Here is a 115,343-nt window from a genome sequence, read left to right as displayed (position 1 = left end):
CATGGATTTGTAACCAATTTTTCTCGCTCTCTTTATTGCCTCGGAAATTAGCGCAATTCCTATCTTTTTTCCTCTAAATTCTTGTTTAACATACAATCTTTTTAGCTCACATATCTGATTATCAATCTTTCTTATTGCAACACAACCACTGACTTCATTATTGTATAACGCTAGTAGCATAGTCCCATCTGGTTCTCCGTATTTTTTGGATAACACTTCTAGTTCTTCTTTAAAATTTTGAAATTTTAAATTAATATCTAATGATTTTTCGTACTCTATGAAGAGTTCTTTGATTTGCTGTAATTCAGTTATATTTGTGACTCTAATTATTCTCATTTTATGCACCTCTAATATTCATTGTTATTATATAATATCAGAAGGTTTTGTGAATCTCAAGCTATTACTTTACACTTTAATTGTATTTCTATGCTTTTGATCTTTAGCTTTCAATGCTTTATCAATAAGCTTTGCACTGTGTCCCATTGGACAAATAACACACCAACTTCTAGGTTTATAGATAATTCCTAGCATCACACTTATCAAAGATGATACAGCTATAAATCTAAACATATTAAATGCAATCTTTAACAATTCACCTTTAGTCGTAATCATTGAAATAGAGAACATTGTTATCATCAATATTAGTATAATATGTTTAGTTGTTTTACTCTTCATCCATTTAGGCATGTCGTTATTTAAACTTATATTTTTCAGGAATCTACCTAAGAAAGAGCCTCTGGGGCAATAATGTGAACAATGAATCCTTCCTCTTTTTCTTGTAGCATGATATAACGGAACTATCATACAAATGAAACCAAGCATTCCAAATCTAATATCTAATAATGATAATATAAAAAAACTAACTAGAAATATCCATGATATATTCATATATGATTTTCTCTTTTTCATGTTTTTCCCTCCATAATATATTTATTATTCCTAATATTATTATATTTGAATATATAGATATATGCAACAAAAAAACAAAAATAATTTTTGATAATTAATTATTTTTGTTCGTTTTTATTATTTCATGAATTTATCTATTAGCTCATTCTTTTTCTCTACTAATTCATGCATTTGATTTATCAATAAGTTATCCATCTTTCTAAGTTTCTCCATGAAAAACATTGATAAACCTCCTAGACCAACATGTGTACCTACTGCCGCCCCCATTTGCATTATAAATACATCACCATTATAGGGTGTCTGATCTAACTTACTTTTTAGTGTCTGAGCTATGCTAATATTTGATGTGTATCCTATGATAATGAAGTCTGTCATATCCCAATCATTTCTATTTAAAAATTCATTTATATAGTGTTTTAACACTCTTTTTTGCCCACGCTCTTTTGCAACTATTGATCCTTTACCATTTTTCATTGTCATAATTGGTTTTAACTTTAGAAATTTACCAATGAAGGCACTTGCATTTGAAAGTCTCCCACTCCTTATTAGATGTGATAAATCATCTAAAGATAAAAAATGTTTAACATTCTTTTTATACTTTTCGTTAAAATCCACTAATTCCTTAAAACTGGCTCCTTCTTCTCTCATCCTTGCACTTTTTAATATCAACCATCCACTTCCGTGACTCATACATTTGGAATCTACTACATGTATTTTGACATCTGTATCTTCATATTCTTCATAGTAGTAATCTCTTGCTATAACGGCTGATTGATATGCTCCGCTTGTACCACTAGACATACATATACATAGTATTTCTTTATATCCATCATCTGTAGCTTTGTTATATTCTTTTAAATACTCTGTTGGACTTGGCATAGATGTTGTTGGATTATCTTGTATATCTTCAAATATTTCATAAAACTCATCTGCTGTTATATCTATTTTATCTCTGTATGTCTTACCATCTATGTTAATAGTAAGTGGTACTACTGATATATCATACTTTTTTATTATATCAGCCGATAAATCACAAGTTGAATCAGCCATTATTTTTATCATATAATTCCTCCAATTATTCGATGTATATTGTCATTATTCGATATTATTTTACTAATACTTATCTTATCATAAGTTACTTTATTAATAAAGGTTATTTACATAATTCAACTTATTTTTTAATATATTTATGTCTATTCCATATTGCTATTTTAACGTAGATAAAAATGCACAAAAAAAAAGCTGTCAACAAGACGCTTTTATTTTTATGATTAATTTAACGCATATTTATTTTTATAACAAAACATTAGGTCTCTTCTAGCACTTCTCCATTTTAATACACCTGTTTTAGAAACTTCTTCTAAAAATATAACCATTGCTAACGGAAATGTGCAAATATAAAACCATATTGCTCTACATAGGTTTAATACCCTAGCCTTAAAACAGTAATTCTTTTCTGTAAATATATCTATAAGTACAGCTAATATAATGAATACGACTATTATTGGTGCTATTAACGAAACCCATGCAACATCTTTCATGTCTTCTTTTGAAAGACATCTGATAACCATTCCTATAACTATAGCAAAGTAAATAATTCCTATAGCATATAGAATCATCCATGAACTCATATACAGACTCCTTCCTCCTTGTATATCTATTAGCTTTTGTTCTTAATTTTCTTGTACATAGGTTTCTCATATGCAACGTAGTCTATTAGCGTGAAAAAAACACTCACACCAATTAAGCACCAAATATGCTTTGCAGCTACTAAGTATCCTTTTAACACAATAAAATTGTTGCTCACCTGAAAAAACACTTCATCATCTATGCCACACATACGTATGATGTCAAAAAGTCCTAGTAATCCTATACTAAGCCATGTACCTGATAGTATTATTCCCAGTTTGCGTATAGCCATACGCCAACCCTTTCTAACAGGTATAAATTTGAGATAATCCATGAATAAAGGCATAGAAAAAATAAATAATGAAACTAAAAAACTTCTATCTGCTGAAATAGTATTTCCTAATATTAGCCAACATATTGTAGTGTATATGCATCGCCAGCCTAGAGATGCAAACTTAGTGGGTTTATCATCAACAATCATTTTTTCAATCTTAGTTTCTCTATTCAATTATCATCACCTACTACATGAAAATAGCACACCTAAGATTATAATACCATTGTTGTATATTTTTGTAAAGCTTTAAAGATTATTTTTACCCTTTTGTTTTATTTCACATACATATTTATATTATATTCATAATCACAAACTTTGTTATTTTACTCGCTAATTTATTTATATTTTTATTATATCACTAATATTACTAATTTGTTGGTCCTATCTTTTGTATTATAAAAGTGATGCCCTGTATCGATACTAGCACCACCTCTTTGTCATTTTTAAATTCACTATTTTTATGTACCAATTAATATACAGCCTCTACTAATTTCTTTTTCATTACTTATTCTCTTTACTCTTTACCTAAAATTTTTCGTAAAATAAAAAAACGTCTAACGACGTTTTTTATGGCGGGAGTATGTGGGAATCGAACCCACCCGGGACGCTCCTAACGCCCCATACTGGTTTTGAAGACCAGAGGCAACACCAGCCACCATCTACCCCCATAATTGCAACTATTATAGTATAAAAAATTTATATGCTTTTGTCAAGGGCTGTGATGTAATTTTTGATCTTTTTTAGTCTAAAGCATATTTTGAATCTAACTAGTGATTACTTAATAGTAGAAGCATATCAGTTCCGTAAAAATCATTAATTGTTCTAATAGATGTTGAAATAAACTCATTAAAGCCACTACATATGAAAACCAGATATACTTCTAAACAACTTTCAGGTTTAATTAGCAAAACTCTTTATTAGTTCAAGCTACTTACATAAATTCATCTTTTATACTTCTCTTTTTAACGATTTTATATATCAAAGTAAATTAAAACCCTAACTCTTCATCTATTATAACTACAATCATTCTATTAGGGTCATATTGCCCTTCTATTATCACATGGTTATAGCATACTCTTTCTATGCTCCTGCAATCAACACATGTTCCCACATTCAAACATGGCGGATTATATCCTGCCCTTTTTGCGTTCAGTGCTGCTGCATGATTCCTTGCCCTTTCCTTTGCTTCTTCTAATGTACCTACTATTTTATTTTTCCCTATTACTACTATTACTTTATCTGGCCCATATATCATCGCAGCTACTCTGTTTCCACTATGGTCTATATTGACCAGATGTCCCTCTACTGATACTGCATTAGTACCTGTTATATACCAATCAGTTAATAATGATTTTTTCTTTAATTCTTTAACTTGTTCATCTGTTTTAGCCAATGTCTTATCATATACTATATTTCCTCTACCCATTAGAATATTTGATATGTCCATCTTTTTTAATGTTTTTGAGTTTCCTATACCTACTGTAAGACTACTTGCAATCATATCTAGTATTTTGTAATTTGCTTCTTTAATATCATTACAACAAATAGCCTTTATATTTCTACTGTTGAGATTTTCAATCAACTTTTGGTATTTCATTAATCCCTACTTCCCTTCAGTATTGTGGTTTTGATTACTTTGATACCATCTTCTTTATCATTTGTTAATGATGCTTCAAGGTTACTACAACCTTCTTTTATATCTATTATTAATAAATCTTCTTTATTTAGCAATATATCATCATCTTTTAATCTAATACGAGTATCATCTTTTAAACAATATATCACTTCTGTTTTGCACTCTCCGTTTTTGGTACTTAAGTCAATATAGGTAGAATTCATTATTTCTACTTGTCCTGTATATCCATGGGTTAACATTAAGTTGAAATCTCTAACTTTTCCAAAACTTTTTGTTACCCAATCTCCGTCAAATGTATCCTGTTCACCTTCTTCTAACTCTACACTATAATGTCCTATATGTTCTAGCTTTAATCTTCCCTCTAGTACCATGAGTACTCTTTTTATCTCAGGTAAATGAGTAAATGTTGATTTTTCTACATTTACTGTTGCTGAACTAAGTCTCCATAAAAAATTCCTTTGTTTATAGTTACTATTTGGTGGGTATATAAACAATTCTGTTGTTTTTCCTCCTGACCAGTTACTGGTTATTTGCTGTTTCTTTTTGATTATTTTAATATCATACTTTTTCATATATCACCTCTATGATTCACATTTACATAGCATAGCTGCTCCTATTATTCCTGCTTGATTTCCTGATTGTGACAACTTTATTTCTGCTATAGGCATATCACTATAGTTTTTGTCTTTCCCTATTTCTTTTTTTACCATATCTAAAAGATAATCTCCTGCTCCAGATATACCTCCTCCGATTGCTATAACCTGTGGATCTAATATACATATTATATTTTGAATACCCATCGCTAAATATTTGACAAGTCTGTTGACACTTTTTTGTGCTAATTTATCTCCTTTTTTTGCACAATCAAAAATTGCTTTTGCATCTATTGTGTTGCCTCTTAACATACTCTCTTCATCTGTTTCTTTTAGTAATTTTTCTGTATATTTTATAATAGCTGTTGATGAAGCAAATGTTTCAAAACATCCATTTTTCCCACAATTACAATCATAGAAATTCTCTCCTATTATCATATGCCCTAATTCTGCTCCGATTCTGTGATGCCCTCTATATACCTTGTTATCTATTATTATCCCGGAACCTATTCCTGTCCCAAGCGTTATAAAGACTCCACTTTCAGCTTCTTTCATTGCTCCTATATATTTCTCTGCTAATGCTGCTACTGTAGCATCATTATCTATATAAATATCTTTGCCCAACGCCATTTTTAGTTTTTCTGTTACCTTCACTCCATACCAATTTAGATTTACACAAGAAATTACATTTCCTACATCATCTACTAATCCCGGTACTCCTATTCCTACTCCTTCGATATCTGATAATTTTAAATTGGACATCTCTATTACTTTTAATATTGTATTTTTTATGTCGTCTATTATTTCATCTGAACTTCTTGTAGCTAAAGTCTTTACTGATATTTTATTAAGTATATTGTGCTTACTGTCTACTATCCCAACAGCAATATTTGTTCCTCCTAAATCCACTCCGATAAACAATATAATCTCCTCCTTATTTTTTAACACTATAATATAAACAACTTATTTTTAAACTCTATAGATATCATTCATTATAAACTTGCCATTTTTCATTTCTATAGTACATTTATAGTTATACATGTAGCCCATTTGATCTTCATCTAATAATTCTAACACAAGTAAAATTTCAATTTTTTTATCATATTTGTCAATCGTATATTCTTTTATATTGATTGTTGATATGTTATTAAATTGACTTTTTATTTCGTATATAATTTCTTTGATATCGCCACTTTCCTGATATGAGTTTCTCATTCGTGCTGCACTACTATAATCCTTATTTACGATATAATCACAGTACGTTCTAATTAAACTAATAGGACTTTGATATTTTTTTAATATTAATTCACTGGTTGTAATTGTATCTTTTATACTATAGTATTTTATGAATTTATCACATCTTTTACCTTCTACGAGAATCTGAATTCCTATATTGCTTCTATAATCACAAATTGTGTTAACTAACGAATACAATATAAGTGCTTCTTTTTGCTCGTTTATGTCTAGTTCTTTAATTGTTTTGGATAAATTCAAATATATTATTCCATCTTTTTCTAATATCGATATTATTTTTACATCGTTTGGTATAATATCAACTCTATCTTTACTTACTGGCCCTGTTAATAGCTCATTTATAATTACATTTTTCAAAGTGTTTTTATCGCTTTTTACTACTCTTTTTTCTACAGATAATCTATCTTCTGTCTTATTGGCAAAATATAAGCTTATATTTGAGTTTAAATTATAAGCATATGGTTCTATAATTGGCCATTGTTTTTCATCCTCATTTTTGTAAAACTCTTTACCACATCCAGCAAGAATAAACGTCAACATACAAGCTATTATTAGTATCTTTTTATACATATTTTAACTACCTCCTGCCTTGATAGATATCTTGACTATCAATTGGTATCCTAATAAAAAACGATGTCCCTTTTCCTAAGACACTTTTTATGTCTATAAAACCTTGATGAAGTGCTACTATTTGGTGTGCTATTGAAAGCCCTAAGCCTGTACCTCCAGTGTTTCTTGTCCTAGCTTTATCAACTCTATAAAATCTCTCAAATATATGCTCTATATCTTTCTCTGGGATCCCTATACCTGTATCTTTAACTTCTATGACCATATTGTTTTCTTCTTTTGATAAGCTAACAACAATCTTTCCTCCATTTGGAGTATATTTTATTGCATTGTGTATTATATTTATTATTGACTGATGCATTTTATCAACATCTACATCCATTTGCACTTGGTCTATTTGGTCATACTTAATGGCTATATCTTTTTCTTTAGCTATCGGCTTCATTCTCTGTATAATTTTTTCTAGAAGATAATTAATATAAACTGTTTGATAGTTTAATGTGATTTTTTTGCTATCTAAATTTACTAGCTCTAGTAAATTGTCTATTATTTTTGTTAGTCTATCTACTTCTGAATCAATATCCGTTAAAAAATCTTTATAGATATCTACATTTACTTCATTTTCAAGTAGCAATGAACCAGATAGTAACTTTATAGCGCAAAGTGGTGTTTTAAGCTCATGTGACACATTTGCTACAAAATCTTTTCTTTGCATGTCCACTTGACTAAGTTGAGTGCTAAATAAATTGAATGTATTAGCTAATCTTTTAAATTCATCATTTGTATCAACTGTTACTATTTGACCTAATTTACCCATAGACATATTACTTATAGTTTTAGTAAATTTCTTTATTGGACTAAGTAAATAATCTGACATAACTATACCTATTACAGTAGTTATTACTGCACAAATTATATAAATAAGATATAATGTCTTTTTTAAATTGTCCATTTTTATAAATATATCATCTATTGATGTAGATAACAAAACCGCACCTATTAACACTTCGTTTTTATATATTGGAACAGCAGTGTATATTGTATTTCCTATGTTTTCTAAATAATAAGTTCCCGTACTGTTCTTTCCCTTTAGTGCCTCGTTTATTTCTCTATGATTTAACTTTACATTAACTAGTTTATCATAAGAATCAGCTACTACTACGCCTTTATTATTTGTCATTAATATTCTTGATCCAAAATCTTTACTCAAGTTATACATTATGTTTTGTACTACAGCTATATGGTAATCATATTCACTACCACTGTAATGTTTTAATCTATTTGCTGTCATATTTGCTTTCGTAAATTCTTCTACATGCCTATTTTCTAGATCTGTACTTATTACTTTTTCTACTATCAATATATTTAAAACTATCATAAATATAAATATCAATAATAAATAGGTGGAAATAAATTTCCACCTCATGCTAATGAATTTATTATTCTTCCTAAGATTTATTCCTAAAATAGTAACCAACTCCCCATTTGGTTAGTATATATTCTGCTTGGCTAGAGTTTTCTTCTATCTTTTCTCTTAATCTTCTAATATGAACATCTACTGTTCTTAAATCGCCAAAATACTCATATCCCCATATTATTTCTAGTAATTCTTCTCTAGTGAATATCTTTCCAGGATTAGTCGTAAGCAATAATAGTAAGTCAAATTCTTTCGCTGTTAAATTTATTTCTTTATTTCTTATACTAACTTTTCTTCCTAAAGTATTTATTGTGAAACCATCAAGTTGTATAATCTGCTCACCGAGTTTCATATCTTTATGATTAACTCTTCTGAGTATAGCTTTTATGCGTGCTTTTAGTTCTAAGATATTAAACGGCTTTGTCATATAATCATCTGCTCCATATTCCAGCCCAAGTATCTTGTTAATATCTTCTCCTTTTGCTGTAAGCATTATGATAGGAACTTGCGAGATTTCTCTTACTTTTTGACAAACTTCTAATCCATCCATTACTGGTAACATTAAATCTAATATTATTAAATCATATTGTTCTGCTTTAGCTTTGTCAAAGGCTTCCTTCCCATCATATGCAATATCAACTTCATAATTATCTTGCTCTAAACTATATTTTAAACCTTTAACCAATAATGGCTCATCATCAACAATTAATATTCTACTACCCATTTTAAATCACCTCAAAATTTTATCTGATAAGAACATTTGTTGTTACTCAATTACTTAATTTTATTTATAGTGCTTTATTTCTACATATTTCTATCATAGTCCTTCAAATCACAACTTTATTTTATACTAAGTTCTCCTATCATCCAATTTATTATTGTTTTTTGATTAGGATTCTAACATCTTCTTTTCTCTTTGTGATTTTCTTCTCATCAAAATACTCTAATAAATACATTGCATATTTTCTAGACGTATTGAGACTATCTCTAAAACCTGAGAGCGTTATTTCTCCCAAGTTCTCACTAATACCAACTAATATATCTATTGCATCTTGGTATGCTTCTTTGTGAATGTAAATTCCATCTTTAATTCTTAAAATCTCACCATTATCTATCATAGCATCAAAAACTTCATTTACATGCTCTATATTATCACCTAATAAGTTGATAATAGACTCTCTTTTTTCTGGTGCAAACTTGTTACTTAAGTAATATGTTTTAATCTTTTCTTTGATTTTATTTTGCTCATCAGTAAATTTAACTACAAATTCAAATATGGATATTTTGTCATTTGTTTGCTTTATAATATTGTCTTCTTCTAATATGCTTATAATATTGTCAAATATATTTGTTTTTATATTACTAAGGAATTTACTTCTTAGTTCTTCTTTTAATACTCCTGCCTGTAATGAATTTTTTTTATGATATTCCTTTAAAAACTCTGATATACTTTCTTTTAAATTGTCATAATAATCTCTATGGATTATATAATTGTCATTTGATATTCTCATGTTTATTATTTTATTGTTTGATTCCAAATCACTGATAACGTTTTCTAGCTTATTCAGACTTATTGCAGTAATAGTTGATAGTAGCTTTATATTTGGTATTTGAGCACTTTTATCTTTTATTATCTTTTCTATTACTTCATCATTATCACCTTTATCTTTAACTTCTAATTCTTTAATTACTTCCTCATCAAACCTTTTATGCCTTTGAGGATTTGTTTCTAATACTTCTCCACCTCCTATTGTAGTCATCGGAGAATAAAATCTAATAATAAATTTGTCCTTTCGTTTAGTAGCTATAGCTTCTTCTAATCTGAGTTGTGCATAACACGATTCTCCAGGAGTTAAGTTATCTTTATCAAGTAATATAACTCTACATAAAACCTCGTTTGATCCAATATACAATCTTACCCTACTTCTGTTTTCTACAACTCTTGGTGAATGTTCAAGCAAATTGATTTTTACATCTAACACATCTGTTGAAATCATAGCACCTGCTAGTGAGAGCACATTTCCTCTGTCTATCTGTTCTTTTTTTAACCCAGCCACGTTTATAGCTACACGCTGACCTGCATAAGCATGTTCTTGGCTGTCAGAATGAACTTGTAATGACCTTATCTTTGATTTTAAGCCTTTAGGATATATTTCTATTTCATCTCCTACTGATAAAGTACCTTCTATAAGTGTTCCTGTTACTATTGTACCAAAACCAGTCATAGTAAATACTCTGTCAACAGGTAATCTAGGCGTTTCCTCGACATCTCTATCTTGTACTGATTTTGTCATATCATCAATAAGCCCTACTAGTTTGTCTACACCAGTTTTATCAGTTGATGACACGCTTAGTATTTCACTCTCTTCTAAAAAAGTATCCTTTAAACTATCTCTTACATCTTCTTTTACAAGCTCTAGCCATTCTTCATCTACTAAATCTGATTTTGTAAGTGCTACTAACCCTTTTTTTATACCTAACATATTGAGTATATCCAAATGTTCCTTTGTCTGAGGCATCACGCCCTCATCTGCGGCTATCACGAGTACAACTATATCCATACCTACTACTCCTGCTAGCATGTTCTTTATGAACCTCTCATGCCCTGGTACGTCTATTATACCTGCTCTTCTCCCACTTGGTAAATCAAAATAAGTAAATCCAAGCTCAATTGTTATCCCACGTTCTTTTTCTTCTGCTAGCCTATCTGTCTCTCTTCCAGTTATAGCTTTTATCAGAGTTGTTTTTCCATGATCTATATGACCTGCTGTACCGATTATTATATTTTTCATGAAAGTTCTCCTTCTATCTGCTTTAATACTTGTATAAAACCTTGTTTTATCTTGTCTATATCATTTGACTTAACCGTTCTCAAATCTAAGTACATCTTGTCATTATAAATCCTAGAAATTATAGGCACCTCTACTTTCCTCAACATATTCTCTAAGTTATTTATGCTTATATTCTTTGATGTAATTTCTACTGCATAGCTTGGTATCCTCTCTAGAGGCATAGCTCCTCCACCTACTTGAGAATATACATTGGCTGTACTGTATTGTAATAACTTATTTTCATCAATAGCTTCTAGCTCACATTTTAATGACTCTACATCTACTTTTATTTGGTCTACAGCTTTAGTCAACATTCTCAAAGTTGGTATGTTTTTTATTGCTTCTTCTTCATCTAGATAATACTTTAGTGTAGTTTCAAGTGCTGTTATTGTAAATTTATCTACTCTAAAAGCTCTAGTTAGTGGGTTCTTTTTCATCTTATCTATATATTCTTTTTTACCTACAATTATGCCTGCTTGTGGTCCGCCTAAGAGTTTGTCTCCACTAAAGGTTACTATATCTACTCCCTTCTTTAGTGATTCTTGTACTGTTGGCTCATAACTAAGTCCATATTTAGTTAAATCTATAAGTACACCACTTCCAATATCCTCTATTACAGGGATTTCGTTTTTCTTTCCTATAGATACCATATCATCTAATGACACGCTCTCAGTAAATCCGACTATTCTATAGTTACTTGTGTGTACTTTTAGTAGCGCTGCCGTATCTTCACCTATTGCATTTTCATAGTCTCTAGCATGTGTTTTATTTGTTGTACCAACATCCACTAATTTTGCACCACTTTGCTCCATCACATCTGGTATTCTAAAAGAACCTCCGATTTCGACTAATTCACCTCTTGAAACAACAACTTCTTTTTCCTTTGCCATAGTACTTAGTACTAACATAACTGCTGCAGCATTATTATTAACTACTATAGTAGCCTCTGCACCAGTGATTTTTCTTATTATATATTCTATATGACTATATCTTGAACCTCTTTTACCATAAAATAGATCGTATTCTAAATTAGAATATGATCTTGATAACTCACTCAACTTTTCTGCTGCCTCATTACTAAGGAGTGATCTGCCAAGATTAGTATGAACTACTGTTCCTGTGCAATTTATAACACTTTTTAACTTGTTATCGTTTTTATCTCTAACTTTATATATAATTCTACCATATAAACCAGATAATAAATCTTTAAACTCCTGCTCGCTTGTTATAACACCTTCAGCTATAGCTTTCCTCATAGCTTCAATTTCTTCTCTAACAGCTTCTAGTACAATAACTCTAGATACTGTATCTAAAATGCTACTAACTTCCTGTGTTCCCAATATGTCATCAACTTTGGGAAGCATACTAAATAACTTTCTATTCATTTGCACCATCCTAATCACAACTTGTCTATTCTACTATTATGCTATACTGTTGTTTATCGAGTACTTCTCCAATTATTTTACATTCAATAGGATTTTCTTTCAATTTGTTCATCATAATATCTGCTTTTTCTTTTGGAACTGATATTAACAATCCTCCTGAAGTCTGAGGATCATAAAGTATATCTGATATCTCTTCTTTGATATCTTCTGATATATTAACCTTATCTCCTATATATTTCATATTAGCATAAGCTCCTGCTGGAACTAATCCCATAGAAGCTAATTCTTTTGCTTCTTCTATTATAGGTATATTTTTTATGTCTAGTTTTAAGCTAACTGAACTACCTTCTGCCATCTCTAATGCGTGTCCTAGTAGTCCAAAACCTGTTACATCTGTCATGCTATTAACTCCAACTTCTATAGCAATATCTTTTGCAAATTTATTTAGCGTTGTCATATTTTTAACAGCTATTTTATAGGTTTCATCTGATACCATTTGAGCCTTTATAGCTGTATTAATTATTCCTACTCCTAAAGGTTTGGTTAATATTAAAACATCTCCAACTTTAGCATTGGCATTTGTTAATACTTCATCTGGGTGTACAAAGCCTGTAACTGTCAACCCATACTTAGGGACATCATCTTCTATTGTATGTCCTCCAACTATAAGAGCTCCTGCTTCTGATACCTTATCATATCCTCCCCTTAATATCTCACTCATTATATCTGGTGATAAGCAATCAGGAAAACATATGATATTCATAGCAAGCTTTGGCTCTCCTCCCATTGCATAAACATCACTTAGTGAATTTGTAGCTGCTATTTGCCCAAATACATATGGATCATCTACTACAGGTGTAAAAAAATCTACTGTTTGTATAATTGCATTGTCTTCTGCTACTTTATATACTGCAGCATCGTCTGAAGTCCCTATACCTACTAATAAATTATCATCATTTGGGTTTTTAGGTAAATGGCACAATACTTGTGCCAAGGTCTCTGGACCTATTTTAGCACCTCAACCAGCATTTTTAGTCATTTCTGTTAGTCTTTTATCCTTTAACGACATATTTATCACCTCACTGTACATATATATATTTAGCTATATTCTCTAATGTCTTTTCTTTAATTCCTTCTATATTCAATAATTCATTTATGTCCTTGAATTTCTTTTTTTGCCTATATTTTATTATACTGCTTGCTTTAACTTCCCCTATTCCAGGTATCTTACCTATAATATCTTGTTTTGTTGCTGTATTTATATTTATTTTTTCATCACTTTCTAAGTTATTAATTTCACCTATTTTGTATATGTGTACTTGTTGCTCGTCGTATAGTAATTTACTACAATTTATTTTATCTCTATCTGCCTTCTCAGTAAAACCTCCTGCTTTATTTACAGCATCTATTATTCTACTACCTTTTGAAAGTTCGTAAACTCCTGGCTTGGCTACAGCACCTGTTACATCTACACAGACAATTTCTTTTTCTTGTTTATTTTCATCTTTTTTTGTATCTATTTCATTGTTTGCGCTTATCTGCGTCTCACACTTTATCTGATTAGATTTAAGTATTTTTACATCACTTTTTATCTTTACATTATACCCAACTAAACTGATATTTAATATTACTAATATTAGTATAACTATTTGTTCTTTTTTTGTAAAGTTAAACAAAACTGCTCACTCCCTTTATTTTGTAGTATATATTTTAAATTATACAATATTTTACCATATTTTTATACAGTATAGTACATTAGTTTTATTTTTTAACCAAAATAACTGTCATTAGACCATTACTAATTGTTGTTGCATGTTTTTTCTGTTATACTATAAAAGTACTTTTCACAATTTACTAAGAGGTGATTTTATTGAAACAAAGATTCACTATAATTTTTGCTGTAATACTTTTTATGCTTTTGTTTAATTTTTCTTATGCTCAGACTCCATGGATATCCGCCAAATCTGCTGTGCTCATTGATGCTGATACTGGCACAATACTAGCGCAAAAAAACATGGATACCCAAATATATCCTGCTAGTACTACTAAGATATTAACAGGTATACTCGCTATAGAAAAATGCAAATTAGACGAACTTGTAACCGTTGATGAAAAAACACCTTATGAAATCAAAGGTCAGCAAATATACTTAATGGCTGATGAAGTTATAACTATGAAAGATTTATTGAATGCTTTGCTAATCCAGTCAGCTAATGATGCTGCATTAGTTATAGCAAAGGAAATATCTGATAGTCAGGAAAAATTTGCAAAATTAATGAACGAAAAAGCTAAGGAAATAGGCGCTAAAAACACCAATTTTGTAACACCAAATGGGCTCCACAACGATAAGCATGTCACTACTGCATATGATATGGCAATGATAGCTAGATATGCTATGAAAAATCAAACCTTTAGAAGCATAGTTAGTAATTATACGTATACTATTAATCCTACTAACAAACAGCCTAAACCTAGATACCTTAAATCTAAAAATAAACTGCTCTATGGAGTAGGAAGTGGCAACAAAATAACCTATGATGGTATAACTACAGATATAAAGTATATTGGCGCTACTGGAATTAAAACTGGATATACTCCTGAGGCTTCTAACTGTATAGTTGCTTCTGCCTCAAGAAATGGTCAAAATTTAATAGTTGCTATTTTTTACGATCAAAGTAATGAATTATTTATAGATGCACATAAGTTATTTAATTACGGTTTTAAAAATTTTACTAATAAAAAAATTTCTAGCAAAAATGAGTTTATTAAAAATGTACCTATTGAGCATGGAAGCATGCCCTTTGTAACAGCTATAATAGGTAAAAACGTAACTGCATGTGTACCTGTTAATAGTTCATCTAAAATAGAACGTAAGATAACAATCAATAATGATTTATCTGTACCAATAGCGAAAGATCAGGTTATAGGTAAAGTTGAATATCTGGTGGATAACAAATCTTTTGCAACTGCAAATGTTGTTGCCGCTGAACCTGTTCACAGGAAAGCTATGTACAGCGTTGTTAATAGTACTGAAAAAGGCTTTTTATGGCTATTTACTAAATGGTGGTTTTGGCTAATCGTGCTATTCATACTATGGAGAATTTATATATATAAACGTAGAAAAAGGAAAAGGAAATTTAGAAGTAAGTATAAGGTATATACCAAATAATATATACCAAGCAATTATATATATGCAAAGGATGAAAGAGGAGTGTACTATAGTACATTCCTTTTTAATTATTTAACTGGCAATTTTTTTAAAATTTTGTGTTCCATATAATTATTTTTTTGTATATTATTGAATTTTATTCTTGTATATGGTATATTGATAGTACAGTATAACATTGGAATGCAAAAATATAGACCTAGTTATTCAAATTATCTTAATTGTGGCTTATTATTGACAAAATATATCTTTTACAAAAGAATTAAAACTGTACTTATAAATGAAATCAAAAAGTTATAAGGAGGTGGAAAATAATGAAATTCTCATTAACAAAACTTTATAAAAATCCATTGTTTTCAGTTTTTGCACTAGCAATTATTTCTTCTAGTAAATATATATCTCTACTTATTGATTTCCCAACAAGTCATTAGCATGGACAAACTATTTTAATTTATACTACAAAAAAAGGGCTGTTGCACTAAGTTTAGTGCAACAGCCCTTTTAAAGTATATTATATCTAGTTTATTCAACTACCGCTATAGCTTCTATTTCTACATTACCGCCTAATGGCAATTTAGCTACTTGTACGCATGATCTAGCTGGCTTATGATCTCCAAAGTATTTTGCATATACTTCATTTATCTCTCCAAATTGATTCATGTCTTGAATAAATACTGTTGTTTTCACAACGTTCTCTAATTTGCTTCCTGCTTCCTCTAATACTGCTTTTAGGTTATCTAATGCTTTTGCAGCCTCTAATTTTATATTATCTTGAACCAATTTTCCTGTCTCTGTGTCTATAGCTAATTGTCCTGATGTATATACCATATTTCCTAATTTCATCGCTTGTGAATAAGGTCCTACTGCCTTTGGTGCTTTCTCTGTGTAAATACTGTTCATTTTATGTAACCTCCTGTTTATTATTCTTTATATCAATATATAGTATACCACTTCCTATGGATAAAGCAAGCATATTTAAACATTTTAATGTATATATTTTATCTATTATAGAAATTGCATTATTATAAGCTGAAAAAGGAGACATCTAGTTAGATGTCTCCTTAATGTAGCAATGTGATAATTAAACTCCTTAATAATTTTCTGACCTTATCTCATCCAAGTAATTATAAACTGTAAATCTTGATACGCACAGTACTTCTGCAACGTATTCAACTGCTCCTTTTATAAGAAATGTTCCTTTTTCATCTAACTGCTTTACTATATTGACCTTTTCTTCTTTATTAAGATATGCTATAGGCTTTCCTTGACTACCTAACACCTTGTCTACTAATGTATATAGTATATCATTTATGTTATTACTATAAGTCTCTTCTTCTCTTTCTATACTATCTTCAAGAGTCTCAACCATTTCATTTATAACTTTCTTTGCTACTACAAATTCTGTTATATCATAGTTTATACACATACATCCTATCACTTTATCTTTTTCATCTTTAATAAAAATAGTTGAAGATTTGAGTGTTCTTCCATCTGAGGTAACTGTTTTATATTTTATTAAATCAGTCTCATATTCTTTATTTCTAACAGCTTTTAATCCTCTTTCTGTTAATGGACTTCCTATATCCCTCCCTGTAACATGTCCATTTACTATAGCTACTACAGATTTCTGAGGATTACTCAAATCTTGTAATACTACTTCACAGTTACGTCCAAAAGTCTTTGCTATACCTTGAATTATAGGAATCATATTTTTTAATACAGGATGGATATTTTTACTCATACGTTATCACCTCATTATTTAACTACAATGTTTACTAATTTTTTAGGAATTACTATGACTTTAACTATATTCTTACCTTCTGTAAACTTGGCTATCTTTTCACTTTGTAGAGCTATTTTTTCAAGTTCATCTTTTTCTATACTACTTGGAACTTCTATCTTATCTCTTACTTTCCCATTTACTTGAAGAACTACATTGACTGTGTCTTTGACTATAGCACTCTCATCATATTCAAGCCATTTTTGTTCATGTATGCTCTCATCATTCCCTATCCTATGCCATAGTTCTTCTGTAATAAATGGTGTAAATGGTGCCAATGTAATTAATATAGCATCTATTGCATGCGATAGCAAGATATTTCTTACTTCTTCATTGTTTTCTTTTTCTTTGTATTTATATGTCTCATTGACAAGTGTCATTATACTACTTATTGCTGTATTGAAACTGAATCTTTCCCCTATATCAATAGTTACTTTCTTAATCACACTATTAATAGTATATCTCATATCTTTATCTATACTATCTAGTTTTGACATATCTAATTCTCTGTTCTTAGTATATCTACTTTCCATTTCTTCTACCAATCTATAGACTCTATTTAAAAATCTATAACAACCTTCTACCCCTTGGTCACTCCATTCTAAATCTCTTACAGGAGGTGCTGCAAATTGTACAAATAACCTGGCTGTATCTACTCCATAGTTTGCTATTATTTCTTTTGGACTAACATCGTTGCCTTTTGATTTGGACATCTTAGCACCATCTTTTAGTACCATACCTTGTGTTAATAGATTCTCAACAGGCTCATCAACTGGAGATATACCTATGTCATACATAAATTTAGTAAAGAATCGAGCATATAGTAAATGTAATATCGCGTGCTCTACTCCTCCAATATATTGATCTACTTTCATCCAGTATTTTGCTTTCTCTTTGTCAAAGATTTCTTTATTGTTAGTTGCATCTGTATATCTTAGAAAATACCATGATGAATCTACGAATGTATCCATAGTATCACTTTCTCTTTTTGCTGGCTTGCCACACTTAGGACATGTAGTATTTATAAACTCACTACAGCTCTCAAGTGGCGAACCTCCTTTTCCAGTAAAATCAACTGTCTTTGGATGAAGCACTGGCAGATCTTTTTCTGGAACTGGTACTACTCCACAATCTTCACAGTATATCATCGGTATTGGAGTCCCCCAGAATCTCTGTCTAGATATTAGCCAATCTCTAAGTCTAAAGTTAATAGTTTTTTCTCCTATTCCTTGTTCTTGTAGCCTGTCTATTATCTGTTTTTTTGCATTACTTGCTTTCATTCCATTATAATCACCAGAGTTAACCATTACTCCGTCACCTGTATAGGCCTCTTCTAATTCTCTGTTGTCATCAGATGATATAACTCTCGTTATTTCTATACCATATTTTTTAGCAAATTCAAAATCTCTTTGATCATGTGCTGGAACAGCCATAACAGCTCCTGTCCCGTAATCTATCAATACATAATTTGCTATATATATTGGTATCTGTTTATTTGTTAATGGATTAATTGCATATCTTCCAATAAATATACCTTCTTTTGGAGCTTCTGTTGATGTTCTGTCTATCTCTGATAGATGATTCATTTTCTCTCTAAAAGCATTTACTTCATCTTCCTGCTCTAATCCTGCTACTAATTCTTTTACGTATGGGTGTTCTGGCGCGAGTACCATATACGTAGCTCCAAAGATTGTATCTGGTCTAGTTGTAAATACCTTTAAAGCTTTATCTGAATCTGCTATCTTGAACTGAACGTGCGCTCCTTCACTTCTTCCTATCCAGTTCTTTTGCATTACTTTAACTTTATCTGGCCAACCATCTAACTTATCTATATCATCTAGTAGTCTTTGTGCATAATCTGTTATTTTAAAATACCACTGATCTAGTTCTTTTTTAGTTACTGATGAATCACATCTCTCACAAAGCCCATTAACTACTTGCTCATTAGCTAATACAGTCTCACATGATGGACACCAGTTTACTGCATAATTCTTTTTATATGCGAGTCCTTTTTCATAGAATTTTAAAAATAACCATTGTGTCCACTTATAATAATCTTGATGACAAGTTGATACCTCTCTGTCCCAGTCATAAGATAATCCTATCTCTTTGAATTGATTCTTCATCTCTTTGATATTCTCATTTGTCCATTTATCAGGATGCACCCCATGCTTTATTGCTGCATTCTCAGCAGGTAGCCCAAATGCATCAAATCCCATTGGATGCAGTACATTAAACCCTCTCATCTTTTTGAATCTTGCAACTACATCTCCCATAGAATAGTTTCTAACATGTCCCATGTGAAGTTTTCCTGAAGGATATGGAAACATCTCAAGCTGATAGAACTTTTCTTTTGAACTATCTTCTTTAGTTTTAAATGTATTGTTTTCATCCCAAACTTTGGTCCAATATTTTTCGATTTTACTAAAATTATAAGGCAAACTAACCCCTCCTAGAATTTTGTACATAAATAAAACTTCTCATCCCTCTAATCTGTAGGGACGAGAAGTATTTTCCCGCGGTACCACCCTTATTAGCCATATGGCTCTCTTAGGTAGTCTTGTAATGGTGACTAACCATCTGTATCTAAATTATTAAAGCAAGTTCAGAAATTTATAATACCAGTTCACACCAACCACCGACTCTCTAAAATTATAAATATCCTAATACTCTTTAACGATACAGATTATATCCTTTATCTTTATATCATCTTTATAATAAATTTATTAAAAATATTATACAGATTTTATATCATATTGTCAACATCTAAATTAACTGCATCTACCCATAGTCTATCTAAGTTATAAAAATCTCTATCTTCTTTATGGAATATATGAACTATTATATCTCCTAAATCCATTAATATCCATCTTCCATTTCTGTAGCCTTCTAAATTTATATCTATATTTTTATCTTTTACTTCTTTTTCTATTTCATCTGCAACTGACTGTACTTGTCTTTCGTTATTAGCACTACAAATTACAAAATAATCAGCTATTGAGCTTAAACCAGTAATGTCTAATACCTTTACATCAAAAGCCTTTTTCTCATGAACAGCTTCAAGCACGTCAGATAATAAGTGTTTAACATCCGTCACAAAACGACCTCCTAATTATTTATATAGTACATTAATACTGTAAATCAATGATTTTTGTGAGAAAATAATTTCTCGCACGGGCAGTTCTAATATCTAGATATCTATTATTATTAATTATATGCAAGATATTATTAGTTAGTGATTTCAACATTGCAATATCCAAATCTTCATAGCACAGTTCTCTAATTTCTTTAACTCTTTCAAATACTCGATTGGGTTCAATATAATCTGCTAAGAATATTATTTTTTCTAAGTTACTCATATTCTCTCTACCAGTAGTGTGGTATTTTATAGCATTTAGTATGTCCTCATCGTCAATACCATATTTATGCTTAGCTAAATATGCTCCTAGATTAGCATGTAACAACTCTTTGGAATTTTCAAAACTATTACTACTTAATATATTATATTGTTTTGATTTTTGTAATAGTAATTTTTCGTCTATATATCTTCCACAATCATGCAACAATCCAGCTACCAGAGCTTTTTGTTCATTAACTCCATATGCCCCAGCCATTTTCTTAGCAGTTTCCATCACTCTAACACAATGCTCATATCGTTTTTTTCCTATGTCTTTTATTAATGTTTCTTTATATTTATCTATAAGTTCATACAACTATTTCAACTCCCATCTACATATAGCCCATTCCTGTATATATAATTTCTAACCTCTTCTGGTATTGTATATCTAATGCTATGGAAGTTTTTTACTCTTTCTCGTATGTCACTAGAGGATATTTGCAGTGATTTAGCCTTTAAATTAATAATTTTTATACCGTTTTCTTTTTCTAATTTGTCTACTTCCTGTTTTACTTTATCATCATCAAAACCCGGTCTGCTTACGACTACAAATTTACACATTTTAAATAGTTCGCTTGTATTTCTCCATGTTCTCAACTGTAATAACGTATCTGCACCAATTATAAAATATAGATTTTCTATATCACTTCTATCTCTTATAAATCTTTTTATTGTATTAACTGTATAATTGACTTCATTGTTTTTTTGTTCTAAATCAGATGCTTCAAAGCATGGATTTGAAGCTATCGCTAACATCGTCATCTCATACCTATGCCTTTTACTACTAACACTTTTATCTTTTTTATGTGGTGATCTACCAGTAGGTATAAATACTATTTTATCTAGCTGAAGTTTTGTTCTTACTTCCTCTGCAATAAAAAGATGACCATAGTGTATCGGATCAAATGTACCACCAAAGATTGCAAAATTCAAAAAATCACCTCTTATTGGTTGTATTTACCTTACTATTATAACTGAATCATCTACATAAAATCAACTACTATGCTCTTTAAGTATTTAAAAACAACTGGTTATCTATTATAAGCCTTGTGAGATAACCTTTAGATGTTATTCCTTACTATTATTTATATAGTCTATTATTTTTTTAATTTCTTTTTTGTTTGAGCATGTTAATTCGTCGCTCATTTCTTCTTCAAAGTGCTTAAAAAACGCTTTTAAATTCCCTTTGTCATGATCGTATCTTATACATTTGTATCCTTTATCAACCAACTCTTTGACTTTGCCTAATTTTTGATCTTTCATACAACTTTCCCTCCTAATAATATTACTAATATCATTACTTAATAGGGGCAGTTTTATGCAAACTCAACATAAAATTTGGTTACTTTCTAGGTAGCTCTATTCTTTTATTATCTTCCGATTCTCTGTATATTACAAATTTGCTACCTATACTCTGTACAAACTCTGCATTTGATCTTTTTGCTACTTCATTAGCTGCTTCTTTAGTATCTAAAAAGCTGTTATTTAGTACTTTTACTTTAATTAACTCTCTTGCCTCTAGTGCATCCTCTATCTGATCAATAAAGGAATCTGTTATACCATTTTTACCCAATTGAAATATAGGTTCTATACTGTTTGCTAACTTTTTAAGATAGCTTCTTTGTTTACTAGTTATCACTTTTATTCCTCCTGTTCTAATGTTAGAAAAAGAACTCAAATTCATATCCACATATCTCAACTATATCTTCTTCTTGTACTCCTAGTTTTTCAAGTTCCTCAACTATACCTTTATCTCTAAATCTCTTTTGGAAATACCTAGTTGAATCAACATCATCAAAATTTGTTGAGTTCATTAATTTTTCTACAAAATCCCCTTCAACTATGTATCTGTCTCCTTCTTTTCTAACTGTATAACCATCATCATCAGATCTAACCTCTTTAATATCTTCTTCTACAATTATGAGAGGCTCTAATTTTGGTGAATTTTCTAATTCATTCCAAATTTGAAATTTAAGCTCATTTACTCCGCTTCTAGTAGCCGCTGAAAGCTTCATTACTTTATAACCTTTTGGCTCTAGCTCTTCTTTCAGCATATCATATCCTTCCTCTGCATCAGGTAAATCCATCTTATTAGCTACTACTATCTGTGGACGCTCTAATAATAATGGGTTGTATTTTTGTAGCTCTTCGTTTATTTTATAAAAATCATCTACTGGGTCTCTTCCTTCATGTCCTGAAGCATCTATCATATGAACTAGTACTTTTGTTCTCTCTATATGCCTTAAGAATTCATGTCCTAGCCCTATTCCCTCATGTGCACCTTCTATTAATCCAGGGATGTCGGCTACAACAAAACTTTTATTTTCACCTATTCTCACAAAGCCTAGATTTGGTTTTAATGTCGTAAAGTGATAATTCGCTATTTTAGGCTTTGCATCAGATATAGTAGATAGTATTGTTGATTTACCTACATTAGGGAATCCTATTAATCCAACCTCTGCTAATAATTTCAGCTCTAATATTATATGTCTTTCTTGCCCTTTTGAGCCACCTTCTGCAAAGTTAGGAGCTTGTCTTGTAGCTGTGGCAAATTTACAGTTTCCTTTTCCACCTCTACCACCTTTTGCCACTACAAATGTCTGTCCATTTTCTGTCATATCGGCAATCACTCTATCTGAATTTTCATCTTTAATTATTGTTCCTGGCGGTATTTTTATAATTAAATCTTGACCTTTCTTTCCATACTGATATTTAGAACGCCCATCTTCACCATTTTGCGCTTGGTACTTTTTTTTGTACCTAAAATCCATCAACGTTCTTAAACCTTCATCAACTTCTAGGATTACGTTACCCCCGTATCCTCCATCTCCTCCTGCTGGTCCGCCTGAAGGTTCGTATTTTTCTCTACGCCATGCCACTGCTCCATGACCACCATTGCCAGCTTTTACAAATATTTTCGCTTTATCTATAAACATCTTTACCATCCTTGCCTAGTTTTTTGGCTGTTTATTTTTATTTTTATTATACCATTAGTATGCCTTGATAGTATAAATATATTAAGTACTTTTTCCTATTTAAAAACAGCCTCTTTTTGGAGGCTGTTTTTTATATACTATTTTACGCTTGTACTGCTTCTCTAGAGTATACACTAACTTGCTTTCTGTTTTTGCCTTTTCTCTCAAACTTAACTATGCCATCAACAATTGCAAATAATGTATCATCTCCACCTCTTTTTACGTTGTTTCCTGGATGGATCTTTGTTCCTCTTTGTCTAACTAAAATATTACCAGCTAATACAAATTGACCGTCAGCTCTCTTTACACCAAGTCTCTTGGATTCACTGTCACGACCATTTTTAGAGCTACCAACACCTTTTTTATGTGCAAATAATTGTAAATTCACTCTTATCATTCTCTACACCTCCCTATATTTAAGGGTTACATATTTTGGATAACTGTCAATTACACTTTTTATACCAATAATCAATGTATCCATTACTATTTTCGCTTTATACCTTTTGTCTTTATCAATATCATCAGGTATCTTAATTTCCATAAAGCCATCATCATCTATGTTATACTTAACATCTATACCACAAATCTCTATAAGAGAATTTAATGCTGTATAGCTTAGTATTGATATGCTTGCACAAACAATATCTTTACCTATTTCATCATATCCAGCATGACCACTAGCTTTATATTTTCTTATATCGCCTAAGCTGTTAAGAAATACTTCTATTTTAATCATTTCTTTTTCCCAACTATGCGTTTATTTTTTCGATTACAACTTTTGTATATGGTTGACGATGACCTTGTTTCTTTCTGTAGTCTTTCTTTGGCTTATACTTGAATATGATTACTTTTTTAGCTTTACCATTCTCAACTACTTTACCTTCAACCGTAGAACCATCTACATAAGGCTTTCCAACTGTTAATTTACCTTCATCAGATAATAATAACACTTTTTCGAATTTTATACTGTCACCTTCATTTACGTTTAACTTTTCAACGAATACAGTATCTCCTTCTTGAACTCTATATTGTTTACCACCTGTTTCTATTACAGCGTACATAAATACACCTCCTCTAACCAGACTCGCCAATATTAGGTACTAATTAAGTTAACCCATATTGAGCGGCTACCTACAGATAATTATTTTAACAAATAACTTTGATATTGTCAAGGTCATATATAATTTAGATTAGTTTTTCTATTTCTTTTATACTCCCTATTCTTAAAATTTTAATTTTACCAAGCTGTGTTTCATCTTCTTTAAAATATATATTAATACCAAAGGTCTCTTTGATTTTATCTATATCTTGAATATGATTCTTTATAATTATATCATAGTAATAAGGATGTACTGAAAAGAGCACATTTTTTTCACACGTATGCTCATTAATCCTCTTAACTTCACTCTCTATCTGACGAACAATTTCATACTCTGACTGAATCTTTCCTTTACCTCCACAATATGGACAATATCTAAGAAGTCTACTAGATAATCTTTTACCTGTTTTTTTTCTAGTCATTTCTACCAGCCCAAGCTTAGTCATCCCTAAAACAGTAGTCCTTATTCTATCTTTTTTTAGATTTTTTTCTAATTCTTCTAATACCTTATTGTCGTCCTCTTCACTATACATATCTATAAAGTCAATAATTATTATACCACCTATATTTCTTAATCTAATCTGCCGTGCTATCTCTTTTGAGGCCTCTAAATTAGTTTGAAACACTGTATCTTCCAAGTTAGAGCTTCCTATATATTTACCAGTATTAACATCTATAACTGTAAGCGCTTCTGTCTCATCTATTACTAAATATCCACCATTTTCAAGCCATACCTTTTTATCTAAAGACGCATCTATTTGAGACTGTATTTTGTAATGTTCAAATATATTCTCAGCTAAATCAAAAAATTCAACTTTATCTGAAAGTACAGGGTTTTGAATGTTTATTTCTTCTAATACATCATTGTATTTACTATAGTTATTAATCACTAATTTATCTGTTTTATATGAAAATATATCTCTTACTACTCTCTCAACTACATCCAAATCTTCATGTATTAATTTTGGTGGTCTTCCCAGATTTTTTTCTCTTAGTATTCTCTTGTATTTTAGCTTTAGGTATTCTAAGTCAGATTGAATTTCTTCTTTAGTCTTATTTTCTGCAACAGTTCTTAGTATCAGTCCAAACTTCTCATCGTTTCTTAACTCATCTGCAATATCTTTTAGTCTTACTCTTTCTTTTTCAGCTATTATTTTCCTAGATATACCGACATAATCATTATTAGGCATATACACAAGGTATCTACCTGGAAATGTAATCTCAGTTGTAACTCTTGCACCTTTTGAACCATATGGTTCTTTTATAACTTGTACTATAATCTCCTGTCCAACTTTAACAACTTGCTGTATTAACGTCTTGTCTACATCTTTCTTAGCATCTTCATCAAAAGATTTCACCGCATCTTTAACATACAAAAAAGCATTCTTAACAAGTCCAATATCTACAAATGCTGCTTGCATACCTGGCAAAACATTAACTACTCTTCCTTTATAAATATTACCCAATGTCCTTTTGGTATCTTCTCTTTCTATATATAACTCTACTAATCTATTATCCTCTACAACTGCAGCTCTTTTCTGATTGACACCATCATCAATAATAATTTGATTCATAAAATTCTCTCCTTAGATAAATTAAATATCTGTATTGTTTTTATGCTAAAGGTGAAATGATTTTGTCATCTTTCTCAACAAAGAGCTCTATCCTTTGTATATCAAAACTTTTTACAGTTAACAATTCATTAAAATATTTCTTGATTACTTCTATCAGTACTTCTGGTTTTAAATTACCATCACTACCTGTACGTAATGTGCTTTTTATTATAGCAGTATCATTATCTAACATCAGTATATCTATGTCTTTTATCAGATTTCTTATTTCTACGACCTTTTTTACTTTCTTGCCTTTCTTTTTACCTATTTTAGTGTGCATTATTGATTTCTCTATTAATATAGCATCTATAATTTTCTGTAGTTCTTGTCTTTCTATCTCTCTATCAAACTTCATCTCTATAACATATTGTGACCATCTTATTAAACTCATTATGGATTTTTTGTTGTTAATATACTTTGCTTTAATTATTTCTATTCCTTCAGGCAAACTATGATTTAGTCTCTGTACAAATTCTTCTTCATTAATCTTTTCGCCTAGTTCTATATCTATATATTCCCCTTCGCTTTCAACTCCTAAGGATAATGCAGTTGCAAAAGATATTCTTGGTTGTGGGTTAAATCCTTGTGTATATACTACTGGAATATCTGCTCTCCTAAGTGCTCTATACATTAATCTCATCAAATCCAAATGAGAAATATACTTTAGATACCCACCTTTCTTGAATTTAGCTCTAATTAAGTTCATTACAAACACCACCATCAAACGTTGTATTTATACCACAAGCTGTACATCCTTGTCTGCAATCTCTTGTAGTTGTTTCTTTATTAGCTTTTTCATTTTCTCTTATTAGGTATTCTTTGCTAACTCCTATATCTATAAAATCCCACGGTAAAATCTCTTCATAAGTTCTATTTCTAATAGCATAAAAATCTGGATCTATACCTACTTCCTCAAACGATTTCATCCAAATATCAAAGTCAAAATGATCTGACCATCCATCAAATTTACAGCCATTTTCCCATGCTCTTATTATTGCTTTTGCAACCTTTCTATCACCTCTAGCTATTACTGCCTCTAGATAGCTAAGTTTTGAATCATGAGTATTTAACTTAATTTTCTTGTCTCTTATTTCTTTTCTTAGCATCTTTTGTTTTCTATCAAATTCTTCTATTTTGTTTTGTCCAAACCATTGGAATGGAGTAAAAGGCTTTGGTACAAAACACGATACGCTAGTTGTAATTTTTAGGTTACCTTTGAGTTTATCCTTTGGAACTGAAAAGAACAAATCTTTAACCTTATATGACAGTTCTTTAATACCAAGTATATCTTCATCTGTCTCAGTTGGAAGCCCTACCATAAAATAAAGTTTAACTGTAGACCATCCTTGCTTAAAAGCATCATTTACTGAATTAATCAAATCTTCCTCATTAATTCCTTTGTTTATAACGTCTCTTAACCTTTGACTTCCCGCTTCGGGAGCAAAAGTCAATCCAGTCTTTCTTATCTTTTGAATCTCTTCTATAATCTCCATAGAAAACGAATCAAGCCTAAGTGATGGTAATGATAGCCCTATCTTTTTGTCTTTGAATTCTTCTATTAGCCTTATTACTAAATTTTCTAAGTCAGAATAATCACTGGTACTTAATGATGAAAGTGATATTTCTTCGTGTCCTGTTGTTTTAACTAGTCTTTTTGCAAGGTCTACTAATGTGTCTATTCCTCTTTCCCTAACTGGTCTATATATCATCCCTGCCTGGCAGAATCTACATCCTCTAGTACATCCTCTAAATATCTCTAACATTATTCTGTCATGAACTGTTTCTATATAAGGAACAATAAACTTATCTGGATAATATGTCTTATCAAGATTTTTCTGTATTCTCTTTTTTATTTTTATTGGAAATTCATCTGATATAGGTTTCATTTCTCTAATTGTTCCATCATCGTTGTAATCAACATCATAGAACTCTGGTACATATACACCCTCTACCTTTGAAACCATCTTTAGAAATTCTGCTCTAGATAGCTTGCTTTTCTTCCATTCATCATATATATTCACTATTTCAACAAGAGACTCTTCTCCTTCACCTATAGAAAATATATCAACTATACCTACTAAAGGCTCCGGATTATAAGCACATGGTCCTCCTGCTATAACAAATGGATGTCCTTCTTTTCTGTCTGTAGCACGCAATGGAACATTACCTAGGTCAAGCATGTTGAGTATATTTGTATAGCTCATCTCATATTGAAGAGTAAACCCTACAAAATCAAATTCATCAAGCGAACTTTTTGTCTCTAATGAAAATAGCTTTATGTCATTTTCTCTCATTTTCTTCTCCATGTCTATCCAAGGAGAAAAAACTCTTTCACAATATACATTATCTTGATTATTTAAAATATTATATAATATGTGCATCCCTAAATGAGACATTCCAACTTCATAAACATCTGGAAAACAGAATGCAAACCTTATATTTATTTCGTTTAAGTTTTTAGTAATCATATTGACTTCATTGCCAATATATCTAGCAGGTTTTTCAACCTGTAGTAGTATATCTTTTAATTTCTCATTTGAAACCATTAATCAATCCACCTACATTTCTTAACTTTTGTTTTTTTGATTCACTTTTTATATTCGTCCACTTTTATTATATTAACATTTTTTCTTAAAACAAACTAGAATTAATTTTAATTAATTTAGTCTCTCTTTAATAATAATTCTCTTATTATAACATCAAATCCTTGTTTGAAAACACTTTCTATTAATTCTTCTTCACTTAATGTTCCAATTACTTTACCTGATTTATTTATAACAATAATTATATGGTATCTCATAGGTAATAATTTATTCAGTATTTTATTAACCTTTACATCTTCATAGCTAACTATTATATAAGCTTTTAGAACTTTTTTCCTCATCAATATATTTTTTCTATTTGCGAGATTACTTATAAAATAAAAAGATGATCTAGTTTTTTCTTTGTGGGCTATCTTAATAATATATATCATTAGCAAAACTATCATCATCAATCCAATATTATATACAAAAAAAGCATATAAGCTTATTATAATCATTACCATACAAATAAAATATGTAAAATATACAACAACTAAAGAGCCTGTTTTGTATCCCAAAAAGCATGATACTAAAGCTCTAGCTATTCTCCCTCCATCTAGTGGTAATAGTGGTAATATATTTAACCCTGCCATATATAAGTTATATTTAATAAGTACTGAAATAAACGCATTTGAACTATAATCGTACGGTAATACGTTTAATACCAATACTAATATAATATTCGAGATGGGGCCTAAAGCAGAGACTATTATATCTTTTTTTAAATTAAGACCAACATCAGTCGTTGTTTCTAATATACATCCAAATACAAATATATTTATTTTTTCAATCTTTGTCCCTGTCAACTTAGCCCCCACAAAATGTGCAAGTTCATGCAAAGATATTGTTACTAGAATAGCTATAAATTCAGTTATATCGTATAGTATAAACGGGACTAGTAGAAGTAAGCTACCACTAAGCTCTATAGTAAACCCTCTATATTTAATTATACGCATATTTTAACCATCATCAATACTTATTGTTGTATAATTTTTCCAAAGGATCGACTGCTACTTTATTTTCCCATATTTCAAAATGTAGCATTTTGCTTAACGATATTTCACCTATTTTATAATCTTTATTTAGTCGTTGTCCTTCTTTGATAAATACTTTATCTAGGTTTTGATATTTGCTCTTTATACCTTTATGATTTATAATCACAAAATATCCTCTATTTCTTTCGTTGCCAACATTTTGCACTACTCCATCTGCTATGCATATAACATCCTTTTTCAATGGCTTAATATCTAAGCCCTTGCTATTAATATATATGTCTTTACTCTTTCTAACCTTACCAAATCTTCGGTAAACTTTTCCTACTATTGGCCTACTTGCATCGGATATTATAGTACTATCTGTACTTTTTTCTTTACTCCCTTTTCCTACTAAACTCTTTAAAAACTCGAGAAATTTTTTACCATTACTTTTTACATCATAGTTTTCACTAACTGTTTTATCTATAAATTCAGCTGCTCTTTTAGTATGATTTGTATCTATTTTCTTAAGAAAGATAACACATAAAACTATGATAATACATATTATTATTTTTTTTAACTGGCTCTGATAAAATGATTTATTATTCCTTTTATAGTAGTAATTATTCCTCTTTTTATTACTCTTATTTAGGGCAAATTTGTTTGTATTCAAATAAAACACCACCTTAACTCATGTATAGATAGTTCTTATAATATTCTATTTGAATAATTTACGTTTTATTACAGTTAAATACTTGTCCATGATTCCTTTAATAGTAAATAACAATGCTATAAATCATCTTTATTTTAAAGAAGATATTAAATTCGAATACGCTATTTATTATTGTTCTTCCATCAGATTTATTCTTTATTAGATTCTAGCGTTTGAATTAAAAAAATAGACCTTTTAAAAACATCCTTTAAAAAGCCTATCTTATAATTTCAATAATAATTATTCAGTTGCATTTCTCCAGTCTAATTCTCCTCGCTCTAAAGCCTTTATTAGCACTTCTGCTGTTCCTAGATTTGTAGCCACTGGTATATTATGCACATCACATAGTCTCATTAAAGCTAAGATATCTGGTTCGTGTGGTTGTGCTGTTAATGGGTCTCTTAAAAATATAATCAAATCTATATCATTATCGGCTACTTTACTGCCTATTTGCTGGTCTCCTCCAAGTGGACCCGATAAAAATCTATGTAGTTTTAAACTCGTAGCTTCAATTATTCTTTTACCTGTCGTTCCTGTAGTAAACAAATTGTGCTTAGCAAGGATATCTTTAAAGGCTACAGCAAAATTAACCATATCATTTTTTTTCTTGTCATGTGCAATAAGTGCTATATTCATATTTTACCCCCATTTATTGGTGTATTCTTCGTACGCGTTTATGTAAACTTTCTCTAAAATATTTTATCACATTTTATTGCTTCTTACTAATATTTATTTAAATTTAAAATATAAAAGGGCTGTTTAGGGAAATCCTAAATCAGCCTTTTCATATTAATTCTAATCCATAGAACCTTCTTTCATTTTTATTATTGGTATGTTAGCTATGAGAGCTGATGACTTTATTTCGCCTTCTTCATCATTTCTTTTTCTAGTAACTTGAATATCTAACTTCTCTTCGTCTATTACCATGTAGTCAGAAATAACTTTTATTATATCTCCCTTCAACATATCAAGAAATTTAGGAGAAATATTAGTTCTGTCATGAATTAGTACAAGCCTTAATCTTTCTTTTGCGACATTCTTACTATTACTATTACCTTTACCAAATAAACTTGTAAAACCCATCTAAATACCTCCTTTAACTTCCAAATAATTTCATTCTTAGTTTATAAAACATTCCTCTTTTTACCTCTAAGTTTATATACTCTACTTCCTCGCCCATTATTCTTCTTGATATATTACTATATGCCTTACCTGATAGAGCACTCTGATCTGTAACTACTGGCTCACCTTTATTAGTAGATATTACTATTGCTTCGTCATCTGGCACTATTCCTATTAAATCTATAGCTAATATATCTATCATGTCTTCTATGTTCATCATATCACCACGCACAACCATCTCATGCCTTATTCTGTTCACAATTAATTTTGGATTGTGCAAGCCTTTTGCTTCTAATAATCCTATTATTCTGTCAGCATCTCTTACTGCAGATATCTCTGGTGTAGTTACTATAAATGCTCTATCTGCTCCAGCAACCGCATTTTTAAACCCTTGTTCTATTCCTGCTGGACAATCTATGATTACAAAGTCAAACATTTCCTTTAGTTCTTCTACTAATACTTGCATTTGCTCAGGAGATATTGCAGTTTTGTCTTTAGTTTGTGCTGCTGGTAATAAAAACAACCCTTCATGCCTTTTATCTCTTATTAATGCTTGCTTTAATCTACAGTTTTTCTCAACTACATCTACTATATTATAAACTATTCTATTTTCTAATCCCATAACAACATCTAAATTTCTTAGTCCTATATCTGCATCTACTACAACTACTTTTTTGCCATGCATTGCGAGGCCTGTCCCTATATTAGCTGTTGTTGTTGTTTTACCAACTCCACCTTTGCCTGATGTTATCACTAATGCTTCTCCCACAATTTAACCTCCTATAATAAGATATTCTTCTGTAAACATGGCTGTATGATTAACACGTCTTCTTTTATACTCGCCATTGCTGCCCATTTTATTTTATTGTCTTTATTGTCAGGACTCCTAGCTATTACATCTGCTATTCTAAGTTGTGATGAATACAGATGATTACATGCTATTATTGCACCTCTATTTCCATGACATCCAGCATGGGCTGTTCCTCTTAATGTACCTAATACTACAATATTTCCACTTGCTAGAACAACAGAGCCTGAATTGACATCTCCTAATATAACTAAATTCCCATCATACTCAATAGTCTGTCCTGACCTTATAGTTGTCCTTACGAATTTAGTCATACCTTCATCGATGTTTTTGCTGTATATTTTCTGCTGTATATTCGTTTCATCTATTAAATCTATATCAATACCATATTTATTAGTTACCACACACTCTATCTCTTCTTGTTCTTCTTTTGTAAGTTTTCTTCCTAGGATTTTAGTAACTTTACTTCCTTTAAAAAAATTCTTGCTTTTACCTAGCTTTTCATCAAGTTCTTTAATTATTTGATTTAATTCACCGTCTTTTATATGTATACTAAGACCTTCTTTATTTCCCTTAAATGTAACAAGGCTCATTTTTACCCTCCTATAAAACACTACACTAGTATTATTCTTCAGACTAAAACTTAATTCCTTCTAGTGGTTATTGAAAAGTATCGTTTAGGTATAAATTACTATATTTTTGATTGAATTTAGTCATATTTTTAAGTTTTTTGGGCTATTTTGCCAAATTATCGCTTTTATCTAAAAGACTAACTAAAATTATTCAGCTAGTCTTGTCTTCAAACTTATATTATCTTCTTCGTTATTCAAACCAAGATACTGCGCGATTATATCTTTTGCTATTGGGCCTGAGAAACCTCCATGGCCTCCTTGGAACACTACTGTAGCTACTGCTATTTGTGGATCATCATACGGTGCAAATGCAACAAACCAAGAATAATCATCGTATTTCTCTTTAGTTGCTGGATTTTTACCATCTTGCTCAGCTGTACCAGTTTTAACACCTACTTGTACTGGAAAATTTTTAAATATAGATCTTGCCGTACCATCTGTAGCAGCCATATTCATACCCTTTTTTACATAGTCTATATATCTATCATCTTTTAGCTTAACTTTTGTAGACTCTTTATTTTCTTTTGACAAAACAACATTACCATTGATGTCTTCAATCTTATTGACTACACTAACATCATATTTGTTACCACCATTCGCTAACGTAGCCATATAATTAGCAATCTGTATAGGTGTGTACGCATTTTGACCTTGTCCTATTGCTATATTAAAGGTATCTCCTAGCTTCCATCTGGCTTGGTAAAGATAAGTGTACGTCACCAAATCATTTAAACTATTTCTACTTCCACCAATCTTTCTACCAGGTTCAAATCCCAGCGCTTTTAACTTAGCATAAACCTTTTTACCTGTTAGATTTTCAGCATCATCAACCCAGCTCACAATCTCATTTATTTTTTCCTGTAGTTCTTCATCTGTTATTGTAATATCATCCTTCTTATAGTCCATAAGGCTTCTTTTTAAGAACCTTCTGAGTGATGTTTTGGTTAGTTCTTTCTTTGATGAAGGAACACCTTTAACCGTCTCTTCCGGTATATCTATTTCTATTCCAGTTTTCTCATTTAAACCAAACTTTGTTGCAACATCAAGTATATCTTGCTGTTCTATTCTTCTGCCTATTCTCCTGCCAGTTCTCAAATTCTCTCCAGCTGCCATAGTATAAAAGTAAAAGTTACAAGAATCTTTTATAGCTTTATACAAATTCGTTGGTCCATGTACGGCCCTTCTTGTATTCCAAAGCCAACATCCATATCTCTGCGTTCCAAGCTCTACATAACCAAGGGAATTGACTGTCAGATTAGGGCTTATCCCTTTTTCCAATACTGCTAACCCTGTAATCATTTTAAATACTGATCCTGGTTGTATAGCTGTCATTAATGATATGTTATATAGAGGTCTAGGTGCTAGTGGATCATCATCATTTTCTGGCTTTAAGCTATCGTAATCCTCATTAGATATACCTGTTACAAATAAGTTAGGATCATACGCTGGATAGTTAGCTAATGCTAACACCTGTCCCGTTTTTACATCTATAGCTACCGCTGCTGCTGATGTAGCATTTTTAAGTAATCTACCATCTTTTTCTGGTTTGTATTTATAATTACCCCATTTACTCTTATATTCTCCTGCAATCTGTATCTGCTCCAATGCTTGCTTAAGTGACTCTTCGGTAACCTTTTGCAACTTAGAATCTATTGACAAAAACAGATTATTTCCTGGCTTAGGCTGTTTTTCCTCTAAGACGTTAATTGTATTACCTCCAACATCTACCTCCATCTTTCTGTATCCATTTTTACCTTTAAATAATGTCTCAAACTTCTGTTCTATACCCGTTTTTCCTATTATATCATCTGGAAAATAACCTAACTCTGCATTATATTTCTCTATCTCTTTTTTTTGAGATATCTTTCCTAAATAGCCCAATACATGTGCTGCTGTTTTTCCCATAGGGTAAAATCTAGTTGGATCTATAGACACTTTAACTCCAGGTAGATCTGTATTGTTTTCCATTATTCTAGCATAGGTTGAATCTTTTACTTCATATGCAATATTAACAGGCTGATACGCAGTATATACTTTTCTACCTAGCTGTTGCGCTATAGAAAATATATATCTAGCCTCATAATCATTTAAGTCTTTAAAATCTTTATCTATATTATACTTAGTTCTTAATTTCTGAAACATTTCTTTTACGCTTTGTCCTTCTTTTATATTAGCTGATTTATATACAGTAATCCATTGATTCTTTTCTTTCAATGGCACGTATTGCCATTCAGTGATAGATATTTTAGGATTAATACCTGTAGTTAGTATCTCTTTTTGCATATTGTATGAATTGCGCTCATCTTTGATAAATGCTTCTAATACGTTTATCTTATATTCTTTTTCTTCTTTATCAATTATTTTACACTCTGCATTTAGTCCTATATGTATAAGTGCATCTATTGGCTCTAAATCAACAAATCCATATTTTGAATTAAACTTAGCTTTATCGCTATCGTTTGTGTACTTAAAAATAATCTGATTGTCAGCTATCTCATACATAATTGGGACATTTACATTGCTTTTAGTAAGTAAGTCAAATAATACTTTCGCCGGTATGAATTCACTCTCTTTTCCATCCTCTTCGCTAATTATTATCTTACTCAAATATGCTTTCAATGCTCCACTTTCTACAGCAATATTTATAAAGTCCTCTGTAGCGCTAGTCTTCATTGTTACGCTCGGAAACTGTTTCATCAATTTTCTTTTTATCTTCTCATAGTCCTCATCGTATGTGAACTTATACTCATCAAATTTAAAATTAGCACTTAAACCTTTTTGCAATAATAGTTCAAATACCATTTCTGAAACAATTGGATGTTTTAACATATATCTTAACTTCTTTTTATCATTTTTTAATCTATATGCTATAGAATCCTTTGCACCTAGCTCTGTAGGAATATTGTATTTAGACTTCCATTGTTGTACATCCTTAGATGTATCAAATTCAATTTGAACTTTCTTGTCTTGTGATAGACTAAATACAATAGGTATCTGCTCGTTTTTTTCTGCTATAGCTAGTACTGCCCTTTTTGCTGCAAAGAATGTAAACTCACCGTTTTTGTTTACTTCGTATTTGTTTAAAAGATTGTCTATTAAATTATTTGTTATCATTATATCAGCAATTTCTTCGTATGGATCTTTTCCTTCTAAATTAGGTCCCGAATAAGATATAGTATTTAGTACGATAGGAAACTCATTAATGTACTCTTCTCCTTCATCATCTAATATTCTAAGTAGATTAAGAGCTGTTTTATTCCTCTCTGTACTACTAACTTGATCCTTGATTATTTGCACAGTAAATGTTGGTCTATTTCCTGCCATTAATCTTCCATACCTATCTCTTATCTCACCTCTAGCTGGTCTTATTGGAATCTCCTGTACCCTCATCGAATCCGCTTTTTCTTTATATTCTTCACCTTTAACTAATGTTAAATCTGCTAATTTTAATACCATTATTACAAAAACAACTATAACAAAACTTAACATAATGGTATATCTATTTTTTATCTTTTCAATTATTTTCAATTAAATCAACTCCTTCGTTTCCTCATAAATCTAAGATTTGGAGTTTTTATGATACCAGAAATTATCTTAAATATAAAGATACTTAATACTGCATTGTATATGGTTTCTATAACAACTATACTACTAAAATGCTTTAGTGTATCTGTTTTATAATTACTAAAATAGAAGTACAAAAGCTGATATAGATTAAACATAAGTGTAGCTACTGCTGTAAAAACAAATGGAGTCAGTGTCGTGCTAGTAAAAACTTTTTTATTAAACATACCACTAAAGTAACCTATCCAAAAATATATAAGTGCTGTTACTCCTAGTGCATTGCCAAATATGATATCATATAGAAACCCTATAACTATACCTATTGTAGCTCCTTTTATGCTCCCTTTAAGTAGTGAAAAGCATATGATTATAACTAAACACAAATTAGGCATAACGCCATATATAGCAAAATGATTTAAAATTGTTGTCTGTAATAAAAAAGACAAAAATACCACTACTCCAATAACAAACCCTTTCAATTTACTGCCCCCTTGGTGCTTTACTTGTAACCACCATAACATTATTAATATTTTTAAAATCTATTGGTGAAATAACTTCTATTTTCTTAATTAAATCATCATTATCTTTATGTATTTCTACTATTTCTCCAATATACAAATCTGGAATATATATTTTACCCATTCCTGATGTGACCAACTTGTCTCCTTTGACAACGTCTGATTTATAATCAAAAAGTATCCCGTCTAGCTTTTGCTTTAATTCTCCAGATACTATACCATTGTCTTGTGTTCTTATTACTTTAAAGCTAGCATTACTACCCTTATCTATAATAGTTAGTACTTTTGACCATGTACTCTGTACTTCAACTATTCTTCCTACTAATCCTGCTTTTACTATATCTCCATCTAATTTCACTGCACATATTACAGCATCACCTTTTTTTAAACCATCATTTGTACCTTTATTTATAACAAATCTATTAAACCAATTTCCAGAATCTTTATTAACTACTCTAGCATCTACACATCTAAATTTTTCTTGCTTTTTTAATTCATATTCATTTTTTAATGCGTCCATTCTACTAATCAAATCATTCATTATTCTATTTTCTTCTTCTAGTTTAGCTATTTCTTTTTTTAACCTCTGATTTTCTTGCTTAGTTTGAGAGAAATTAGCTATAGAACTAAACGTATTCGTCACTGATTTACTAGTATTGTACAAAAATCCTTGAATCGGTGTTACTATTCTTCCTATAAAACCTTTAAATGACGTACCCTGATATTTATTACCAGAGGTTATTATTATAATAATAAGTAGAATGATAGTAACACTTGCTACTATCATTCTGTTTTTATATTTTCTAAATATCTTCATTATCAATCACCAACCTAGCCTTTTCTAGTGTTAGTTAAAACCTTTCTAAGCATGTCGATATCTTCAACTGCTTTACCTGTTCCTAATACAACACAATCTAATGGATCTTCTGCTATATTTACTGGCATACCTGTTTCCTTACAGATGAGTTTATCTAATCCATGAAGCATAGCTCCTCCACCTGTTAGCATTATACCTATTTCCATAATATCTGCAGCAAGCTCAGGAGGTGTTTTTTCTAAAGTATATTTTACAGCATCTATTATACTAGCAACTGGTTCTTTTAAAGCTTGATATATTTCTTTCGAAGTTATTTCTAAATTTTTTGGAAGTCCTGAAATTAAATCTCTACCTTTTATATTCATAGAATCTTTTCTATCTATTATCAATTTTCCTTCTACGTCAAATTTATCTAATTTTGACTTAGATAATATAGCTGTTCCTATTTTAGTTTTTATCTCTTCAGCAGTTCTTTCACCAATCATCAAGTTAAAATTCTTCTTTATGAATTGGATTATTGACTCATCTAATTCATTTCCTCCTACCCTGATGGATTTGCTTGTTACTATACCTCCTAGAGATATTATAGCAACTTCTGTTGTTCCTCCACCTATATCTACTACCATGCTTCCTGTAGGTTCTTGAACAGGTAAATTAGCTCCTATAGCAGCCGCCATAGGCTCTTCTATAAGGTATGCTTCTCTTGCGCCAGCTTGGTGTGCTGCTTCCTCTACTGCTCTCTTCTCAACCTCTGTTACTCCTGATGGAACACAGACAACAACTCTTGGTTGTACAAATGCACTCTTTTGAGTTGCCTTTTTAATGAAATGCTTTATCATATTTTGAGTTACATCAAAATCAGCTATAACCCCATCCTTCATAGGTTTTATAGCAACTATACTTCCTGGTGTTCTACCTATCATTTTTTTTGCTTCTAATCCAACTTCTAGTACCTCATTTGTTTTAGTTTTTACAGCAACTACTGATGGTTCTCTAACTACTATACCTTTTCCTTTCACGTATACTAACGTGTTTGCTGTACCTAAATCTATCCCCATATCTTTAGAGAAAAAATTAAATAATCCCATTATATTTCTGCTCCTCCTTATGCTTATCCTACAATAAACCTTTTTCTTTAAAACTAATATATTTTTTATTTCCTATTATTACATGGTCTAATACATTTATCCCTAAAATCTTGCCACATTCTATCAATCTTTCTGTAATACTTATGTCTTCTTTACTTGGTCTTGGATCTCCACTTGGATGATTATGAACCAATATTATTGAAGCACTACTTTTTTTTATTGCCATCTTAAAGACCTCTCTAGGATGGACTATTGATGAACTTAGATCTCCTATTGATATTTTTTCCATGCTTATTATTTGATTTTTTGTGTCCAATAACACTACTTTAAAATGTTCTTTTTTTAGGTGCCTCATATCCTCCATTAATATCCTAGCGATATCAATAGGTGCACAAACTTTGTGTTTATATTCGTTCTGATAGGAAATCACCCTTTTGCCAAGTTCTATAGAAGCCAGTATTTGTGCTGCTTTGCACTCCCCTACACCTTCTATACTTGTCAATTCTTGCAATGAGCAATCATTTAGAAAGGCTAGTCCTACTTCATCTAAAGCAAGTATGCTCTGTGCTAAATCCAGTGCAGATTTTTTCTTGCTACCTGTTCTAATTATAATTGCTATAAGCTCTGAATTTGATAGATTATTACATCCATATTTATAAAGTTTCTCTCTAGGTCTTTCACTAACAGGCAAATCTTTAATTGCATATTTCACATATCCATTCATAAGCTAATCTCCATTTTATTTTAAGTGATTGCTCAATTTCATGCTCCAAAATATGTCAAGTTCTCTATCAATCAAGTAACCCTTTTATATGTTTATGTAATATACACTCTTATTCTAGCTCAATAGTTCAAATTTAAAATATTGCTTTAAAATATCATCTAACATAGAGATAGGTAGCCCAACTACGTTTGAATATGAACCTTCTATTCTTTTTACAAATATCGAGCTTAACCCTTGTATAGCATAACTTCCAGCTTTATCTCTATATTCATCTCTTCTTAAGTAACTTTGTATGTCTTCATCGCTTACATTTTTAAACTCTACTTTAGTTTCAACATAATCTACTATTTTAGTATCTTCAGGCCCTAGCACTGCTAACCCAGTGTATACGCTGTGTTTTTTACCTGATAACCTTCTTAACATGTCATAGGCCTCTTCTTTACTTTTAGGTTTCCCTAATTTATGTCCATTATACACTATTGTATCTGCCCCAACTACTATATCTAAGCTGTCAGTTTTACTTAGTACATCTAAGGCTTTTTGCATGGCAAGTGACATTACTACTATATGAGGCTTTTCATCCTCGCTTACATGTTCCTCTATGTCACTGGCTATTACTTTTATGTCAATGTCAAATTTAGACAATATTTCTAGTCTTCTTGGTGAAGATGATGCAAGAATTAATCTTTTCATATAATCACCTACAACTTTCTGTATACTATAATAGCAATAACTATGCCTATTATACTAGCTAAATTTATACTGATTACTAATCCAAATGTCAATGTAATTACCCTTAAATTTAGAACTACTGGTGCATTAGTTCCGACAGTATAATTTTTGCCTAAGATTTCAACCTTGTCACTAAAAAAATCTCCAATAACTCCTCCAATAAGTAGTCCCACAATTAATAATACAATAAGTACTCCTGTATTTCCAGCTCTACTTTTCAACTTCGTTTTCCTCCTTAAGTTAATGCCTACAGCTAAAGAAACTTTGTTAGCTCAAGTAAGAAATTATTATTGTGATAAACTCTTTATTAAGTACAATAACTAAAAATCTATACTATATTATTCTACCATTTTATATAGTAATAATGAAACAAATTCTTAATTATTTTTATATAAGTAATAGCTTTGATTAAGCATTATTTATTTAAGACTTATGCATACAAAGCCATACAATACAAGTTTATCATTTTGATTATTAATTTACAAGAAAGTTTTGCTTAATGTAAAACAATTTTTATTTTGTATCTTTTTATTGTTATTCTCATATTTTTCTTTACTTGCTTTTTTTTATATGTTTTTATTACAACGTATATGCTTAATAAAAGGAAGTTAAATCTGATGAGAAGATTTTATTATTGTTTTATTTGTTTTGTATTTCTTTTAGCATTTGTATTTTTACGCTGACTTGCATGAACATGAATGATGTTTCTGTTAGATACATATTATGAAAATGGTAATTATGTTTATGAAAGTGTAGATTTAAAAATAAAGGGTTTATGGTTTAGTACATATTAGGTGTGGAAAAGAAACAACAACTAAGTATATATATGACTTTAGTTTAATCAAATACAACCACAATGCAAATAAAAACGGGGCATACCACAGCCCCTTCAAATCAAATATCTAATACTTTATTATTTATATTGTAAAACTAATGTTAGTTTCCGCAGCCACATCCGCAATCAGATTTTTTTACTTCTTGTTCTTTTTCTTTATTAATATGCTCCTTATTATCTGAACACCCGCAGCCACATCCATTTTTTTTGTCATCTTTAGATTTACACATGTGCTAACCCTCCTTTATAGTTTTCTATATAACAATACTATATTAAAAGTATGATTACATTATACCCCCCCGGGGTATAATGTGTCAATAAAAAAAGGTCACTTTTAATTACTCTCTTTTACTATTATTGTTATGTCATTCTTGAAAATTGTTCAATAGCTTTTGAGAAAGTTACAAGAATTTCATCACCATCTCCGTTTTTTAAGCCTAAATTGACGCAGTGTTTTAAGTGGTTTTCTAATATAACTTGACCAACTTTGTGAACAGCACTTTTTACAGCGTTAAGTTGTATTAGAATTTCTTCGCAAGAAACATCTTCACTACCTACCATCTTGTTTACTGCATTAAGCTGGCCTATAATTTTATTTATTCGATTATTTATTTTTCTACAGTTTTTACACGTATCCATATACGTCCTCCTTAAACCTCTAGGGCTATGTACATTAATATAAAACTGCGCTATTTATGTCAGGATTCTAAGCATTAATGAACATTTGCGCTTTACTAACAACATTAACATTATAATAAAAAATTTCGAGCACAGTTTGACATAACCAATGCTCGAAATTTAATTATTATTATTTCATGTTTATAGCATCTTTTGGACACTTTTCTTCACAAACTCCGCATCCAATACATTTGTCTTTATCTACTGTATGAGCTTTTTTTAATTCTCCTTCTATAGCTCCTACTGGACATTTCTTAGCACATATTGTACACCCTACACACTTATCTTCTTCTATCTCTGCTTTTTTTCTTTTATCCAGCTGTGCATATATTGCTCCTGTTGGACATTTCTCTGCACATACCATACAGTTTGTACATTTATCATAATCAATCTTAGCAAGCTTGTCTTCAAACGTCATGGCATCAAACGGACATGCTTTCACACATATTTGACAACCAATACAGCCCACTTGACACTTTGTCTTCACATCTTTACCGAATTGTTTGCTGTTACAATCAACAAATACTTCTTGGTTATATGGAACTAATTCTATAACTGCTTTTGGACATGCCTTTAAGCACTTGCCACAAGCTGTACATTTTTCTTTATCTATGTGAGCTATACCGTCAACTATTGTTATTGCATCAAAATCACATACATTTACACAGCTTCCTAAACCTAGACAACCATACTGACAAGCTTTTGATCCTCCTGATACCATAGAAGCAGCTTTACAATCTTTTACGCCTGCATATTCAAACTTCTCTTTTGCATTGCACTCTGTTCCGTTACAGATGACTCTTGCAACCATTTTTACTCCTGCCTGCGCATTTACTCCCATTATTCCAGCTACTTTCTCTGCACATGAAGCCCCTCCAACTGGACAACCATTTGCAGGTGCTTTGCCTGCAGCTACTGCAGCTGCAAACCCATCACATCCTGGATATCCACATGCTCCACAGTTAGCGCCTGGAAGTACTGATCTAATTGCCTCTACCTTTGGGTCTACTTCTACTGCAAATTTTTTAGATGCTACCCCTAAGCCTACACCAAATAGTATCCCTAGTCCACCTAGTGTAATAGCTGGGTATACTATACTATTTACTATATCCATACTTTTCCACCTCCTACACTAAACCTGTAAATCCTAAGAATGCTATTGCCATTAATCCTGCTGATATTAATGCAATAGGAAACCCTGCTAACGCCCCTGGCGTATCAGATAAATCTATTCGCTCTCTTATTCCTGCAAATAATATTATTGCAAGAGAAAAACTAAGTGATGCTGCTACTGAATTCACAATCAATCCACCTAGCGAGTATTTTTCTTGTATATTCATTATAGCAAGTCCAAGTACTGCACAGTTAGTAGTTATAAGTGGTAAATATACTCCTAATGACTCATAAAGCGTAGGACTTGATTTCTTAACAAACATCTCAACAAATTGCACTAGTGAAGCTATTACTAATATAAATGCAATAGTCTGTAAATATTGTATACCTAACGGCTCTAATACTGCTATTTGTAGTAAATATGTTATAATAGACGATACTATCATAACAAATGTAACTGCCATACTCATTCCTGTTGCTGTTTCTACTTTTTTAGAAACACCAAGAAATGGACATATTCCTAAGAACTTTGATAGTACAAAGTTATTAACAAGAAGAGTACCTATAAATATTTTGAAAAAATCCATATTTTAACCTCCTCTATGCCTTTTTAGCTTTCTTTGATTTTATAACGTTCAATAGACCAATCAACAAACCAAGTGCAAGGAAAGCTCCCGGAGGAAGTATCATTATTATGGCTGGTTTAAAGCTTTGACCAAACAATGAAAAACCAAAAATTGATCCAGCCCCTAATATCTCTCTCACTGCTCCTAATATTGTTAATGCTAGAGTAAAGCCTAGACCCATCCCTAAACCATCTGCTATTGAAGGTACTATCTTATTCTTAGATGCAAATGACTCTGCTCTTGAAAGTATGATACAGTTTACAACTATCAATGGTATAAATAATCCAAGTTGTTTATATAATGCACTTGCGTATGCGTGCATGAACATGTCAATCAATGTAACAAATGTCGCAATAATTACGATAAATGCTGGTATACGAATCTTATCTGGTATGACCTTTCTTAGTGCAGAAATAAACAAGTTAGAGCCTATTAAAACTGCTGTTGAAGCTAAACCCATTCCTAAACCATTTTCTGCTGATGTTGTTACTGCTAGTGTTGGGCACATACCCATTAACTGAACAAATATGGGATTTTCCTTTATTATTCCATTCTTAAAACTTTTAAAAATGCTCATTTTTTCACCTCCACTATTATAAGCCCTATTTTAACTCAGAGTTAAATAATCCGATTGCAAGATTCACTCCGTCTCTTACTCCATTTGAAGTCATTGTAGCACCTGTTAATGCTTGTACTTCATTTGGATTTTGTGGGGCGGTTTTTACTACTACAATCTCTTCGTCGATACTCTTGTCTATAAATTTATTTGTAAATTCTTTATTTTCTGCATTAGCACCTAAACCTGGTGTTTCTTGATGCTTTGTTACTTTGATGCCAGTAACTTTGCCTTCTATTGAAATACCTGTTATCATCTCTAAGTTTGGACTATATCCGTTTGTGGATGTAGCTATAGCGTACCCAACTACTTCTCCTGAACTAGAAAGTCCTTTGTATACACTTAGTATTCTAGCATCGTCTACACTTAACTTTAATTGTTCAAATTTATCAGCTGGTAATACTTCTCTTCTAGCTTCTTCACTAATAGCCGCCTCTACTTCCTCTATTTTGCCTTTAGTCAAATCATTTGTAAATCCTAATACTACTGCTGCTACAGATGTTATGATTAAAAGTATTACCCCTAATTTAATCGTCTCACGCATTCTTCTTCACCTCACCAAATACTTTTGGACTTGTAAATTTATCTATAATAGGAGTAGCAACGTTCATTAATAATATAGAATATGATACACCCTCAGGATATCCACCATATAGTCTTATAACGCTCGTTAACACACCACAGCCAAGTGCAAATATAATTTGTCCTTTCGGTGTTATAGGTGATGAGGAATAATCAGTTGCCATAAAGAATGCTCCTATCATTAATCCCCCTGCTAATAGATGATATGTCATTGAAGTAAGTCCACCATCTAAAGCAAATGTCAATATTGCTACAGTTCCTATATATATTGTTGGTATTCTCCAATTGATTACTTTTCTGTACAATAAATATAACCCACCTAATATAAGTAATATTGCTGATGTTTCTCCTATACATCCCCCAATATTACCTAGAAGCATGTTGGTAAGTGTTGGTAATGCTTGTCCAGATGATTCTGCTCCCTTCATTATCGCAAGTGGTGTAGCTGTTGAAACAGCATCAGCTCCTGGAGTAACCCAACTTGTCATTATTACTGGCCATGACGCAAGTAACATTGCTCTAGCACCTAATGCAGGATTCATAAAGTTGTTTCCAAGTCCACCAAACGCCATTTTTACTATAGCTATAGCAAATGCTGACCCTACAACCGGTATCCACCAAGGTGCTGAAGCCGGTATGTTAAATGCTAGCAACAATCCTGTAACTACTGCACTTAAATCATTTATCGTAACTGGTTTCTTAGTTAATTTTTGTATTATATATTCAGTTGCAACTGCTGATACTACAGCTAGAATAATTAATTTTGCAGCATTAAATCTGAAAAAATAAATTCCTGCTATAGTAGCTGGTAATAATGCTATTATTACATCTAGCATTACGCTTTGTATAGTTTCATTTGACCTCAAGTGAGGTGCTGATGAACCTATTAGAAGCTTATCCATTTTTATACCTCCTACCCTCTAGCTCTTCTTTTAGCTATGATCTCATTTTTCGCTACTTTAATAGCTTCTACTAACGGTCTCTTAGACGGACAAATATAAGAACATGATCCACATGCTATACATGCCATTGCATGATATTCTTCTGCTAAATCGTACATCCCTTTTAATGATAACTTACTTATCATTAACGGTTGTAGATTTACAGGACAAATTTCTACACATTTCCCACATCTAATGCAAGCTTGAGGTTCTGGCAACGTTGCATCTTCTTTGTTCAACAATAATATACCCGAAGTCCCTTTTATTGCTGGGATTTCATCTGTAAACTGAGCTAGTCCCATCATAGGGCCACCCATTATAATCTTACCAACCTCTTCTTTGTATCCTCCACATTGCTCTATTATATCTTTAAAAGGAGTACCTACTTTTATAAGTAAATTTTTAGGGTCTTTTACAGCACTCCCTGTAACTGTACATATTCTTTCTATTAATGGCATCCCTGTCTTAAATAAATCGTATATAGCTGCTGCAGTTCCTACGTTATTTACTACAACTCCAACATCCATTGGAAGACCACCATTAGGTACTTCTCTTCCTGTTGCCGCGTTTATTAATCTTTTTTCATCCCCTTGAGGATATTTTACTTGTAATACTACTATTTCTATACCTTTTTCTGAACTAGCTGCTTTTTTAAGAGCATCTACTGCGTCCATTTTGTTGTTCTCAACGCCAATATACCCTTTTTCAACTCCAACTGCCTTCATTAATATCTTTAATCCAAATATAACCTTCTCTGGACTTTCTAACATTAACCTATGGTCAGCAGTAAGATAAGGCTCACACTCAGCACCATTTAATATAACACAATCAATGTTTTTATCTGGTGGTACCGATAGTTTTACGTGAGTAGGAAATCCTGCTCCTCCCAAACCTGTTATACCGCCTTCTTTTATAATACTGATAATTTCTTCTTTTGAGAGATCCTCAAAGTTTCCTTTTGGTTTAACTGTATCACATATTTCGTTTGTCCCATCAGATTCTATAATTACTGAAACTGATCTTCCTGTAGGGCTGTCCATCTCTGCAACCTTCTTAACTTTTCCAGCTATACTGGAATGTATAGGTGCTGATACAAACGCTTTTGCCTCGCCTATCTTTTGTCCTACTTTTACTATATCACCAGCTTTAACTATAGGTTCACATGGTGCTCCTATATGTTGGTGCATCGGAATTATGACTTGACTAGGCTCTGCTGCTCTTTCAATTGGCAGTTTCTCTGTCATTTTTTTGAAATGTGGTGGATGTATCCCGCCTTTGAAAGTAACACATTTTTGACTCATTCTTTTCACCTCTTTATATTAAATTATACTAAAAGTATATATCAACTTAGTTTGAACATAAAAAAACAGTAAACTATATGAACAATCAAAAGTAAAATCAACTAAGATTTCACCACAGAGACTTTAAATTAACTCCCCATTCCTTTCAAAACCGTTTATATAGATACTATTTCAAATATGTCTTAATTAAGTAATATTAATTAAAAATGTTTAACATTGTTATTATAACACTTCATCTTACTATTGTAAAATATAGTTACGTATTTAACATACTGTGGATAGAATTTACATTTTCTTTTATATAATCTATAAGCCACATCAATACATCGGGATTATTAAGACTTACTCCATCAAGCATTTTAGCTATTTCTCTAGTGTTGAATTCAAAAACTTTATCATCTACTCTATGAGTATATATTATATCAAGCTTCTCACTTTTATTGATTAAAGCTATTATTGTTTCTGCTATATTACCCAGTGGTGCTCTATCTATATGACTATTTTTAAATGAGCATACTACTTTAGTTCCAATTTTTAATTCTGAAGTAATTTTAAAGCTTCCCTCACATCTTATAGCTGCCACTTTTAACAATGATATTCCCATTCCTACCTTTCTAGTGGTTCTGGTAGTGTAAAAAGGATCTTCTACTATCTTAATAGTTTCCTCGTCCATTCCTTTTCCGTTATCTTCTATAATAATTGTAAATAAATCTTTTTTTGTATCTTCATTAATATTTATTTTTATTAAATCAGCATCTGCTCTAACTGAGTTTTCTGCAATATCTAGTATGTGGAGCGATAATTCTTTCATATTATACACCTCTACATAAATAATTAAAAACATATTCTAAAGTTCTATTTTTAACTTCTATAAAATTAACTGGTTCGCTAATATCTTTAAGATAATGCGCATCTGAATTAGTTATAACATTGTACATATCGCCATTTATTATATCACAAATGCTCTTGTGATGGTCACAATTTTTTTCTATAGTCTTTAATTTTAATTCATTAGGTATAAATCCTAAGTTAGAAAGTATACTATTTGTACTTTTATTTACATGCGCTGGTATCATTATTCCATAGTACTCTTTTACTAATTTACATATTTCGTTGATATTGTAGCTAGATGAGTTTAGTAGTAATTTGTCAATCTTTCCTGTTATATTGTCTTTACTATCCATCAACAACTGTTCTCCAAAAATTAGTTCATTGTTCTTTATATCTGGCAAACTATCATATATAATATCTTGAAATACCAGCCCTTTATTAATATCTTTAAAATAACAAAGGACATGTATGTCCTCTTTTGTTGTAACCTCTATACCTGGCAAGACTAATATATCTTTGTCTTTAGCCACTTCTATAACTGATGGAACATTGAGCATAGTGTTGTGATCTGTAACTGCTATAACGTCTAACTCTTTTATACATGCCATGTTAACTATATTATTTGGTGTCATGTCATCACAGCCGCATGGAGATAGTGACGAATGCATATGCAAATCATAGTATAATTTCATATCTATATACCAAATGAATTTATTTGACAAGCTATCTCATAAGCACTTTTTCCCGTTTTATAAATTGGTATATCCATATCTTTTGCTTTAACTATTGTTTCTTCGTCGATTTTCATACCCTCAACAACTATCACAGCACTTATTCCAACTAACGATGCTACAGCTATTACATTTGCATGAGTTTGTATTGTTATCCATATATCGTTTTCTTTTGCTTTTGACATAACTATGCTTAACAGATCCCCTATATAAACATCTTCTACTGTTTTATCGTCTGTGGCATTAACCACTTCTTCTAATCCAAGTTTATTTACTACATCTAAAAGCTTCATTTCCACTCCTCCTATTATTTTTCATTGTTTTTATTTAAACGTTTTCTTTAATCATGATTTTTATTGAATACACAGAAATCTATACTTGATATACCGTTTACAACATCTTCTGCAAATGCCTGACAAGTCGGAGAGCCACATGAGCCACAGTCAAGTCCTGGAAGGAGCTTTACTAGCTTGTTTATTTTTTCTATCTTTTTAAAGGCTGTCCTAATATCAGATGATAATTCATCTACATCTTTAGATTTTAACTCTTCTGTCCAACATAAAAATCCAGCATCGCATAAATCTATTGCGTACTTTTCATTTATTGTAATATTAGCTTTGTTATCTTTTGATATCCTTCTAATATTATTTTGCGCTATAAATGGATTTTCTACATTTAATGCACCACCAACACATCCTCCTGTACAGGCTAATGCTTCTACATATTCCACATTATTCAACTTACCTAACTCTATCTTTTCAAATATTCTTTGAGCATTCTCTATTCCATCAACCACTATATAATTTGAAACGTCTAATGCTTCGCTTTGCCCTCCCGATATAGCCCATTTCAAACTTTCTTTTGATCCACTCATAAAACTTTCTATTTCTTTATTTGCATTACTTTTTATGTTTTTATATATATTAAGATACACTTCGTTTATTGAAATAGCACCATCTACATAGGATTTCTTTATTCCTATTGGGTTATTTATACTTGTCATTTTTGCTGGACATGGAGTAATATAAAACACACCTATTTCATCAAATTCATAACCATATTTTTCTTTAATTTTAAGCTTAGCTAGTCTTGCTGAAATCTCCATTGGCGATTCTATTTTTACTATATTATTCATCAAAGCGGGAAACTTGCTTTGGATTAATCTAGTTATTGACGGACAATGTGATGATATTAGAGGACGAGTTTTATCGCCGTTTCTTTTTAGATAATTTTCTATTATTATCTTAGCTAAATCAGCACCTATTGCTTCATCATACACAAAGTCAAAACCTAAGTCCTTTATACTTTGGGAGATGACATCCATATCTACTGTAGACATAAATTGACCGTATAAAGTCATTGATGGTACAGCAATATTAAATTTAAATTTCTCTAACTTCTCTAATCCATCTGTAGCTGCCTTTTGAGCATGAAAAGGACATGCGATGATACAATTCCCACAATCTATACATCTTTCATCTAATATTATAGCTTTTTTATCTTTCACCCTTAATGCCTGAGTAGGACATTTTTGCATACAGTTTGTACACCCTGTACATTTGTCACTATCTAGAATAACAGAATGAAAATATTTGCTCATACGTATCACTCACCCACTATTTTGTAATATATCCTAACCTATCATATTATTCACTAAAAAAATTAATCTTTATTGTTACCTGAGTTCCACTGCTATCTGATTTTAAGTTAAATTCATCAGAACATCTCTTAATATTTGGCAATCCCATTCCTGCTCCAAATCCCATTTCTCGGACTTTATTTGAGGCTGTCGAATACCCTTCTGTCATAGCTAACTTTAAATCTTTTATTCCCGGTCCATTATCTTTTGCAATCAATTCTATATCTTCGGGACTTATCTTCGCAATAATTTTCCCACCATTTGAATGTATTACTATATTTATTTCAGCTTCATATGCAGCAATAGCTACTCTTCGTATTATTTGATGGGGGATACCTAATTGTTTTAAAACTTTTTTTAAGTTACTAGAAGCTTCTCCAGCTACAGAAAAATCATTTTGTATAATATCGTATTCTAATACTATTAAGCCTGATTCACTATCCACAAAAGTCAATCCTTTCTATATTTTTAGCCCTTTTAATCCCTGCTCGTAAAGCTTGCCACAAGCTGTATATAAAATATGGTCTGTCTTTAGTAATATCAATTCGTTCATTTTGGCTAGCTCTAGTATCTCTGGCGTAGGTTTTTTGCCACGTACAAAGATTATAGCAAAAACATCACTCATTTCAGCTGTTCTAATAACTTGTGGATTAGTTAAGCCTGTTAATAAAAGTGTTTCACCATCAACATAAGCTAACACATCACTCATCAAATCAGCACCAAAAGCATAAGAAACTTCTTTGTCAAGCATATTCTCACCAGTTAAAACTTCGGCATCCAAAATATCTTTAATATCCCTAATCCTCATATTGATAACCATTACTCTTGTCTACTCAAAATCGGGTTGACACAGTAACGATCTCACCTTCCCTTCTAAATTATGTTTGCCTTAATTTTAGATAATAGCACTAAATCAATAAGGCTTAATTTAATTCAATTTTATGATATTTAAATAATCAACCATACATTTATTGTATTGGTTATACAAACTCACAAATTCAATACTATCTTTTGAATCGGCAAGTTTTTGTCTATTTTCTATATTCTTTAAAATTTGATCTTTTACACTATTAAATATATCATGTTTAATTTCTATATTAATTTTTGAAATCTTTTCTTTTATTGATTTATTGTTGTCCTGTATACTTAATGTAACTTCTTCTATGTCTTTTGTTTCAGATGACCCCAGCCATATCTTACTCTCTTGTTCATATGAAGTTTTTAAGCTATCTATTATCTCTACCAACTGCTTTATCTGTGGCTGTTGTTTTTCTGTGTATTTGATAACTCCTCCGTTTATAAGATTAGAGCTTATAAATGCATCTGTATACTTTTCTTTTACTTTATCTTTATGAGTATTTGCATCATTTCTGTCAGTAAAAACTCCTGAATATACTTTATAGCTTTCTTCAACTTTAACTATAAACCCAGATACTAAGTTATCTTTCATTTGTTCAAGAAATATTTTTGCATTTTCTAAGCTACTAAAACTACCTACTTGTACACTAAAGAAATCTACATTTTTAAATTTACACTCTTGACTGTAGTTTTTTATATCCTGCCCATCTTGTGTTTCTTCTGGCTGTGGAGCTGGAAAACTTGTTGTTACATCCTCATCCTTATCTTGATTTTCTTGCAAACTTTGGTTGATTGTCTCCGCTTTATTTTCTAGCTTTGGCATAATAAAATGGTTCACTGCAAAATAAGCAAATGTTATTGAAACCAACGGAGCTATAATGAAAAAAACTACAAAATTAGTCAGCTTGTCCTTGCCATTGTCTTTAAATCTGTTTTGAAACATTACTTCACCCTCCTACTTTTTCCTTATCGTCTTCAAATCTAAGGAAATACTATTTATATTTAATAGTATTTTTTTCGGAGTACGAATATACATAAATATTATGTTTTAATAAAATTATAGCATATATTTGATTAAATAACTTGCATATTTGATAGAAAAATATAAAACAACATTGTAAAATACTGGTCATTTTATAGTTTTGAGAAGAAAATATCAGCATTGGAGCTTTATAAGTTATTTCCCACTAATAAAAGCAACACCATAAAATAAAAAAGCTTGTTTCATCAATACAACGAACAAACCTTTTATATTATTAATATTCAATTTTTTTAACAGGTGTTATATTGGTCCACTTAGTTTTATCATAGTCTGTTTCAAAATAGAGTTCTGCATTCCATCCATACAGCTCGTAATTTTGTGTATATCCCATTTTCTTATAAACCTCTACCATTGAAAATCCTTGGTCGTATATACCTTTTGCGACTAATGTCTCAGGTATTATACGAAAAGCAAAACCCTTTGGTACAATAGTATTCATTGGCACAAGTGCTCCTACAATATAAGAATATGTTTCATCTTCTTTAGTATAGTTTCCTGTCCATCCTAATATTGCATCTGGAATAATCTTTGGAAGTTGTTTTATTACATCTAGTGAGCCATCATCTATTGATATTTGCCATAGTTCAGGAGCTCTATTCCCAAGTACCCCTCCACTACGCATCTCTTTACCAATCAATTTTAATTGTGGCATCTGATAAACTACCACCTCATTAATATCTGCTTTAAGCTCATTGATTTTTTTCATTATATCCCCATCCCCTCTATTTTATTTTTAATATTTTGATACCCTATTTCTGCCCTTTTGCTTTGCGCCAACATATAATGCTCTATCTGCATATGATAAAAGTTTTGCTGAGCTATCTGCTATACTAGGATATTCTGAGATACCACCGCTAATCGTTACATCTATCCTTTTTCCATCACAGCTAAAGAATGGTTTATTGTTTATTATTTCTCTTATTCTGTCTGCAATTTTGAATGCATCATTTTGGTTAGTATTAGGTAAAATAACCGTAAATTCTTCGCCACCATATCTATATACTGTGTCAATATTTCTTATATTAGATTTTATTGCACTTGATACATCCTTTAGTATCTTGTCCCCAGTTTGATGTCCATAAGTATCGTTTATATTTTTAAATTTATCTATATCAAATATTATAAGACTAGTTATGTTTTTAGATTTATTATAATCTATGTTTTCTAACTTTGCAAAAAATTGTTTCTGATTATACAGACCTGTAAGTTTATCTATAATAGATTCATTTTTAACCTTTTTATATATTTTAGCATTTTTAAATGCTATTACTGCATGACTATTAAGCATATCAGCTACTTTTAATTGTTCTTTGTTATAATATTTTTTAGTGTTGCTCGCTATTATAATACAACCTAAATAATCATTGGCTAATATTAAAGGTTCATAAATCACTGATTTGAAATACACTGAAAAGCTTGAGTTAGTAGCTAACGTCTTTTTTGCCATATCTTTAACAATTAGACTCTTTTTATTTTTGACGATATCATTAACATTGCAATTAAACATTTTATCTATCTCTACCTCATTATCGTTTAGCACTTGTAAGTTTGACATCTTGTAATCTCTTAAGTTAAATTTATTTTCTTTAGCATCATACTCATATATCCCACAAAATTCACAGTCAAGCATGTCATAAATACCATTTACTATATTATTTAATGTTTCATTTAAATCCAACTTGGATGCCATCGCTGCAGCTATTTCACTTACAATAGTTAAGTCATCATTGTGTTTTTTAAGCCCAAAAGTAAAATTAGTACAATATGACACAAACAATGTTATTAGTATCCCTATAAACAATCCTTTTGCTTGCATTCTATCATATAGTAAATACATGCTACCACTTATAGCAAATACATATATGTTTAATACTATTTTATATACTACATTTTCATATTGTTTCCTTGAAGTTTTATATACAGCCTTATTTTCAATGTATATCGCTGTCCATTTTAATACTATAACTAACTCTGTGAAAAGCAACATACCTACAACTTTACCTAAATTTATAGACACTATTTGACTAAGATAATGTGATATAGTTATAATAACACACGCTGATGATAACTTATAAATAACTATCACCTTTTTCGATAGCAACACAATACTCTCTATCATCGCATAAACAACATATATCCATAGTGCATATGTAAAACTAGAAACATTGTATATAGTAATAACTAGAATCAAATCAAGCTCAAGTATTAATCTATCTACATTAAAGTTTGTTTTGCTTTGTAATAAACTGAGTATACTAAAAAGGATTATAATCTCTATTTGTCTATATGTAAAACCGCTGCTTGCATGAATTGTTAAGAATACAAATCCAATAATACTTATAGCGCAGTAATATACTTTCCAAACATTCTTTAGCTTCATACTAATTCATTCTCCCAGTTTAATATTTTATGAAAGTATTCTATTATTTTTATAAAAAATCCTCCCAAATACCTAATTATTTTACTTCAAATATATGATATAATTAATATTTTGTAGTAAAAATGATTTTTATAAATTTTAGACGGTTTGTTGATTTTAGTATATAATATATATGAAAAACATAAACAAGCTATAAATTTTTTACAAAAGGGGGAGAAAATTTTGGAATTAACATTTTCAGAAGTATTAAGATTCGGATATTTTGTGGGTTTTGTAGTAATTGTTTGTTTTCTTATACCTATATTTATTAGAGTTGCAGAGTGTATCAGATCTCTAAACGACTTAATTAAGAAAAACGAAGACAACCTTACTGGTGTTATGAACAATGTAAATGATATCACTAAAAATGTAGATGAAGTTTCATCTTATACTAAAGATAAAATCTTAAATATAGATACATACGTAAAAACTATTAAAAAAGGGATTTCATTAGTTAAAGATAAAAAAAAGAATTAAAAAAAGCAATTCGATTGCTTTTTTTAATTCTTTTTATTTGTAAGTCTTTTTTTCTAAAATTCTACCAAGCTTTTTTATCTCTAATAAAATTTTATTTAATGTGTACTGTATACTAACTAGTATTATTAATAAAATTATAGCTAATGCTATTTTATAATACATATCTCTATCTCCCTATCATCTTATAAAAACGCTAGCAAATAGACCTATTACCATCATCGCTACTATAAGCAACGAAACTATTTTTACAACTTTTCTATTTTTGCCATTCATTAATATCACTCCTAAAAAATTAACTAATTCAATTTTACATCAATTACTTGTTTTAAACAATATAAATCTAAAAAGAGGTCTTTCAAAATCATAACCCTTGTCAGGTTATCAATATTGAAAAGCCTCCTATTTTTTATAAATATTTAATACTATATAGATTATACCAATGCATCTGCTTCTTCGTTTAAGTTACAATCGTCTTCTTCTCTTATCTCTCTATTGTTTTCATCTTTCAAAAACTCTAGCTTAGATACCGATACTTCATAAGCTATTCTCGTGCTAACTTCTGCGTTACCAAGCTTTTTCTGATATGATCTGCTTTGAATTCTACCCCATAGCTTAATATGATCTCCTACCTTAAGCTTCTCACAGAATCTGGCATTCCTTCCCCATGATATACAAGGAATATAATCTGATTTATTATAAGGTCTATTAACTGCTAAAAGTATATCTGTTATTTCTCTACCAAATGGAGTGGTTCTATATACTGGTTTTTTACATATATACCCGTCGAGGTAAATTTCATTAGGTTTCTTAAGCATATTTATGAAATCTTCTTCTTCTGGCATATATGCATCTCTAGCAAAAATTGTTAACAATAATTTATTATTGCCATTAATGTATCGGTTGTATGATCTTAGTTGTCCTTCAATAAAAATTTTAGCACCTATTTTCAAATCAATATCAACCAAAAGCCTCTCTGATATAGTCACAGGTAATTCATCTGCAAAATTGCTAAGTCTAGGTATTTCTATCTTGAACATATAAAACCCTTCACCATACATTTGATGACTAAATTCGAGCCCTGAAACAACTTCTCCAGCTAGTTTAACAGTATTATTTTCAATTAATTTGTCTGTCATATACCTCAACACCCTTTCTTACTCTTATGTTTTTTTGAATCTTACATTAATACATATTCAACAACTTGTTTTATTATGATTATTTTCTTTGGTTTTTTCATAATTTATCATCAAATTAAATATTTGACATTTTAATTAAAACTCCTTCTTTATTGTAAAAAAATTCTATTTAGTAAAGGTAATCAGGGTATTTTGAATACTTAAAAAACCCACTTCAACTAAATTAAAGTGGGCATAACGGTTTATACTAACAATTTTGATGTAACTTATTATTTTCTTCTTTAGCTCTTATAGTAGTTAACCCAGATATCGTGACTATAATACCTGATGTAATAAGTATAATTTTCAGTGATAGATATTTTACAGCTAAACCTCCTGCAAAGTAACCTATAGGTGTGGTTATACTACATAGTAACATACTTACACTAGACACTCTTCCTAAATAATCACTAGGGACAATCCTCTGATAAACGGTGGATAAACACACTCCACATAATCCAAATGACGCACCTAATAAAATAAACACAATGATAGTGCTAATCATATTAGGCGATATCCCAAACAACAACATAAAAATACCCTCTCCTACAAACCCAATAGCTGTTGCTTTAAAATAATCAACTCGTTTAGTAATTGTACTAGCAAGCATTGCTGCTAGTACACTACCTATTGATAGAGATGTTAGCAATATACCATAGCCAGCTTGATTGTTTAATACTCTATCTGAAAATACAGGTATATATATTGATAATGGCGCGCTGAATAGATTGATTATCAATCCACCAACTATTGTATACTTTAGCACCAATTTATTTTTGAACATATATTGATATCCTATCTTCATATCGTCAAAGAAATTTTTCTTTTTTACATCATTTTTGTTTATGCGTATTTTTTCCACCTTTATAAATATCTCTGATATTCCAGATAATAAATATGAAATACTATCAATTAAAAACATTCCTGTGAATCCAACTATTGAAAATAGTATGCCCGCTAAAGCTGGTCCAACTATTGAACATACTTTAACCCCCACACTCATAAGAGAGTTTGCCTCTATCAAATCGTCTTTTTTCACTATTATTGGTGTTAGAGAAGTAACTGAAGGCCCGAAAAATGCTCCAGAACAGGACATCATAAAGGATATAGAGTATAATCTAGTTATAGTCAACGAATCAGTATATAATAAAACAGATATTACCCCAACTAACAAACCGTTTACAACATCAGAAATCACTATAATTTTCTTTTTATCATATCTATCAGCTATAGTACCACTAATTAACCCTAGAATTATATATGGTAGCTGTGTAATTATCAAGCTTATTCCCATTTGAACCGTTGAACCTGTAGTTTGTAAGACATACCACATAACAGCTATAGAGTGAAAATTGCTACCTAGTGATGAAACAATCCTTCCTAACCAAAGTAATCTAAAATTTTTATTGCGTTTTAATAATTCAATTTTGCTCATTTTGTCATCTCCCATCATTATGTTAATATACTAAGTTTCGATAAACATCGAAATTTAATCTTAAAAAAATATAATAAACACCTCATGTATCAATCATTTACAACAAATATCAAATAATCACACATATTAAAACTTCTTTGTTTGCTTTTTAAATCTTATTTTAATTTTCATGTTGTATAAAAACTTGTAGCATTTCTATGTGTATCGAAATTTATTTTTAAAAATTTTTATTAAACTAACCTCTAGTTTAATATCTTATTCACAGTATCATTTACAATCTTCTTAAGTTGCTGTTTATTTAATGAAAAATATGTTCTATTATCAACTCTCTGAATTGTTACAATTTCTTTATCGACAAGCATATACAAATGATGTGATATAGTTGAATTAGAAAGTTTCAAAGCTTTCGAAATCTCCTTTCCATAACAGCTTTTATTAGAAAGTAATTTAATTATATTTAGTCTAGTTTCATCTCCAAGTGTCTTAAAAACATCAACCACTGATAAAATACTGTGCTTCGTTTCAGTATTTTTTTTGTAATATTTAAACCCAACCATGTATATTCTATATTCATCATATCCTGTCTCTAAACAAGCGCTTCCATAAAAATAAGACATTGCAAGTATGATTTTTTGTTCTTTCTTATATTTTAAATTAGTTACAATGCCTATATATTCATCTCTGTATTTTTTTATATTTTTAATAATATCTATTTTAGCATCTCTTGTTTTATTTATAACTTCATTTTGTATAGCTACATAAATTTTATTAAACTCTACTATCAACTCCAGAAACTCTTTCTTCATATCATCTGGTTTCATAAAGAACTGTAATATATCCCATTTATGTTCGGTTGGTAAATACATTTCATTATTAATAAAATCAATGCATTTCTTTTCATCAGCTAAAAGTTCTTCTATATTTATCGCATTATCTTCACTATTATAGCCTGTTGATAAGAATAACGATAGTAGCTCATTGCTATCAATTTTTTGTATATACTCAATAAACTCGTCTATTGTTTGTATATTGTTTTTTATAACACGTGAAATTAAGCATATTCCAAAAAAAGTTTCCCAGTTAAAAAACTTGTTCAATTTCTTTTTTATATTATCATTATAGTCTTTTGATTCTTTACATTTTTGTAATAATCTATCTATTTCATTATGGTTATCTTTAAACTTTTCATTATTCAACATTCTAAACATACAGGATATAAAGTTTAACAAAGGACTTTCAAAGAAATAAACATCATTAAATAGTTTTTCCACTAACCTACTCCTCCTTAATATATTTTATATTATTATATTTCTATATTCATCGAAAGTCAACAGGTTTCGATTTTAATAATTTCTTTGTTTTTGTAGACGTTTCAAAAAATCGACTGTTTGTAATACACAAAACAAATCTGTATATATAATAATTTGACCAAATACAAAAGACTTGCCGCACTAAACAAGTCTCTTGTATTTTATATGAATTATTTACGAGTTGCCATTAATATAGATTTATATTATTTACTCTTTTTATTGCTACTTATATTTATTGCTCTGACTTCTTCTTTACTCAGGTCATCTTCTGTATACCCTGTGATTTCATTACCTATCTCAAAATCTTTAGGTACTGGCTTTATTCCATTGTCTGGATCATCTTCAAACCTCGTATTTTCATCTATTATGACCCACTTATCTCCTACTTTAATCTTATTACCATCCTTGCTTATCTCTGTGATTTTGCCACTTATATTTACTGCTATTTTCGCTTTAGGCTTACCTTCTTTATCTATATTTTGACTTATATTACTCTCTTGCTTTCCATTACTATCTTTCTTTTTATTGCTATCTGCTGAATCACATGCTGAAAACATCATGGTAGATAAAGCAACTAATCCTACTATTAATATTTTTGTTTTCATGACTTCCTCCCTTTATATATATGTTATATATATTTATACTTAATTTTGTTATAAAAGTTCCATTTTTATTTCATCACCGATGAAAATTTTATTATCATGTATCTTCTGTTTTATTTTTATTATTGCCCTTGTTATCTTTTGCTTCCTTTTTATTTTGGTCTTTCTTATCTTTATCATCTTTCGATTCATCTTGTTTTTGGTCTTTTTCACCTTTATTATTTTCTGATTCACTCTGTTTTTGGTCTTTATTATCTCCTGATTTATTTTGGTTTTGATTTTTTTTATTTTCTGTTTGATTAGTGTTATCATTTGTCCCATTCTGAGAACTATCTGTATTACTACCATCTCCTCCAACTTCTTTATCAATATTATTTGAAGGCGTCTTATCTGATTTATCACCCTGTGTATATTGCTCATCTTGGTTATTTGAATTACTTTCATTGGTATTTTCTACAGTATATTTGTTTAATCCATACTTAGGTTGTTTAAAATCAAATCCTTTTATTTGCTTTGATTTTGCAAACCTAACTACTTCATTGTATAACATAGGTTCGTCATTTAACATAACTACTTTAAATACATTGAACTCATGCTCATCTTGCTCATCTTTGATACTATCCTTTACTATATAATCAACCTCATCTTGTTTAATATTTAACTTTTTAAGATAAGACTGTATAATCCTTTTACCTTCACTTGTATTGTAAAATGTGCAAATTATTTCTTTGTTTTTATGGTAAACAAATATATACTCACTTAACCCTGTTATTCTTTTGAACCCTGTCACTATAGCATTAAGTATGCCCATATTAAATCCTCCATCAAAATATATTTGCTTATATTTTTTCCATCTATCTTTGTTTATATTTATGAAATTTTAAAACTGCAATAATCATATCTTTGGTATGTTTTTCAACAACAGGCGTTTATTGTGGAAAAACATCTAAGTATTGAAATATATTAGAACTCTCAAGGGATAAAAAATAACCATATTGCAGTAAAATTCTTTATACAAATAATCTTAAAAAACACTGCAGAAATATAATGTATTCGTCTAGCTTCGCTACACAATGAAAAAACATTGAGCTACAAATGATTCAAAACGATATTCGTTTCTTGATGGGAGTATATATTATAATTGTGTCAATGTATAATGTATTATATAATAAATACAGTATAAGCAACTTAAAGGGGGAGTAATATGACAGCTAAATCTTCACTATACGAAGGTACTTTATTATTGGATATGAAAAAAGAGTTCATTGATGTTGATATTTTACTTAATTTATATGTTGAAGAAAACTGTAAAGGATTAACACTATATATTCATAAGGATTTGGATGTGCGTTCTATATCTGGAAAAAACATTCAAAAATATATTGTAGATGATAAAATTTCTTCATGGTCTCCATTTATAACTGAATCTAAAAAGCTTACTATTGTATTTAATAAAGAACTTGTTAAAGGGACTTTTGAAAAAATATTCTTCAAATATAGTGGTAAAATTGGATTATTAGAAAAATCACATGTTAACAGAATATCTTCTTCATACACTGAATTAGGTCTATATTCACCATGGTTTCCTTTAACTGAATCTTTTGCGCATGCAAAATTCAATATAAAAATAAAAACATCAGAACCTACTACTGTTTTAGCAAGTAATGTTATACTCAACGGCAACCATTGGATAATTAACCAAGACTTTGAATCTAATGATTGTTCCTTTATTGTATCAGATAAGTTCTCAACAAATAAACACTCTGTGTCAATAAATTATTTTAATGTAAATTTATACTATATAAATAATGATCACTTAGACATATGCTCTTTTTTAAGTGATAAAATATCAAAGTTATTAAATACATTTAATTCTACGTTTGGTGAAATAGAAAAAGGTATACTATCCATAGTTATCCTTCCTAGAGAACGTGGTGGTGGTTATTGCAGAAAAAATCTGATTGTTTTAGATAATGTTAAGAAAAATACTAATCAAGATACAAAAAGATATTATCTGAAGTATTTAGCTCATGAATTAGCTCATCTGTGGTGGAATAAAGCAAACTCATCTACATATGAAGACTGGCTAAACGAATCATTTGCTGAATATTCTTGCTTAATGATTATTAGAGATATATTTGGAGTAGATGAATTCAATGATACTATAAATAAATATAAAGAAATTTCAAAGAATTTACCACCTATTATAGGCTTAAACCGCTCAGATGAGAATGCTTTTGACGTTCTATATAAGAAGGGTGCATATTTGCTTTACGAATTAGAAGACGAAATAGGGTTATGCAAATTTAACAAATTATTAAAATCTATTCATTCAGAAAAAATAGATACAACCTCAAGATTTCTAGAAAAACTTGAAGTTATTACAGATAAAGCAACTTCTGATAATATGCTTTTACGCCTTCAGAGTTAATTTTAGTCCCTTGGTTAAATATACCAAGGGATTTGTTTACATCATAGCAAACGCTATAATTTTTTTCATTTTTCAAATTTACAAATCCATAAACCACTGCTCCGACCTTCAATGAAAATATAACTAAAAGGGGCTAATGTAAAGCACCCCTTTTATCCTACTACTATTAATAATAAATAATCCTTGTACAATAAAGTGCTTCTGTTTTACATTGATATCCATTTTTTTTTGACATTTTATACCCTGCAAATTTAGATAATGACATTCCTTCACCCCCTTTTTCCATTATTTAAATTATAATACATTCAAGTTAAGCCATAATCATTATTTGTCCATTATATTTATTAAATCCTTTAATAAAAAAGGCTGTCCCATTAATTATGACAGCCTCTCTTATTTTGTACTTGTATTATTTACTTTTATATACTCTAAAGTTAACAGCAAATTCACCTTTCTATTTTATATAAAACATGAGGTGATAATGGATTGTTCAAATCTAAATTAGGATGATTAAATTTCTTAACATACTCCAACCCAATCTTTTGCATTACTTTTTGTGATGGCTCATTAATAACAGACGTAAAACTATAAACTTCTTTAAATCCTAATACTTCAAACCCATAATCTATACACGCCTTAGCTGCTTCTGTGGCATAACCTTTACCCCAATCTTCTCTACGAATCCTCCATCCAATTTCCACACAAGGTGTAAAATCTATATGAAATGTAGCTATATGAAATCCTACAAAGCCTATAAATTCTCTCTTTTCCTTTGATTCTACTGCATAAAGACCATACCCTTTATCACTAAATTCCTTCTTTATTACATTGTAAAAGTTCTTTGTTTCCTCTTCTGTTAGTACTTTAGGTAAGTACTGCATAACCTCTTTATCTTTATTCATATTACAAAATATCGGTATATCTTCTTCTTGCCAATCACGAAGTAATAATCTTTCTGTTTCTATGTAAAACATCTTAGAGTCTCCTATCTTCATTAGTTCTCAACTTTATATTTCAAATTATATCATAAATTTGTTATAAATGTAAAACGATAGATAATAATGCAACTTTATATATTCTTTCACAATAGTAAAACATATATATGTGCTATTTTGTAAAAACTCTTTAGCTATCCACTATTAGACAGCTTAAATATGTATATTTATAAATTAGTATTTTATTATACTTCTAATCAACTGTATTTTTCTTCAAAGTTTCTTCTTTTAATTCTTCTAGTTTCTCACCTATCGATTCATTTAATTTGTTTATACCTTCCTTTAACTCTGCTAATCGTGACTTCTTATCCTTCACCGTCATTCCACGCATTTCATCAAGTTTTATCTCGGCTTCTAGTACTTTTGCTCTACCTTCTATATCATTTTTTACTGACATTAAACTTTTATTTTGTGTTAGCAATCCGTCAAGCTTTACTATATCATTAAATATTTTATTGTCCTTATCTCCTATTTGTTGTTTTTTTCCTTTTTTTTCTTTATCTTTGTCATTTAATTCGTGGTTTTGGATTTTTGAAATTTGATCATCTATATTTTTTAATTGTTCGTCATAGGATTCTATCTGAGATTTAATTTCTCTTATATCGCCCCCTCTTTCAAGAGTTTTACTTATTAGATCATTTTTGTTATCTATAATACTTTGTTTTTGCTTGTTTAACTGATCTAGTTTTGATTTATTTTTGCCCTGTTTGCTTATTTCTAAAGAATTGGACTTTATCATACCAAATTTGTTAGCTTTAACATCTTTATTTGTATTTAAGCTGTTAATATGATTATTTATTGCATTATTATTACTAGCCTGATTACTCAATCCTCCTGTTATTTTCATGATATCACCCCTATATAGTAATTTAATTTTAATATACATCATTATTTATATCGGCAGATTAGATGTATATTTAAATTAAAAAGTTATACATAGTTAGAGTATTAAGACAAAAAAGTAATAAAATTTTTAAATTGAATCAGCTATTGTACATGTAACCTTATTTATTCTATTATTCTAGTAAAAAATTTCTTCAAAAATATCTTTTTTTGAATACATCTACATATATTGTAAATTGAGGAGTACTTATTATCTTCCTTAAAAAAATATAATGAAGGAGGCTATAAAATGCCAAAACCATTAGATCCAATGCTTATCCCTAAATACATTAACGAATTGTCCATTCCACCAACATTTAAACCTACTATAGTAACTAATCCAGTTACAGGTGAAGAACAAAGTCATAATTATACAATAAGCATCGCTCAATTTAAACAACAAATACTTCCATCAGAATTTCCCATGACTACGGTGTGGGGATATGAAGGTACTATTGAATGTGACCATTTACATCCTTCAACATATTTCAATAGTAGTCCAGGCGCTACATTCGAAGCTATTAGAGGCATACCTGTCAATGTGCAGTGGGTAAATAACCTTACTGAGCCAAGTTTATTTGCAGTAGACCCCACTTTACACTGGGCAAACCCAAATGACATCCCAACACCAACTCCACCATTTCCGCCATTTCCACCAGGATTTCCTCTAGCACAAAAACCTGTCCCTATTGTTACACATTTACATGGTGGAGAAGTTAGATCTGATTCTGACGGTGGTCCAGATACATGGTTTACAGCTGGCGAGGCAATGAAAGGGCCAGACTTTACAAAATCTCGCTATACTTATCCTAACGAGCAAGAAGGAGCAACACTTTGGTATCATGATCATACTCTAGGTATCACTCGTATTAATGTATATGCTGGTCTTGCTGGATTTTATTTGCTACGCGATTTAGATAGTAAAATAGAGCCCCTGCTTCCTAAGAAGCCATATGAAATTCCAATAGTTATTCAAGATCGTTCATTTTTTGAAGATGGTTCATTATTGTTTCCTAGCGATGGTGTTAATCCTGATGTTCATCCATACTGGATTCAATCTTTCTTAGGTAATACTATTATGGTTAATGGTAAAGTATGGCCAAATTTAGATGTAGAACGTAGGCAATACCGATTTAGACTAGCTAATGGATCGCATTCTCGTTTCTATAATCTTAAGCTCTCAAATAACCAATCTTTTATTCAAATTGGTTCGGATGGCGGATTTCTAGCTTCCCCTGTTGAATTAAAAGAACTTTTAATTTCACCAGGAGAACGCGCTGATATATTAATAGACTTTTCTAAACTAGATCATGGAACTAAAATCATTTTTACTAATGATGCTCCAGCTGTTTTCCCTAATGGAAGTCCTCCTGATCCAGATACTGTTGGGCAAATTATGCAATTCACTGTACTTGAAACTCCAGCAGTACCTCCTGCTAAACTTCCAGCAGAACTAAATAAAATACCTACACTAGTACCAAATGTACCTAAAAAAATCTTAACTCTTAATCTGGTAAGTGGGCCAAACGGGCCTCTAGAAATATTATTAGATGGTCAAAAATTTACCGCTCCTATTTCAGAATTGCCTATAGTTGGGTCAACGGTAACGTGGGAAATTGTAAATTTAACTGGAGTTACTCACCCTATTCATATACATCTATTGCAGTTCAAAATGCTTAACCGTCAAAAATTTGAAAGGATTAAATATACAGAAGATTGGACTAAACTTAATGGTGAACCTCCTCTTCAGCATCCAACAATACCATTAGACGTTAAGCCTTATCTAGTAGGTAACCCCATAGACCCAGATATGAATGAACGAGGATGGAAAGATACTATTCGAGCTAATCCAAATGAAGTAACTAGAATTATTTTGCGATTTGCACCTCAAGATGCAAATCCTAAAAAAGCAAAACCGGGAGTAAATTTGTTCCCATTTGATCCTACTTTTGGCCCAGGATATGTATGGCATTGTCATATGTTAGACCATGAAGATAATGAGATGATGAGACCACTTAAAGTTATTTCTAGTCCTATACCTGAAGCAAATCCACAATCTTGTTGTCAAGTTATCACTACAGGAACAACACAGCTAGTACCGCCTGCATTAAATGATGCTCCTTTAATACATAAAAATACAGTGCACGCCAAAATTGAAAAAGTATGTCCTGAAAAAGTCGTAATCAGTGGCTTTATTCGTAGATCTATCGCCTATACTGCTATCTTAGAAAATGGTAATGAAAAGAACCACGAAATTATAGATGATATACCTTTTGAATGTGTCATTGATAGGGAAGATGCTAATGAAGGTGATGATTTTCAAATTACAGGTGCATCTATATTATGTGAAGTATTTGCACGAACACAAAACTTTAGCACAAACAACATCACAAATCAACTATTGGCTTATAAATTTGTAGAAAAAGACATCGTTAAAATCTGCATAAGAAAAGGATGCAGTTAATTTCTATTTCAAATAATTCATCCGTATTATTCTGACTTTAGTACGGGCAATTTTTTAGCATAGAAGTAATAAAAGCGTAACAACCATCCTCTCGTTACGCTTTGCTTCTATTTTAGTTTAATTTTTATATGCTTATTATTTATAAGAAAATCTCCTTGATATATTTGGTGTACACTGACGCTGTCAACTATATAAAAACTAAAAAGTTATAAATTTTATATCTCCCCAAATACCTAGTTTATCATTTATCACAATCAATATCCCGATAATATCAGGTATACTTTTAACGAATCTAATTCCTTTAGTTATATCTTCTTCTGATTTTATGATATTGCAAGTTGCGGTTGCTACTGCATCTGCTAGTATAGTATCTTTAGATAACACAACAACTGCATCAGCCTTTCCAAAGCTTAATGAGTGCCCTATCATTCCTGATGAAGTACATATACCTATTGGAGATTCATTAGGATTTATTTCAATTCCTATTTTTTGCGAGAGAGGTGATGTGCCGGCATAAATCGAAATAATTCTTTTTTTATTTGTAGCTACAAATAAGTCTCCTCCATTTTCTATGATTATTTCATTGCTATGTTTTAATAAATCCTTCCCTACATACTCCGCCATAGCTCCAGCTACTCCAGCCATAGGTCCAACACCAGCTCGGTTTGATGCATTAATCATAGCATTTGCTATCAAAGGCGCATTAACATCTTCTTTAATAGGTTTTAGAGAGTGAATAAACTTTTTGTTCATATTGCCGTACATCTCCAATTGAGACCTGTATTTTTTAATATACTGCATAGCTTCTTTTTTTAAATCAACATCTGCTGAAATATATAAATCTGTTTCTTTTATAATTGCAGTAAAATTAACTAAATTCGAAGTCTTCAAGCTTTTTCTATAAGTTCTTTCTTCATACATACAATGCACCCTATACTATATATATGAAATAGCTCTAGTAGGACATGCTCTTTTACATAGTTTACATGTCAGGCATTTTTTACTGTCAACCTGTATATGCCAATTTGCATCCATATTTAATGCAGATGCTTCACAAACTGCCGTACATGCACCACAGTTAACACATTTATTTCTATTTATATTAATACTGATATTAGACTGAGCTAATCCTATTCCTTCTTTTTTAAGATAATTTATAGCATTAATTATCTCACTTTCTTTTCCTTTAATTTCGATAAAGAAATTTCCATTTTCATTACATTTTATTTTTTTTGTTGTTGTCATTTATCATTCCTCCTTAATTTTCATTGCCTTAACTATATTGTTTTGTGGAAACCGTTGTATAGGCTCTTGAATAAAAAAATCACCATTCTCTATCCAAAATTTAAGCTCATTAGCAATTTTTCTAGCTTTCTGTAAACTAGATAGTGGAGTTGTCTTTATTTCTTTTCCATCAATTACTACTTTTCCACTTCTAAGTTCTTCATAGCTAACTTTCGCCACTGAAGGTTTATTTTTTTTCTTAACACTATAATCTATAACACTTGTATATATGTCTTTATTTTCTACACATACCTTTTTCATCATATCTTCATCCAATATTGGTATTGGGATACCTATACCTACAAAAATAGATGTACCATAGTTTTCAAATACAGCAGGCTGAATATACTCAGTATCCATATCCTTCAAATCTCCAATAACAGCTAGTGTTGCTGCTGGTCCTAAAGTCACACCATTAACACCTCTATTAGCCGATGAATTAAACTGTGTTCCTTGCCACGACACATATCCTTGAGCCCCTGCTAGGAAAATCCTAGTACCTATTCCTATAGTTCTGTAATTAGGATCATTTAGCAATGGACTAAGTTCTCCTGATGTAGAATAGTTAATATTACCCTTGCTTGGCTTTAATATTCCCATATATGTGTATATCTTTTTATCACTAGTATTTATTGCGGCTGCATAATTTTGATAAGCATTTCTAGGATTAAAAAGATAAGCCTCATTTAGGTCTTCTAATCTTACATTAGTTTGTACTTCACTTCTTGGATAACAATCTGTAGGACTTGCTTTGGCTTTCAATTCTATTTCTTTACCATCTATTAAATCACATATTACATGAGCACCACCATATTCTCTTCCTCTGTCTAATGATTCTTCTGTAGCACCTATGTAGGTATCAACTGCTGCAAGCCCTCCGCATGCCGTAACATTGTTTAGCGTGATTTTGCTCATCTTAATAGGCGGGTCTGAATGCCCGAAATTTAAAAATGCCCCAGATGAACACATAGGTCCAAATGTTCCTGTGGTTACTACATCTACCTGCTTAGTAGCTTCTTCTATTCCTTTTTCTTTTACAATACCGATTATTTCTTCTGCAGTTACAACCACTGCTTCCCCTTTCCTGATTTTTTCATTGATTTCTTGATAAGTTTTTTTAATCATCTTTTAACTTACACTCCTTTCTTTGTGAATAAAGTTTAATAGTTTTTAAAATTTAACTAACTATTGTCACGTTATGATATATAATATAAAAAAACTTTCTCTAAATGATATAGAGAAAGTTCGTTGATAACTCTTATCATTCGGCTATGCCGCTGGTTTTAGCACCTTGCATAAAGCAGGTTGCCGGACTTCTATGGGCCAGTTCCCTCAGTCACTCTTAATAAGATTATTTAATTCGTTCTAATATATTTTTATAAAATTTGTTGGTATACCAACTTAATTAATAAAGATTATAAACTAAATATTATGGGCTGTCAACAAAAAAGTTTTATTAACTTATTCAATACTACATTTCTATTTTATTTCAAAACTGAACCTAAAAAGGGATTAAGTAACCATTGAGTTGCCAAAAACATCAATAAATTAACAATAAATAAAAAATAACAACTATCCAATATCTTCGTTATAATTAAGTCACCAATACTACTTCATTACAGAAGAATAAAGCGTAACAACCATCAAGTCGTTACGCTTCACTACTTCTTTAGATTTAATTTCTATTTGCTTACTAGTATTATCTATACGAAACTCTCCTTTGTATATTAGATGTGATACTGGTATTATTTTATACCCCTGTTTTGTCAGTTTATCTAATATTAATGGTAAAATGATTAAAATTATTTTACATATCATTTTTAGTAGTTCAACATTTAAGTTACATGATTATTCAACCTTAATCTTTGTTATATTATCATCGTATATTGAGTATAAAAAATCAAAGCTTATATTTTTTGCTTTAGCAAATTTATCATCATTTAATCTAATAGTATCATTCTTATCGATACAATATGATTTAGAACTTTCTTTTCCCTGAAAATTTATACGCAAATACGGCTGTTGTATTGTATCACTACATTCTTTAAACTCAGCTTTATTAAATAACTCTGTTAATTGTTTTATTTGTTCTTGATCTTCTATTATAGCTACACTACTATTAAAACCATACCCTATTACAACAGTGTTTATATCCATATTTTCTTGTGTTTTAGAGTTTTGGCATCCCACTATAAATAATACAATTAGAAGTGAATATCCCAATATAAAATTCTTCATCTGACCTACCTCTCTCACTAATTAATTTAGAAATCAATCTTATATTTCCAAAAAGTGTTTTTAACTACTGTAGGATATGGGCAATGCATTTCGGGATGTCTATATAGTCCATATCCTCCCCATTTTGAAACCACGGTTACATTAGTTCCATTTACTGATGATATTATTCCTGAATGTGCTTTACCCTCTAAAGGATAAAAAATTCAGTATCCATTTTTAGGTGAAGAAGATTTCTTATAACTTCCATCACTCATATATTTACTTGGATTATCCATCCACCATGTATTTCCACTAGATACATTGTACCAAGCATAATCCTTTTATTATTTTTTTCCTAGGAAAATTATTTCTTGAATATAATGTAAACCAGCTAAATTTAATTGTCAATATTTTCTTATGATTTTAATTTTTACTTAATTTAATATTTAATTTCTTTGTTTTTTATAGGGCGTGGGGAAACCCCACATTTATAACTATTAACTATACCAATAGGAAGCTTGAATGTTATTATATATATCCCATCAGTAATATAATACGTTTCATTACATAAAAATAAAGCGTAACAACCCTCAAGTCGTTACGCTTCACTACTTATTTAGATTTAATTTCTATCTGCTTACCAGTATTATCTATACGAAATTCTCCTTTGTATATTAGATGTGATACTGGTACTATTTTATACCCCTGTTTTGTCAATTTATCTAGTATTAACGGTAAAAACTGCTCTACATACTTGGAGTTGTTATGAAATAATACTATAGAACCATTTTTTACATTTCTGGTTACTTTATCTATGATATTCTTAAAATCAACTACTCCTATAAAACTTTTGCTAGATTATTTCTTACACAAAAAGCGTAACAACACCTCAAGTCATTACGCTTCTCTATTTATTTAGCTTTAATTTCTATCTGCTTACCAGTATTATCTATACGGAATTCTCCTTTGTATATCAGATGTGATACTGGTACTATTTTATACCCCTATTTTGTCAGTTTATCCAATATCAACGGTAAAAATGTTCTACATACTTGGAGTTATTGTGAAATAATACTATTGAACCATTCTTTACGTTTCGGTTACTTTGTAAACAACTGGTTGAATTCCATAAGATTTTCAATCAAAACTATTAGCACTGGATATAAAAATACAACCCTGTATTAAAGCCGTTTCCAAGGCATAATACACAATAGCTTCTCTTTAATTGTTGTTTTATTTATCTAATTTTATGTATTTTTTATATACTCAAATAAATAGGAGTTAATCACATTCGTTTATGCGATTAACTCCTATTTTATTATTTCAATATTTCTATTTCTACTATTTTGCCCTTGTCAGGAATTAATCACACAAACCAATATTTCTCTAATCTCGGAGATATTGTTTTCTTTAACACTTTTATCTCTTACACATTACTATCTTCTGTTGCTTTTTATGTAACCCTTCTATATTAAAACATCAGGAATTAATCATACTTTTTACATGATTAATTCCTGTTTAATTGTTTAGTTATTGACTGTTCTTGTAATAATTTTATAATTATCTACTAATCCATATGTTATCATTTCAGGTTTATCCCAATAAGCCACAACTACATCTAATGGATACATGTAGTCTCTCTCACCAATTTCAGCTAAACTGCTACAGTCAACTCTTTCATCCCATATCCATTTTCCTCCAAGATTAACTATTATCACTTCTCCCATAAATGCCCCTGCATTTATAAGCACTTCTCTGTTATCCTTCATCGTTCCACTCTTTATATTTTTTAGTACCTCCTCTAGTTTACTAAGTAAAATATGTGGTTCTTCTTCTAAATCAAGATTATACTCCTTAGCAAACTGCTTAGCTCTTTCTCTTGGATTATTATATAAATCTCTGTCCATATCTATAGTAGCTCTTTCTTCTGGTATACTTAATAGTTCTAGGTATTTAAACCCATCATTATTTTCTATCACATCAACAAGTTTATTTAGAACTTGAGCTAAACTTTCATCTGTGTATTCTTCAAAGTAATCTATGTCTTTTGATAAAATACGACCTTCTATTCCAACTCTATCTATGGAGGTAGCTATTTCTACTCTCATTTTTTTTCCAAAATCGCTCTTTTGAAATCTTATATATTGCTCTACTCCTTCTTTTTCTCTAGCGTAAACCCATACTCCACTGCCTTCTGTCCCTTTATATTTAAACCCATATTTCTCTAATCTCGGTGATATTGTTTTCTTTAACACCTTCGTTACTGACATATTTATCAACTCCTCTTATTTATATCTATCTAATACAATCAAATTGATAGCTCTGAATATTGCTTCCACCACCACTTAAAAACCATACTCCGAAAGCTAATCCAAATCCTTTTTTAGCTTTCTTTATCAATATTGAACCATTTTTTACATTTCTGGTTACTTTATCTACTACCAGCTGGACTCCGTAAGACTTCTAATCCAAGCTGTCAACATTAGTTATAAAAGTACACACTTGTTTTAGTCGTTTCTAAGCGTAATACAGAATAATTTCTTTTAATTGTTGTAATTAAAGCTACTATACCAACTTAAATGTATAATCAATAGTAACTTTTATGTATTTTTTATATACTCAAATAAACAGGAATTAATCACATTACCTGATTAATTCCTATTATATTTTTATGAAAAATATCCTATTCAATTTTTTTCTTTCTCAAAGTTTTTCATTAAAGTTTCAGCATTCTTCGTAACCTTCTCAAATATTATACTTTGCTTATTCATTTGATCTTTATCGTTATTAATTTTAGCTTCAAACCATAATCTGTTTGCTACAACCATATCATTTATTGCTCCTATTAATTCTATTTCATTAGTTCTAAGAGCATTAATTGTATAAGTTATAGAATTTGTTTTACTTTTTAATATTTTTTCTTGTCTATATGATATACCTTCTCCTTTTGACATGGTTTCTTTTATATTTTTATAGATGTGATTACATACAATATATACATGCTCTCTAATTACAGGATTTTCATAACTCAACTCTCTATTTTGCCTCATTTTTTCCCGCATTTCAGGTCTTTGCATGTAGTTATTAATTATCACTAAGGATATTATAAGCAATGTTATTATTATTATTTTACTCCCAATTTTCATTACATCAAGCGTCTCTTTCTTTTTTACCCTATACTTAACTATTAATACAACCTGTATATTAAGCCAAATAAATGTTATCAAATGTAAAGAATAAGTTATGATATTCTTAAAATCAACTACTCCTATAAAAAACGTTAGTAATAAATACATTAAGCAATATGGCATTAATATTTTAAGTGCTATTTTCTTAGGAACATAATATTCACTTGCCCAATTGATTACATTAAAATATATATATAATAATACTTTAATATATAATAAAGTACATATTGCAAATACTATTGAGGTTGTTATAAAATGCTTTGATTTCAGACTTCCTTCAATTCCTATTAAAATAGATAATATAACAATTAAAGCTTTCACCATCTTTACATTGTATTTATCAATCGACTTACTTGATACCATTTTTCTTGGTTTAAGAACTATGTTTATAAGCAACTTTATTATCTCTTTGATATTTTTCATATCATTTATCCTTTCTTTCTTGTATTTCATATAATTCAAATTCATAGCCATAATACGCACTATTATCTTGTATAAATTTAATTTATTTTTTCAATATTCTACCATTACAATAAACTTTCTCTCCCATATATCAAAAAACTATTTCTTATAAACATTAGCTTCACTAAATTTTACTGCTTCATATCCACCAAACTCGATTTCACATTTGTTACTCTATTGTAAATTATATACCTGTTATCATATTTCTTCAACAGCAACACCATTTTTTACTAAAAACAACATTTATCTTCCCTAATAAAAATAAACATAAAAAATGCTAGCTTTTGCTAGATTATTTCTTACACAAAAAGCGTAACAACCACCAAGTCATTACGCTTCACTACTTATTTAGATTTTATTTCTATTTGCTTACCAGTATTATCTATACGAAATTCTCCTTTGTATATTAGATGTGATACTGGTATTATTTTATACCCCTGTTTTGTCAGTTTATCTAATATTAATGGTAAAAACTGTTCTACATACTTGGAGTTATTGTGAAATAATACTATAGAACCATTCTTTACATTTCTGGTAACTTTGTCAACAACTGGTTGAATTCCATAAGATTTCCAGTCGAGGCTGTCAACATCCCATTGAATCACATAGTAGCCTTGTTCTCTACATGTTTTTATGAGCCTATCATTATAATCTCCGAATGGAGGTCTGAATACAATAGTCCTTTGACCAGTGAGTTTTTTTACTAATAACTCTGTTCCTTTCAATTCTTTGATTATATTTTCTTTACTAAGCTTTGTCATATGAGGATGTGTTGATGAATGATTGCCTATTTCATGACCTCTTTTATGTATCTCTTTTACCATCTCTGGGTATTTTTCAGCCCAAAATTTAACCAAGAAAAATGTTGTTTTGATATTGTATTTATCAAGTGTATCTAAGATACTAAGTGTATGATCTGCTCCCCATGCTGCGTCAAAGCTTATGGCTATAACTTTTTCTTTTTTATCTACACTGTATATTGGAAGTTCTTTCTTTGGGCCAAATACATTCTTTATACCATCATCTATGATATCTGACCAACTAATCGCCATAAATACAAATAGAAAAAGCAATATATATTTCATAATAATTTTTCTTCTTAATAAAACTATTTTCATAGCATACCTCCTAGTAAGAAAAATTGTTGCTTTAATATAATTTATTTGTATAGCCTAATTATTATTACAAATAAACTAATTTGTTTTCTTATCTAGACTGTAGCTATCAATTACTAATTTATTTTTGTATAGGATCTACCCAGTACTATTGAATTTTGATCATCTTCTTCTACAAATAAGTTGTTCTTATCTTTTAATCCTTCTAGTTTCATTATAAATTTGCATACTACAAGCCCTAAAAAGAACACTCCGCTTAGTATAGCAAATACTTTTAAACTTTTTTTCACCTGTGTATCCTCCTCGTCTCTTTGTCTTTAAGTAAATATTATTACAAAAAATTGATTATTTCAAGTTTATGCCTGTTTTTTTCTACCCATAATTAATGTATATACAAAAGCTGTTATAGGTATAGTAAATATCAGCCCTATACTTCCAGCTAACGCTCTAACTATCTCTGTTGCCACCATTTCTTTATTTATTACATCTACTATGGTATAATCGTATGCCATAAATAATAGCATTAAGTTAAGAAACCCTCCTGTATATGCTAGTATCAATGTATTGGACATAGTTCCCATTATATCTCTTCCTACATTCATACCTGACTTAAATAACTCTTTCATGTGTATATCTGGCTTTTTTTCTTTTATCTCTGACATAGCAGATGATATTGACATACTAACATCCATGACTGCACCAAGAGCTCCTAGAATAATAGCTGAAAATAATATTCCTCTGAAATTAAATTTTACTTCTTGAGGTATCATTGTCAGCATCTGAGCTTCTTCATTACTTAAACCATTAAGATGTGCATATTTACTAACTATTAACGTCAAGATACCAGCCAATAATACTCCTAGAGATGTTCCTATAATCGCTGATACACTTTTTGTGTTGATCCCATTTAATATTATAAGAGTTAGTGTTATTACTCCAATACAAACAGCTATGGATAATAATATTGGGTCATTCCCTTTTAATATCAATGGAAGATAAATTTTCAGTATAGCTATTATTGTCAGTGAGAGTGTAATTACTGATTTGAGCCCTTTAAATCCTCCTATTACTACTAATAGTACTATAAAAAGCCCTATCATCCAGTACAAATATTTATCTCTTACTACATCTGATATGTATGCGGCTTGAAAATAGCCATCTTCATCTTCATCTATTAGTAAAATCACATCGTCTCCTGGATTTACATTTATATTATAGGCTAATCTATCATCTAGTATATTTTGTATTAATAGCTCTTGCCCTTTATATTTTCCATTTTTAACTAAGACTTTTATTGTCTGGTAAGTCAATGTTTCACCTTGTGTATAACCTTCTATTCCCTTTCTTTCCTCTGCTACTATCTCTAATGCTTTTCCTCTAATCATTTCTTTTTTAGGTTTATTATTGTGATTTCCTTCTTCAACGCTTGCCCCGTAACATATATTAGCTGATATGATAACTATCATTATCATCACTAGTATTTTTAATTTCTTCATTTTTTCCCCCTTTTAACTGTTATTCATATATATATAGCTTTTTATCTCCTATTTTTTGTTTGTCTATCTTATTTTCATTCTTCTTATTTACTGTAACAATATCTGCTATTCCATCGCTTATAAATCTTTTTTGTGGATATTTATCAAACATTTCTAGGTATGCATATAAACCAAATCTTCCAACGTTAGTCTCACTTGCTCTTACTCTTTTTATAGACATTGGATTGAAGTTCTTATCTATTGGTGAAACTGATGGACGAGCTCCAACGTTTAATATTGCTATATTATGGTACTCAAATCCTTTATAACTTCCTTTCTCTAATAAAGGCTGTAAATCTTTCATTGGTCTTGCACCATTACATAAAGCATATGTGTTTATTTTATAATCAGAATCTATCATACTTTCTAAGAATTGTGCCTCTTTACCAATGTATTCTTGTATAGCTTTTACATTTTGATTTGACTTCTTTGACATATCATTATGTGATACTGTATGATTTCCTATATCCATGCCCTTATTCACTATATAATTTAGCTTATATTTTACTAAATCTTTTTGTCTAAAAGGATTAGATCCGTAAACAAAAAACGTTGCTTCTAACGGAAAATCTGGGTGTTCTTTGTTAAATACTTCTAATATACCTACTGCACAATTTGGATCTACTGTTTTTTTACCGTCTTTTTCAATAATATTGAGATTGTTTTGCAAACCATCGTCAAATGTTAACACGACTGGTGTATAACCTGCTGGTGTAGTTATATTGTTGTTAACAAAGTCTGTAAGTGAGATAGGTCTATATCCTTTCTCATACAGTACTTTTAAATCTTTCTTAAAATTCTCTGTTGTCCTAGCCCATTCTGATTCTTTGCCTGTTGTTATACTATGATACATTAACACCATAATCTCACCTGATTCGTTTGGCTTTAGTGTTAAGTCTATATCGCTTTCATCCTTCTTTGCTTCGTTATTTTTTTCAGAAGATATATTTTCTTCACCCTGTTTAGATTGCTTTTCTTGCTTTACTGCCTCTTTGTCCTGTTGCTCTTGTTCCTGTTTTACCTTTACATCATTTTTGTTGTCATTTTTAGCTATTTCATCATTTGAGCATGCTGCAAGTAATATTGTAGTTGCCATTACTGTATATAATGCTAATTTTTTTATCGCCATGAATTTTACCTTCTTTCCCTTATCTTTTTATTCTCTTACTTCCTTTTGGACAACTTGATACACATACTCCACAAACTGATCCTCTTCCAATATCTTTGTAATGCTCGCTCATATGGTTACTACATGCGATAACGTCTACTAAATCTTCTCTCGGTATGCCCACATGCCATAGGTTCCCTTTCAAAGCTATAGCTGGACAATTTATCACGCAAATATTACACTGCCCACATTTAGACTTTGAAATAGGTTCATCGTAATCTATCTGCATATCAGTTAGTACGGTTCCTAATCTTACTCTAGGACCATATTCATCTGTTATTAGACATGCATTCTTACCAATCCATCCTAACCCAGCTCTTACTGCTACTGTTCTATGCTGAAAAAGTCCTGTATATGGATCGTCTTCAGTTTTCACTGTTTGTGATGCTGGAATTGCTAAAGCATAATAGCCTTCATTTTGTATCATAGTGGTGAGTGCTAATGTTATTTGATCAATAAGAAAATTTACTGTTCTATAGTGATGAAAGTATGTTTTAGTAGGTTTTTTTGTCACTTTGTCCATAATCGCATCGGATAATCTAACCATTATAGAAATACCTGTAGTCAGGTTTTCTAAATCACCTGTTACTATACCTCTTAGGTCTGCTATCCCTACTTTAGATGCGCCCATTTGATACGATTTTTCAGACAATTTTTCTTTAATATCACTACTCACAGAATCACCCTTATTATATATTTTGTACTCTTTCTTAATTTTATAATCCATTTATGATTTTGTAAACAGATTTAATCAATTCTTAATAATCTTAATAACTGTTATATTTTTATTATATTTTGTATGTGTTTATTATTTTCTTTTGAAAAAGATACATGCATATATTACTTTTATATGTTATAATTTACGTATTATTAAAAGTAAGAGGTGATTAAGTGTTTGCCAAAAATTCTCAGGAATTAGCTCAACACAAATTAGTCTTAATATATATTATTAGTGCTACAGATTTTGATATAACAAATATTGAAATTACTCAATTTGTACTAGAATCAAACTATATGAATTATTTTCTACTGCAACAATATCTCGGTGAATTAATCGCATCAAATTTTGTAGTGGAGAATGATGTTAACGACATGAAATACTACAAATTAACTGAGCTTGGAAATAAAACGCTAAGGTACTTTAGCAATAATATTCCTCAAGCTATAAAAGACGAAATAGACCTAAAAGTAAAGGAAAACAATATACAAAAAATTAAGGAAAAGCAAATCATTGGAGATTTTTATAAAAAGAATGATTCTGAATATATTGTAGAACTGTCTGTTAAGGAAAATGATATTACAATTTTTAACATATCTTTGAATGTTGTATCTAGTAAACAAGCTAAACTCATCTGTAAAAATTGGAAAAAGAACCCTGATTTAATATACAAAAATATTATTAATCAATTGATTTCTAATAATTAGTCTTTTTATGTAATATAAAAGGGGATGTCTCATGTAAACATCTCCTCTATAATTTAAACAATTAACATTCCACTAGGCTCTTTTCCAACTTTAATCCTAGTTTTTATTTTTCCATTTTTATGATTAAAAACGATGATAATATTATTGAGTATATCGTTAATATATATATAGTTATCTATGTTTACCAAATTACAAGGCATTCCTCCAACATGGTATCTTTTTGTATAATCAATTTCTCCAAATTCTATTTTATATAAGTAGCCATCACTTACATTAGGTGTGAATATAGAGTTCTCTGAAGTACAACAGATGTTGTGTATCATATTGCAAACTTTAACTTCTTTTATTATATCTTTTTTTATTAAGTTATATATCATAATATGACTACTTAACATGCCATTTGACATCCCCGCTATGATGTATAAATTTTCTTTAAACATATAAAAATGAAGTGGATTATACGATAGTGGTACCCTTTCTATACTATAATCATATAAATCTATTATATCCATGCTATATCCACTACTATTGGCTACAAATATTTTTTTATTTACATTATCTAATACTATTCCATGTGGTTTCTCCCCCACTGAAATATTCTCTATTAATTCAAAAGATTCTTTATCCACGACCGATACTGAATTTGAGTCACTATTTGATACAAATATCCTATCTTCAAACATTGCTAAATGTGTTGGGCATTTTCCAACATAAGTATGGGATAATATATTATTTTCCTTTATATCGATTTTAAAAATGCTATTATCATACGAATTAACTGTATAAATTAAATCAGTCGTTTTGTCTCTATATAATTGATGAATCCCTACTTTTTCTACTCTATTAATACATTTTAACGTTCTATTATTAAAATGCATATCATATAAGGATTTAGTACGCACGTTAAAATTCTCATCATCAAAGGAAATAATAGATATTGAATCCTCTGCTGTGTTTGCTATCAATAGTTTTTTTGATTCAAAAATCACACAACTCACCCCATAAAGACTTTTGGTTTATATAACAGTTTATGCGGTGTGTTTTTTTTTGTGAAAGTAATTAACTATCTAATCTACTCTCTTTACTATTCTTCTGACATCTCCTATGATGTATAAAGATCCAGAAAATATAATCAAATCATCTTCACAAGCAATATCCAATGCTTTATGTACAGCATCACTAATTTTTGAATGTACATGAGTTATTTTATTGTACTTTTTTATTTTTTGTGCAAGCTCTGTAGCTTTCATAGCTCGTGGAAGCGTCGCCTCTGTAACTATTACTTCGTCTGCTAGTGGTACTAATTGTTCTATACAATTTTCTACATCTTTATCTGCTAGCATACCTATCCCTAGTATTATTTTTTTGCCTTTATACAATGTTTGTACTGCTTTTCTAAGTTCTATTGCTGCATCTAGATTATGTGCCCCATCTATTATAAAGTTAGGATTATGAGATATTGTTTCTAATCTTCCCGCCCATCTAGTGTTTTTTAATCCTTCTTTTATAGCTTTTGTTGATATCTCTATTACACCTTTTTGTTTTAATTTTTCCAACAATAATATTGCTAACGCAGCATTATAAATCTGGTGCTCTCCTAATAGTTGTATCTTGATATTATCGTATTTTATATCTTTATAGTTAAAATCAAATATACTACCATCTTTAGCTATATCTATTATGGTTATATTGTTATAGGCAAAATCATAGTAATCAGCATTTTTATCTTTGACTACCTCAATTATTGATTCTTTTGCTTCTTCTTGCTGTGGATAAGAAAACACTATGCCATTATCTTTTATTATCCCTGCTTTTTCTTTAGCTATTTTATATAAAGTGTCTCCTAATATATCAACATGATCATAAGATATGGATGTTATCACTGAGGCTATTGTATTTTTTACTACGTTTGTAGCGTCGAACCTACCTCCTAGTCCTACTTCTAGGACTAAAAAATCCACTTTCTCCTCAGCAAAATACACCATCCCTATAGTTGTTACTATCTCGAATTCTGTAGGATGATTGTAGCCTCTTTCTATCATATCTTGAATAGCTAATTTAACTCTCTGAGTAATTTTACCTAGTCTATTTTCTGGTATGTGTTTTTCATTTATTCTTATTCTCTCTGTAAATGTTTCTAGGTACGGTGATGTAAAAAATCCTACTCTATAACCTTCTTCTTTTAATATATTCATTATATAAGAGGCAGTAGAACCTTTGCCGTTAGTTCCAGCTATATGGATTATTTTAAGCTCATCTTGTGGATTTCCTAACAATTCTAGTAATTTAGTAATGTTTTCTAGCCCTAACTTACTTCCAAATTTTTTACTTCCATGTATATATTTTAATGCTTCTTTATAGTTCATTTTTTATCACTCCGTTTACTATTATCAAAACACTTAACTTTTATTATAACATTTTTTTATTAAAGTTCATTAAATATTTAGGTAAATATTAATAAAAAATATTTTTTTAATTCAAATACAGTATTTGTAATACTTGAAAAAGTTTCCTGCAAAAAAATGGCATTTTTCGAGATTGAACTATTTTCTATTTTATGGTATTATTGAAATAATTTAAATATATTTGTAAGGAGTGACAATTTTGGAGCCTACTATTAACGACAAAACCATACTAAATATACAAGAAATATTCAAATATATTCATCATTTTAGATATGAAGAGGCTTTTCTATTATCTTCTAAGATAATGGAGCGAAACGACAGTGGCGACCAACTATTTCATGAATGGGTAAAATCCTTAGCAGAGTTTTTTTCGTGTAAAAATCAAAAAACAGCTATTCAGCTTTTAGAAAAAATTAAACCTAAGAATATTGAAAATGATATTCACTTTAGAATTATCAATTCACTAATGTGCTTCTATATAGAAGCAAAAGACCGTAGAGGTTTTTTCAAATATATGAAGTCTCTTAATACGAGTTTACATATTTTAGATAATGATGACTTAATGATTAAGATACTTTGTAATTTTGCAAATGGTTTTTATGAATTTAAAAGTTACAAAGAAGCCTTAATATATTGTGAAAAAACAATAACTATAGCTCAGAAGAATAGATCTTTTGGGATTAATTTTTCTTTGGTTATAATGATAAAGATAATGTGTTTGCTTTATCTGGGAGAGGCTACTAAAGCTAATAAATTAAAAAAAGAATTTGAAGTTTTTGCAATACTAACTAATAATAAGAGTGATATTAAATACTTACAAGATAATCTTAAAAAGTTTAATGAGGAGGTGGTAAATAATGAAAACTTCATTAAAAAAACTATATAACATAGCACTATTTTCAGTATTCGTGCTACCTATAGCTGTAGATGAAATAGTACAAATAATTCGAAGTTTCCCAACAAGTCATTAGCTATTAATAAATATTGGACAAGTTTGTGATTTAAATAAAGGGCTTAAGAATTTAATCTTATAGCCCTTTGTTTAGATTGATGATAACATTCTATTTATTAAGCATCCCTGCTAATCTTTCTTCTACTTTATCCATCATAGTCTGATACTTATTTTGTTTTTGTTTTTCTTCTTCTACTAAGTGAGGTGGTGCTTTCTTTAAGAATCCTTCGTTTGAAAGTTTTCCCTTTACTCTTTTTAGTTCTCCCTCTAACCTTTTCTTCTCTTTTTGCAAACGCTCAATCTCTTTTTCCATATCTACTAGTTCATTCATTGGCAAGAATATCTCACAATCATCTACTACTGTGGACATAGCATCTTCTTTAAATTCGTCTTTACTACCCAATATGCTTATATCTGATGCTGATGCAAGAGTTATAAAATATTCTTTAGCTTTCTTTAGCATTTCTTTTCTTTCGTCTGATTGAGTTACAAATACTATATTACATTTTTTAGAGTTCACAACATTCATTTCTGCTCTTATGTTTCTTATATTTTTAATAGCCTCCATAACGAACTGAAGAATTTTTTCGTCTTCTTTATATTCTCTGTTTGCATCATATCTAGGCCACTCACTAACCATAAGATCTTCGTTAGTCCCTCCAATATGCTGGAATATCTCTTCTGTGATAAATGGCATAAATGGATGTAATAGCTTCAATATATCTACTAATACTGATAATAATACGAACTTAACAGTCTCTTTATCTTCTTCGTTATCTCCATATAACCTTGGTTTAACAATCTCTATATACCAATCACAATATTCATTCCAAATAAAATCATATATCTTATGTGCTGCCATTCCTAGTTCATATTTGTCTATATTGTATGATATCTCTTTAGCTGCTGTATTAACTCTAGATAGTATCCATTTATCTTCTGGCTTAAGTTCATATTTTTTACCCTTAGCTCTATCTAATGTATAGTCTCCCAAATTCATCATTACAAATCTTGAAGCATTCCAGAGCTTATTAGCAAAGTTCCTACTTGACTCTACTCTCTCGATGTTGAATTTCATATCATTTCCAGGTGAATTTCCTGTCACCAATGAAAATCTAAGCGCATCGGCTCCATACTGATCTATTATCTCTAATGGGTCTATTCCATTACCTAATGATTTACTCATTTTTCTTCCTTGAGCATCTCTTACTAAGCCTGTGAGCATTACTTTATCAAAAGGTACTTCTCCCATATTTTCTATTGAAGAAAATACCATTCTTACAACCCAGAAAAATATTATATCATAACCTGTTACTAGTACATCTGTTGGGAAGAAATATTTTAGTTCTTCTGTATTTTCAGGCCACCCTAATGTTGAAAACGGCCATAGAGCAGAAGAAAACCATGTATCTAATGTATCTGAATCTTGACGGATGTTTTTACTACTACATTTAGTACATACACTTTGAGCATCTCTAGAAACTATAACTTCTCCACAATCATCACAATAATAAACTGGCAATCTATGACCCCACCATAGCTGTCTCGATATACACCAATCTCGAATATTTTCTAACCAATTCATATATATCTTCTTAAATCTCTCTGGTATAAACTTTATTTTTCCACTTTTTACAGCCTCTATCGCTGGCTCTGCTAAAGGCTTCATTTTAACAAACCATTGCTTTGATAATGATGGTTCAATAGTAGCCTTGCATCTCTCACAATGTCCAACATTATGAGCATGCTCTTCTATATTTACAAGTAAGCCTTCCGCCTCTAAATCACTAACTATCTGTTTTCTAGCAGTATATCTATCTAATCCCGCATATCTTCCACCTTTTTCATTTATGGTTGCATCTTCATTCATTATTATGATTTGCTCAAGATTATGTCTTAATCCTATTTCATAGTCATTAGGGTCATGAGCAGGTGTTATTTTAACAGCCCCACTACCAAACTCTTTTTCAACATAATCATCTGCGATTATTGGAATTTCTCTATTAACAAGTGGAAGTATTAATGTCTTACCTATCAAATTTTTATATCTTTCATCTTCTGGATGCACAGCTACTGCAACATCACCAAGCATTGTCTCTGGTCTAGTTGTAGCAATTGTTAACCCAATATCTTCTCCTTTTACTGGGTACTTGATATGCCATAGCTTTCCATTTTCATCCTTATGGTCTACTTCTGCATCTGAGATAGCTGTTTTACACTCTGGACACCAGTTTATTATCCTATTACCTCTGTATATTAATCCTTTTTCATATAATCTAATGAAAACTTCTTCTACAGCATTGCTTAATCCCTCATCTAATGTAAACCTATCCTTTGACCAATCACAGGAAACTCCTAGTTTTTTAAGCTGTTTCTTTATGTTTCCTCCATATTTTTCTGTCCACTCCCAAGACTTCTCTAGGAATTTCTCTCTTCCTAGTTCTTCTTTTGATGATCCTTCACTTTTTATTTTAGCTACTACTTTGGATTCTGTTGATATAGATGCATGATCTGTCCCTGGTAGCCACAGTGCTTCAAACCCTTGCATTCTTTTGTATCTTATAAGTGCATCTTGTATAGAGTTGTTTAACGCATGACCCATATGCAATATCCCTGTTACATTTGGAGGTGGCATCATTATAGTAAATGGTTCTTTATCTTTATTTACTTCTGCCTTGAAATTTCCCGATTCCATCCAATATTTGTACAATCTATCTTCGAACTCTTTTGGATTATATTTTTTTGCTAAATTTTCTTTCATCTTTATTCCTCCTATAATTTATTGTTTAAAATATATTAACAATATTACAGCTATTATAGTAGCTAATAATCCACTACTTTTTATAATTAATAGTTGTTTTAAATTTTTTATTTTTCCTTTATGATATAGTCTATCAGCCCCAAAGACGACTACTCCGCTAAGTACTAGAAGTAATATACTTAATTTGTACATTATTTTACAACTCCTTTGTATTTGTATTAAAAAAAGCCTTCATCCCTAAGTAAGGACGAAGACTATATTCGCGGTACCACCTTAATTTCATAATACAAAATAATTATGACTCTCAATAATAATATAACGGTTATAACCGTCTGAAGTTACTACTATTTCACTTCAAAAGCTCTAGAGCTACCTTCAACAAAATTCTACTATAATGTTTCTCAGCCAATGAACATTACTCTCTGAAAGGTTATTTTGTTTACTCTTCTCCTTCATAGCCATTTATTAACTTTTAATTATTAACATTATCATATAATTATCATGATTTGTCAATATCTAATTCTTTGTTATGTTTGTTATGTTTAATATCCTTAAATCTAATCAAGTATTTTGAGAAAGCCAACATAGCTGTTAATATTGCTACTGAGATTATAACATAATTTAATATAGTGTTTATATTAAGTGCTACTATAAATATAGCTATGTAAAACATCAATGTTGATATTTTACCATATTTATTTGCAGCTACTACTGTCTTATCCATACGCCAAAACAATAAAGCTCCTCCAAATACCATTGCTAACTCTTTAATAACTATAAATAACAATACCCATATTGGTAAATATTCTTTTAGGTATAAACAGAGTATCACTGTCACCAGCATTGTCTTATCTGCTAAAGGGTCTAATATTATTCCCCATTTTGTTATCATGTTATATTTTCTAGCAATATATCCATCCAATACGTCGGTAATCCCTGCGATGATAAAAATACATGTAGCATATAGCACGCTATACTTTGCATTAGAAAAAAATACTAAAACATAAACAGGTACTAACGCAAATCTTATAGTTGTAAGAATGTTTGGTATATTCATCTTTCACCTCATAATAACCTAGTGATGAACCACTAAATCAATTTTTCAACATATGTATATTTTATAACATTTGGTTTATATATTCAACTTCAAAGTTGCTATATATCATTTTATTTATAGTATAACCTTATTTAAATTTTAAAACAAATTAATTTAAATTTCAACTAAAATTTAACTATTTTAGCAAAGTGCTGTAACAAACGTTTTTTATTTGAATATCATAATCATAACTAAATAAGGAGGTCTGATCATGCATAAACACAGATTTACTTATCTTATAATTATAATGGTAATTATAATTAGCCTAATTATAATTGGATGTGATGAACCTAAAGGAAATGATTTAAAACTAATAAATATTTCATCCCCAGATAAGATATTTATTAGCTATATACCATTGAACAAGACAATTTTTTTAGATTATGATTTTAATACTAGGAGCTTTTCTCCTAGTTACATATATTCTTCCATCTCACTTTTAATACTGCTTTTTAAACTTTGTTTAGAAAATCTATATCTATCATATAATCGTAAGGAGGTTTATATTTGATGTATAAATTTACAGCTACAATACTCATAATTATCATATTACCTATTGTGTTATTAGGTTGCTCTACCAATAATACTACCACTGTTAGATTGACAGAAGTAACTCACTCGGTTTTTTATGCCCCACAATATATTGCTATGACTCAAGGTTTTTTCAAAGAAGAAGGTCTAGAAATAAAGCTATCAAATGGAAAAGGTGCAGATAAAACCATGACCGCTTTACTCAGTGGTCAAGCTGACATAGGTTTTATGGGACCTGAAGCATCTGTATACGTATATAATCAAGGCAAGAAAGATTATGCAGTAAATTTTGCACAGCTAACCCAAAAAGATGGATCTTTTTTGGTAGGGAAGGAAAAAGACGAGACTTTTACTTTTGCAAAGCTAAAGGGTAAAACTATCATAGGTGGACGCAAAGGTGGTATGCCAGAGATGACGCTAGAATACGTACTAAAAAAACATAACATAAATATATCAGATGATATAACTCTTAGATGTGACATACAGTTTAGCATGATGGCTGGTGCTTTTACAGCAGGTGAAGGTGACTATGTAACATTGTTTGAACCTGTTGCTACAACACTTCAAATGGAGAACAAAGGCTATATAGTAGCCTCTATTGGTGAGGAAGCTGGATATATACCTTATACTTGCTACTGTGCTACTAAGAGTTATATAAATGAAAATCCAGAAATTATACAAAGCTTTACAAATGCTATCTATAAGGGAATGCTATGGACTGAAAGTCATACTAATGAAGAAATAGCAGAACAAATTGCTAATCAATTTCCAGAAACAGATAAAGAAGTACTAGTAAAGTTAATAAAAAGATACAAGGATCAGGATACCTGGAAGCCTAATCCTATATTGACTAAAGAAGTCTTAAATCATATGATGGATATCATAGAGCTTGCAGGTGAGCTAGAAAAAAGAGCACCATATGAAAAAATAGTTACAACTGAATTTGCAGAAAATGCAGTAAAAAATATTATAGTAATAAAATAACTCACAGGAGGCAAGTAGCCTTTTCTGTGAGTTTAAAAACTTTACACTATTAAGCTCTAATTATTATTATTATTTATTAATCCATGTAAAACAACATCTTCTTCAATTCTAATATTTATATCCAAATCCAAAACTATTCGGGCCTATATGTGCTCCAACAATAGGTCCTAATTCTTCTATTTCTATCTCTACATTTGGAAATTTCTCTTTTACTAACTCTGCATACTTTGTAACTTCACCTTCGTTCATTACATGCATAATACTTACCTTTTTAACATCATGAGGTATGGTGTCAATCATATAATTTAATGCTCTTTTTTTACCTCTTACCGTCTTATCCAACTCTAGCCTTCCTTCATTCATCTTTAATACAGGTTTTAAGTTTAGGATATTCCCAATCTTAGCTTTCGTTATTGATAGTCTTCCACCTTTTTGAAGATACTCTAAAGTTCCTACTGTGAAATTTATACCTATTCTATCCCTATACATTAATACTTCTTCTTCTATCTCAGCTCTGCTACGTCCGCTCTCCGATAAATTACAAGCTAGTAAAACCATATTTTTTAAATGTGCTGCAGTACATAATGAATCGATTACAGTAATTTTATCTGTCTGTAACATTTGTACAGCCAGTACAGCACTGTTATACGTTCCACTTACCCCACTAGATAGTAATATGGCTACTACTTCTTGGTCTTCATCTAACGCCTTCTTAAACATTTCCATAAAATCTCCAGCTGATGGTTGTGATGTCTTTGGAAAACTATCGCTATTTCTAAGCTTATCAAAAAAATCATTAAATGACCCTGGAAACCCTTCCTTGTAATGAACACCATCCATTTCGTAGTTCAATTTCATTACATCAATTCCTCTTGCTCTTACTATATCCTCTTTTATATACGCTGATGAATCTGTTATTATTTTAATCTTTGCCACGATTATCACCTCTATTATATAGTACCAGATACTAATACCAAGTTTCAAGTTTTATTTTCATGAAAAAACTTCCAACTCCAACCTTTAATATATATTTATTTAAATTTTCTAGGAATAAAACCAACTTTTTTATATACTTTTCTTAGCGTCTTTCTAGCAACTGCTTCTGCTTTATTTGCTCCTAACATATAAATATTCTCTAGATAATCTTTATTTTTCATTAGATCATCAAATTTCTCTCTAATTGGTCTTAACCCTTCTACTATTACCTCTGTTAAATCATTCTTAAACTGGCCATATCCACTACCTTCATATTTTTGCTCTATACTCTCAATGTTTTCTCCTGAAAATGATGAGTATATAGTCATGAGGTTTTTAATCCCTAGTTGTTCATCACTGTATTTTACAGTTCCTAGAGAATCTGTTATTGCTCTTTTTATCTTTCTTTTTATTACGTCTGGTTTATCTAGCATCAAGATATATGAATCTTCATTTTCATCTGATTTTGACATCTTACTACCTGGTTCTTGCAAGCTCATTATTCTCGCTCCTACTTTTGGTATATATGGATCAGGAACTTTGAATGTTTCGCTATATTTGTTGTTAAATCTACTTGCTATGTCTCTTGCTAACTCTAAATGCTGTTTTTGGTCATCTCCTACTGGTACTAAATCTGTTTGGTATAATAATATATCCGCTGCCATTAACACTGGATATGTGAACAGCCCTGAACTTATACTTGTTTCATTTTTCTTTGATTTGTCTTTGAACTGTGTCATTCTATTAAGTTCACCCATGTACGCCATACAACTTAACACCCATGCCAACTCTGCATGTGCACTCACATGTGATTGTATGAACAGTGTATTTATCTCTGGATCTATTCCACATGCTAGATACGTTGCTAGTAGTTCTATAGATTTCTTCCTAAGATATGCAGGTTCTTTTGGAACGGTTATCGCATGCATGTCAACAATACAGTAATACGCATTGTATTCTTCTTGTAATTTAACCCAATTTCTCATTGCCCCTAAGTAATTTCCTATTGTCATCTCTCCTGATGGCTTTATACCACTAAATATAGTCTTTCTATCATCCATTTAATAACCTCCTTGTTCCTATTTTTGTATAATAAAAAAACTTCCATCTACATATGAGACGAAAGTTTGATTTCGCTAATGCCACTCACCTTGGACATAACCACTTACTTATAACGGCAAGTACCGTCAAGTCCTACTGTTATTTCAGACTCAAACTCCTAAGTCCATTCAATGCCATCCGTAATTTCGAGCTTCCACCATCCTCGATTCGCTATTATTACTTCTTGACATCTACTACTCTTAATTATCGCTTTATTTTTTATTTAAATTTTCTAGGAATAAAACCAACTTTTTTATATACTTTTCTTAGCGTCTTTCTAGCAACTGCTTCTGCTTTATTTGCTCCTAACATATAAATATTCTCTAGATAATCTTTATTTTTCATTAGATTATCAAATTTCTCTCTAATTGGTCTTAACCCTTCTACTATTACCTCTGTTAAATCATTCTTAAACTGACCATATCCACTACCTTCATATTTTTGCTCTATACTCTCAATGTTTTCTCCTGAAAATGATGAGTATATAGTCATGAGGTTTTTAATCCCTAGTTGTTCATCACTGTATTTTACAGTTCCTAGAGAATCTGTTACTGCTCTTTTTATCTTTCTTTTTATTACGTCTGGTTTATCTAGCATCAAGATATATGAATTTTCATTTTCATCTGATTTTGACATCTTACTACCGGGTTCTTGCAAGCTCATTATTCTCGCTCCTACTTTTGGTATATATGGATCAGGAACTTTGAATGTTTCGCTATATTTGTTGTTAAATCTACTTGCTATGTCTCTTGCTAACTCTAAATGCTGTTTTTGGTCATCTCCTACTGGTACTAAATCTGTTTGGTATAATAATATATCCGCTGCCATTAACACTGGATATGTGAACAGCCCTGAACTTATACTTGTTTCATTTTTCTTTGATTTGTCTTTGAACTGTGTCATTCTATTAAGTTCACCCATGTACGCCATACAACTTAACACCCATGCCAACTCTGCATGTGCACTCACATGTGATTGTATGAACAGTGTATTTATCTCTGGATCTATTCCACATGCTAGATACGTTGCTAGTAGTTCTATAGATTTCTTCCTAAGATATGCAGGTTCTTTTGGAACGGTTATCGCATGCATGTCAACAATACAGTAATACGCATTGTATTCTTCTTGTAATTTAACCCAATTTCTCATTGCCCCTAAGTAATTTCCTATTGTCATCTCACCTGATGGTTGAATCCCACTAAATATAATCTTTCTTTCATCCATTTAATAACCTCCTTATTCATATTTTTGTATAAAAAAAACTGCCGTCTATAATGAGACGAAAGTTTACTTCCGCGGTACCACTCAACTTGGATATACCCACTTACTTATAACGGCAAGTACCGTCAAGTCCTACTGTTATTTCAGACTCAAACTCCTAAGTCCATTCAATGCCATCCGTAATTTCGAGCTTCCACCATCCTCGATTCGCTATTTAACTTCATAACATCTACTACTCTTAGTCATAGCTTTTTATGTTCATTTATACTATTATCACATAATCTTAAAATAATATCAATCTTTTTATCTAATTTATTGTAGTCCCATTATATAAAATATTTTCTACATCATTTGCTTTTAATGGAGGATAAAAATAGTATCCTTGTATCTGATCACAATTTATCTCACTTAAAGCTACAACTTGTTCTTTAGTCTCCGCCCCTTCTGCAACTACTCTCAGGTTTAGACTATGTGCCATTGATATTATACTTTTGACAAGCTTTAGATCATTTTCAGTTTTTGTTATGTCATCAACAAATGATTTATCTATCTTAACCGTATCATAAGGGAACTCTTTTAAATAAAATAGCGAAGAATACCCCGTTCCAAAATCGTCTAGTGAAAATGTAACTCCTATTTCTTTTAACTCTCTCATTATTTCATAAGTATACTCTACAGATTCCATAGCAATTGTTTCTGTTATCTCTAGTTCAAGTAGTTCTGGTCTTATTCCTGTTCGATGAATAACTCCTTTAACAGCATTTACTATGTGTCTTGACCTAAATTGCATAGCTGATATATTAACTGACATCACCAAAGGTTCATAACCTTTTTGTTGCCATATAATACTTTGCTCACATGATTTTTTTAGTACCCAATCACCTATAGGCTCTATAAGACCATTTTTTTCAGCCATAGAAATAAATTTATTCGGGCTTATAAAACCTTTTATAGGATGATTCCATCTAATAAGAGCCTCAAGTCCTTTAATTTTCATTGTTGATATATCGATTTTAGGCTGATAATATATCTCTAACTCTTCTCTTTCTAGAGCCTCTCTCAAATCATTTTCAAGCTTTATTTTGTTTAATATAGTATCATTTGTAACATTTAAATCTCCGTAAATTTCATAGGTATTTCCAACTTGTTTTTTAGAGCGGTACATTGCCAAATTTGATCGTTTTATTAACGTAGCTCCTTGTACTCCATCTTGAGGATAAACACTTGCACCTATGCTAGCTGTTATATATATATCATTACCTTTAATTACGAATTTATCATTAAATATCTTTAATACGCTATTTATAACTCTATTTAATTCATCTGTTGTTCTTATGCCATAGTTCACAATCAAAAATTCATCAGCACCTATCCTAGCCACTATATCTGTAGAGTTTAAGGTGCTTTTAATTTTATCAGACACTTCTTTTAACAGCATATCTCCTATTTCAAATCCTAGACCATCATTAACTTTTTTAAAATCATCCAGATTTAAGAATAGTACTGATATTTTTATACTATGTGTATTAGCATATTCTAGCGCTATCTTTAGTTTTTCATTTAAGAGAAGTCTATTTGGTAATCCTGTTAAAGGATCGTAGTTTATATTGTGATTTATACTTGAATTTTTTGTTTTAGTATCAGTCATGTCAGTGAATATAGATATGTAGTTAATATTATCTTGGCTTTTGATGGATTTTATAGTCAACATTTCTAAATATGCTTCTCCACTTTTTCTTCTATTCCATATTTCACCTTGCCAATGACCTTTGCTGATAAGTGATTCCCACATATCTTTATAAAATTTATAATCATGTCTATCTGATTTTAGTAACGATGTTTTCTTACCTATTGCTTCATCTATTGTATAGCCTGTTATATCAGTAAAAGCATCGTTCCCCCATAATATGATTCCGTTTTTATCAGTTATAATTATACCTTCTGCAACGCTGTTTAATATCTTATCTACTAATGAGCTTTGTACTTTTAGTAACTCTAAAATGCTTGTCTCCTCTAGCATTTCACAGTTTTCTACTATATCCATAGTATCTTCTCTAATCAACAATTGAATAGATTTTGATATGAAGTCTAGTTTTTGCAGATTTTTTAATGCTTTTGTATTTTCCTTCATTTCACTCCCCCACTAGAAAAGATATACTCTTTACTGACATAATTATATAACAAAATAGATTGCACAACCTATCATAAGTATCCATCCAAAACCTTTGTTAAATGCTATATACTCGTCGCTTGGTTCAGCATCTTTATACATCCATCCTCTAGACAAATAAATCATGGTTTCTGTACACGTCACTAGCAATATCCCCATTATAAAACAAAAAATAGCTAATAATATATATTTAATAGATTTAGACTCTTTTTCATCAAATATGAGATCGATAAATTTATCTTTAACCATACCTACTCTAAATCCACTGTGTCTGGCACAAATAATATCATCTTCACCCTTAATTATAACCTTATATCTATCGTTATTTATATATTCTACTTTAATAAGCTTATTTTCTGATAAATATGTTGCTATATTTCCATGACTATCAAATATGTAGTAACTTGCTTGATCATAATCTACTTTCTTAGGAAATAATACTTCTTCACTAGCACAACACTTTCTTAAAATCAATATAGGTATTAATATCGCTATGAAAATGAGTACTCTTTTGTTGTTCTTGCTATTATCATCATCCATTAACTTATGCCTCTTAACAATTATTGTGCATTTTATATGCTTTTACAACATGTGAAGCTAGTATAGAAGTAGTAACCGAGCCCACTCCTCTAGGCACTGGTGTAATCATTGATGCTATATCTTTTACATTTTCAAAGTCAACATCCCCACAAAGTTTGCCGTTCTCATCTACATTTATACCTACATCTATAACTATAGCACCTTCGCTTACATAGCTTTCATTAACCATCTTAGCAACACCACATGCTGAAACTATAATATCAGAGTTACTTGTTATCTGGCTCGTATTCTTAGTTTTACTGTGGCAAACTGTTATTGTTGCTCTTTTGTTTAATAATAAAAAAGATACTGGTTTTCCGATTACATTTGATGCACCTATTATTGCTACATTTTTACCCATAGCATCTATATCATAATACTTTAATATCTCCATAACTGCTACTGCTGTACAAGGCACAAATCCTTTACTATCGCCTTCGTACAATTTACCAAAGTTAATTGGATTAAAGCAGTCGACATCCTTATCATATCTTACTTCGTGCTTTATTATATCTTCATCTATATGTTTAGGTAATGGTCTAAAGACAAGTATACCATTTACTTTTTCATCATTATTTAAGTCTCTTAGCATGTCAATAAGTTCTTCTTGTGAGATATCACTACTAAATTCATGCACATCTACATCTATACCAATCTTTTCACACCTTGATTTTGCACCTCTTTCATAAGCCATATCATTAGGGTTTTCTCCTAGTCTAACTATTGCGAGCTTTGGTTTATTGTTAAATCCTTCTACTTCTTTAATTAACTGCTCACTTATATGATCAGCTACTGGTTTTCCTAAAAGTAATTCCATGCTATCCCCTCCAAATAATATATGTAATGTTATAATAAATTTCTTTGGTTCAGATTAATACTAAAGTCCCTTTTTTAAATACATAATACTTAAAATATACCTAGATACATTATATAATAAAATATACCAATGTTAAAGAATAACTGTATTGAAAAAACATTAACATATCGCAGGCAATACTAAGAATGTATACTTATGTTAATTGGTAATCACTTTTTTATTAAGAAATAGGATAAACCCTATATGATTATATAAAGATGATATCCTAGAGATTCAAAAAGCGATTGTTTAAGGTATAAACTTTAAACAAATCGCTTTTATTAATAATATTTTTATATTAGAATGCTATTACTATTCCTCCATCATTTGCATATACAGTACTTATAGGCGCTGCTTCTACTATTACTATATCCTTGAAATTTAATCTTTTCATAACATCCTCTTTAAATTTAATTGCTCTTTCTAAACAATTACAATGTGTTATTCCTAAAATCTTTTCCTCTATATTTATGCCCTCTTTTTCTATGATATCAATTAATTTACTAAGCGCATTTTTAGTTCCTCTAGCTTTTTTTACTAGCTCTATTTCTCCAATATCATTACCTTTCATTATAGGCTTTATAGACAATGTTGATGCTATTATACCCTTCCATTTGCTAATTCTTCCTGATTTTATTAAGTTATCTAATGATTCAAGCACAAAAAATGTTTTCATCTCATCAATATATTTATTTACTTTATCCACTATTAGGTTTTCTGTTAGGTTTTGTTGGATATACTCTGAAATTTTCATACTCACTAAAGTCTGCCCTACAGCTGCACTTTTGCTATCAAATACATGTATAAATTTTTTACTTATCTCATCTAGAAATATATCCTTTGCTAATAATGCACTATTATATGTACTGCTTAATTTTGATGATATTGTTACTACAAATATTTTTTCTAGACCTTTATATGCGTTAATAAATCTTTCTGGTGATGGGCTCGATGTCTTTGGTAATGTCAAACATTTCTTCATTTCTTCTAAGACTTTTTTTGGATTTAGACCATCTTCCCCTAATAGCTTACTTCCAATTTGTATATTTAAAGGTACTATACAAACATTTAATAATTTTTTTAATTTTTCATTCAAATCACAACAACTATCACAAATAATTTTAAACATAGTTACCCGTTAAAAATATTTTAACGGTACCCTCCTCTCTATTTAAACTTATTTATATTCTATTTAATTAAATAATTTATTTTATACTTAATATATATGATATCATAAATACTTTAATTAGTAATGGTTTAAAAATAAAATTAAATTATTATTATATTTTCATACCATAACATACAATCGCTAGCTTTTTATTAAAACCTTCACTGCAATATAGAAGAGCAGCATTCTCGTTGATAGCATTTACTACTAATGAACTGTTTCCAAGTCCATTTGCTTTACCAAACTCAATTCCTTCTTTAATTAGATACCTACCTAAACCTCTTCTTCTATATCCTTTGATTATAGCTACATCACTTATAAAAGCAAAACTCTTGTCTCCGTCTTGATCTTTAGATATACGTATAGAGCCTATTGCTTTATCTTCATACCACAATAGCTTCATTCCATTTTCTATATGCTCAGCTTCACTAAGCATTTTATTTATACTCTCTATGCTTATATCCACGTGTCCCTGTGATTCTTTAAAACATTCATTATAAATATCACACCATGTTTTTTCGTCTTGTCCTTTTCTCAGTGATTTTAACTCATATGAATCTTCTAACGCAGTTCTTTCTACGTTTATATTACCTCTCTCCATATAATATGAGAACCTCTCTATATTAAAACCTATACTTGTTAAAATATCTCTACTAACATTCTTATTTTCTGGAACAAATAAATATATGTAATTAATGCCTTCTACATGTTCCAAAATACTGTCTAGCATTAGTTTGTAATAGTGTTTATCGTTTAATATTGTGTGAAATATACTAAATCTAGCTTTTTCCTTAGCTCTATATTTTTCGTCCATTATCAAGGATGCAGCCCCTACTATTTTGTCATTATCATCTAATAATACATATGTAGGATTGTCTTTATTAGGTTTAAATTTTGAATCTGGAAGGAATGATTCGTCATGATCTCTTCCATATTTCTGGCAATATCTGGCGAATTCTTGAGCTCTATTTTCTTGTAAATATATTACTTCCATATAATTTACCCCCTTATGCGTAACATAATATATGTATTATATCATATTTTTCCACAAAAAAAGACAAGGATAATTGCATATTTACAATCATCCTTGCCTATTTAGTGTGCATTTTTAATGTTATTCATATTCTCACTATAGTTAACATCGTTAAGAAACATCATCAAACATCCTGCTGTAGTCTTCTGTGCTAGCGCCATAGATTCTAATGAAATACTATGGAACTTTTGACTATCATTGCTTATATCGCAATAAGTATTATAAATATTTATAGCATTGTTTGCATTAAATATCACATAACTTTCTATAGAGTCCTTATGCACTATATCATTTGTATTTCTATATTCCTTTGCATCCTTGTAGATTTTTTTAACATAAGTTTCGAATTTTCTATGTTTATCTAGGAGTCTTATATTTACGTGCTGTGGTATTGTAACATCTTGCACTAAATGTACACAAGCGCCTAAATAAAACATTGCTTTATTAAAATGTGATTTCTTCCAGCTTTTTATCGCAAGCTTATAATAATCTTGTGCTAATGATAAAGCATTATAATGTCCATACAACCCTCGTTGTTTAAGAGGGTTATAAAAATGCCCTATACTCTTAAAATCTTGATCAGCCCATACTACACCTTTGTTCAAGTCTTTTATATAATACTCTAATAGTCCATGCTCTACGTAACATCCATTTTCGTATATAATCCGTAAGGATTGATTATTTATAAACTGGTGTACTTTACAATCATTAATGTAGACTCTTTTTTTTATTGTATTAATAAACTTTAATACTGATCGAAACGCTAATCCATAATACTTTTCTACAGTACTTACTCCTGCTCTCACTAAGCTTTCACCTTCATTTCTAATCCTGCTTGCTATATATAAATATTCATTTTATTTAAATTTGTTAAAAATAATTTTTATCAGCTTGTATAAAAAAGCCTAGAAGCCACTTATATTATACTTTCAATTTTGACGAATTACAATACTAAATTGTATGGTAATTTATGCATGCCATTGCATTAATAATATATCTATGTATTTATATGGTACAATTGTATAACTACTATTTTTATTTAAACAGATAAATACTCTAACAAATCTAAAATATTATCTGTATTTATTGCATACTTAGAGCATTTATCTAACTTGTTTGAGTAGTTTATTGCAACTAAACATATCAATATCTAAATAAACTATCCCCTATATTTATTTGTTTAATTTGTTTTTCATATCATCAAGTTTGATTTTCACTTTAGCTACTACTTCATTATATTCGTCTATGTTCTTATCATGTTTCATTATTAATTCGTCATATTTATTTAAAGCTTCTTTACTTGAAAAAGATACGTTACCATTTATGCGTACTATATCAGAACTTTGCATTAATTTGAGTATTTCATCTTTACTTATTAACAACTTTTTTAATACTTTTCCATGCTCAATAGCATAGTTGGTTGAATTTGCATGACTTTCTAAAAACCCTTTAGTAAAACCTCCATTAAACTCATTGGTTAATTTAATCTCATTTAATTTAGATATTAAATCATCAGTAACAATTTTATATTTATCAATTGATTTATCTATATGTTTTATATAATCTTCTATTGATTTTCTGTATAGCCTTATCTGTTCTATATTATTAAATGTTTTCATAGTAAGCATTTTGTCTAATTCATCATAATCTACAATTTCATCTACTTTATTCTCTGATAAAGTTTTAATGCTTTCTTGTAGTAATATCATTATTTCAGTTGCTTCTCCATACTTTATCTCTTTTATATCTTCTTTTATAAACTCTCTTATTCTGTCCTTCCCCTCTAATAATGATATGCATTTATTTTCTACGTTTGATAGTTGTATAGACTTTAGCTCATTCCCGATTTTCCCAAAAGCTACTATCGTGCATAGCACAAGAATGATAGTTATAGTCATGCTTTTTTTCTTAAATATTCTATACAACCCTATACAGATTAGATAAAGTATAACCATATGTGCTAATCCTTCTCCTAAGAAAGCTCCAATCTTTTGCCCACTTTCAAACCCTACTATTGTTTCTTCATACATTATAATTTTTAATATTGTTGGAATAATCCCTAATATAAATGAAATCAATGCAAATACTTTCTTATCTTTCTTTATCTTATCATTTGGTATTACATTTTTAATTTCTATTTGAATCTCCCCCTTTTAGCTAGCACTTTGAATATATATATGTATTATGCTTAAACTGATATAAAGTAAAGTTGCTATTATTGTAGCACCACTTTTTCTAAGCGTTGTCCAAAGCGCTATCCTATTAGATGTATAAACCATAAATATATAAACAACTATTGTTACTAATATAAAATTTACTATACTAAAATCATATACTTGTTCGCTGTAATACTTATATATTTCTCGACCTGCATGATATATGGTTATTACCAACAATAATACTAACCTACTCAAATCTTTTTTTATTTTTTCTTCCAACATATTACCCCCCCTTATATTTCTGTTAATTCGCCCATAAATCGACGTTATGTTATTATTATTCTACAAATAACAACTCAGCCCTTTTCATTATATGCAATAAAATAAGAGGTACAATATAATACCTCTCTTAATCTCAAAAAATTATTTTACAAACTTATTTATAGCATCATACAAGCTTTCTAACTTATCTTGATCATTGTTTTCAATTGCTTGTAGTATGCAATGTTCAATATGATCTTTCAGTATTAGCTTTCCAACATTGTTAAGTGCTGATTTAACAGCTGCTATTTGTATTAGTATTTCACTACATTCTTTGTTTTCTTCACACATTCTTTTTACAGCATTTGTATGACCTACTATTCTCGCCATTCTATTAATTATTTGTTTTCTATTTGGATGATTATGATCATGCATTTGTCTACTCCCTTCATAAAGTATATCTATAAGCTATATTTGTATATTTTTCCATTTACCTCTTAAAAAACGAATCATTAAAATAGTTCCTCTTACTGTAATATCTAATGCATATGCTAACCAGACTCCTATTAACCCTAGCTTTAGCTTTATTCCCAACAGTAATACTCCAGTAATCCTTATCCCCCATATCCCCAAAAGTGTCAAGTACATAGGAAATTTAGTGTCACCAGCTCCCTGCAATGCAGAATTTACTACTAGAGTAACACATAACATAGGTTGAAATAAGGCAATAATTCTCAGAACTTTTACAACTTGATTTATAATTTCATCATTTTGGGTAAATATCCTCGCCAATAATGGAGCAAATATAAAGAATACAATCCCAACTCCTATCATAAAAACCGTTGATAGTGTATAAGCTATTAGACCATATTTTTTTGCCTGTTTTGGTTTTTTCCCGCCCAAACTTTGCCCTACTAATGTAGCTGCTGCTATTCCAAATCCCATTCCTGGTAAATACGAATAAGCTTCTATACCTCCTGCTATATTATGCGCTGCGTATGCATCTTTTCCAATTTTTAATATTAACCCACCGTATATTATTTGTCCCAGCCTCATTATAAGTTTGTCTGTAGCTGCTGGTAAACTTATTTTTGTAATAGCCTTTAATATATTTCTCTTGACATTCCATTTACCAATAAGGTTTATTTTATTGTTTTTATTTCTCAATTTATTTATTAGTAGTATTACTGCTATTAATCTTGCTAATGTAGTAGCTAATCCAGCACCTACTATTCCTAATCCATCAAAGCCACCAATACCTCTTATAAGTATAAAATCTAAAACTGCATTTATTATGTTCACGCTAGAAGCTATTTTAAGTGGTGTTTTTGTATCTCCTGACCCTCTTAATGCACTCGATAGTATTAGCATAACACATAAAAACACTGATGGGACCGCAACTGTATAAAAATACGGCATAGCATACTCAAATGCTTTCTGATCCTTTACTCCCACTAACGATAAAATATCTTTAGCAAAAATAAAGTTTATTAATCCAAATAATAATCCTACTACCACTCCTAATATTACAGATTGTTTTACAGTATCGTTAGCATTTTTTGTATCTCCTGCTCCGATATTACGTGATACCATCGCTGTAGTTCCTATCCCCAAAGCCATAAACACAGCTATATACATATTCATTATTAAATTAGTTATTCCTACACTATTAATCGCATCTTCTCCAATTTTACTAACAAAATACATATCTACAGTACCAATCAACACTTGTAATATGTTCTCTAATATAGCGGGCAAAGCTAAAACCAATACTGTTTTTATATAATTATTCTTCTTTAATGATTCAAGTGATAGTGTTTTTAACATAATAGTTGCCTCCAAATTATAATCATATATCCCCCCAGGGGGCATATGTTAAGTATAATACCATTATACAATTTTTGCAACTATTTTAAAATCAATTTAAGAATTTGCTTTTCCCGTTACATGCTCTATATCAATTTTGATTATTGTAAGAGCTTTATTGATTACATCTTCTGTATTTTTCATGCCATCTTTTATCTTATCAGGCATATACTTTTGTAGTAACTTTACTAATATCTCTCTCTTATTTGATACTTCTTTTATTTCTTTTGCTTGTCCAAATAAAGTTACGCTTTTATACAATGTAGTATATTTTTCACTTAAAATTTCTGTATCAATTACTACGTTAAATGATACATTGTTGTTCCTTTTTATATCTTCTAGTTTATGTCCTTCTTTAGCACAGTGAAAATAAATACTATTATCGCAGTAAACATAATTCAACGGCACCACATACGGATAACCATTTTCGCTAATTGTTGCCATTGTTCCATATTCACCTTTTTTTAGTATCTCTTCTATTTGCTCATCACATACTTGTCTACCTTTTTTCCTCATTTCTTTAAACATAATCTTTTTTACCCCTTCCTAAAAATAATTTTATCTAACTTACATATTTAAAATGTCTATCTATTGTTATTATATCTCAACATGGTATGTTTTTCAGTTAGTTATTAGCTATATTAGAAATTTTTTTATTTCTATTTCTAAAAAGCTGATACAACATCTTGCATCAGCTTTTTCAACTTATATATTAGCTTTTCCTGTCATTTTTTCTATTTCTATTTTAAATACCTTAGTGTATTTAAGGCACTTGTCTAACCTTTTCATTCCTTCGTCAATATAATGAGGTGTATATTTTCTGAACATTTGAACAAACATTAATTTTGCTTCTGCTCCTTCTACTTCACAAACTTTTCCTGTAACTGTAGCACTCCTAAATTGCATATTAAACTTATCTTCTATCATTCTCTCGTCTGTCACAACATTAAATGATACTTGGTTATTGTGATTCATGTGTTCTATTTTCTTCCCTTCCGTACCTGAATGGAAATATATACAATCATCATAATATACATAATTTAGCGGTACTGCATATGTCCATTGATCCTCTCCTACTGTTGCCATAGTACCATATACACCATCCGTAAGTATTCTTTTTATTTGACATTCATTAAGTGGTCTGCCTGTATGTCCAGTATGATTTATAGAATCTACCATATTATAGTGTTACTCCTTTCATTCAAACACTTTAACAAATTTTATTGAATACATATCAGCTATTACCAAATCATCAGTTTGTGGCTCTCTTAGTATTATGTGATCAACACCTACATTTGTAAGTACTCCTTCTTTATCTAAAAAAGTATTTGACCCTATTAGAAAATCTACTCTAATATATTTTCCTATTAATGTTTTTAAATAACCCTGTAAGTAATTTTTATCTCCTAATACTGGGGGCTCTGCATTATTGTCATCCATAGACATCATTTTATTATTGCATGTATTCATCATGTTCATATCTGGGTATCCCATAGCTTGTGGTAACATCTGAGAACCATATGGCATTGCAGGTATATTGTAATTAGGCCCAATTACTGGTGTCATCTGCGTCATATTCATTGGCGCAGGTGGTGGCATAATATCTGGTGAATGACCCAGTGCGTTTGGATTTGGTGGTATCATTTGTTTTTTTTCTTTTTCGTTAAAGTCTTGCATATATTTTATACCTCCCTTTCAATTTAAATTTTTTATGTGTCTTTATATAATTCAGTAGGGTTATAAAAACAGTGTTTCTTTATTCTAGTGAGGAGTATTCCTGATCCATTATATGGAAACTTAGGAGGGCATTGTGGTCTAAAAGGATTCATATACCATAAGCAACTTCCAATATTCCACAATTTATTCCCGGCTATAGCCCAATCAGCTATATCATAATGTACCTGCTCAGGGTTGCTGGCCCAAATAGTCTGAGGATTAGATACTCCTTTAATTGTCCCTCTAACACAATCAAATTGTCCTTTTTGATATATTACTTTTCTAAGATCTCCTCCACAAATTCGTTGATATTCTCCTTCACCAACATTTGTTCTATTCATTATCACTGTTGCTACAGCTTTCATGCCAGTATCGCCTTCCCCACCGGCCTCACATTTTATGATTCTTGCAAATAGTTCTCTTGTTGAATATGGCATAGTATCTACCTCTCTTATATCTATATACTATTAATATATTTATATAGATGCTATACTGACACAAATTAATAAAAAAAAGCTATCTTAATTAATAAGATAACTCATAGTGTAATAAATATATTGTTATTCCCATGACGGTTTATTAAAACCTGTATCTGATTCTCTAATTCTTTTTGCTTCGTCTTCTGAAACAATATATGCTGATACTCCTTGCTTTGCATAGCTTTTTACTCTTTCGATTGCTTCTTCTCTTGAAACAGGTTTTGACACTAATGTGTCTGTTCTTACAACATATCTTTCCATATATAATCCTCCCAAAAAGCTTATTGGTAGTATTATTTCCTATTTATAAAATTTTTTTTATTGTAAAATATCCATATCAAAATATAAGTGACCATAAATGGTATAAAAATACATCCTTTGTTGATAATATATATATAATATACTATTAAAATTAACAGGAGGTATTTTTTGATATGAGAATACCAAACCATATAGGAATTATCCCTGATGGAAACAGAAGATGGGCTAAACAAAATGGATTGAGTAAAGAACAAGGATATGATAGAGGATTAAATCCTGGGATCGAAATTTTTAAACTATGTAAAGAAATTGGAATCAACGAACTTACCTTTTATGGTTTTACTATGGACAACACAAAACGTCCATCTGTTCAAACTAAGGCTTTTACTAATGCGTGCATCAATGCTGTTACTATGCTTCACAAACATGATGCCCAGCTTTTAGTTGTGGGTAACACGAATTCCAAAATGTTTCCCGAAGAATTACTCCCATTCACACAAAATAAAAAATTTGGAAAGGGTACTGTTAAGGTCAATTTCTTAGTAAACTATGGTTGGCAATGGGATCTGATGGATGTAAAAAATAACATAGGGAAAAATATAAACGAAATGATTAAATCCAAATCCATCCCTAGAATGGATTTAATCATCAGGTGGGGCGGTAGAAGACGATTAAGTGGCTTTTTACCTGTTCAATCCGTTTATACTGATTTTTATGTAGTTGATGACTATTGGCCAGACTTTAAACCTCAACATTTATACGATGCACTCAAGTGGTACAATACACAAGATATAACTTTAGGTGGATAACTAATATGTATACAGGGGATGCCTTTTTAGGCATCCCCTCGGGCTGTCCAAATATAATACAACCACTTTATAGTTTATATAAATAAGGGGATAAATTTGCATTAAATGTCTATATTCAATTAATAAATAGAATATTTAACATTTTAATCCAAATGTGTCACATATAATATTATACGATAAGTGGTAAATTAAATCAAGATTTTAGCTTACTTATTTTTCTATTTACTAAAAAATAGTAAGAAAGCACTAATTTTATAAGTTTTTTTTATATGCAGACATGGCAATATGTTTATATTATAATGTTATTATAAACAATAATATTCAAGTTGGAGGTTATCATGATGAATCCTACAATATCTATACTTCATAAAAAATTGTATATACGTCTCATTAGTCTAGATATAATTAAATCTAATCCTAAGAGACTTGAACTTGTAAAAAATTATATAAATAATGAAAAACATATAGCCGAACTAGAAAATATAATTAAAAATAAAAATTATACGTGTTCTGATATTCTAGATTTGTATTATAATCTATTCGAACATCTATCTAATCAAACTCTTACTGATAATTTTTTATTCTACATATATCAGTATACACTACATTTTTCTTTTCCAAATGCAGTTCAAATACCACTTATTGATGACTTTAATGATGTATGTAAAATATATCTAGAGATATTGAGAATCTTTTCATCTCTTGAAAAAAATAATAAAATTAAAAACTTGTATAGTAAATATCCTCTTGTTTTTCTGACTCCTAGAGAGGAACTAGATTTGACAAGTTCATTTGAATATAAAAAATTCAAGAAAGTATTCAGACAAAAGTATGTTTATGAAATGATGAAGTTGAATAAAGAAGTAACTAATCACAATACACTTGAGCATATAAGTGGTGTTAGTTTATTAGCTATGAGTATTTCTAGGCAATTAAAAGCAGCAAATATACCTATAGATATAGGGCGTGTTTGTGGTGCTTCTATAGGCCATGACATAGGTAAATATGGATGTATAGGCCAAGAATCTAAACGAGTACCTTATCTGCATTACTATTATACAGACCAATGGTTTAAGGATAATAATATTAACTATATTGGTCATATTGCAGTTAACCATTCTACTTGGGATTTAGAGCTCGAAAATCTATCTTTAGAATCTTTAATATTAATTTATTCTGATATAAGAGTTAAAAATCATATTGTAAACAATAAAAGAGAAATGAATATATTTTCACTAAAAGAATCATTTGATATAGTACTAAATAAATTAGACAACTTAAATGAAGATAAAAAAAAGCGATATCAAAAGGTATATAACAAACTATATGATTTCGAAGCATTTATGATAAATATAGGTGTTGACGTGTCTCTTCTTGACGCAAATATGGATATTAAACATATTGATAAAAAAACTAAATATTACTCATTAATGCATGGTAAGCAAGTTATAGACAGCATCAAATTTGAGGCAATAAAACATAATATTAATTTGATGTATCAGCTAAGAAATGAAGAATCACTTACGTCTATATTGGAATTAGCAAGAAGTGAAACCAATTGGATGGATTTAAGAAGATATATACAGGTATTACAGGAATATTCTATTTACTTTACTCAAAACCAAAAACTCATAACTTTAAAGTTTTTGTATGATTTATTAATACACAAAGATGAGGATATAAGAAAACAATCTGCCTCCTTAATTGGTATACTGATATCTAAATTTGATGAGGAATATAGAAAAGAAGTGCCTTCAGATGTAATTTTACCAACGCCTTCTTACACAAGCCATCAGCTTCTTGATGAATATATCAGGTTATTTTTAATGCCAGATCATAAAATATTAGAAGTTCATAGAGAATGGATAACTTTTAGTTTAAGAATAATGCTGGCTTCTTTATTCTCAAATTCGTCTGAAAAGCAAAAAAAGATATATAGAGATATTATACTAAAATACTATGAAGGTTATAATTATGGTGATGATATAACTCAGTTTTATCTATTGCAAATCGTAAAACATATACCATTTTTAAATGTAATTGATAAGCCTATAATTCCAATGTTTGATTTTTTGATAGATAAACTTTCAAGTGAAAATAAGATAATACGTTTATCTGCTTTTGAAAGGACTTATAATCTATTAGAAAAGATTTCTTTAGGACATATTTTTGTTAGTAAATTAAGAAAAATCATTCTTAAATGTGAAAAATCTGATTTGCAAGCTGAAAATTATCTTATATATAAAATAGCTAGTAAGATAAATGTCGAAGAAAGTCTGCTGCTGAAATTTGAAACAATATACAACAATGATTTTAGTAATACATCCAGTTTATACTTAAAAAATCTTAAAAGTGCTACTAGCTGGATAATAAAAAAAATAAATATACGTATATTACTTGAGCAAGCTATCATGAAACCAAGACAAAATGGAATATATACTGCCATGCATTTTTGTAATCTACTAAAAGTTAGCTCTGTTGAAAATGTAAGAAATCATGCTGGTAATGCACTTGTTAAGATAACGCCTTTTCTGTCACTAGAGGAAAGAAATGATATAACTATAGAACTTATTAGAGCTCTAGAAATAGAAGGATACCACTTTACAAGATATATACCTGAATATTTGGGTAGAATAATACTATTTTTACAGCCAAGTGAACTTGATGAGCTTATAAGTGATTTTGGCGAAAAAACTAAGGTTGCAAATTTTAGAACAACCTATTTAAGCTTCAAAACTATTGGTATAGCTATACAAAACTATAACAGTTATAAGGATTTGTTCCCTGAACCTAACGATGTATACAATAAAAGACTGAATAAAATGCTTGGACTATTACTAAATGGTCTTGCTAATTATGATAACCAAATTAAGAGAGAGTCTTTAAGAATACTAGGGATAGATATATTTGGTTCTAATATACTTAATTTAAATCAGAAGAGACAAATTATTGATATAATTGGTAAAAAACTATTAACTCTATTACCTAGTAATAAAGCAAATAAATTATTGTTCTTTAATAGCGCTGCTTCAATAAACCATATATATCGTTTTATATCTGATTATTCATTCTTTATTGGAGATTTAAATCTCAAGCATCAAGAAAAAATAGCTTTTTTCCCAGGAACTTTTGATCCGTTTACCCTAAGTCATAAAGAAATTGCTAGGGATATAAGAAATCTAGGATTTGAGGTTTACTTGGCTGTTGATGAATTCTCTTGGTCTAAAAAAGCTCAACCAAATAAATTGAGAAGAAATATTATATCTATGTCTATAGCAGATGAAATGGATATTTACTTATTTCCTGAGGATTTTTCAATAAATATAGCTAATCCAGATAGTTTAAAACAACTATCAGACATTTTTGATAATAAAAATATATACATCTCTGTAGGAAGCGATGTACTTTTAAATGCATCTAGTTACAAACATAAATCAGATAATAAGTACTCAATACTAAATTTTGCACATTTAGTATTCTCGCGTAAAAGTTCTCTCTCATCACCTCAAGATGATGTAGATTTAAATAAAACTATAGGTAAAATAAATAATAATGTAATAAAACTAGCATTACCTGCACAGTATGAAGATATTAGTTCAACACAAATAAGAAATTATATAGATGAAAACAGAGATATATCTGAATTGATTGATCCTTTAGCACAAAAATACATTTACACTCATGGTATTTATAGAAGAGAACCTCAATATAAAGTATTAATTAAAACTAATTCAATGGACATTAGTGTTATACAGCATGTCAGTGACACTGTATTAGATTTATTATATAAAAATTTCTTTGATGGAAATAGTGACACCTATTGCAATCTAAAGGAGTTAAGAAATAAAACTAATGTGAGAATAGTTGTTATAAGAAATCTACAAGATAATAATAATATAATTGGTTTTTCAGTTTTTCATCGTTTAAAATCTCATAATATCTATAATGAATTTAAAAACAGCACTGTTTCTGAATATATAAGGAAAAATTCTATAGGCAGAATCATTGCAATAGATGGTATTTATACTAAATCATATTCTAATGATATAGAGCAAATTTTATTAACTGAGACATTATCATTTTGTATAGCGAAGGATTATACTTATGCAGTTTATAAGGACATCATAACTAATAATACCTCTGTCTCTCTTAGTAATCTTCTACAATTAAATGGGTTTGAGCAGATACCTACTACTAGTGCAAATGCACCTATCATGGGTGTCAAAATGAGTAATCCTTGTACTCTAAGTCTAGATATGGAATCAGTTATAAAAGAACCCTTTAGAAGTAATCCTAATGTAGTAAAGGCATTAAACAGATGTACTAAAAGATTGCAGGCTGAGTTAATAAAACTATATCCAAATCAGCTTATGCTATCATTTAATAGAACTGTTACTAACGAAGCAATTGTAAACAAAATCTGCAATATCAATGACGTTCCTAACTTACAAAAAAAACCTAGAATATTAGGAAACAATATGTGCGTACCTTTTGGCTCTATATTGAATGGATTTATAGTGCCAAATACCGTTACGAAATCAATGCACACAGAAAAAATGTTCGACCCTAATTTAAAAAGCTTTACAATCGGTGCGTACCCTTATTATATGAACCTTGAGAATCAAATAAAGATGATTCAGGCTTTTAATAGACCTATTATATTAGTAGATGATCTTTTAAATAAAGGCTATAGATTAAAGGTTATAGATCCTCTATTGAAAAAGTACAATATTAAGGTTATCAAAATATTGGTTGGACTTTTGTCAGGCAGAGGTAAAGAACTAATGGATATACAACAACGTGAAGTAGATAGTGCTTATTTTATACCAAATTTGAATTTATGGTTTAAGGAAAGCTTAATGTATCCTTTTATTGGAGGTGACTCAATATGGCGCGGTAATAATCCACAAAATAATATCTTACCTTCTATAAATTTATTCCTTCCATATGCATTGCCTATGTATATAAAAGATGTTGATAAAAAGCAGATATTTAACGTCTCACAAACGTGCTTAATCAATTCTTTGGATATAATAAGCACTATGGAAAAAGAATATCAAACTATACATCAAAGAAGTCTAACACTAAGAAACCTTGGTGAGGTCTTTGTGCATCCTAGATATCCTGATCATGGTAAAGATGTGCACTATGATCTACATGTAAATCCTTCAAAGTATATTAAAAATGATTTGGAGCATCTTCAGAGAATGGAAAATATGGTTTAACTTTATAATTCGTAGAACTTTGATGTATTGTTGATTGATTTTGTATGAATAACTCTGGTTTATAATATTAAGTGATATAGGAGTGATTGAATGTACTTATATGAATTTCAAAATAAATTGCTCGTCAGCTTAAAAGAGATTGACAGCTTTAAAAAATATACTGATAACCCTAAAAAATATGAAGGTAAGATATACTTTGTATTTAATATGAATCCTAAATGCTCTAGGAAATTTTACAGTATCACGGATCCAGAACTACTGTTCATAAATACTGAGAATTTGAACCTAATAAAGAAATTATCTACTAATATCTGCGAAAATCTACCTGATTGGTTCTTAAATAAAATCAGTGACGAACAAGTTATGGCGGTAAACATGTCCTATCCTAATTGGGAAGAGTGCCTTAGCAATCAAATACCAAAGAAATGGAACATAAACATATTAGCTCTAGGTGATGTTGGTAGCACACTCTTAATAGGCTTACGACTACTAGGTGGAAATTATATTAATAATATAGGTATATATGATAGGTCTGAAAATAAATTAAATAGATGGGAACAAGAAATAAATCAGATATATTCAGCTTTTGATAACGCTCAGTACCCTAATGTTTCCATTATAAAATATGATGAATTATTTGATTGTGATATGTTTATATTTTGCGCTTCCAAAGGAGTTCCTCCCGTTGGAAAAGAACATGGGGATGTAAGAATGGCTCAATACGAAGCCAACGCCAAAATTATTTCGCAGTACGCTAATATGGCTAGAAATAAATCTTTCAAAGGTATATTTGCTGTTGTTTCTGATCCTGTTGATTTGCTCTGTAAAACAGTGTTTTTAGAAAGCAACAGAAACTCTCATGGCTTAATGGATTTTAAAGGTTTATCTGGTGAACAAATAAGAGGCTATGGTCTTGGAGTAATGAACGCTCGTGCATGTTATTATGCCAATAAAGATAATGCAATGAAGCATTATATCACTGATGGAAGAGCTTTTGGTCCTCATGGTGAAGGATTAGTTATAGCTGATAGCATAGAAAACTATAATGATGAGATTTCAAAGACATTAACTTATAAAGCTAAAACTGCTAATATTAGTGTTAGAAATACTGGCTACAAACCGTATATAGCTCCTGCTTTATCCTCTGGTAGTCTATCAATAATCAGTACTATAGCTGGAAAATATCATTATAGTTCAACTTTCATGGGTGGTGTTTTTATGGGAGCTAAAAATAAACTATCTGATTGTGGTGTTGTTTTAGAAAGATTAGATTTAAATAGTATATTATACAATAGGCTTTTAAAAACGTATCAGAGCCTTTAAGGAGGTCTAAAGTTTGAAAGAATTTATTGTAATTATGCCTGAAAAGCCATCTAGCATGCTTATGTCCATGCTTAGATGCTTTGCTTCGAATAATAAGTATACATTAGTTGATAATAGTGCTATAGCTTTGCCTAATTTAAAAAACAAAAAGATTTTATTTGTGCTTGAATTAAATACCGCAGGCTATAATCTAGGTATGATGAATATCATAACTAAGCTTTTTCAAAAAGGTCATGACAGTTTACAAGGCTCTATAGGAGCAATTTTAGTGCATTGTGGTAGTGATTTGTATACAAAAACCTCTGCCCAAGATTTAGTTTTTCATGCAAATATGCTTGGTTGTAGATTTATAGGAAAGCCATTAGTAGAAGCAATAGGCTCATTACGCAACTTTCTAACTCTTCAAAAAGTTATTAAAGCTCCTTTAGAAGAAGTATGCTATGAGGCATGTAAAGCACTTGCAAAGAGATTCTTTAATCAATCGACTGATAAAATAAAGAAACCAAAGCTACTTGCGCTTCATTCCAGCAATTATAGTACATCCAATACACTAACTCTTTGGAATATGGTAAAAGATAATCTATCTATCAATAGTATTGAGGAAATACATATTGAAAACGGTTCTGTTAAAGATTGTATAGGCTGTTCTTATACTATGTGTAAACATTATGGCGATCAAGAAAGTTGTTTTTATGGTGGTATTATGGTTGAAGAACTATATCCAGCAATACTATCTTCAGACGGTGTTGTCTTTATCTGTCCTAATTATAACGACGCTGTTTCTGCAAATATATCTGCTGTTATAAACAGGCTCACTGCATTGTTTAGATCAAATAAATTCTATAATAAAAGATTATTTGCAATTATAGTATCTGGAAGTTCTGGTGGTGATGCATTGGCAAAACAGTTAATAAGTGCGTTAAATATGAACAAGTCTTTTAGTCTACCACCTTATTTTGCTATAATGGAAACTGCTAACGATAAAGATGCTATTAAAAAAGTAGAAAACATATACCAAAGAGCAAGATTATTTGCACAAAATATTGAAAATGAATTGGTTAAGTAAAGTATATCAGCTTAACTATGTGAGCCATTTGCTTACTTAGTTGAGCTTTTCTGTTTTTAACTCATCATATAAAAAATTTATCTGGTTTTTCTCAACTTTTCAAGCCTGACCCCATTTTGCCCACAAAAAATAACGAGTCATACTCAGAGCATGACCCGAAATCTATTCTTCTATAAATTCAATTTAATCTTTAATTTGTCTAACATATCCTTAGTCATAGAATCTAAATTATATTTAGGATCCCAACCCCATTCAGCTCTAGCAGCTGAATCATCTAATGAATCTGGCCAAGAATTTGCTATGTTTTGCAATACTGAATTCACATCGTAATTCATTGTGAAATCAGGTATTATCTTTTTAATAGAACTATATATATCTTCTGGACAGAAGCTCATTGACGCTATGTTGAAAGCATTTCTGTGTATAAGCTTGCTAGGATCTGCTTCCATTAAGTTAACTATTGCATCTAAAGCATCTGGCATGTACATCATATCCATGTAAGTATTTTTATCAAGTGGACATGTGAACTTCTTCTCTTTTAATGCCTCATAATAAATATGAACTGCATAGTCAGTCGTTCCTCCACCTGGTAGAGTTTCGTATGATATTAGTCCTGGGAATCTTACCCCTCTTGTGTCTACTCCAAACCTTTTATAATAATAATCACATAAAAGTTCTCCAGCTACTTTTGTAACTCCATACATAGTGGTTGGTCTTTGAATTGTGTCTTGTGGTGTATTAACCTTTGGAGTATCAGGACCAAAAGCTGCTATTGAACTAGGTGTAAATACTCCGCACCCCTCTTCTCTAGCTACTTCTAAGATATTGAATAATCCACCCATATTTACATTGTATGCTGCTGATGGTTTATTTTCTCCCACTGCTGATAATATAGCTGCTAGGTGTACTACCCAATCAACGTTATGTTTTTTTACAGCTTGAAAAATCTGATTAGGATCTGTAACATCAACTTGCTCATATAATCCATGTGTAGTAACGTTTTCACTTCTACCACTAGCAATTACATTATTTTCTCCGTAAACATCTCTTAATTTAACAACTAGTTCTGATCCTATTTGACCCAAAGCACCTGTCACTAAAACTTTTTTCAAAAAAGACACCTCCTAAATTGTAAATACATTTCTTTAATACTAGTACAAATTTAGTCGTTTATATATTGCATATTCATTGTAATTTATTGTAGAAAAATTGTCAATCAATAATTACCAATAAATTTAATAAATTTACACTTTGTTAACAGAAATGCATGTTTTTTTGCCTAAAACCAAAACAAAGCCTAATAAACCAAGACTTTGTTAGTATACATAAATCTAATTTTATACACTTACCCTTAAAGATAAATGACATTGTCAATAACTCTAACTCGCAGAGTAAAGTGTTTTATTTATGCCTAACTCTATATTCTTTATTTCTCTATCAAAAGAATATAATAGATAGAAACATAAATCAAGTACAATAACACATTATTAAGAAAATAAAATATCTTATATTTTCTCTTTTGCAAGAATTTCTAAATCATAATAATTTGTTATATAGCTTTGAACTAAATTCGTTATCTTTTCAGTATTATGAATTGAAAGTTCTTCTTTTACACCATATACTTTCATGCCTGCTCTAGTTCCAGCTAGAACTCCTGCATATGTGTCTTCAAATACGATACACTCATCAGGCTTAACTTCTAGTGATGCTGCAACTTTAAGAAATACATCTGGATTTGGTTTTCCTTTGCCAGCTTCACAAGATGTTATTAATATATCAAAGTGATCTAATACATCATTAGATATTAGGACTGCTTGAGCAAGTTCTCTAGAATTACTTGTTCCTATCCCCATCTTTATACCGTTCTCTTTTAAATAGTTTATAAAATCTCTTGCACCTTCTCTTAATCTTACTTCATTACTATAATACTCAAGAGCTAATTTATTCCACTCTTCTTTTATTTCATCTACTGACTCTTCTAACCCAAATCTGTCTTTGAAATATACAGCTGTTTCAGTAAAACTCATTCCTTCAATATCATCAATTAAATCTGTTGGTATATCATGCAGCCTATCTTTTAAATACTTAAAATCTATACTTTTCCAAACCCACATTGAATCTACTAGTGTCCCATCTAAATCAAATATAACCGCTTTTATGTTTTTTAACATTTTTTCTCTCCTTTGTTTGCCTTATTTATACAAGCTCAATTATGTCATAAATTAATATTATGATAACACCTATTAAAATACTTATGTCAGCTATATTAAATATAGGTGCTTTTTTTATGTTGACTTTTATATATATAAAATCTACTACGTATCCAAGTCTTATTCTGTCTATCAAATTTCCGAGTGCTCCTCCAACCATAAATGCAAATCCAATTTTGAGCATATATTCATATGGCTCTAGATATATCCCAAGCAATATTAAAACTATAGTAGCTATGGTAGTTATAATGATTAAAAACTTCTTCTTGTTTTTAAAAAGCCCATATGCTCCACCATGGTTGTAAACCTTAACTAAATATAGTCTTCTAAAAAGATGTACTCTCTCGAATTGGTCTAATTTTATGTCCACTATATATTTAGATATTTGATCAATCATAAAAGATATTAATCCTATAACAAAATATAACATAATATCACCACCTTTAATCCCTTTATGTAATATAATATTATAGCTTATTATATTTTATTATTTATTGATATATTTATCAACTAATAAATAATATATTTAAAAAGCAAACGTCACACCTAAGTGTGACATTCACATAAATTTTTATTGTACCATATACATCTTATGCTTCAAAATATAAGGCGTATATATACTTGCTATTAATAATAAGTTTATTACAGCATATACAGTATATAATCTTATTGATGATGCTTTACCTTTCTCATACTTATATAGTAGTGTATAAATACCTGAGATTATTCCTATGACAAAACTAACAAGTATGAAATCATATCTGTAACCAAATATACTACTTAAACTAGAACTCATTAATTGAATAGACATATATAGTGTAATAGGTAATAACACAATCCACGTATCATTATCATATTCATGTTTCTTTATTAAATACCATATTAAAAAGAATACATATCC

119 protein-coding genes, 1 tRNA gene, 1 riboswitch and 4 other annotated features (2 of these 125 running past the window's edge) are annotated in these 115,343 nt (G+C 30.1%); of the genes, 12 read left to right on the top strand and 108 right to left on the bottom strand.

The features are described from left to right. From P3X86_RS11710 to P3X86_RS11635, 16 genes are all read right to left on the bottom strand, one after another. Nucleotides 1-336 carry the 5' portion of a GNAT family N-acetyltransferase gene (locus P3X86_RS11710; protein WP_483292877.1) on the bottom strand. It extends 126 nt beyond the left edge of the window, so only the first 336 of its 462 coding nucleotides appear in the window; its start codon is at nt 334-336; the stop codon falls past the left edge of the window. 69 nt (nt 337-405) lie between these two features. Then, entirely contained in the window at nt 406-909 is a 504-nt protein-coding gene (locus P3X86_RS11705; protein ID WP_483292876.1) for a 4Fe-4S binding protein, read from the bottom strand. A gap of 117 nt (nt 910-1,026) precedes the next feature. Next, nucleotides 1,027-1,971 carry a DegV family protein gene (locus tag P3X86_RS11700; protein ID WP_483292875.1) on the bottom strand — a complete coding sequence of 315 codons (945 nt, stop codon included), beginning with the start codon at nt 1,969-1,971 and terminating at the stop codon, nt 1,027-1,029. A 209-nt stretch (nt 1,972-2,180) separates the two neighbouring features. Beyond that, nucleotides 2,181-2,540 carry a hypothetical protein gene (locus P3X86_RS11695; RefSeq protein ID WP_483292874.1) on the bottom strand — a complete coding sequence of 120 codons (360 nt, stop codon included), beginning with the start codon at nt 2,538-2,540 and terminating at the stop codon, nt 2,181-2,183. A 29-nt stretch (nt 2,541-2,569) separates the two neighbouring features. Continuing rightward, on the bottom strand, nt 2,570-3,046 hold the full coding sequence (locus P3X86_RS11690) for a hypothetical protein (protein ID WP_483292873.1): 477 nt from the start codon (nt 3,044-3,046) through the stop codon (nt 2,570-2,572). Nucleotides 3,047-3,442: 396 nt separating this feature from the next. Beyond that, a tRNA-Sec gene (locus P3X86_RS11685) sits at nt 3,443-3,539 on the bottom strand. A 321-nt stretch (nt 3,540-3,860) separates the two neighbouring features. Further along, nucleotides 3,861-4,469: a lactate utilization protein gene (locus tag P3X86_RS11680; RefSeq protein WP_483292872.1), complete on the bottom strand. Its 609-nt coding sequence runs from the start codon at nt 4,467-4,469 to the stop codon at nt 3,861-3,863. After that, nucleotides 4,469-5,080 carry a HutD/Ves family protein gene (locus P3X86_RS11675; RefSeq protein ID WP_483292871.1) on the bottom strand — a complete coding sequence of 204 codons (612 nt, stop codon included), beginning with the start codon at nt 5,078-5,080 and terminating at the stop codon, nt 4,469-4,471. The genes P3X86_RS11680 and P3X86_RS11675 overlap by 1 nt, the downstream gene beginning before the upstream one ends. Nucleotides 5,081-5,089: 9 nt before the next feature. Further along, entirely contained in the window at nt 5,090-6,022 is a 933-nt protein-coding gene (locus P3X86_RS11670) for an ROK family protein (RefSeq protein ID WP_483292870.1), read from the bottom strand. A 48-nt stretch (nt 6,023-6,070) separates the two neighbouring features. Next, the gene (locus P3X86_RS11665; RefSeq protein WP_483292869.1) at nt 6,071-6,925 is read right to left on the bottom strand and encodes a GerMN domain-containing protein; all 855 of its coding nucleotides are present in this window, start codon (nt 6,923-6,925) and stop codon (nt 6,071-6,073) included. Between the two features lie 7 nt (nt 6,926-6,932). Then, nucleotides 6,933-8,300: a sensor histidine kinase gene (locus tag P3X86_RS11660; protein ID WP_483292868.1), complete on the bottom strand. Its 1,368-nt coding sequence runs from the start codon at nt 8,298-8,300 to the stop codon at nt 6,933-6,935. A 70-nt stretch (nt 8,301-8,370) separates the two neighbouring features. Continuing rightward, nucleotides 8,371-9,063, bottom strand: a complete 693-nt coding sequence (locus tag P3X86_RS11655; RefSeq protein WP_483292867.1) for a response regulator transcription factor — start codon at nt 9,061-9,063, stop codon at nt 8,371-8,373. Between the two features lie 151 nt (nt 9,064-9,214). Next, a complete protein-coding gene (gene selB, locus P3X86_RS11650) occupies nt 9,215-11,131 on the bottom strand; it encodes a selenocysteine-specific translation elongation factor (RefSeq protein ID WP_483292866.1) in 1,917 nt (638 codons plus the stop codon). Further along, nucleotides 11,128-12,555, bottom strand: a complete 1,428-nt coding sequence (gene selA / locus P3X86_RS11645; protein WP_483292865.1) for an L-seryl-tRNA(Sec) selenium transferase — start codon at nt 12,553-12,555, stop codon at nt 11,128-11,130. The genes selB and selA overlap by 4 nt, the downstream gene beginning before the upstream one ends. 25 nt (nt 12,556-12,580) lie before the next feature. Then, on the bottom strand, nt 12,581-13,624 hold the full coding sequence (selD, locus tag P3X86_RS11640) for a selenide, water dikinase SelD (protein ID WP_483292864.1): 1,044 nt from the start codon (nt 13,622-13,624) through the stop codon (nt 12,581-12,583). Nucleotides 13,625-13,634: 10 nt separating this feature from the next. Further along, nucleotides 13,635-14,231 (bottom strand): ComEA family DNA-binding protein, encoded by a 597-nt coding sequence (locus tag P3X86_RS11635; RefSeq protein ID WP_483292863.1) that lies wholly within the window; start codon nt 14,229-14,231, stop codon nt 13,635-13,637. Between the two features lie 194 nt (nt 14,232-14,425). Between P3X86_RS11635 and P3X86_RS11630 the strand changes: the two genes are divergently transcribed. Beyond that, nucleotides 14,426-15,724 carry a D-alanyl-D-alanine carboxypeptidase family protein gene (locus P3X86_RS11630; protein WP_483292862.1) on the top strand — a complete coding sequence of 433 codons (1,299 nt, stop codon included), beginning with the start codon at nt 14,426-14,428 and terminating at the stop codon, nt 15,722-15,724. A gap of 519 nt (nt 15,725-16,243) precedes the next feature. On the opposite strand, the gene P3X86_RS11625 is transcribed toward P3X86_RS11630, so the two are convergent. The 45 genes from P3X86_RS11625 to P3X86_RS11405 form a co-directional block, all read right to left on the bottom strand. After that, nucleotides 16,244-16,621, bottom strand: a complete 378-nt coding sequence (locus tag P3X86_RS11625; protein WP_483292861.1) for a RidA family protein — start codon at nt 16,619-16,621, stop codon at nt 16,244-16,246. 190 nt (nt 16,622-16,811) lie between these two features. Then, entirely contained in the window at nt 16,812-17,462 is a 651-nt protein-coding gene (locus P3X86_RS11620) for a helix-turn-helix transcriptional regulator (protein ID WP_483292860.1), read from the bottom strand. 14 nt (nt 17,463-17,476) lie between these two features. Continuing rightward, the gene (gene leuS, locus P3X86_RS11615; protein WP_483292859.1) at nt 17,477-19,969 is read right to left on the bottom strand and encodes a leucine--tRNA ligase; all 2,493 of its coding nucleotides are present in this window, start codon (nt 19,967-19,969) and stop codon (nt 17,477-17,479) included. A 26-nt stretch (nt 19,970-19,995) separates the two neighbouring features. Continuing rightward, nucleotides 19,996-20,184: a binding site (T-box leader), on the bottom strand. A gap of 63 nt (nt 20,185-20,247) precedes the next feature. Continuing rightward, a complete protein-coding gene (rsfS, locus tag P3X86_RS11610) occupies nt 20,248-20,598 on the bottom strand; it encodes a ribosome silencing factor (protein ID WP_483292858.1) in 351 nt (116 codons plus the stop codon). A gap of 31 nt (nt 20,599-20,629) precedes the next feature. Beyond that, nucleotides 20,630-21,214 carry a bis(5'-nucleosyl)-tetraphosphatase (symmetrical) YqeK gene (gene yqeK / locus P3X86_RS11605; RefSeq protein WP_483292857.1) on the bottom strand — a complete coding sequence of 195 codons (585 nt, stop codon included), beginning with the start codon at nt 21,212-21,214 and terminating at the stop codon, nt 20,630-20,632. 5 nt (nt 21,215-21,219) lie between these two features. After that, nucleotides 21,220-21,831, bottom strand: a complete 612-nt coding sequence (nadD, locus tag P3X86_RS11600) for a nicotinate-nucleotide adenylyltransferase (protein WP_483292856.1) — start codon at nt 21,829-21,831, stop codon at nt 21,220-21,222. 135 nt (nt 21,832-21,966) lie between these two features. Next, nucleotides 21,967-22,161 carry a hypothetical protein gene (locus tag P3X86_RS11595; RefSeq protein ID WP_483292855.1) on the bottom strand — a complete coding sequence of 65 codons (195 nt, stop codon included), beginning with the start codon at nt 22,159-22,161 and terminating at the stop codon, nt 21,967-21,969. A 79-nt stretch (nt 22,162-22,240) separates the two neighbouring features. Continuing rightward, a complete protein-coding gene (yhbY, locus tag P3X86_RS11590; RefSeq protein ID WP_483292854.1) occupies nt 22,241-22,537 on the bottom strand; it encodes a ribosome assembly RNA-binding protein YhbY in 297 nt (98 codons plus the stop codon). A 22-nt stretch (nt 22,538-22,559) separates the two neighbouring features. After that, nucleotides 22,560-23,834 (bottom strand): GTPase ObgE, encoded by a 1,275-nt coding sequence (gene obgE / locus P3X86_RS11585; protein ID WP_483292853.1) that lies wholly within the window; start codon nt 23,832-23,834, stop codon nt 22,560-22,562. Nucleotides 23,835-23,976: 142 nt separating this feature from the next. Further along, nucleotides 23,977-24,270 carry a 50S ribosomal protein L27 gene (rpmA, locus tag P3X86_RS11580; protein ID WP_483292852.1) on the bottom strand — a complete coding sequence of 98 codons (294 nt, stop codon included), beginning with the start codon at nt 24,268-24,270 and terminating at the stop codon, nt 23,977-23,979. A gap of 3 nt (nt 24,271-24,273) precedes the next feature. After that, nucleotides 24,274-24,609, bottom strand: a complete 336-nt coding sequence (locus tag P3X86_RS11575) for a ribosomal-processing cysteine protease Prp (protein WP_483292851.1) — start codon at nt 24,607-24,609, stop codon at nt 24,274-24,276. Between the two features lie 13 nt (nt 24,610-24,622). Next, nucleotides 24,623-24,934, bottom strand: a complete 312-nt coding sequence (rplU, locus tag P3X86_RS11570) for a 50S ribosomal protein L21 (protein ID WP_483292850.1) — start codon at nt 24,932-24,934, stop codon at nt 24,623-24,625. A gap of 124 nt (nt 24,935-25,058) precedes the next feature. Beyond that, nucleotides 25,059-26,546 (bottom strand): Rne/Rng family ribonuclease, encoded by a 1,488-nt coding sequence (locus tag P3X86_RS11565; protein ID WP_483292849.1) that lies wholly within the window; start codon nt 26,544-26,546, stop codon nt 25,059-25,061. Between the two features lie 40 nt (nt 26,547-26,586). Then, the gene (locus P3X86_RS11560; RefSeq protein WP_483292848.1) at nt 26,587-27,291 is read right to left on the bottom strand and encodes a TIGR03936 family radical SAM-associated protein; all 705 of its coding nucleotides are present in this window, start codon (nt 27,289-27,291) and stop codon (nt 26,587-26,589) included. Continuing rightward, on the bottom strand, nt 27,278-29,131 hold the full coding sequence (locus P3X86_RS11555) for a TIGR03960 family B12-binding radical SAM protein (RefSeq protein ID WP_483292847.1): 1,854 nt from the start codon (nt 29,129-29,131) through the stop codon (nt 27,278-27,280). The genes P3X86_RS11560 and P3X86_RS11555 overlap by 14 nt, the downstream gene beginning before the upstream one ends. Nucleotides 29,132-29,247: 116 nt before the next feature. After that, nucleotides 29,248-30,123, bottom strand: coding sequence for a zinc metalloprotease (locus P3X86_RS11550; protein WP_483292846.1), 876 nt, complete (start codon nt 30,121-30,123; stop codon nt 29,248-29,250). A 13-nt stretch (nt 30,124-30,136) separates the two neighbouring features. Next, nucleotides 30,137-30,814, bottom strand: coding sequence for a murein hydrolase activator EnvC family protein (locus P3X86_RS11545; protein WP_483292845.1), 678 nt, complete (start codon nt 30,812-30,814; stop codon nt 30,137-30,139). Nucleotides 30,815-31,093: 279 nt separating this feature from the next. Continuing rightward, nucleotides 31,094-31,489, bottom strand: a complete 396-nt coding sequence (gene mgsA, locus P3X86_RS11540) for a methylglyoxal synthase (protein ID WP_483292844.1) — start codon at nt 31,487-31,489, stop codon at nt 31,094-31,096. 159 nt (nt 31,490-31,648) lie between these two features. Beyond that, nucleotides 31,649-31,936 (bottom strand): cell division topological specificity factor MinE, encoded by a 288-nt coding sequence (gene minE, locus P3X86_RS11535; protein WP_483292843.1) that lies wholly within the window; start codon nt 31,934-31,936, stop codon nt 31,649-31,651. A 13-nt stretch (nt 31,937-31,949) separates the two neighbouring features. Continuing rightward, the gene (gene minD / locus P3X86_RS11530) at nt 31,950-32,744 is read right to left on the bottom strand and encodes a septum site-determining protein MinD (protein WP_483292842.1); all 795 of its coding nucleotides are present in this window, start codon (nt 32,742-32,744) and stop codon (nt 31,950-31,952) included. 11 nt (nt 32,745-32,755) lie between these two features. Beyond that, nucleotides 32,756-33,376, bottom strand: a complete 621-nt coding sequence (gene minC / locus P3X86_RS11525; RefSeq protein WP_483292841.1) for a septum site-determining protein MinC — start codon at nt 33,374-33,376, stop codon at nt 32,756-32,758. Between the two features lie 186 nt (nt 33,377-33,562). Continuing rightward, the gene (locus P3X86_RS11520) at nt 33,563-36,943 is read right to left on the bottom strand and encodes a penicillin-binding transpeptidase domain-containing protein (protein ID WP_483292840.1); all 3,381 of its coding nucleotides are present in this window, start codon (nt 36,941-36,943) and stop codon (nt 33,563-33,565) included. Between the two features lie 5 nt (nt 36,944-36,948). Next, nucleotides 36,949-37,458: a rod shape-determining protein MreD gene (gene mreD, locus P3X86_RS11515; RefSeq protein WP_483292839.1), complete on the bottom strand. Its 510-nt coding sequence runs from the start codon at nt 37,456-37,458 to the stop codon at nt 36,949-36,951. Nucleotide 37,459: 1 nt separating this feature from the next. Beyond that, nucleotides 37,460-38,314 carry a rod shape-determining protein MreC gene (gene mreC / locus P3X86_RS11510; protein ID WP_483292838.1) on the bottom strand — a complete coding sequence of 285 codons (855 nt, stop codon included), beginning with the start codon at nt 38,312-38,314 and terminating at the stop codon, nt 37,460-37,462. 14 nt (nt 38,315-38,328) lie between these two features. Continuing rightward, nucleotides 38,329-39,402 carry a rod shape-determining protein gene (locus tag P3X86_RS11505; protein ID WP_483292837.1) on the bottom strand — a complete coding sequence of 358 codons (1,074 nt, stop codon included), beginning with the start codon at nt 39,400-39,402 and terminating at the stop codon, nt 38,329-38,331. 28 nt (nt 39,403-39,430) lie between these two features. Further along, a complete protein-coding gene (radC, locus tag P3X86_RS11500; RefSeq protein ID WP_483292836.1) occupies nt 39,431-40,126 on the bottom strand; it encodes a RadC family protein in 696 nt (231 codons plus the stop codon). A gap of 114 nt (nt 40,127-40,240) precedes the next feature. Next, complete coding sequence (locus tag P3X86_RS11495) at nt 40,241-40,819, bottom strand: Maf family protein (RefSeq protein WP_483292835.1); 579 nt, start codon at nt 40,817-40,819, stop codon at nt 40,241-40,243. 8 nt (nt 40,820-40,827) lie between these two features. After that, on the bottom strand, nt 40,828-41,079 hold the full coding sequence (locus P3X86_RS11490) for a DUF4321 domain-containing protein (protein ID WP_483292834.1): 252 nt from the start codon (nt 41,077-41,079) through the stop codon (nt 40,828-40,830). A 715-nt stretch (nt 41,080-41,794) separates the two neighbouring features. After that, nucleotides 41,795-41,923 carry a hypothetical protein gene (locus P3X86_RS11485; RefSeq protein WP_483292833.1) on the bottom strand — a complete coding sequence of 43 codons (129 nt, stop codon included), beginning with the start codon at nt 41,921-41,923 and terminating at the stop codon, nt 41,795-41,797. Nucleotides 41,924-42,053: 130 nt separating this feature from the next. Next, nucleotides 42,054-42,332 (bottom strand): metal-sensing transcriptional repressor, encoded by a 279-nt coding sequence (locus tag P3X86_RS11480; protein ID WP_483292832.1) that lies wholly within the window; start codon nt 42,330-42,332, stop codon nt 42,054-42,056. Between the two features lie 169 nt (nt 42,333-42,501). After that, on the bottom strand, nt 42,502-43,485 hold the full coding sequence (rnfB, locus tag P3X86_RS11475; RefSeq protein ID WP_483292831.1) for an RnfABCDGE type electron transport complex subunit B: 984 nt from the start codon (nt 43,483-43,485) through the stop codon (nt 42,502-42,504). 13 nt (nt 43,486-43,498) lie between these two features. Continuing rightward, nucleotides 43,499-44,071 carry an electron transport complex subunit RsxA gene (gene rsxA / locus P3X86_RS11470; RefSeq protein WP_483292830.1) on the bottom strand — a complete coding sequence of 191 codons (573 nt, stop codon included), beginning with the start codon at nt 44,069-44,071 and terminating at the stop codon, nt 43,499-43,501. A 13-nt stretch (nt 44,072-44,084) separates the two neighbouring features. Next, nucleotides 44,085-44,687 (bottom strand): electron transport complex subunit RsxE, encoded by a 603-nt coding sequence (gene rsxE, locus P3X86_RS11465; RefSeq protein WP_483292829.1) that lies wholly within the window; start codon nt 44,685-44,687, stop codon nt 44,085-44,087. Between the two features lie 25 nt (nt 44,688-44,712). Then, entirely contained in the window at nt 44,713-45,270 is a 558-nt protein-coding gene (locus tag P3X86_RS11460) for an RnfABCDGE type electron transport complex subunit G (protein WP_483292828.1), read from the bottom strand. Then, nucleotides 45,263-46,210 carry an RnfABCDGE type electron transport complex subunit D gene (locus tag P3X86_RS11455; protein ID WP_483292827.1) on the bottom strand — a complete coding sequence of 316 codons (948 nt, stop codon included), beginning with the start codon at nt 46,208-46,210 and terminating at the stop codon, nt 45,263-45,265. The genes P3X86_RS11460 and P3X86_RS11455 overlap by 8 nt, the downstream gene beginning before the upstream one ends. An 11-nt stretch (nt 46,211-46,221) precedes the next feature. Next, complete coding sequence (gene rsxC / locus P3X86_RS11450) at nt 46,222-47,550, bottom strand: electron transport complex subunit RsxC (protein ID WP_483292826.1); 1,329 nt, start codon at nt 47,548-47,550, stop codon at nt 46,222-46,224. Nucleotides 47,551-47,806: 256 nt separating this feature from the next. Next, nucleotides 47,807-48,361, bottom strand: coding sequence for an ATP-binding protein (locus tag P3X86_RS11445; RefSeq protein WP_483292825.1), 555 nt, complete (start codon nt 48,359-48,361; stop codon nt 47,807-47,809). Between the two features lies 1 nt (nt 48,362). Beyond that, nucleotides 48,363-49,073, bottom strand: coding sequence for a PHP domain-containing protein (locus P3X86_RS11440; protein WP_483292824.1), 711 nt, complete (start codon nt 49,071-49,073; stop codon nt 48,363-48,365). Between the two features lie 2 nt (nt 49,074-49,075). Next, nucleotides 49,076-49,405 carry a DRTGG domain-containing protein gene (locus P3X86_RS11435; protein ID WP_483292823.1) on the bottom strand — a complete coding sequence of 110 codons (330 nt, stop codon included), beginning with the start codon at nt 49,403-49,405 and terminating at the stop codon, nt 49,076-49,078. A 47-nt stretch (nt 49,406-49,452) separates the two neighbouring features. Then, entirely contained in the window at nt 49,453-50,712 is a 1,260-nt protein-coding gene (locus P3X86_RS11430; RefSeq protein WP_483292822.1) for a [Fe-Fe] hydrogenase large subunit C-terminal domain-containing protein, read from the bottom strand. Between the two features lie 46 nt (nt 50,713-50,758). Further along, nucleotides 50,759-51,196 carry an ATP-binding protein gene (locus tag P3X86_RS11425; RefSeq protein WP_483292821.1) on the bottom strand — a complete coding sequence of 146 codons (438 nt, stop codon included), beginning with the start codon at nt 51,194-51,196 and terminating at the stop codon, nt 50,759-50,761. 15 nt (nt 51,197-51,211) lie between these two features. Then, a complete protein-coding gene (locus tag P3X86_RS11420; protein WP_483292820.1) occupies nt 51,212-51,571 on the bottom strand; it encodes a DRTGG domain-containing protein in 360 nt (119 codons plus the stop codon). Nucleotides 51,572-51,679: 108 nt separating this feature from the next. Then, complete coding sequence (locus P3X86_RS11415; RefSeq protein ID WP_483292819.1) at nt 51,680-52,552, bottom strand: SPOR domain-containing protein; 873 nt, start codon at nt 52,550-52,552, stop codon at nt 51,680-51,682. Between the two features lie 313 nt (nt 52,553-52,865). After that, entirely contained in the window at nt 52,866-53,357 is a 492-nt protein-coding gene (locus P3X86_RS11410; protein ID WP_483292818.1) for a hypothetical protein, read from the bottom strand. 27 nt (nt 53,358-53,384) lie between these two features. Beyond that, nucleotides 53,385-55,031 carry a sensor domain-containing diguanylate cyclase gene (locus P3X86_RS11405; RefSeq protein ID WP_483292817.1) on the bottom strand — a complete coding sequence of 549 codons (1,647 nt, stop codon included), beginning with the start codon at nt 55,029-55,031 and terminating at the stop codon, nt 53,385-53,387. 222 nt (nt 55,032-55,253) lie between these two features. On the opposite strand from P3X86_RS11405, the gene P3X86_RS11400 reads away from it, so the two are divergent. Then, on the top strand, nt 55,254-55,547 hold the full coding sequence (locus P3X86_RS11400; protein ID WP_483292816.1) for a DUF948 domain-containing protein: 294 nt from the start codon (nt 55,254-55,256) through the stop codon (nt 55,545-55,547). A gap of 33 nt (nt 55,548-55,580) precedes the next feature. Here the strand turns inward: P3X86_RS11400 and P3X86_RS11395 are convergent, their stop codons facing one another. The 6 genes from P3X86_RS11395 to P3X86_RS11370 all read right to left on the bottom strand — a co-directional run bounded on the left by P3X86_RS11395 (nt 55,581) and on the right by P3X86_RS11370 (nt 60,880). Then, a complete protein-coding gene (locus P3X86_RS11395; protein ID WP_483292815.1) occupies nt 55,581-55,709 on the bottom strand; it encodes a hypothetical protein in 129 nt (42 codons plus the stop codon). Between the two features lie 269 nt (nt 55,710-55,978). Next, complete coding sequence (locus tag P3X86_RS11390) at nt 55,979-56,683, bottom strand: single-stranded DNA-binding protein (RefSeq protein ID WP_483292814.1); 705 nt, start codon at nt 56,681-56,683, stop codon at nt 55,979-55,981. Between the two features lie 247 nt (nt 56,684-56,930). Next, complete coding sequence (locus tag P3X86_RS11385; RefSeq protein WP_483292813.1) at nt 56,931-58,157, bottom strand: MFS transporter; 1,227 nt, start codon at nt 58,155-58,157, stop codon at nt 56,931-56,933. Between the two features lie 242 nt (nt 58,158-58,399). Beyond that, nucleotides 58,400-59,428, bottom strand: coding sequence for an ArsR/SmtB family transcription factor (locus P3X86_RS11380; protein WP_483292812.1), 1,029 nt, complete (start codon nt 59,426-59,428; stop codon nt 58,400-58,402). Between the two features lie 242 nt (nt 59,429-59,670). Then, complete coding sequence (locus tag P3X86_RS11375) at nt 59,671-60,072, bottom strand: hypothetical protein (protein WP_483292811.1); 402 nt, start codon at nt 60,070-60,072, stop codon at nt 59,671-59,673. 94 nt (nt 60,073-60,166) lie between these two features. Next, on the bottom strand, nt 60,167-60,880 hold the full coding sequence (locus tag P3X86_RS11370; RefSeq protein ID WP_483292810.1) for a hypothetical protein: 714 nt from the start codon (nt 60,878-60,880) through the stop codon (nt 60,167-60,169). A gap of 393 nt (nt 60,881-61,273) precedes the next feature. On the opposite strand from P3X86_RS11370, the gene P3X86_RS11365 reads away from it, so the two are divergent. Further along, entirely contained in the window at nt 61,274-62,500 is a 1,227-nt protein-coding gene (locus P3X86_RS11365; protein ID WP_483292809.1) for a M1 family aminopeptidase, read from the top strand. Between the two features lie 446 nt (nt 62,501-62,946). On the opposite strand, the gene P3X86_RS11360 is transcribed toward P3X86_RS11365, so the two are convergent. Together P3X86_RS11360 and P3X86_RS11355 are read right to left on the bottom strand one after the other, a co-directional pair. After that, nucleotides 62,947-63,474 (bottom strand): GNAT family N-acetyltransferase, encoded by a 528-nt coding sequence (locus P3X86_RS11360; RefSeq protein ID WP_483292808.1) that lies wholly within the window; start codon nt 63,472-63,474, stop codon nt 62,947-62,949. Nucleotides 63,475-63,688: 214 nt separating this feature from the next. Continuing rightward, a complete protein-coding gene (locus tag P3X86_RS11355; RefSeq protein WP_483292807.1) occupies nt 63,689-64,342 on the bottom strand; it encodes a hypothetical protein in 654 nt (217 codons plus the stop codon). A gap of 285 nt (nt 64,343-64,627) precedes the next feature. Here P3X86_RS11355 and P3X86_RS11350 point away from each other — a divergent pair, with 285 nt between their 5' ends. After that, nucleotides 64,628-66,841, top strand: a complete 2,214-nt coding sequence (locus P3X86_RS11350) for a multicopper oxidase family protein (protein WP_483292806.1) — start codon at nt 64,628-64,630, stop codon at nt 66,839-66,841. 198 nt (nt 66,842-67,039) lie between these two features. Here P3X86_RS11350 and P3X86_RS11345 read toward each other — a convergent pair whose 3' ends face one another. The 5 genes from P3X86_RS11345 to P3X86_RS11325 all read right to left on the bottom strand — a co-directional run bounded on the left by P3X86_RS11345 (nt 67,040) and on the right by P3X86_RS11325 (nt 70,363). Beyond that, nucleotides 67,040-67,762, bottom strand: a complete 723-nt coding sequence (locus tag P3X86_RS11345) for a UPF0280 family protein (protein ID WP_483292805.1) — start codon at nt 67,760-67,762, stop codon at nt 67,040-67,042. Nucleotides 67,763-67,777: 15 nt separating this feature from the next. Next, nucleotides 67,778-68,086, bottom strand: a complete 309-nt coding sequence (locus tag P3X86_RS11340; RefSeq protein WP_483292804.1) for an ATP-binding protein — start codon at nt 68,084-68,086, stop codon at nt 67,778-67,780. 3 nt (nt 68,087-68,089) lie between these two features. Next, nucleotides 68,090-69,250 carry a homocysteine biosynthesis protein gene (locus P3X86_RS11335; protein WP_483292803.1) on the bottom strand — a complete coding sequence of 387 codons (1,161 nt, stop codon included), beginning with the start codon at nt 69,248-69,250 and terminating at the stop codon, nt 68,090-68,092. Nucleotides 69,251-69,380: 130 nt separating this feature from the next. Beyond that, nucleotides 69,381-69,477: riboswitch (SAM riboswitch) on the bottom strand. Nucleotides 69,478-69,733: 256 nt separating this feature from the next. After that, complete coding sequence (locus tag P3X86_RS11330; RefSeq protein ID WP_483292802.1) at nt 69,734-69,943, bottom strand: hypothetical protein; 210 nt, start codon at nt 69,941-69,943, stop codon at nt 69,734-69,736. 30 nt (nt 69,944-69,973) lie between these two features. After that, nucleotides 69,974-70,363 carry a hypothetical protein gene (locus P3X86_RS11325; protein WP_483292801.1) on the bottom strand — a complete coding sequence of 130 codons (390 nt, stop codon included), beginning with the start codon at nt 70,361-70,363 and terminating at the stop codon, nt 69,974-69,976. Nucleotides 70,364-71,542: 1,179 nt separating this feature from the next. Between P3X86_RS11325 and P3X86_RS11320 the strand changes: the two genes are divergently transcribed. Continuing rightward, nucleotides 71,543-71,587 carry a YjcZ family sporulation protein gene (locus P3X86_RS11320; RefSeq protein WP_483293038.1) on the top strand — a complete coding sequence of 15 codons (45 nt, stop codon included), beginning with the start codon at nt 71,543-71,545 and terminating at the stop codon, nt 71,585-71,587. A 281-nt stretch (nt 71,588-71,868) separates the two neighbouring features. On the opposite strand, the gene P3X86_RS11315 is transcribed toward P3X86_RS11320, so the two are convergent. The 7 genes from P3X86_RS11315 to P3X86_RS11285 all read right to left on the bottom strand — a co-directional run bounded on the left by P3X86_RS11315 (nt 71,869) and on the right by P3X86_RS11285 (nt 78,486). Further along, nucleotides 71,869-72,612: a hypothetical protein gene (locus tag P3X86_RS11315; protein WP_483292800.1), complete on the bottom strand. Its 744-nt coding sequence runs from the start codon at nt 72,610-72,612 to the stop codon at nt 71,869-71,871. A gap of 417 nt (nt 72,613-73,029) precedes the next feature. Then, nucleotides 73,030-73,953, bottom strand: coding sequence for a hypothetical protein (locus tag P3X86_RS11310; RefSeq protein WP_483292799.1), 924 nt, complete (start codon nt 73,951-73,953; stop codon nt 73,030-73,032). Nucleotides 73,954-74,336: 383 nt separating this feature from the next. Beyond that, nucleotides 74,337-75,110: a polysaccharide deacetylase family protein gene (locus tag P3X86_RS11305; protein ID WP_483292798.1), complete on the bottom strand. Its 774-nt coding sequence runs from the start codon at nt 75,108-75,110 to the stop codon at nt 74,337-74,339. A gap of 113 nt (nt 75,111-75,223) precedes the next feature. Next, complete coding sequence (locus tag P3X86_RS11300) at nt 75,224-75,397, bottom strand: hypothetical protein (protein ID WP_483292797.1); 174 nt, start codon at nt 75,395-75,397, stop codon at nt 75,224-75,226. 66 nt (nt 75,398-75,463) lie between these two features. Further along, on the bottom strand, nt 75,464-76,603 hold the full coding sequence (locus P3X86_RS11295) for a YibE/F family protein (protein ID WP_483292796.1): 1,140 nt from the start codon (nt 76,601-76,603) through the stop codon (nt 75,464-75,466). Between the two features lie 19 nt (nt 76,604-76,622). Continuing rightward, on the bottom strand, nt 76,623-77,771 hold the full coding sequence (locus tag P3X86_RS11290) for a polysaccharide deacetylase family protein (RefSeq protein ID WP_483292795.1): 1,149 nt from the start codon (nt 77,769-77,771) through the stop codon (nt 76,623-76,625). Between the two features lie 19 nt (nt 77,772-77,790). After that, the gene (locus P3X86_RS11285) at nt 77,791-78,486 is read right to left on the bottom strand and encodes an epoxyqueuosine reductase (RefSeq protein WP_483292794.1); all 696 of its coding nucleotides are present in this window, start codon (nt 78,484-78,486) and stop codon (nt 77,791-77,793) included. Nucleotides 78,487-78,701: 215 nt separating this feature from the next. Here P3X86_RS11285 and P3X86_RS11280 point away from each other — a divergent pair, with 215 nt between their 5' ends. Next, nucleotides 78,702-79,235 (top strand): DUF4364 family protein, encoded by a 534-nt coding sequence (locus tag P3X86_RS11280; protein WP_483292793.1) that lies wholly within the window; start codon nt 78,702-78,704, stop codon nt 79,233-79,235. 53 nt (nt 79,236-79,288) lie between these two features. Here P3X86_RS11280 and P3X86_RS11275 read toward each other — a convergent pair whose 3' ends face one another. Together P3X86_RS11275 and P3X86_RS11270 are read right to left on the bottom strand one after the other, a co-directional pair. After that, nucleotides 79,289-80,224, bottom strand: coding sequence for a YncE family protein (locus tag P3X86_RS11275; protein WP_483292792.1), 936 nt, complete (start codon nt 80,222-80,224; stop codon nt 79,289-79,291). A 78-nt stretch (nt 80,225-80,302) separates the two neighbouring features. Beyond that, nucleotides 80,303-81,601 (bottom strand): bifunctional folylpolyglutamate synthase/dihydrofolate synthase, encoded by a 1,299-nt coding sequence (locus tag P3X86_RS11270; RefSeq protein WP_483292791.1) that lies wholly within the window; start codon nt 81,599-81,601, stop codon nt 80,303-80,305. A gap of 238 nt (nt 81,602-81,839) precedes the next feature. On the opposite strand from P3X86_RS11270, the gene P3X86_RS11265 reads away from it, so the two are divergent. Next, entirely contained in the window at nt 81,840-82,526 is a 687-nt protein-coding gene (locus P3X86_RS11265) for a hypothetical protein (protein ID WP_483292790.1), read from the top strand. 175 nt (nt 82,527-82,701) lie between these two features. Here P3X86_RS11265 and P3X86_RS11260 read toward each other — a convergent pair whose 3' ends face one another. The 3 genes from P3X86_RS11260 to pgsA form a co-directional block, all read right to left on the bottom strand. Continuing rightward, nucleotides 82,702-85,359, bottom strand: a complete 2,658-nt coding sequence (locus tag P3X86_RS11260) for a valine--tRNA ligase (RefSeq protein ID WP_483293037.1) — start codon at nt 85,357-85,359, stop codon at nt 82,702-82,704. A 12-nt stretch (nt 85,360-85,371) separates the two neighbouring features. Then, the gene (locus P3X86_RS11255) at nt 85,372-85,545 is read right to left on the bottom strand and encodes a hypothetical protein (RefSeq protein WP_483292789.1); all 174 of its coding nucleotides are present in this window, start codon (nt 85,543-85,545) and stop codon (nt 85,372-85,374) included. Between the two features lie 48 nt (nt 85,546-85,593). Continuing rightward, nucleotides 85,594-85,818: a binding site (T-box leader), on the bottom strand. Between the two features lie 34 nt (nt 85,819-85,852). After that, complete coding sequence (pgsA, locus tag P3X86_RS11250; protein ID WP_483292788.1) at nt 85,853-86,410, bottom strand: CDP-diacylglycerol--glycerol-3-phosphate 3-phosphatidyltransferase; 558 nt, start codon at nt 86,408-86,410, stop codon at nt 85,853-85,855. A 549-nt stretch (nt 86,411-86,959) separates the two neighbouring features. Here pgsA and P3X86_RS11245 point away from each other — a divergent pair. Further along, the gene (locus tag P3X86_RS11245; protein ID WP_483293036.1) at nt 86,960-87,964 is read left to right on the top strand and encodes an ABC transporter substrate-binding protein; all 1,005 of its coding nucleotides are present in this window, start codon (nt 86,960-86,962) and stop codon (nt 87,962-87,964) included. Between the two features lie 108 nt (nt 87,965-88,072). Here the strand turns inward: P3X86_RS11245 and P3X86_RS11240 are convergent, their stop codons facing one another. The 18 genes from P3X86_RS11240 to P3X86_RS11155 form a co-directional block, all read right to left on the bottom strand. Further along, on the bottom strand, nt 88,073-88,900 hold the full coding sequence (locus P3X86_RS11240; RefSeq protein ID WP_483292787.1) for a DegV family protein: 828 nt from the start codon (nt 88,898-88,900) through the stop codon (nt 88,073-88,075). A 95-nt stretch (nt 88,901-88,995) separates the two neighbouring features. After that, complete coding sequence (gene trpS, locus P3X86_RS11235; RefSeq protein ID WP_483292786.1) at nt 88,996-90,000, bottom strand: tryptophan--tRNA ligase; 1,005 nt, start codon at nt 89,998-90,000, stop codon at nt 88,996-88,998. Between the two features lie 51 nt (nt 90,001-90,051). Further along, nucleotides 90,052-90,257, bottom strand: a binding site (T-box leader). Between the two features lie 2 nt (nt 90,258-90,259). Then, nucleotides 90,260-91,264, bottom strand: coding sequence for a tryptophan--tRNA ligase (gene trpS, locus P3X86_RS11230; RefSeq protein WP_483292785.1), 1,005 nt, complete (start codon nt 91,262-91,264; stop codon nt 90,260-90,262). 48 nt (nt 91,265-91,312) lie between these two features. After that, nucleotides 91,313-91,516: a binding site (T-box leader), on the bottom strand. 52 nt (nt 91,517-91,568) lie between these two features. Beyond that, nucleotides 91,569-93,392, bottom strand: a complete 1,824-nt coding sequence (locus tag P3X86_RS11225) for a putative bifunctional diguanylate cyclase/phosphodiesterase (protein WP_483292784.1) — start codon at nt 93,390-93,392, stop codon at nt 91,569-91,571. Between the two features lie 42 nt (nt 93,393-93,434). Further along, nucleotides 93,435-93,971 carry a DUF6199 family natural product biosynthesis protein gene (locus P3X86_RS11220; RefSeq protein ID WP_483292783.1) on the bottom strand — a complete coding sequence of 179 codons (537 nt, stop codon included), beginning with the start codon at nt 93,969-93,971 and terminating at the stop codon, nt 93,435-93,437. Nucleotides 93,972-93,984: 13 nt separating this feature from the next. Continuing rightward, complete coding sequence (locus tag P3X86_RS11215) at nt 93,985-94,827, bottom strand: bifunctional 5,10-methylenetetrahydrofolate dehydrogenase/5,10-methenyltetrahydrofolate cyclohydrolase (RefSeq protein WP_483292782.1); 843 nt, start codon at nt 94,825-94,827, stop codon at nt 93,985-93,987. Nucleotides 94,828-95,164: 337 nt separating this feature from the next. Beyond that, the gene (locus P3X86_RS11210; protein WP_483292781.1) at nt 95,165-95,995 is read right to left on the bottom strand and encodes a DegV family protein; all 831 of its coding nucleotides are present in this window, start codon (nt 95,993-95,995) and stop codon (nt 95,165-95,167) included. 151 nt (nt 95,996-96,146) lie between these two features. After that, nucleotides 96,147-97,028 carry a GNAT family N-acetyltransferase gene (locus P3X86_RS11205; protein ID WP_483292780.1) on the bottom strand — a complete coding sequence of 294 codons (882 nt, stop codon included), beginning with the start codon at nt 97,026-97,028 and terminating at the stop codon, nt 96,147-96,149. Nucleotides 97,029-97,129: 101 nt separating this feature from the next. Then, entirely contained in the window at nt 97,130-97,873 is a 744-nt protein-coding gene (locus P3X86_RS11200) for a zinc dependent phospholipase C family protein (RefSeq protein ID WP_483292779.1), read from the bottom strand. 366 nt (nt 97,874-98,239) lie between these two features. Next, on the bottom strand, nt 98,240-99,145 hold the full coding sequence (locus P3X86_RS11195; protein ID WP_483292778.1) for a hypothetical protein: 906 nt from the start codon (nt 99,143-99,145) through the stop codon (nt 98,240-98,242). A 75-nt stretch (nt 99,146-99,220) separates the two neighbouring features. Next, nucleotides 99,221-99,508, bottom strand: a complete 288-nt coding sequence (locus P3X86_RS11190) for a hypothetical protein (protein WP_483292777.1) — start codon at nt 99,506-99,508, stop codon at nt 99,221-99,223. Between the two features lie 141 nt (nt 99,509-99,649). Continuing rightward, entirely contained in the window at nt 99,650-99,922 is a 273-nt protein-coding gene (locus P3X86_RS11185; protein ID WP_483292776.1) for a metal-sensing transcriptional repressor, read from the bottom strand. Nucleotides 99,923-99,955: 33 nt separating this feature from the next. Next, nucleotides 99,956-101,314, bottom strand: coding sequence for an MATE family efflux transporter (locus P3X86_RS11180; RefSeq protein ID WP_483292775.1), 1,359 nt, complete (start codon nt 101,312-101,314; stop codon nt 99,956-99,958). 96 nt (nt 101,315-101,410) lie between these two features. Then, entirely contained in the window at nt 101,411-101,881 is a 471-nt protein-coding gene (locus P3X86_RS11175; protein ID WP_483292774.1) for a pyridoxamine 5'-phosphate oxidase family protein, read from the bottom strand. Between the two features lie 177 nt (nt 101,882-102,058). After that, nucleotides 102,059-102,532 carry a pyridoxamine 5'-phosphate oxidase family protein gene (locus tag P3X86_RS11170; RefSeq protein ID WP_483292773.1) on the bottom strand — a complete coding sequence of 158 codons (474 nt, stop codon included), beginning with the start codon at nt 102,530-102,532 and terminating at the stop codon, nt 102,059-102,061. Between the two features lie 18 nt (nt 102,533-102,550). Next, nucleotides 102,551-103,030, bottom strand: coding sequence for a hypothetical protein (locus P3X86_RS11165; protein WP_483292772.1), 480 nt, complete (start codon nt 103,028-103,030; stop codon nt 102,551-102,553). Nucleotides 103,031-103,062: 32 nt separating this feature from the next. Beyond that, a complete protein-coding gene (locus tag P3X86_RS11160) occupies nt 103,063-103,506 on the bottom strand; it encodes a cell wall hydrolase (protein WP_483292771.1) in 444 nt (147 codons plus the stop codon). Between the two features lie 123 nt (nt 103,507-103,629). Beyond that, nucleotides 103,630-103,809, bottom strand: coding sequence for a hypothetical protein (locus P3X86_RS11155; protein WP_483292770.1), 180 nt, complete (start codon nt 103,807-103,809; stop codon nt 103,630-103,632). 173 nt (nt 103,810-103,982) lie between these two features. Here P3X86_RS11155 and uppS point away from each other — a divergent pair, with 173 nt between their 5' ends. From uppS to P3X86_RS11135, 4 genes are all read left to right on the top strand, one after another. Next, on the top strand, nt 103,983-104,618 hold the full coding sequence (uppS, locus tag P3X86_RS11150) for a polyprenyl diphosphate synthase (protein ID WP_483292769.1): 636 nt from the start codon (nt 103,983-103,985) through the stop codon (nt 104,616-104,618). 341 nt (nt 104,619-104,959) lie between these two features. Continuing rightward, on the top strand, nt 104,960-109,843 hold the full coding sequence (locus P3X86_RS11145; protein ID WP_483292768.1) for a nicotinate-nicotinamide nucleotide adenylyltransferase: 4,884 nt from the start codon (nt 104,960-104,962) through the stop codon (nt 109,841-109,843). 90 nt (nt 109,844-109,933) lie between these two features. Beyond that, nucleotides 109,934-111,166 carry a lactate/malate family dehydrogenase gene (locus P3X86_RS11140; RefSeq protein ID WP_483292767.1) on the top strand — a complete coding sequence of 411 codons (1,233 nt, stop codon included), beginning with the start codon at nt 109,934-109,936 and terminating at the stop codon, nt 111,164-111,166. 13 nt (nt 111,167-111,179) lie between these two features. Next, the gene (locus P3X86_RS11135; protein ID WP_483292766.1) at nt 111,180-112,232 is read left to right on the top strand and encodes a flavodoxin family protein; all 1,053 of its coding nucleotides are present in this window, start codon (nt 111,180-111,182) and stop codon (nt 112,230-112,232) included. A 170-nt stretch (nt 112,233-112,402) separates the two neighbouring features. Here the strand turns inward: P3X86_RS11135 and P3X86_RS11130 are convergent, their stop codons facing one another. From P3X86_RS11130 to P3X86_RS11115, 4 genes are all read right to left on the bottom strand, one after another. Further along, nucleotides 112,403-113,353 carry an L-threonine 3-dehydrogenase gene (locus P3X86_RS11130; RefSeq protein ID WP_483292765.1) on the bottom strand — a complete coding sequence of 317 codons (951 nt, stop codon included), beginning with the start codon at nt 113,351-113,353 and terminating at the stop codon, nt 112,403-112,405. Between the two features lie 384 nt (nt 113,354-113,737). Then, nucleotides 113,738-114,403 carry an HAD family hydrolase gene (locus P3X86_RS11125; RefSeq protein WP_483292764.1) on the bottom strand — a complete coding sequence of 222 codons (666 nt, stop codon included), beginning with the start codon at nt 114,401-114,403 and terminating at the stop codon, nt 113,738-113,740. A 25-nt stretch (nt 114,404-114,428) separates the two neighbouring features. Then, entirely contained in the window at nt 114,429-114,872 is a 444-nt protein-coding gene (gene lspA, locus P3X86_RS11120) for a signal peptidase II (RefSeq protein WP_483292763.1), read from the bottom strand. A 141-nt stretch (nt 114,873-115,013) separates the two neighbouring features. Continuing rightward, nucleotides 115,014-115,343, bottom strand: partial view of a M28 family peptidase gene (locus tag P3X86_RS11115; RefSeq protein WP_483292762.1) — the final stretch only. The gene runs 2,640 nt beyond the window's last position; the window shows 330 of its 2,970 coding nt (coding positions 2,641-2,970); the start codon falls outside the window, past its right edge — the gene reads right to left on this strand; its stop codon occupies nt 115,014-115,016.

This window comes from Abyssisolibacter sp. ZYX002 (assembly GCF_056892235.1).
Note: the sequence above shows the minus strand (reverse complement) of the source record. Positions and strands in the feature narration are given on the sequence as shown.

What these genes read in the sequence shown, in the direction of transcription:
- P3X86_RS11565 (WP_483292849.1), bottom strand. Translation starts at nt 26,546, where the DNA reads ATGAATCAAATTATTATTGATGATGGTGTCAATCAGAAAAGAGCTGCA.
- leuS (WP_483292859.1), bottom strand. Translation starts at nt 19,969, where the DNA reads ATGTACAAAATTCTAGGAGGGGTTAGTTTGCCTTATAATTTTAGTAAA.
- P3X86_RS11405 (WP_483292817.1), bottom strand. Translation starts at nt 55,031, where the DNA reads ATGAAGCTAAAGAATGTTTGGAAAGTATATTACTGCGCTATAAGTATT.
- trpS (WP_483292785.1), bottom strand. Translation starts at nt 91,264, where the DNA reads ATGGATGAAAGAAAGATTATATTTAGTGGGATTCAACCATCAGGTGAG.
- P3X86_RS11340 (WP_483292804.1), bottom strand. Translation starts at nt 68,086, where the DNA reads ATGACAACAACAAAAAAAATAAAATGTAATGAAAATGGAAATTTCTTT.
- P3X86_RS11660 (WP_483292868.1), bottom strand. Translation starts at nt 8,300, where the DNA reads ATGATAGTTTTAAATATATTGATAGTAGAAAAAGTAATAAGTACAGAT.
- mgsA (WP_483292844.1), bottom strand. Translation starts at nt 31,489, where the DNA reads ATGAATATAGCACTTATTGCACATGACAAGAAAAAAAATGATATGGTT.
- minC (WP_483292841.1), bottom strand. Translation starts at nt 33,376, where the DNA reads ATGAGCCTTGTTACATTTAAGGGAAATAAAGAAGGTCTTAGTATACAT.
- P3X86_RS11310 (WP_483292799.1), bottom strand. Translation starts at nt 73,953, where the DNA reads ATGAAAAATATCAAAGAGATAATAAAGTTGCTTATAAACATAGTTCTT.
- P3X86_RS11390 (WP_483292814.1), bottom strand. Translation starts at nt 56,683, where the DNA reads ATGACAGACAAATTAATTGAAAATAATACTGTTAAACTAGCTGGAGAA.
- P3X86_RS11485 (WP_483292833.1), bottom strand. Translation starts at nt 41,923, where the DNA reads ATGTGTAAATCTAAAGATGACAAAAAAAATGGATGTGGCTGCGGGTGT.
- P3X86_RS11210 (WP_483292781.1), bottom strand. Translation starts at nt 95,995, where the DNA reads ATGTTTAAAATTATTTGTGATAGTTGTTGTGATTTGAATGAAAAATTA.
- P3X86_RS11625 (WP_483292861.1), bottom strand. Translation starts at nt 16,621, where the DNA reads ATGAACAGTATTTACACAGAGAAAGCACCAAAGGCAGTAGGACCTTAT.
- P3X86_RS11375 (WP_483292811.1), bottom strand. Translation starts at nt 60,072, where the DNA reads ATGAAAACAAAAATATTAATAGTAGGATTAGTTGCTTTATCTACCATG.
- P3X86_RS11225 (WP_483292784.1), bottom strand. Translation starts at nt 93,392, where the DNA reads ATGAAGGAAAATACAAAAGCATTAAAAAATCTGCAAAAACTAGACTTC.
- P3X86_RS11170 (WP_483292773.1), bottom strand. Translation starts at nt 102,532, where the DNA reads ATGGTAGATTCTATAAATCATACTGGACATACAGGCAGACCACTTAAT.
- P3X86_RS11495 (WP_483292835.1), bottom strand. Translation starts at nt 40,819, where the DNA reads ATGAAAAGATTAATTCTTGCATCATCTTCACCAAGAAGACTAGAAATA.
- P3X86_RS11215 (WP_483292782.1), bottom strand. Translation starts at nt 94,827, where the DNA reads ATGGAATTACTTTTAGGAAAACCAGTAGCTGATCATATAAGTGAGCAG.
- rsxE (WP_483292829.1), bottom strand. Translation starts at nt 44,687, where the DNA reads ATGAGCATTTTTAAAAGTTTTAAGAATGGAATAATAAAGGAAAATCCC.
- P3X86_RS11620 (WP_483292860.1), bottom strand. Translation starts at nt 17,462, where the DNA reads ATGAGTAAAAATATCCATCCTGTATTAAAAAATATGATTCCTATAATT.
- P3X86_RS11420 (WP_483292820.1), bottom strand. Translation starts at nt 51,571, where the DNA reads ATGGTTATCAATATGAGGATTAGGGATATTAAAGATATTTTGGATGCC.
- P3X86_RS11290 (WP_483292795.1), bottom strand. Translation starts at nt 77,771, where the DNA reads ATGGCGATAAAAAAATTAGCATTATATACAGTAATGGCAACTACAATA.
- P3X86_RS11430 (WP_483292822.1), bottom strand. Translation starts at nt 50,712, where the DNA reads ATGAGCAAATATTTTCATTCTGTTATTCTAGATAGTGACAAATGTACA.
- P3X86_RS11655 (WP_483292867.1), bottom strand. Translation starts at nt 9,063, where the DNA reads ATGGGTAGTAGAATATTAATTGTTGATGATGAGCCATTATTGGTTAAA.
- P3X86_RS11325 (WP_483292801.1), bottom strand. Translation starts at nt 70,363, where the DNA reads ATGAAGAATTTTATATTGGGATATTCACTTCTAATTGTATTATTTATA.
- P3X86_RS11335 (WP_483292803.1), bottom strand. Translation starts at nt 69,250, where the DNA reads ATGATTAAAAAAACTTATCAAGAAATCAATGAAAAAATCAGGAAAGGG.
- P3X86_RS11595 (WP_483292855.1), bottom strand. Translation starts at nt 22,161, where the DNA reads ATGAAAGATCAAAAATTAGGCAAAGTCAAAGAGTTGGTTGATAAAGGA.
- P3X86_RS11205 (WP_483292780.1), bottom strand. Translation starts at nt 97,028, where the DNA reads ATGGAAGTAATATATTTACAAGAAAATAGAGCTCAAGAATTCGCCAGA.
- P3X86_RS11185 (WP_483292776.1), bottom strand. Translation starts at nt 99,922, where the DNA reads ATGCATGATCATAATCATCCAAATAGAAAACAAATAATTAATAGAATG.
- P3X86_RS11305 (WP_483292798.1), bottom strand. Translation starts at nt 75,110, where the DNA reads ATGAAAATAGTTTTATTAAGAAGAAAAATTATTATGAAATATATATTG.
- P3X86_RS11385 (WP_483292813.1), bottom strand. Translation starts at nt 58,157, where the DNA reads ATGAGCAAAATTGAATTATTAAAACGCAATAAAAATTTTAGATTACTT.
- radC (WP_483292836.1), bottom strand. Translation starts at nt 40,126, where the DNA reads ATGAATGGATATGTGAAATATGCAATTAAAGATTTGCCTGTTAGTGAA.
- P3X86_RS11550 (WP_483292846.1), bottom strand. Translation starts at nt 30,123, where the DNA reads ATGCGTATAATTAAATATAGAGGGTTTACTATAGAGCTTAGTGGTAGC.
- selB (WP_483292866.1), bottom strand. Translation starts at nt 11,131, where the DNA reads ATGAAAAATATAATAATCGGTACAGCAGGTCATATAGATCATGGAAAA.
- uppS (WP_483292769.1), top strand. Translation starts at nt 103,983, where the DNA reads ATGAGAATACCAAACCATATAGGAATTATCCCTGATGGAAACAGAAGA.
- P3X86_RS11460 (WP_483292828.1), bottom strand. Translation starts at nt 45,270, where the DNA reads ATGCGTGAGACGATTAAATTAGGGGTAATACTTTTAATCATAACATCT.
- rnfB (WP_483292831.1), bottom strand. Translation starts at nt 43,485, where the DNA reads ATGGATATAGTAAATAGTATAGTATACCCAGCTATTACACTAGGTGGA.
- P3X86_RS11165 (WP_483292772.1), bottom strand. Translation starts at nt 103,030, where the DNA reads ATGCAAGACTTTAACGAAAAAGAAAAAAAACAAATGATACCACCAAAT.
- mreC (WP_483292838.1), bottom strand. Translation starts at nt 38,314, where the DNA reads ATGAAGATATTTAGAAAATATAAAAACAGAATGATAGTAGCAAGTGTT.
- selA (WP_483292865.1), bottom strand. Translation starts at nt 12,555, where the DNA reads ATGAATAGAAAGTTATTTAGTATGCTTCCCAAAGTTGATGACATATTG.
- P3X86_RS11395 (WP_483292815.1), bottom strand. Translation starts at nt 55,709, where the DNA reads ATGTATTATAAAATAGCATTAGCTATAATTTTATTAATAATACTAGTT.
- P3X86_RS11360 (WP_483292808.1), bottom strand. Translation starts at nt 63,474, where the DNA reads ATGTTTTACATAGAAACAGAAAGATTATTACTTCGTGATTGGCAAGAA.
- P3X86_RS11480 (WP_483292832.1), bottom strand. Translation starts at nt 42,332, where the DNA reads ATGGATACGTGTAAAAACTGTAGAAAAATAAATAATCGAATAAATAAA.
- P3X86_RS11705 (WP_483292876.1), bottom strand. Translation starts at nt 909, where the DNA reads ATGAAAAAGAGAAAATCATATATGAATATATCATGGATATTTCTAGTT.
- P3X86_RS11365 (WP_483292809.1), top strand. Translation starts at nt 61,274, where the DNA reads ATGACAGCTAAATCTTCACTATACGAAGGTACTTTATTATTGGATATG.
- P3X86_RS11675 (WP_483292871.1), bottom strand. Translation starts at nt 5,080, where the DNA reads ATGAAAAAGTATGATATTAAAATAATCAAAAAGAAACAGCAAATAACC.
- P3X86_RS11680 (WP_483292872.1), bottom strand. Translation starts at nt 4,469, where the DNA reads ATGAAATACCAAAAGTTGATTGAAAATCTCAACAGTAGAAATATAAAG.
- trpS (WP_483292786.1), bottom strand. Translation starts at nt 90,000, where the DNA reads ATGGATGATAGAAAGACTATATTTAGTGGTATAAAGCCATCAGGAGAG.
- P3X86_RS11350 (WP_483292806.1), top strand. Translation starts at nt 64,628, where the DNA reads ATGCCAAAACCATTAGATCCAATGCTTATCCCTAAATACATTAACGAA.
- P3X86_RS11125 (WP_483292764.1), bottom strand. Translation starts at nt 114,403, where the DNA reads ATGTTAAAAAACATAAAAGCGGTTATATTTGATTTAGATGGGACACTA.
- P3X86_RS11155 (WP_483292770.1), bottom strand. Translation starts at nt 103,809, where the DNA reads ATGGAAAGATATGTTGTAAGAACAGACACATTAGTGTCAAAACCTGTT.
- P3X86_RS11315 (WP_483292800.1), bottom strand. Translation starts at nt 72,612, where the DNA reads ATGTCAGTAACGAAGGTGTTAAAGAAAACAATATCACCGAGATTAGAG.
- P3X86_RS11575 (WP_483292851.1), bottom strand. Translation starts at nt 24,609, where the DNA reads ATGATTAAAATAGAAGTATTTCTTAACAGCTTAGGCGATATAAGAAAA.
- minE (WP_483292843.1), bottom strand. Translation starts at nt 31,936, where the DNA reads ATGGGTTTTACAAGTTTATTTGGTAAAGGTAATAGTAATAGTAAGAAT.
- P3X86_RS11145 (WP_483292768.1), top strand. Translation starts at nt 104,960, where the DNA reads ATGAATCCTACAATATCTATACTTCATAAAAAATTGTATATACGTCTC.
- P3X86_RS11440 (WP_483292824.1), bottom strand. Translation starts at nt 49,073, where the DNA reads ATGAAATTATACTATGATTTGCATATGCATTCGTCACTATCTCCATGC.
- P3X86_RS11415 (WP_483292819.1), bottom strand. Translation starts at nt 52,552, where the DNA reads ATGTTTCAAAACAGATTTAAAGACAATGGCAAGGACAAGCTGACTAAT.
- P3X86_RS11665 (WP_483292869.1), bottom strand. Translation starts at nt 6,925, where the DNA reads ATGTATAAAAAGATACTAATAATAGCTTGTATGTTGACGTTTATTCTT.
- P3X86_RS11270 (WP_483292791.1), bottom strand. Translation starts at nt 81,601, where the DNA reads ATGAACTATAAAGAAGCATTAAAATATATACATGGAAGTAAAAAATTT.
- P3X86_RS11295 (WP_483292796.1), bottom strand. Translation starts at nt 76,603, where the DNA reads ATGAAGAAATTAAAAATACTAGTGATGATAATGATAGTTATCATATCA.
- obgE (WP_483292853.1), bottom strand. Translation starts at nt 23,834, where the DNA reads ATGTTTATAGATAAAGCGAAAATATTTGTAAAAGCTGGCAATGGTGGT.
- P3X86_RS11140 (WP_483292767.1), top strand. Translation starts at nt 109,934, where the DNA reads ATGTACTTATATGAATTTCAAAATAAATTGCTCGTCAGCTTAAAAGAG.
- P3X86_RS11445 (WP_483292825.1), bottom strand. Translation starts at nt 48,361, where the DNA reads ATGAAAGAATTATCGCTCCACATACTAGATATTGCAGAAAACTCAGTT.
- P3X86_RS11345 (WP_483292805.1), bottom strand. Translation starts at nt 67,762, where the DNA reads ATGTATGAAGAAAGAACTTATAGAAAAAGCTTGAAGACTTCGAATTTA.
- P3X86_RS11245 (WP_483293036.1), top strand. Translation starts at nt 86,960, where the DNA reads ATGTATAAATTTACAGCTACAATACTCATAATTATCATATTACCTATT.
- P3X86_RS11255 (WP_483292789.1), bottom strand. Translation starts at nt 85,545, where the DNA reads ATGTACAAATTAAGTATATTACTTCTAGTACTTAGCGGAGTAGTCGTC.
- pgsA (WP_483292788.1), bottom strand. Translation starts at nt 86,410, where the DNA reads ATGAATATACCAAACATTCTTACAACTATAAGATTTGCGTTAGTACCT.
- rpmA (WP_483292852.1), bottom strand. Translation starts at nt 24,270, where the DNA reads ATGATAAGAGTGAATTTACAATTATTTGCACATAAAAAAGGTGTTGGT.
- P3X86_RS11700 (WP_483292875.1), bottom strand. Translation starts at nt 1,971, where the DNA reads ATGATAAAAATAATGGCTGATTCAACTTGTGATTTATCGGCTGATATA.
- P3X86_RS11505 (WP_483292837.1), bottom strand. Translation starts at nt 39,402, where the DNA reads ATGGGATTATTTAATTTTTTCTCTAAAGATATGGGGATAGATTTAGGT.
- P3X86_RS11180 (WP_483292775.1), bottom strand. Translation starts at nt 101,314, where the DNA reads ATGTTAAAAACACTATCACTTGAATCATTAAAGAAGAATAATTATATA.
- P3X86_RS11695 (WP_483292874.1), bottom strand. Translation starts at nt 2,540, where the DNA reads ATGAGTTCATGGATGATTCTATATGCTATAGGAATTATTTACTTTGCT.
- P3X86_RS11435 (WP_483292823.1), bottom strand. Translation starts at nt 49,405, where the DNA reads ATGAAGCTTTTAGATGTAGTAAATAAACTTGGATTAGAAGAAGTGGTT.
- lspA (WP_483292763.1), bottom strand. Translation starts at nt 114,872, where the DNA reads ATGTTATATTTTGTTATAGGATTAATATCTTTTATGATTGATCAAATA.
- P3X86_RS11330 (WP_483292802.1), bottom strand. Translation starts at nt 69,943, where the DNA reads ATGATATGTAAAATAATTTTAATCATTTTACCATTAATATTAGATAAA.
- rsxC (WP_483292826.1), bottom strand. Translation starts at nt 47,550, where the DNA reads ATGAGTCAAAAATGTGTTACTTTCAAAGGCGGGATACATCCACCACAT.
- P3X86_RS11355 (WP_483292807.1), bottom strand. Translation starts at nt 64,342, where the DNA reads ATGAAAATAACAGGAGGATTGAGTAATCAGGCTAGTAATAATAATGCA.
- P3X86_RS11555 (WP_483292847.1), bottom strand. Translation starts at nt 29,131, where the DNA reads ATGGTTTCAAATGAGAAATTAAAAGATATACTACTACAGGTTGAAAAA.
- rplU (WP_483292850.1), bottom strand. Translation starts at nt 24,934, where the DNA reads ATGTACGCTGTAATAGAAACAGGTGGTAAACAATATAGAGTTCAAGAA.
- P3X86_RS11560 (WP_483292848.1), bottom strand. Translation starts at nt 27,291, where the DNA reads ATGAACTTAATTAGAGCTAAATTCAAGAAAGGTGGGTATCTAAAGTAT.
- P3X86_RS11455 (WP_483292827.1), bottom strand. Translation starts at nt 46,210, where the DNA reads ATGGATAAGCTTCTAATAGGTTCATCAGCACCTCACTTGAGGTCAAAT.
- P3X86_RS11160 (WP_483292771.1), bottom strand. Translation starts at nt 103,506, where the DNA reads ATGCCATATTCAACAAGAGAACTATTTGCAAGAATCATAAAATGTGAG.
- rsxA (WP_483292830.1), bottom strand. Translation starts at nt 44,071, where the DNA reads ATGGATTTTTTCAAAATATTTATAGGTACTCTTCTTGTTAATAACTTT.
- P3X86_RS11190 (WP_483292777.1), bottom strand. Translation starts at nt 99,508, where the DNA reads ATGTTGGAAGAAAAAATAAAAAAAGATTTGAGTAGGTTAGTATTATTG.
- P3X86_RS11410 (WP_483292818.1), bottom strand. Translation starts at nt 53,357, where the DNA reads ATGAAAAAAATCAATGAGCTTAAAGCAGATATTAATGAGGTGGTAGTT.
- P3X86_RS11220 (WP_483292783.1), bottom strand. Translation starts at nt 93,971, where the DNA reads ATGGATGATGATAATAGCAAGAACAACAAAAGAGTACTCATTTTCATA.
- P3X86_RS11370 (WP_483292810.1), bottom strand. Translation starts at nt 60,880, where the DNA reads ATGGGCATACTTAATGCTATAGTGACAGGGTTCAAAAGAATAACAGGG.
- P3X86_RS11175 (WP_483292774.1), bottom strand. Translation starts at nt 101,881, where the DNA reads ATGTTTAAAGAAATGAGGAAAAAAGGTAGACAAGTATGTGATGAGCAA.